Origin of the sequence: Mesorhizobium sp. M9A.F.Ca.ET.002.03.1.2 (genome assembly GCF_003952365.1) — a bacterium.
GTDB lineage: Bacteria > Pseudomonadota > Alphaproteobacteria > Rhizobiales > Rhizobiaceae > Mesorhizobium.
The window spans coordinates 3225377-3340236 of sequence record NZ_CP034443.1 but is presented as its reverse complement, the minus strand read 5'-3'; the positions used below and the strand labels follow the sequence as shown (position 1 = coordinate 3340236).

General features: G+C 63.3%; 98 protein-coding genes and 2 pseudogenes (2 of these 100 running past the window's edge). 57 read left to right on the top strand and 43 right to left on the bottom strand.

All coding sequences use genetic code 11. The features are described from left to right. Together EJ066_RS16045 and EJ066_RS16040 are read right to left on the bottom strand one after the other, a co-directional pair. Positions 1-152 carry the 5' end (the start) of an HAD-IIB family hydrolase gene (locus EJ066_RS16045; RefSeq protein ID WP_126039528.1) on the bottom strand. The gene continues 652 nt to the left of window position 1, outside the view, so only the first 152 of its 804 coding nucleotides appear in the window; its start codon is at positions 150-152; its stop codon lies beyond the left edge, outside the window. A 4-nt stretch (positions 153-156) separates the two neighbouring features. Continuing rightward, positions 157-1485 carry a sn-glycerol-1-phosphate dehydrogenase gene (locus EJ066_RS16040; RefSeq protein ID WP_126039524.1) on the bottom strand — a complete coding sequence of 443 codons (1329 nt, stop codon included), beginning with the start codon at positions 1483-1485 and terminating at the stop codon, positions 157-159. A gap of 139 nt (positions 1486-1624) precedes the next feature. On the opposite strand from EJ066_RS16040, the gene EJ066_RS16035 reads away from it, so the two are divergent. Both EJ066_RS16035 and EJ066_RS16030 read left to right on the top strand, forming a co-directional pair. After that, on the top strand, positions 1625-2608 hold the full coding sequence (locus EJ066_RS16035) for a sugar-binding transcriptional regulator (protein ID WP_126039521.1): 984 nt from the start codon (positions 1625-1627) through the stop codon (positions 2606-2608). Between the two features lie 38 nt (positions 2609-2646). Further along, the gene (locus tag EJ066_RS16030; protein ID WP_126039518.1) at positions 2647-4143 is read left to right on the top strand and encodes an FGGY-family carbohydrate kinase; all 1497 of its coding nucleotides are present in this window, start codon (positions 2647-2649) and stop codon (positions 4141-4143) included. 14 nt (positions 4144-4157) lie between these two features. Here EJ066_RS16030 and EJ066_RS16025 read toward each other — a convergent pair whose 3' ends face one another. Continuing rightward, positions 4158-4520, bottom strand: a complete 363-nt coding sequence (locus tag EJ066_RS16025) for an ArsC family reductase (protein WP_126039515.1) — start codon at positions 4518-4520, stop codon at positions 4158-4160. 171 nt (positions 4521-4691) lie between these two features. On the opposite strand from EJ066_RS16025, the gene EJ066_RS16020 reads away from it, so the two are divergent. Next, entirely contained in the window at positions 4692-5048 is a 357-nt protein-coding gene (locus EJ066_RS16020; protein WP_126039513.1) for a metalloregulator ArsR/SmtB family transcription factor, read from the top strand. Further along, positions 5045-5530, top strand: a complete 486-nt coding sequence (locus tag EJ066_RS16015) for an SRPBCC family protein (RefSeq protein ID WP_126039510.1) — start codon at positions 5045-5047, stop codon at positions 5528-5530. The genes EJ066_RS16020 and EJ066_RS16015 overlap by 4 nt, the downstream gene beginning before the upstream one ends. A 96-nt stretch (positions 5531-5626) precedes the next feature. On the opposite strand, the gene EJ066_RS16010 is transcribed toward EJ066_RS16015, so the two are convergent. The 9 genes and pseudogenes from EJ066_RS16010 to EJ066_RS15970 all read right to left on the bottom strand — a co-directional run bounded on the left by EJ066_RS16010 (position 5627) and on the right by EJ066_RS15970 (position 13399). Continuing rightward, positions 5627-5980: a nuclear transport factor 2 family protein gene (locus EJ066_RS16010; RefSeq protein WP_126039507.1), complete on the bottom strand. Its 354-nt coding sequence runs from the start codon at positions 5978-5980 to the stop codon at positions 5627-5629. Positions 5981-6090: 110 nt separating this feature from the next. Then, positions 6091-6699 carry a 2'-5' RNA ligase family protein gene (locus tag EJ066_RS16005; protein WP_126039504.1) on the bottom strand — a complete coding sequence of 203 codons (609 nt, stop codon included), beginning with the start codon at positions 6697-6699 and terminating at the stop codon, positions 6091-6093. Positions 6700-6806: 107 nt separating this feature from the next. After that, positions 6807-7784, bottom strand: coding sequence for a 2-dehydropantoate 2-reductase (locus EJ066_RS16000; RefSeq protein WP_126039501.1), 978 nt, complete (start codon positions 7782-7784; stop codon positions 6807-6809). 2 nt (positions 7785-7786) lie between these two features. Next, positions 7787-9304: an acyl--CoA ligase gene (locus EJ066_RS15995; RefSeq protein WP_126039498.1), complete on the bottom strand. Its 1518-nt coding sequence runs from the start codon at positions 9302-9304 to the stop codon at positions 7787-7789. After that, positions 9297-9994 (bottom strand): annotated as a pseudogene (locus tag EJ066_RS15990) (fumarylacetoacetate hydrolase family protein). Before EJ066_RS15990 ends, EJ066_RS15995 begins: the two are co-directional and overlap by 8 nt. A 2-nt stretch (positions 9995-9996) precedes the next feature. Next, complete coding sequence (locus EJ066_RS15985) at positions 9997-10752, bottom strand: ABC transporter permease subunit (protein WP_126039496.1); 756 nt, start codon at positions 10750-10752, stop codon at positions 9997-9999. 6 nt (positions 10753-10758) lie between these two features. Beyond that, positions 10759-11562, bottom strand: a complete 804-nt coding sequence (locus EJ066_RS15980; RefSeq protein ID WP_126039494.1) for an ABC transporter ATP-binding protein — start codon at positions 11560-11562, stop codon at positions 10759-10761. Position 11563: 1 nt separating this feature from the next. Then, positions 11564-12391, bottom strand: a complete 828-nt coding sequence (locus EJ066_RS15975; protein ID WP_126039491.1) for an ABC transporter permease — start codon at positions 12389-12391, stop codon at positions 11564-11566. A gap of 12 nt (positions 12392-12403) precedes the next feature. Further along, positions 12404-13399, bottom strand: a complete 996-nt coding sequence (locus EJ066_RS15970; protein ID WP_126039488.1) for an ABC transporter substrate-binding protein — start codon at positions 13397-13399, stop codon at positions 12404-12406. Between the two features lie 179 nt (positions 13400-13578). Here EJ066_RS15970 and EJ066_RS15965 point away from each other — a divergent pair, with 179 nt between their 5' ends. Then, on the top strand, positions 13579-14271 hold the full coding sequence (locus EJ066_RS15965) for an FCD domain-containing protein (RefSeq protein WP_126043905.1): 693 nt from the start codon (positions 13579-13581) through the stop codon (positions 14269-14271). A 117-nt stretch (positions 14272-14388) separates the two neighbouring features. Here EJ066_RS15965 and EJ066_RS15960 read toward each other — a convergent pair whose 3' ends face one another. Next, a complete protein-coding gene (locus EJ066_RS15960) occupies positions 14389-15816 on the bottom strand; it encodes an aldehyde dehydrogenase family protein (protein ID WP_126039485.1) in 1428 nt (475 codons plus the stop codon). A 38-nt stretch (positions 15817-15854) separates the two neighbouring features. Beyond that, the gene (locus tag EJ066_RS15955) at positions 15855-16088 is read right to left on the bottom strand and encodes a TOBE domain-containing protein (RefSeq protein ID WP_245454900.1); all 234 of its coding nucleotides are present in this window, start codon (positions 16086-16088) and stop codon (positions 15855-15857) included. 167 nt (positions 16089-16255) lie between these two features. Between EJ066_RS15955 and EJ066_RS15950 the strand changes: the two genes are divergently transcribed. The 6 genes from EJ066_RS15950 to EJ066_RS15925 all read left to right on the top strand — a co-directional run bounded on the left by EJ066_RS15950 (position 16256) and on the right by EJ066_RS15925 (position 22389). Continuing rightward, positions 16256-17413: a fumarylacetoacetate hydrolase family protein gene (locus EJ066_RS15950; protein ID WP_126039481.1), complete on the top strand. Its 1158-nt coding sequence runs from the start codon at positions 16256-16258 to the stop codon at positions 17411-17413. A 16-nt stretch (positions 17414-17429) separates the two neighbouring features. Then, the gene (locus EJ066_RS15945) at positions 17430-18224 is read left to right on the top strand and encodes an SDR family oxidoreductase (RefSeq protein ID WP_126039479.1); all 795 of its coding nucleotides are present in this window, start codon (positions 17430-17432) and stop codon (positions 18222-18224) included. Between the two features lie 230 nt (positions 18225-18454). Further along, positions 18455-19387 (top strand): substrate-binding domain-containing protein, encoded by a 933-nt coding sequence (locus tag EJ066_RS15940; protein ID WP_126039476.1) that lies wholly within the window; start codon positions 18455-18457, stop codon positions 19385-19387. 125 nt (positions 19388-19512) lie between these two features. Next, positions 19513-20499: an ABC transporter permease gene (locus EJ066_RS15935; protein WP_126039473.1), complete on the top strand. Its 987-nt coding sequence runs from the start codon at positions 19513-19515 to the stop codon at positions 20497-20499. Positions 20500-20502: 3 nt separating this feature from the next. Continuing rightward, positions 20503-21297, top strand: a complete 795-nt coding sequence (locus tag EJ066_RS15930) for an ATP-binding cassette domain-containing protein (protein WP_126039470.1) — start codon at positions 20503-20505, stop codon at positions 21295-21297. Between the two features lie 69 nt (positions 21298-21366). After that, positions 21367-22389 (top strand): LacI family DNA-binding transcriptional regulator, encoded by a 1023-nt coding sequence (locus tag EJ066_RS15925; protein ID WP_126039467.1) that lies wholly within the window; start codon positions 21367-21369, stop codon positions 22387-22389. 449 nt (positions 22390-22838) lie between these two features. Here EJ066_RS15925 and EJ066_RS15920 read toward each other — a convergent pair whose 3' ends face one another. Continuing rightward, the gene (locus EJ066_RS15920; protein ID WP_126039464.1) at positions 22839-23426 is read right to left on the bottom strand and encodes a TetR/AcrR family transcriptional regulator; all 588 of its coding nucleotides are present in this window, start codon (positions 23424-23426) and stop codon (positions 22839-22841) included. A 245-nt stretch (positions 23427-23671) separates the two neighbouring features. On the opposite strand from EJ066_RS15920, the gene EJ066_RS15915 reads away from it, so the two are divergent. From EJ066_RS15915 to EJ066_RS15895, 4 genes are all read left to right on the top strand, one after another. Further along, positions 23672-23929 carry a hypothetical protein gene (locus EJ066_RS15915; protein ID WP_126039462.1) on the top strand — a complete coding sequence of 86 codons (258 nt, stop codon included), beginning with the start codon at positions 23672-23674 and terminating at the stop codon, positions 23927-23929. Further along, positions 23923-27099 carry a multidrug efflux RND transporter permease subunit gene (locus EJ066_RS15910; RefSeq protein ID WP_126039459.1) on the top strand — a complete coding sequence of 1059 codons (3177 nt, stop codon included), beginning with the start codon at positions 23923-23925 and terminating at the stop codon, positions 27097-27099. The genes EJ066_RS15915 and EJ066_RS15910 overlap by 7 nt, the downstream gene beginning before the upstream one ends. 17 nt (positions 27100-27116) lie before the next feature. Continuing rightward, positions 27117-28274 carry an efflux RND transporter periplasmic adaptor subunit gene (locus EJ066_RS15905; protein ID WP_126039456.1) on the top strand — a complete coding sequence of 386 codons (1158 nt, stop codon included), beginning with the start codon at positions 27117-27119 and terminating at the stop codon, positions 28272-28274. Positions 28275-28575: 301 nt separating this feature from the next. Continuing rightward, positions 28576-29442 carry a DUF4118 domain-containing protein gene (locus EJ066_RS15895; protein WP_126039452.1) on the top strand — a complete coding sequence of 289 codons (867 nt, stop codon included), beginning with the start codon at positions 28576-28578 and terminating at the stop codon, positions 29440-29442. 81 nt (positions 29443-29523) lie between these two features. Here the strand turns inward: EJ066_RS15895 and EJ066_RS15890 are convergent, their stop codons facing one another. Next, positions 29524-30426: a LysR substrate-binding domain-containing protein gene (locus EJ066_RS15890; RefSeq protein ID WP_126039449.1), complete on the bottom strand. Its 903-nt coding sequence runs from the start codon at positions 30424-30426 to the stop codon at positions 29524-29526. Positions 30427-30529: 103 nt separating this feature from the next. On the opposite strand from EJ066_RS15890, the gene EJ066_RS15885 reads away from it, so the two are divergent. From EJ066_RS15885 to EJ066_RS15865, 5 genes are all read left to right on the top strand, one after another. After that, positions 30530-31318, top strand: a complete 789-nt coding sequence (locus EJ066_RS15885) for a 2OG-Fe(II) oxygenase (RefSeq protein WP_126039446.1) — start codon at positions 30530-30532, stop codon at positions 31316-31318. A gap of 116 nt (positions 31319-31434) precedes the next feature. Beyond that, positions 31435-32172, top strand: a complete 738-nt coding sequence (locus tag EJ066_RS15880) for a GntR family transcriptional regulator (RefSeq protein ID WP_126039442.1) — start codon at positions 31435-31437, stop codon at positions 32170-32172. 60 nt (positions 32173-32232) lie between these two features. Next, positions 32233-33339 carry a mandelate racemase/muconate lactonizing enzyme family protein gene (locus EJ066_RS15875; RefSeq protein ID WP_126039439.1) on the top strand — a complete coding sequence of 369 codons (1107 nt, stop codon included), beginning with the start codon at positions 32233-32235 and terminating at the stop codon, positions 33337-33339. A gap of 348 nt (positions 33340-33687) precedes the next feature. Beyond that, on the top strand, positions 33688-35010 hold the full coding sequence (locus EJ066_RS15870; protein WP_126039436.1) for a homoserine dehydrogenase: 1323 nt from the start codon (positions 33688-33690) through the stop codon (positions 35008-35010). A gap of 21 nt (positions 35011-35031) precedes the next feature. Further along, positions 35032-36528, top strand: a complete 1497-nt coding sequence (locus tag EJ066_RS15865) for an FGGY family carbohydrate kinase (RefSeq protein ID WP_126039433.1) — start codon at positions 35032-35034, stop codon at positions 36526-36528. Here EJ066_RS15865 and EJ066_RS15860 read toward each other — a convergent pair. Beyond that, the gene (locus tag EJ066_RS15860; RefSeq protein ID WP_126039430.1) at positions 36525-37487 is read right to left on the bottom strand and encodes a sugar-binding transcriptional regulator; all 963 of its coding nucleotides are present in this window, start codon (positions 37485-37487) and stop codon (positions 36525-36527) included. The two genes, EJ066_RS15865 and EJ066_RS15860, sit on opposite strands and share 4 nt — an antisense overlap. 449 nt (positions 37488-37936) lie before the next feature. Here EJ066_RS15860 and EJ066_RS15855 point away from each other — a divergent pair, with 449 nt between their 5' ends. The 8 genes from EJ066_RS15855 (at position 37937) to EJ066_RS15820 (ending at position 47824) form a co-directional block, all read left to right on the top strand. After that, complete coding sequence (locus EJ066_RS15855) at positions 37937-38920, top strand: ABC transporter permease (protein ID WP_210211072.1); 984 nt, start codon at positions 37937-37939, stop codon at positions 38918-38920. A gap of 152 nt (positions 38921-39072) precedes the next feature. Then, positions 39073-40011, top strand: a complete 939-nt coding sequence (locus EJ066_RS15850; protein ID WP_126039425.1) for a sugar ABC transporter substrate-binding protein — start codon at positions 39073-39075, stop codon at positions 40009-40011. 34 nt (positions 40012-40045) lie between these two features. Then, positions 40046-41554 carry a sugar ABC transporter ATP-binding protein gene (locus EJ066_RS15845; RefSeq protein ID WP_126039420.1) on the top strand — a complete coding sequence of 503 codons (1509 nt, stop codon included), beginning with the start codon at positions 40046-40048 and terminating at the stop codon, positions 41552-41554. A gap of 144 nt (positions 41555-41698) precedes the next feature. Next, positions 41699-42463 carry an SDR family oxidoreductase gene (locus EJ066_RS15840; RefSeq protein ID WP_126039417.1) on the top strand — a complete coding sequence of 255 codons (765 nt, stop codon included), beginning with the start codon at positions 41699-41701 and terminating at the stop codon, positions 42461-42463. 8 nt (positions 42464-42471) lie between these two features. After that, complete coding sequence (locus EJ066_RS15835) at positions 42472-43257, top strand: SDR family oxidoreductase (protein WP_126039414.1); 786 nt, start codon at positions 42472-42474, stop codon at positions 43255-43257. Positions 43258-43708: 451 nt separating this feature from the next. After that, positions 43709-44683: an ABC transporter substrate-binding protein gene (locus tag EJ066_RS15830; RefSeq protein ID WP_126039410.1), complete on the top strand. Its 975-nt coding sequence runs from the start codon at positions 43709-43711 to the stop codon at positions 44681-44683. A gap of 76 nt (positions 44684-44759) precedes the next feature. Then, positions 44760-45845 carry a glycine betaine/L-proline ABC transporter ATP-binding protein gene (locus tag EJ066_RS15825; RefSeq protein ID WP_126039407.1) on the top strand — a complete coding sequence of 362 codons (1086 nt, stop codon included), beginning with the start codon at positions 44760-44762 and terminating at the stop codon, positions 45843-45845. Then, positions 45842-47824: an ABC transporter permease subunit gene (locus tag EJ066_RS15820; RefSeq protein WP_126039404.1), complete on the top strand. Its 1983-nt coding sequence runs from the start codon at positions 45842-45844 to the stop codon at positions 47822-47824. The genes EJ066_RS15825 and EJ066_RS15820 overlap by 4 nt, the downstream gene beginning before the upstream one ends. Before the next feature lie 223 nt (positions 47825-48047). Here EJ066_RS15820 and EJ066_RS15815 read toward each other — a convergent pair whose 3' ends face one another. Further along, positions 48048-48281, bottom strand: a complete 234-nt coding sequence (locus EJ066_RS15815) for a hypothetical protein (protein ID WP_126039401.1) — start codon at positions 48279-48281, stop codon at positions 48048-48050. A gap of 213 nt (positions 48282-48494) precedes the next feature. Beyond that, positions 48495-49727, bottom strand: a complete 1233-nt coding sequence (locus EJ066_RS15810) for a TetR/AcrR family transcriptional regulator (RefSeq protein WP_126039398.1) — start codon at positions 49725-49727, stop codon at positions 48495-48497. Positions 49728-49863: 136 nt separating this feature from the next. Between EJ066_RS15810 and EJ066_RS15805 the strand changes: the two genes are divergently transcribed. From EJ066_RS15805 to EJ066_RS15790, 4 genes are all read left to right on the top strand, one after another. Further along, on the top strand, positions 49864-50151 hold the full coding sequence (locus tag EJ066_RS15805; RefSeq protein ID WP_245454899.1) for a hypothetical protein: 288 nt from the start codon (positions 49864-49866) through the stop codon (positions 50149-50151). Between the two features lie 192 nt (positions 50152-50343). Beyond that, positions 50344-51315, top strand: a complete 972-nt coding sequence (locus tag EJ066_RS15800; protein ID WP_126039396.1) for an alpha/beta hydrolase — start codon at positions 50344-50346, stop codon at positions 51313-51315. Between the two features lie 3 nt (positions 51316-51318). Further along, positions 51319-51999 carry an NAD(P)H-dependent oxidoreductase gene (locus EJ066_RS15795; protein WP_126039393.1) on the top strand — a complete coding sequence of 227 codons (681 nt, stop codon included), beginning with the start codon at positions 51319-51321 and terminating at the stop codon, positions 51997-51999. 393 nt (positions 52000-52392) lie between these two features. After that, entirely contained in the window at positions 52393-53421 is a 1029-nt protein-coding gene (locus EJ066_RS15790) for a serine hydrolase (protein ID WP_126039390.1), read from the top strand. Positions 53422-53541: 120 nt separating this feature from the next. Here the strand turns inward: EJ066_RS15790 and EJ066_RS15785 are convergent, their stop codons facing one another. After that, positions 53542-54051, bottom strand: a complete 510-nt coding sequence (locus EJ066_RS15785) for a superoxide dismutase family protein (protein ID WP_126039387.1) — start codon at positions 54049-54051, stop codon at positions 53542-53544. A 96-nt stretch (positions 54052-54147) separates the two neighbouring features. Next, complete coding sequence (locus tag EJ066_RS15780) at positions 54148-54924, bottom strand: sulfite exporter TauE/SafE family protein (RefSeq protein WP_126039384.1); 777 nt, start codon at positions 54922-54924, stop codon at positions 54148-54150. Between the two features lie 422 nt (positions 54925-55346). Between EJ066_RS15780 and EJ066_RS15775 the strand changes: the two genes are divergently transcribed. After that, positions 55347-56495 (top strand): alpha-hydroxy acid oxidase, encoded by a 1149-nt coding sequence (locus EJ066_RS15775; RefSeq protein WP_126039381.1) that lies wholly within the window; start codon positions 55347-55349, stop codon positions 56493-56495. Positions 56496-56577: 82 nt separating this feature from the next. Here the strand turns inward: EJ066_RS15775 and EJ066_RS15770 are convergent, their stop codons facing one another. The 5 genes from EJ066_RS15770 to dctP all read right to left on the bottom strand — a co-directional run bounded on the left by EJ066_RS15770 (position 56578) and on the right by dctP (position 62443). Further along, a complete protein-coding gene (locus EJ066_RS15770; RefSeq protein ID WP_126039378.1) occupies positions 56578-58092 on the bottom strand; it encodes a malonyl-CoA synthase in 1515 nt (504 codons plus the stop codon). Beyond that, positions 58092-59519, bottom strand: coding sequence for a malonyl-CoA decarboxylase (locus EJ066_RS15765; RefSeq protein WP_126039375.1), 1428 nt, complete (start codon positions 59517-59519; stop codon positions 58092-58094). Before EJ066_RS15765 ends, EJ066_RS15770 begins: the two co-directional genes overlap by 1 nt. Then, positions 59516-60832 carry a TRAP transporter large permease gene (locus EJ066_RS15760; RefSeq protein WP_126039371.1) on the bottom strand — a complete coding sequence of 439 codons (1317 nt, stop codon included), beginning with the start codon at positions 60830-60832 and terminating at the stop codon, positions 59516-59518. Before EJ066_RS15760 ends, EJ066_RS15765 begins: the two co-directional genes overlap by 4 nt. Then, positions 60829-61395, bottom strand: a complete 567-nt coding sequence (locus EJ066_RS15755) for a TRAP transporter small permease (protein WP_126043904.1) — start codon at positions 61393-61395, stop codon at positions 60829-60831. The genes EJ066_RS15760 and EJ066_RS15755 overlap by 4 nt, the downstream gene beginning before the upstream one ends. A 70-nt stretch (positions 61396-61465) precedes the next feature. Beyond that, complete coding sequence (dctP, locus tag EJ066_RS15750) at positions 61466-62443, bottom strand: TRAP transporter substrate-binding protein DctP (protein ID WP_245455210.1); 978 nt, start codon at positions 62441-62443, stop codon at positions 61466-61468. A gap of 143 nt (positions 62444-62586) precedes the next feature. On the opposite strand from dctP, the gene EJ066_RS15745 reads away from it, so the two are divergent. Continuing rightward, positions 62587-63267, top strand: a complete 681-nt coding sequence (locus EJ066_RS15745; protein ID WP_126039365.1) for a GntR family transcriptional regulator — start codon at positions 62587-62589, stop codon at positions 63265-63267. 108 nt (positions 63268-63375) lie between these two features. Further along, positions 63376-64503, top strand: a complete 1128-nt coding sequence (locus tag EJ066_RS15740; RefSeq protein WP_126039362.1) for a Fic family protein — start codon at positions 63376-63378, stop codon at positions 64501-64503. Between the two features lie 48 nt (positions 64504-64551). On the opposite strand, the gene EJ066_RS15735 is transcribed toward EJ066_RS15740, so the two are convergent. Then, positions 64552-65910 (bottom strand): NAD(P)/FAD-dependent oxidoreductase, encoded by a 1359-nt coding sequence (locus EJ066_RS15735; protein ID WP_126039360.1) that lies wholly within the window; start codon positions 65908-65910, stop codon positions 64552-64554. A 258-nt stretch (positions 65911-66168) separates the two neighbouring features. Between EJ066_RS15735 and EJ066_RS15730 the strand changes: the two genes are divergently transcribed. Further along, a complete protein-coding gene (locus EJ066_RS15730) occupies positions 66169-66891 on the top strand; it encodes an XRE family transcriptional regulator (protein WP_126039358.1) in 723 nt (240 codons plus the stop codon). A gap of 365 nt (positions 66892-67256) precedes the next feature. Here EJ066_RS15730 and EJ066_RS15720 read toward each other — a convergent pair whose 3' ends face one another. From EJ066_RS15720 to EJ066_RS15705, 4 genes are read right to left on the bottom strand one after another with little or no spacing between them, the layout of a single operon-like run. Continuing rightward, the gene (locus tag EJ066_RS15720; RefSeq protein ID WP_126039354.1) at positions 67257-68297 is read right to left on the bottom strand and encodes a DUF3445 domain-containing protein; all 1041 of its coding nucleotides are present in this window, start codon (positions 68295-68297) and stop codon (positions 67257-67259) included. A gap of 9 nt (positions 68298-68306) precedes the next feature. Then, on the bottom strand, positions 68307-69272 hold the full coding sequence (locus EJ066_RS15715) for a PDR/VanB family oxidoreductase (RefSeq protein ID WP_126039352.1): 966 nt from the start codon (positions 69270-69272) through the stop codon (positions 68307-68309). Next, on the bottom strand, positions 69269-69865 hold the full coding sequence (locus tag EJ066_RS15710; RefSeq protein ID WP_126039350.1) for a dimethylamine monooxygenase subunit DmmA family protein: 597 nt from the start codon (positions 69863-69865) through the stop codon (positions 69269-69271). Before EJ066_RS15710 ends, EJ066_RS15715 begins: the two co-directional genes overlap by 4 nt. Positions 69866-69879: 14 nt before the next feature. Further along, positions 69880-71013 (bottom strand): aminomethyltransferase family protein, encoded by a 1134-nt coding sequence (locus tag EJ066_RS15705; RefSeq protein ID WP_126039348.1) that lies wholly within the window; start codon positions 71011-71013, stop codon positions 69880-69882. A 167-nt stretch (positions 71014-71180) separates the two neighbouring features. On the opposite strand from EJ066_RS15705, the gene EJ066_RS15700 reads away from it, so the two are divergent. The 12 genes from EJ066_RS15700 (at position 71181) to EJ066_RS15645 (ending at position 87122) form a co-directional block, all read left to right on the top strand. Next, entirely contained in the window at positions 71181-72578 is a 1398-nt protein-coding gene (locus EJ066_RS15700; protein ID WP_126039346.1) for an ammonium transporter, read from the top strand. Between the two features lie 23 nt (positions 72579-72601). Next, positions 72602-72820 (top strand): hypothetical protein, encoded by a 219-nt coding sequence (locus EJ066_RS15695; protein WP_126039344.1) that lies wholly within the window; start codon positions 72602-72604, stop codon positions 72818-72820. Between the two features lie 235 nt (positions 72821-73055). Next, positions 73056-73952, top strand: a complete 897-nt coding sequence (locus tag EJ066_RS15690) for a glutamine amidotransferase family protein (RefSeq protein ID WP_126039341.1) — start codon at positions 73056-73058, stop codon at positions 73950-73952. Between the two features lie 4 nt (positions 73953-73956). Then, the gene (locus EJ066_RS15685; protein ID WP_126039337.1) at positions 73957-74700 is read left to right on the top strand and encodes a GXGXG domain-containing protein; all 744 of its coding nucleotides are present in this window, start codon (positions 73957-73959) and stop codon (positions 74698-74700) included. A gap of 6 nt (positions 74701-74706) precedes the next feature. Continuing rightward, positions 74707-76035, top strand: a complete 1329-nt coding sequence (locus EJ066_RS15680) for an FMN-binding glutamate synthase family protein (RefSeq protein ID WP_126039334.1) — start codon at positions 74707-74709, stop codon at positions 76033-76035. Positions 76036-76075: 40 nt separating this feature from the next. Further along, on the top strand, positions 76076-77383 hold the full coding sequence (gene glnT, locus EJ066_RS15675; RefSeq protein ID WP_126039329.1) for a type III glutamate--ammonia ligase: 1308 nt from the start codon (positions 76076-76078) through the stop codon (positions 77381-77383). A 92-nt stretch (positions 77384-77475) separates the two neighbouring features. Continuing rightward, positions 77476-78729, top strand: a complete 1254-nt coding sequence (locus EJ066_RS15670; RefSeq protein ID WP_126039324.1) for a sarcosine oxidase subunit beta family protein — start codon at positions 77476-77478, stop codon at positions 78727-78729. A gap of 17 nt (positions 78730-78746) precedes the next feature. Beyond that, on the top strand, positions 78747-79022 hold the full coding sequence (locus tag EJ066_RS15665; RefSeq protein WP_126039320.1) for a sarcosine oxidase subunit delta: 276 nt from the start codon (positions 78747-78749) through the stop codon (positions 79020-79022). Next, a complete protein-coding gene (locus EJ066_RS15660; RefSeq protein ID WP_126043903.1) occupies positions 79022-82006 on the top strand; it encodes a sarcosine oxidase subunit alpha in 2985 nt (994 codons plus the stop codon). The genes EJ066_RS15665 and EJ066_RS15660 overlap by 1 nt, the downstream gene beginning before the upstream one ends. Next, complete coding sequence (locus EJ066_RS15655; RefSeq protein WP_126039317.1) at positions 81999-82628, top strand: sarcosine oxidase subunit gamma family protein; 630 nt, start codon at positions 81999-82001, stop codon at positions 82626-82628. Before EJ066_RS15660 ends, EJ066_RS15655 begins: the two co-directional genes overlap by 8 nt. A 148-nt stretch (positions 82629-82776) precedes the next feature. Further along, positions 82777-85146: an aminomethyltransferase family protein gene (locus EJ066_RS15650; protein WP_126039314.1), complete on the top strand. Its 2370-nt coding sequence runs from the start codon at positions 82777-82779 to the stop codon at positions 85144-85146. Positions 85147-85412: 266 nt separating this feature from the next. Continuing rightward, positions 85413-87122 carry an APC family permease gene (locus tag EJ066_RS15645; protein WP_126039311.1) on the top strand — a complete coding sequence of 570 codons (1710 nt, stop codon included), beginning with the start codon at positions 85413-85415 and terminating at the stop codon, positions 87120-87122. A 165-nt stretch (positions 87123-87287) separates the two neighbouring features. Here EJ066_RS15645 and EJ066_RS15640 read toward each other — a convergent pair whose 3' ends face one another. From EJ066_RS15640 to EJ066_RS15625, 4 genes are all read right to left on the bottom strand, one after another. After that, positions 87288-88781: an aldehyde dehydrogenase family protein gene (locus EJ066_RS15640; RefSeq protein ID WP_126039308.1), complete on the bottom strand. Its 1494-nt coding sequence runs from the start codon at positions 88779-88781 to the stop codon at positions 87288-87290. An 84-nt stretch (positions 88782-88865) separates the two neighbouring features. Then, on the bottom strand, positions 88866-92012 hold the full coding sequence (locus tag EJ066_RS15635) for an efflux RND transporter permease subunit (protein WP_126039305.1): 3147 nt from the start codon (positions 92010-92012) through the stop codon (positions 88866-88868). Between the two features lie 367 nt (positions 92013-92379). After that, entirely contained in the window at positions 92380-93513 is a 1134-nt protein-coding gene (locus tag EJ066_RS15630) for an efflux RND transporter periplasmic adaptor subunit (protein ID WP_245454898.1), read from the bottom strand. Positions 93514-93593: 80 nt separating this feature from the next. Beyond that, positions 93594-94202, bottom strand: coding sequence for a TetR family transcriptional regulator (locus tag EJ066_RS15625; protein WP_126039299.1), 609 nt, complete (start codon positions 94200-94202; stop codon positions 93594-93596). 186 nt (positions 94203-94388) lie between these two features. Between EJ066_RS15625 and EJ066_RS15620 the strand changes: the two genes are divergently transcribed. Next, positions 94389-94742: a VOC family protein gene (locus tag EJ066_RS15620; protein WP_126039297.1), complete on the top strand. Its 354-nt coding sequence runs from the start codon at positions 94389-94391 to the stop codon at positions 94740-94742. A 189-nt stretch (positions 94743-94931) separates the two neighbouring features. Beyond that, positions 94932-95828, top strand: coding sequence for a PhzF family phenazine biosynthesis protein (locus EJ066_RS15615; RefSeq protein WP_126039294.1), 897 nt, complete (start codon positions 94932-94934; stop codon positions 95826-95828). Between the two features lie 138 nt (positions 95829-95966). Here the strand turns inward: EJ066_RS15615 and EJ066_RS15610 are convergent, their stop codons facing one another. Both EJ066_RS15610 and EJ066_RS15605 read right to left on the bottom strand, forming a co-directional pair. Next, on the bottom strand, positions 95967-96485 hold the full coding sequence (locus tag EJ066_RS15610) for a DUF417 family protein (protein ID WP_126039291.1): 519 nt from the start codon (positions 96483-96485) through the stop codon (positions 95967-95969). 128 nt (positions 96486-96613) lie between these two features. Continuing rightward, complete coding sequence (locus EJ066_RS15605) at positions 96614-97024, bottom strand: SgcJ/EcaC family oxidoreductase (RefSeq protein ID WP_126039288.1); 411 nt, start codon at positions 97022-97024, stop codon at positions 96614-96616. Between the two features lie 212 nt (positions 97025-97236). Between EJ066_RS15605 and EJ066_RS15600 the strand changes: the two are divergent. Next, positions 97237-97378 (top strand): annotated as a pseudogene (locus tag EJ066_RS15600) (IS5/IS1182 family transposase); the annotation flags it as partial. A 10-nt stretch (positions 97379-97388) separates the two neighbouring features. Here the strand turns inward: EJ066_RS15600 and EJ066_RS15595 are convergent. Beyond that, positions 97389-99029, bottom strand: a complete 1641-nt coding sequence (locus tag EJ066_RS15595; protein ID WP_126039285.1) for an acyl-CoA synthetase — start codon at positions 99027-99029, stop codon at positions 97389-97391. A 290-nt stretch (positions 99030-99319) separates the two neighbouring features. On the opposite strand from EJ066_RS15595, the gene EJ066_RS15590 reads away from it, so the two are divergent. Next, a complete protein-coding gene (locus EJ066_RS15590) occupies positions 99320-100285 on the top strand; it encodes a sugar-binding transcriptional regulator (protein ID WP_126039282.1) in 966 nt (321 codons plus the stop codon). Between the two features lie 83 nt (positions 100286-100368). Next, positions 100369-102423: a bifunctional aldolase/short-chain dehydrogenase gene (locus tag EJ066_RS15585; RefSeq protein ID WP_126043902.1), complete on the top strand. Its 2055-nt coding sequence runs from the start codon at positions 100369-100371 to the stop codon at positions 102421-102423. 69 nt (positions 102424-102492) lie between these two features. Here the strand turns inward: EJ066_RS15585 and EJ066_RS15580 are convergent, their stop codons facing one another. From EJ066_RS15580 to EJ066_RS15570, 3 genes are all read right to left on the bottom strand, one after another. After that, positions 102493-103548: a substrate-binding domain-containing protein gene (locus EJ066_RS15580; protein WP_126039280.1), complete on the bottom strand. Its 1056-nt coding sequence runs from the start codon at positions 103546-103548 to the stop codon at positions 102493-102495. A 61-nt stretch (positions 103549-103609) separates the two neighbouring features. Beyond that, the gene (locus tag EJ066_RS15575) at positions 103610-104629 is read right to left on the bottom strand and encodes an ABC transporter permease (RefSeq protein ID WP_245454897.1); all 1020 of its coding nucleotides are present in this window, start codon (positions 104627-104629) and stop codon (positions 103610-103612) included. 35 nt (positions 104630-104664) lie between these two features. Further along, on the bottom strand, positions 104665-106191 hold the full coding sequence (locus tag EJ066_RS15570) for a sugar ABC transporter ATP-binding protein (RefSeq protein ID WP_126039277.1): 1527 nt from the start codon (positions 106189-106191) through the stop codon (positions 104665-104667). Positions 106192-106329: 138 nt separating this feature from the next. Here EJ066_RS15570 and mtnK point away from each other — a divergent pair, with 138 nt between their 5' ends. From mtnK to EJ066_RS15555, 3 genes are all read left to right on the top strand, one after another. After that, positions 106330-107601 carry an S-methyl-5-thioribose kinase gene (gene mtnK, locus EJ066_RS15565; protein ID WP_126039274.1) on the top strand — a complete coding sequence of 424 codons (1272 nt, stop codon included), beginning with the start codon at positions 106330-106332 and terminating at the stop codon, positions 107599-107601. After that, positions 107598-108692, top strand: a complete 1095-nt coding sequence (gene mtnA / locus EJ066_RS15560; RefSeq protein WP_126039272.1) for an S-methyl-5-thioribose-1-phosphate isomerase — start codon at positions 107598-107600, stop codon at positions 108690-108692. The genes mtnK and mtnA overlap by 4 nt, the downstream gene beginning before the upstream one ends. A gap of 301 nt (positions 108693-108993) precedes the next feature. Continuing rightward, on the top strand, positions 108994-109821 hold the full coding sequence (locus tag EJ066_RS15555; protein ID WP_126039270.1) for a phosphogluconate dehydrogenase C-terminal domain-containing protein: 828 nt from the start codon (positions 108994-108996) through the stop codon (positions 109819-109821). Positions 109822-110001: 180 nt separating this feature from the next. Here EJ066_RS15555 and EJ066_RS15550 read toward each other — a convergent pair whose 3' ends face one another. Together EJ066_RS15550 and EJ066_RS15545 are read right to left on the bottom strand one after the other, a co-directional pair. Then, positions 110002-110769 carry a hypothetical protein gene (locus tag EJ066_RS15550; RefSeq protein ID WP_126039267.1) on the bottom strand — a complete coding sequence of 256 codons (768 nt, stop codon included), beginning with the start codon at positions 110767-110769 and terminating at the stop codon, positions 110002-110004. Between the two features lie 63 nt (positions 110770-110832). Then, complete coding sequence (locus EJ066_RS15545) at positions 110833-113178, bottom strand: polysaccharide biosynthesis/export family protein (protein WP_189644276.1); 2346 nt, start codon at positions 113176-113178, stop codon at positions 110833-110835. 913 nt (positions 113179-114091) lie between these two features. Between EJ066_RS15545 and EJ066_RS15540 the strand changes: the two genes are divergently transcribed. Continuing rightward, a protein-coding gene (locus tag EJ066_RS15540) for a D-ribose ABC transporter substrate-binding protein (protein ID WP_126039260.1) crosses the window boundary here: on the top strand, positions 114092-114860 show its 5' portion. It continues 173 nt past the right edge of the window; only the first 769 of its 942 coding nucleotides appear in the window; the start codon lies at positions 114092-114094; the stop codon falls past the right edge of the window.

Genomic DNA, 114860 nt, shown 5'->3' with positions numbered 1-114860 from the left:
GCAACGACGAGGCCGGCCTCGTGCAGGCGTTCGAGCGCACGGTAGGCATCGGCTGGAAGACGGCCCTCGGTCGTCAACGTGTCGTCGATATCGCAGAAGACGCCGCGAATTCGCGACGCAGCTTCGGGGCCGAATTCGACGAGGTCGCGCATCCGGTCAGGCTTCCCCGCGCGCAAAATCCTCCAGCATTCCTGCATCCGCAGCAATGTCGAGGAACGAGAAGCGATTGCGCATCTCCCGGCAATGAACGACGGCTTCGCGATAGAAATCGGCCGGCGTGCCCAATTCGGCCGCTGAGACCGGGCCGCCGGTGGATTTCAGCAGGCGCTGCATCTCGTCGACAGGCAGCATGAATTGCTCGAGCTCCTGCCTGAGCGTCGGCCAGAGCTCCTGCAGCCGCTCGTTGAATGCGGCGGCGGCATTCTCGTCGAAGGCCTTCTTCTTCAATTCGTCGAGACATTGTGCGGCGACAGCCGGCCCCATGCGGCACACCATGTCGTCAGGATCGATCTTCGTCGCCTTCACCACCGGCGGCTTGTCGTTTGCAAGCATTGCTTGCTGCAACCGCGCCATGGTGAGTGAAGCGACGCCGACCTGGGTGCCGTGGAGCGTACCGGGGTGACGCTCGCCGGCGAAGCAGTCGATGTAGTGCGATATCTGATGCTCGCCCATCGAACCGTGATTGGAGACGCCGGTGAAGGAAATGCCGAGGCCGCATAGCGTCAGCACGCGGTAGAGATAGCCATTGGCCTCGATGTCGTGCTCGGCAAGCTTTGCCGCACGCTCGTTGAGCGCCGCCTCATCCTTTTCCTGGATGAGAAACGGTACCTGATGGTAGGCGGTGCCAAGCAGACGGTGCGACATCCACCAGTCGATCTGGGCGACCGAGCGGCAAAGGCAGTCACCGAACCCAGCCGCCGACAGATAGGTCGGAGCGGCGGCGGAGACGCCAAGATCGACGAAAAAACCCGATGGCGCGTGGGAGGGGAGCGACACCTTCAGGCCGCTTTCAAGTGTGATGGACGCGGTCGTCGATGTGTAGCCGTTCATGGAACCGGCCGTCCCGAACACGCAATAGCGCCGCTCATTCCTTCCGGTGACGAACTTGCAGAGATCGTTGATCGTGCCGGAACCGACCGCGACCACGGCATCCGCATCAGCGAGTTTGACGGCCAGGCTTTCGACATTGGCCATGTCGGCATGTGGGTGATCCAAAATCAGGACATCGACTGGGCCGAGCGTCTTCAGTTCGCGCGCAACGCGTTCGCCAAGCGCATCATAGGTCGCGGCATCGGCAACGACCGTGAACCGCTCACCCAGATCGAGCTCCGAAACAAGATCGGCCGCCCGCCCTTCGAGGCTCTCCTCGATGACAATCCGGTCATACGGCACCACAGCCTTTTTCCCGGTCTCCGGGCTGGTCCAGTTCCCGTCCAAAATGTCGTCGATCAATGTCGTCCAGGATCCGGCTGCCGGATTCGTCATGGCGTCCTCTTCTGGGGCAACTCTCTTATCGAGACGCAGACGCGCTGCGCGATCAAACAATAGTCACCTATCCCTGTCTTTTGTCAAGCATGCGCCCGCAACGCTTGACTTCGTTCTGCAAACCTGCGGAAAAAGGGGCATGAATGCCGATGCCGACATCGACCTGGTCCGCCCCTCTGGGCTCTCGGCACTGCCGTCCGAATTCGACAGCGCGGTGGCGTGGGCTGCCTGGCTCTACTATGTCGACCAGCTTAACCAGAGCGATGTGGCCAAGGTCATGAACGTCTCCAGGGCGAGCGTGGTAAACTATCTGCAAGAGGCGCGCGAAAGCGGACTCGTCGCCGTGCAGGTCGACCACGACGCTTTTGCCCGCACCTTGACCTCGCGGCGTCTCATGGAAAAATACGGGCTTCGCGGCGCGGCGGTTATCCCCGACCTCGATCCCAGCGATGCCGACCGCCGCATCGGCGAAGCGGCAGGACGGTTGCTCGCGTCCATGGTCGATCCGGGCGACACGATCGGCGTTGCCTGGGGAAAGACCGTGCTCGCCGCCGCCCGCTCGATCCCACGACTGCGGCATAACAGGAACCTCACCGTCGTCCAGCTCTCGGGAAGCTCGATCGGCACCAGCGATTTCTCGCCGGAATTCTGCACCTCGCTGATGGCCAATCGGCTCGGTGCCCGCTGCATCAACCTGCTTGCCCCGGCGATCGTCTCCACCGACGAGCTGCACGACGAACTCATGCAGGAGCCGATGCTCGTCAACCAGTTCCGCATGATACATGCCGCCGGCAAGGTGATCTTCGGGATCGGCGATATCGGGCCGGAGAGCACCTATGCCCGAGCCGGGATATCGGATGCCGCCGCACTTGCCGGCATGATCGAGCAGGGAGCGCTCGGGGTCATCATCGGGCGGTTCATCGACGCTCAAGGGGCCGCTTTCGCAACGCCGCTCGATGGACGCACCGTCGGCATCACACTCGACGAACTGAAAGCGGTGCCCGTCCGCATCTGCGCGGCCGGTGGCGCCCGCAAGATCGGGGCGATCAGGGCTGGGCTCGGCGGCGGATACGCGACACATTTCGTCACCGACCTGGCCACCGCGAACATTCTCTTGGAATAGCCAGACTCGGCGAAACTCATCGTCTCGGGAGGACAATCATGGGCAGCAGCGACGGACCTCTTGTCGTCGGCCTCGACAGTTCCACGCAATCCTGCAAGGCGATTGCCTGGAGCCGGGACGGACGAGCCGTGGCGGAAGGCCGCGCGCCGCTCGATCTGATGAAGCCGAGGCCGGACTATGTCGAGCAGGAGGTCACCGACTGGTGGCAGGCCGCAACGGCGGCGCTGCGACAGCTCGTCGGCGCGGTCGATGCGAAACGCATCGCCGGTATCGCCATCTCCAACCAGCGCGAGACCGTTGCCCTCATCGACGGCGCCGGCGAGCCGATCGGACCCGCGAGCCTGTGGCTCGACGAGCGCGCCGCCGGGCTGGTCGACCGTTTCGCGGCTGAGATCGGCCGTGAGCGGCTGCACGCTATCACCGGCAAGCCGATCGACGTGACACCGGTCGTCTACCGCCTGAAATGGCTGCGCGAGAACGAGCCGAAGCGGTTGGACCATGCTGACAAAATCCTCGACGTGCATGGCTATCTGACGCTGAGACTGACAGGAATGCCGAGTGCGAGCTGGACGAGCGCCGATCCGTTCGGCCTCTTCGATATCTCGCGCAAGGCATGGTCGCAGCCGATCCTCGATCACCTTGGCATCAAGCCGTCGCAACTTCCCAATGCGGTGCGGTCCGGCACGCGGGTCGGGACCGTTCATGCCGCGGCCGCCGCGGCAACGGGCCTCGCCGAGGGGACGCCGGTGATTGCCGCCGGCGGCGATGGGCAATGCGCCGGGCTCGGCGTCAATGCCATGCGCGACGGCGTCGTCTATCTCAACCTCGGAACTGCGATCATCGCGGGAATCTGGTCGCGGGAACCGGTGGTCGGCGCCTTCTGGCGTACCATGACGTCGCCGACAGGCGATGGCTATTTCCTCGAGGCTGTGCAGCGGGCGGGCGTCTATTTCGTCAACTGGTTCGTCGACACGTTTGTCGGCGGACGCTCCGATCCGGCGATCTTCGACCGCCTGGAGCGGGAAGCGGCGGCCGTCCCGATCGGCTCGGACGGACTTCTCGCCGGCACCACCCTGGTTGGCTGCATGGACCCGCATTGGGATCCGAGCGCTCGCGCGAGCTTCATCGGCATGCATCCCTCGCACACGCTCGGCCACTTTTATCGTGCGGGGCTCGAGGCGATGACGCTGCAAACAGCCCGGGCCCTCGAAGAGATGCGCAGCCATGGCCTTTCGCCGGCGCAAATGGTGGCGATCGGCGGCGGCGCCAACAGCAGGCTTTGGACAAAGATGATCGCGGACGCAACCGGGATCTCGATCCATAAGGGTCACAATGCTGAAGCCTCCTCCCTCGGCGCAGCCATCAGCGCCGCGGTCGGAGTCGGGTGGTTCGAGAGTTTTGCTCAGGCCGCGGACGCCATGACGAGCATCACCGAGACAATCGAACCGGACCCACGCGACCGCGAAGCATGGGACGCGCTGTCGGCCAGGCAGGCCAAGGTCTTCCCCGCGACCCAGTTCGCCTGGCGGAATTGAGACCAGCGCGGGCGCTACACCTGCTTCAACCCACCCACCGCCTGCTGATAGACATCAGGCTTGAAGCCGACGAGGATGCGGTCGCCAAGATCGAGGACCGGCCGCTTGATCATCGTCGGTTTGGCCAGCATCAGCGCCTTGGCCTTCTTCCCGTCGAGGCTCGTCTTGTCCCTGTCCGACAGTTCGCGAAACGTCGTGCTCGCCTTGTTGAGCAGGATTTCCCAGCCGACCTTGCCGGACCAGCCGTCGAGCCGCTCCGCTTCCAGGCCTTCGACCCTGTAGTCGTGAAACCGATAGGCGACATCATGGCTCTCCAGCCAGGTACGCGCCTTCTTGATCGTATCGCAATTGGTGATGCCGTACATCGTGATGGTCAAAATCGGGGTCCCTCGGACTGATAGAAAACTCGAATCTGACGGCACCCTAAAACCGCGCCTCTCCCTTTGCCAGCTGCTTGCCTGCATCTCCAAATTTTCGGGCTTGCCAATACTAAGGTATTTTCCTAAGTATGTACGATACAGCTTTTAGCCAATGCGCGGAATCGATCTATGACTAGTCTGCAGTCCGCAAGTCCGAGCTTACCACCGATCGACGGCATCTTCCGGGCGCTTTCCGATCCGACGCGCCGCCGTGTCGTCGAGCGACTGAACAGAAGCCCTGCCTCGGTCAGCGAGCTTGCCCAACCATTCGACATGGCCCTGCCCTCCTTCGTCGAGCATCTCAAGGTGCTGGAAGGTTGCGGGCTGGTGCTCTCCGAAAAGGCCGGTCGCGTCAGAACCTACCGGCTCGCGCCCGAACCGCTGAAGCTCGCGGAAAACTGGCTGGCCGAACAACGCGCGCTGTGGGAGCGCCGCCTCGACCAGTTCGACGCCTACGTCATGACACTCAAGGAGAAAGACATATGAGCCCGGCGCCGCTGTTCAAACCCGATCCGAAACTCGACCTCGTTCTCGAACGCGTTGTCGATGCGCCGCGAGAACTGCTCTGGACCGCCTACACCAAACCCGAGCACGTCCGCCAATGGTTCACGCCCAAGCCGTGGATCATCACCGATTGCGAGATCGATCTCAGGCCCGGCGGCCTGTTCAGGACCCGCATGCAATCGCCTGATGGCAGGCAAGTCAACGACCGGCGTTGCTGCTACCTCGACATCGTGCCGAACGAGCGGCTGGTGTGGACCGATGCACTGCTGCCTGGCTATCGCCCGTCGGGGGATCCGTTCATCACCGCGGTCATATCCTTCCACCCGGAAGGCAAGGCGACGCGCTACACCGCGACCGCTATTCACCGCGACGAAGCCACGCGCAATAACCACGAGGAGATGGGCTTCTACGACGGCTGGGGCACGGTGCTCGACCAGCTTGCGGAGTATGTGAGGACGATTTGATATGCTGGCATGGCTGCCAGGGCCTCGTCCTGGCAGCCATGCCTGTTTTCAAACCATGTGGCGAAGTGAGCAGGCTCCGGAAGGGCTGGCCGGGCTTCAATAATAGAAGCGCTCTTCGCTGATCTTGTCGTTCTTGACCGTATAGACGCCAACCTCGTCCATGGAGGCGCGCTGGCCGGTCGCCTTAGGCGTCACGTCAAACGTGAAGCGCAATGCGAACTGGTCGCCATTGACATAGGGACCCTCGACAGAGCCGCCATGAACGTCGTGGTTCTCTTGCCACCACTGACCCTTCTGCTTGACGGCCTCCTTGCCGCGGCAAATGGCCATCGGCCCTTCCATCGCTTCGTAGCTGACGATGTCGTCGGCATTGTATTTCGCGGCAGCGCTTTCGCTGTCGCCCCGCTTGAGGAGCTCCGTGAAATCCTTGGCGATTTCGGTAGTGGTCATGACTTCCTCCTTTTCCAGACGCATTCCAAGTAGGGTACCGCCTGGCGGCCTGCCATCGGTGATCCGCCAGCCAGCTGACAATCCATGTCAGGATCATCGCGGCTGGAGAATTACGACGCGGTGATCAAAGGCCAACGATCCAGATCCCGGTAGATCGTCAGACCGCGCAAGCTGTGAATAAGAATGAACTCCCTTGCCACAAAACTGATTGCATCGATGGGCTGCCTGGGAACGAATTTCCCATCATAGGCAAGGGTCATATGCGGAACAAAATGGTCTGCCGACTTGAGGCCGTTTGACTTCATCGCAATGCCAATCAGTCGACTGAGTTCGCAGACCGGCCCACTGTCGGCCAAAAGCACAAACGGACGAGACGGCGGGCTCCCCCTCGCCGCTGGGCGACCTGGGAAACTTGCGGCATGATGAAACGCGACTTCAAACGCCGGCATCTCAACCCGTCGACCGGACCGCCTTGCCGCGAATTCGGTGTTCGATCGAAGCCTCTTATAGTCGCCTACATGCTGCAGGCTGACGTGAAAACGCTCCTTTAATAACAGCGAACCAGTTATCCCATTGATATCGCAGAGTTGCCTCTGCAGTGTCCAAAATTCGGATCGGTATTTCACTTCCAACAGCAACGCAAAGAACACGCGATCCGGCAACTTTGGCTGCTTCGGCGGCGGTGGGATGCCGAAATCAAACTCTTGCTGCCGATACATCCGTACTCGTTCGGCCGAGGAACGCTCCTGTTAAAGTCTCTGACAAGAACAAATCAGGAACAAACTTGAGAGTCAAGCGTGGAATGGGTCGACGCTCTTCAGAGTGGTCAATAGCAGCCGCGCTCGATGGCGAGGCGACGCACCAGCGCCAGCACGCTGTCGATGGTGGGCGTCGGCTGGCCGGTCAGCCGGCCGAGTTCCTGCACCGCCGTCACCAGCGCGTCGATCTCCATGGGACGGCCGCGCTCCAGATCCTGCAGCATCGAGGTCTTGTGCTCGCCGACGTCGGCGGCCCCCTTGATGCGCCGGTCGACCGCTATCGGGAAACGGACGCCAAGGCTTTCGCCGATCGCCTGCGCCTCCAGCATCATGGCGCGGGCAAGCGTACGGGTTGCCTCGTCGGCAGCGATTGCCGCAAGCGTGCTGCCGGTCAGCGCGGAAATCGGGTTGAAGGAGAGATTGCCCCACAGCTTGATCCAGATTTCGCTGCGAATGTCGTCGCGAACAGGCGCCTGCAGCCCCGCCGCAACCATCTCCTCGGCAAGCCGCGTGACGCGTTCGCTCTTCTCCCCCGAAGGCTCGCCAAGCGAGAAGCGTTTTCCCTCGATATGGCGGACCAGGCCGGGCGCATCCACCTCGGCCGCGGGATAGACGACCGAGCCGATGACGCGATCCGGCCCAAGCCGGTCCCAGATCACGCCACCGGGATCCACTGCTTGCAACCGCGTGCCTTCGAGCGAGCCGCCGATCTTGTGGAAATACCACCACGGCACGCCATTCTGCATGGTGACGACGGCCGTCCCCTCGCCCAGCAGCGGCGCGATCTGGTCGAGCGCCGGTGCGAGCGAATGGGCCTTGAGCGCCAGCACGACATAGTCCTGGACGCCTAGCTCCTCAGCCCGCGCGGCAGCCCTGACAGAGGCGACGGATTCATGACCGTCCTCGATCAGGCGGAGGCCGTTCGCCCTGATCGCGTCGAGATGCCCGCCGCGCGCCACGATCGAAAGATCGACCCGGCCGGCCACGGCAAGTTTGGCCGCGAAATAGCCACCGATCGCGCCGGCGCCAAAGACTGTGATCCGCATCGTCAACTGAGACCGAGTTTGGTCGCGAGACCGATGCGCTGCAGCTTGCCCGTCGCGCCCTTCGGGATTTCGTCAAGGATCAGGACAATGCGTGGCACCTTGAAGTCGGCAAGCCGCATCGCGGCAAAGCTGCGGATGTCGCCTTCGGTGGCGGCCATGCCCTCGCGCAGCACGATCGCGGCAGCGACCTCCTCGCCGAGCTTGTCGTGCGGCGTGGCGAAGGTGACGACCTGCGCCACCGCCGGATGATCCATCAGCACGTCGTCGACCTCGAGCGGCGAGATCTTCTCGCCGCCGCGGTTGATGATCTCCTTGAGCCGGCCGGTGACGCGCAGGTAGCCATCGTCGTCGAGTACGCCCTGGTCGCCGGTATGAAACCAGCCATGCGCGAAGGCCGTGGCATTGGCGTCCGGATTCTTCTCATAGCCCGCGGTCACATTGGGTCCGCGAATGACGATCTCGCCGGTCTCACCCGGCTTCAGCAATTGCCCGTCGAGCGCCATCACCGCCACCTCCGGCCCGGCAGCCGCGCCGACGCTGCCCGGCTTGCGCAGGCCCGGCGGCAGCCGGTTCGAGGCCATCTGGTGCGCGGCTTCCGTCATGCCGTAGGATTCGATCACCGGGCAGCCGAAGGTCGCCTCGAGCTCGGCCATCACCTGCGGCGGCAGCGACGCCGAGGACGAACGGATGAAGCGCAAGGGCGCCGCCGCCAGCGCATCGGCATTGCGCGCCGCCCGCGGCAGTATCGCCTGATGCATGGTCGGCACCGCCGTGTACCAGCTCGGCCGCGCCTCGCTCAGCCAATGGAAGAAGCGCAGCGCGTTGAAACCCGGCGTGCAGAAGACGCTGCCGCCGGCGGCGAGCGAGGACAGCACCGCCGCGATCAGCCCATGGATGTGGAACAGCGGCATGATGTTGAGGCAGCGATCGCCGGCCGTCAGGTCGAGCGTCGCGCCGATATGGGCGGCCGAAGCGGCAAGATTGGCATGGCTGAGCGGCACCAGCTTGGGCCGCGACGTGGTGCCGGACGTGTGCAGCAACAATGCAATGTCGCCATCCTCTGCCAAGCCGGACAAAACAGACGGGCCAACCGGTTTGGCTTCGATGCCGAAGCCGCCGGCCGGCGCGCCTCCCTGCGCGACGAGCCTCAGCACTGCTATGCCGAGGCGCTCGGCGACGGCCACTGCGGGGCCAGTTTCGCCTTCGGCAACGAGGATCGCCTTTGCGCCGATATCGCTGAGATAAAAATCGAGCTCGTCGGCCCGGTAGGCCGGGTTAAGCGGCGCGGTCGACGCCGCCGCGGCCACCGCGACGAAGGCCGTCGCCATCTCCGGCCCGTTCGGCAGCACGATGGCCACCCGGTCGCCACGGCCGAGGCCGAGCGCATTGAGCCGCGCAGCCGTTTCGGAGATCAGGCGGCGCAGTCCGCCATGGGTGAGCGTGATCCGGTCAGGTGCCGAAATCGCCGGCGCGTCGTCCGCTCCAGCAGCAAGCTGTTCAACGATCGACGCTTCAGACAACGCGAACCTCTATGTCGCCGACGCCATCGATATGACCGCGAAGAACATCACCGCGCGTGACCGCTCCGACGCCGGCCGGCGTGCCGGAGAGAATGATATCCCCGGCATCAGTGTGAAAAGCCCTGACAGATAACTGATCATTTCCGAAACTTTCCAAATCATCTGGTTGAGGTCGCCGGTCTGTTTTCGCTCGCCATTGACGTCCAGCCAAATCGCTCCCTGGCCGGGATGGCCGATCGAGCTTGCCGGAACCAATGGCGTGCATGGCGCCGATGCCTCGAAAGCCTTGCCGACTTCCCATGGACGGCCCATGTCCTTCGCCTTACCTTGCAGGTCGCGCCGCGTCATGTCGAGACCTACGCCATAACCGAACACGCAGTCCAGAGCCTTTTCGACCGGGATATCCGTACCGCCGCTTTTCAGCGCCACGACCATCTCGATCTCGTGGTGGACATCGTTGGAGGCCGGGGGATACGGAAATTCTCCTGTCGTATCGAGGTTGTCGGGGTTCTTCTGGAAGAAGAACGGCGGCTCCTTGTTGGGGTCGTGTCCCATCTCGACCGCATGCGCGGCATAGTTGCGCCCGACGCAATAGACCCGATGCACCGGGAATAACTTGTCGGTTCCCGCCACCGGGATGCTTGGGATCGCGGCCGGTTCGATGACGTAGCTTGAGGTCGTGCCGTGCATGTTCACTGTCTTGCTCCTGCATAATATTCGACTTTGGCTTCGGCCCGTTCGATCAATTCGGCAATCAGCAGGGCGAAGGCAAAAAGGATGATGGTAAGGGCCCAGAATTCGGCCATGCGGAAATTTCGCGAGAAGGTCTCGAACAGCGCACCGTAACCGACGATGGCGACGAGCAACTGGCCGATGACGACGCCCTTGACGCCGCGGATGAGGCCGAGGCGGATGCCGGCAAGGATTTCCGGAAGCGCCGCCCAAAGGATGATCTTGGTATAAAGCGCGGCGCGCGATGCGCCATAGGAACGCGCCATCTCGATCAGCGACGGCGAGATATGGCGGACCCCGGCGCGGGTGTCGAGAACGATGATCCAGATGGCAAACAGGAAGACCGCCGCAACGATCGTCTTCTCGCCGAAGCCGAACAGGATCATCAGCACCGGGACGATCGCCGAGAGCGGCGCGCTTGAAAAGATGTTGACCCACATGCCGAGCAGGTCGTCGGCGATCTTGACGCGTCCCATCAAGATGCCCAGTGGCACGCCGATGACGATCGACAGGGCCATGCCCGTGGCGAAGGCGCGAAGGGTCGTGACCGTGGCGCTCTGCCAGGACGGGGTCTGCACCAGATCGACCGCTGCAGCCAGCACCTCGCTAAACGGCGGCAGCATGAAGACAAGGTCTAGCCGGCCGACGATTTCCCATACGACGCACCAGACGAGCAGGGACGCCATCATTGGTACACGGTAACCGAACAAGGTCATTACAGATCATTCCACATACTGCTTCAGCCCCTGCCATATCTCCTCGACGGTATCGAGATAATGCCTGTCGCGGTGAATGCGCTCCGGATCGCCGGAGCGGTCGATTGCCGGTTCGATGATCTGCGAAACCCGACCAGGTCTCGGTGACAGCAACACGATGCGGTCGGAGATGTAGACCGCCTCCTCGATCGAGTGCGTCACGAAGATAAAGGTCTTGTTCTGGTTGGTGCGCAGCCGGATCAGGTCTTCCTGGAACTTGCGCCGGTTCTGCTCGTCGACCGCCGAAAACGGCTCATCGAGGAGCAGGACGTCGGCATCGACCGACAGTGCCCGCGCCAGGCCGACGCGCTGACGCATGCCGCCCGACAGTTCGTGGGGATATTTGTCCTCGAAGCCGGCGAGGCCCACCTCGGCGATATAGCCGCGAGCGATCTCTTCGCGTTCGGCCCTGTTCGTGCCGCGCAATTCCAGCCCGAAGGCCACGTTGCGTGTCACGGTCGCCCAAGGCATCAGCGCGAAGTCCTGGAACACGAAAGCGCGTTCGGGGCCTGGTGCGCTGACGCGCTTGCCGTTGATCGCGACGGTTCCGCCATCGGCCCGTATCAGCCCCGCTATGATCTTCAACAGCGTCGTCTTTCCGCAACCGCTGGGTCCGAGAAGGCTGGTCAGCTTGCCCCTGGGAAAGTCGAGATCGATGCCGCGCAACGCCTCGACATTGCCGTAGGCCTTGGAAATGCCTCTCACTTCCACGATTGAATCGATCGGTGCGGGAACCGGCGACGGCCCGTTTCGCAATGCGGTCGCGCCCATCTTATGCACCTCTACTCTCGGGCCTGAAAACACGGACTTCCACCCACTGCAGAAAGACGAGCGTCAGGGTGGAAAGCGCAATGATCGAGGCAATTGTTGCATACATCTCGGCATAGTCTGCGCGCGAGCGGTGGAACGTGATGAGGTCGCCGATGCCGGTGGGGGTGATCAGCAGTTCGGCGAGCACCACGCCGACGAAACCGGCCGCGACGCCGAGGCGCAAACCGGCAAAGATCACCGGGCTGGCGTCGGGAAGAATGATCTTGGCGACGGTCTGCCAACGTGTACCCAGGAACGATCGGCACATGACGAGCAGCGACTCGTTGACGTTGCGCACGGCCTTGTAGGTGTTGAGCACGATCACCGGCAGCGCAAGGATCATGACGGCGAGCGTCTTGGCGGTCATGCCGATCCCGTAGACGAAGGTGACCATCGGAATGAAGGCGGCGACGGGCGCTGCCTGAAGCACGATGAACACCGGGATCATCAGCCATTCGCCGGTGCGCCACAGGCCACAGATCGTGCCGAGGCCGACACCCAGGAACGCCGACAGGACGACGCCGAGCACCAGCGGCTGCAGCGTCGACAGGTAGGCGGTTGCCAGGCTCCCGTCGGCGAGCAATCCGAAAAACGCGACGATCGTGTCGAAAAAGGTCGGGAAGGCGAAGCTGACGGGAATGCGCCCGGCCACCTCCCAAATTCCGGCGAACAGCGCGATCGACACAAGCCTGAGGATGATCGGCTGGTCCCACGATGCGTCCGTAGCGCTGCGACCGGAAGGCGAAGCGAGGCCTGCAGCCTCGCCGTCGGTTCTAATGCTTACGGCCATTCGGCAGGCCGCCTATTTCTTGCCGAGCTTGGCGACAGCGCGATCGAGCGCCGAGACATCCCAGAAGTCCTCGACCTTGAGGCTCGCTGGGTCGCCTTCGATCTGGCCGGCAAGGCTGAAGAAGGCAAAGTCGTCGGCGGCCGCATCCGCTCCGCCGCCATTCAAAGCAAGGCCGCCGGCTTCCGCGGTTTCCTTGTAGTATTCGGTGATCTCGGTATCCGCTTCCGCACCGAGGTCCGGCAGCAATTTGTACTTGTTGCGGAATTCGACCGCCACAGCCGGGTTCTCGGTTATTTCCCGCGCGGTCTTCATCAGTTCCTCGACCAGGATGTCGACGTCGGCGGCGTTGTTCTTCAGATAGTCCGCCGTCGCGAAAAGCGCTTCGTCCGAGGCGCCGAGATCCTCGACCGGCAAGACGACGAACTTGCCGGGGGCTTCGGCCTCAAGCGCGCGCCTGTTGGCGGCATCAACGATCGACGCCTTCAGCGTCCCCTGGAGCAGCGCATTGCGGCGAACCTCGGAACCCGGGACATAGCTGATGTTGCCGAGCTTGATGCCGTGGTTCTTCGCCATCAGGAGCATGACCGCCTCGGTACCGGAGCCGCGCGCTTGAACGGCGACTTCCTGCCCGTCGAGATCCTTCCATTCCTTGTAGAATTCGCCGTTGACGACAGGAAAGAAGCGCAGCGTCGATATCTGCGCAAAGATGCGGATCGGCACGCCCACCTTCTGGATCAGCGTATAGGGCGCCCCGATGCCGACATCGGCCTGGCCGCCGACAATCGCCTGCGCAGCCAGATCCTCGTCATTGAGAACGATGAGTTCGACATTCACGCCGCGCTCCTTGGCGCGCTCTATGGCGGCGAGCGTCTGGATGGATTCGATCCCGGGAAGGTCGCCGAATGCGATGCGCATGTCGCCCGCACTTGCGGCCGAAAAGGGCGCCGCACTTGCCAGAACCGCAGCGAAAGCGGCGGCAAGGATGGTACGTCTGGATACGCTGGCCATTTGTCATTCCTCCCGTTTCTTGTAACCATTACCTTAATTGGTTAAGCCTCTGGATCGGATTGGTCAAGGAGAAAACTGCGCCACGCCGACCGTATGTACCAGAAGACTTGCCAGTTGACGGTTTCTGCCAATCGTTTTAACACCAGCAAAAGGAATCAATACGCGAATTGGTTAAATTGATGGACGATCCCGGCAATGGCGGCCACGCCGCCCTGGTTCAGCTTCAGGCCTACCTTGCCCAGATGGACCATTCTGGGGAAACCCGGCTGCCTGCGGAGCGGGAATTGTCCGAGAGCCTCGGCGTATCGCGCGGCGATCTGCGCAAGGCGCTGGCGGTGCTCGAGAAGGACGGCCGCATCTGGCGTCACGTCGGCAGGGGCACCTTCGTCGGCAGCGGGCCGGTCGAGGAGACGATCGGCATTTCCGAAATCGCCGGGCGCACGAATCCGGCCGACGTGATGCGCGCGCGCCTCATCATCGAGCCCGAGATCGCGCGCGAGGCGGCGCTGCACGCCACGCTTTCCGATATCGCAGCGATGCGGCAATCGCTGGTGCAGACGCGGGAAGCCGGCACATGGCGGCAATACGAGAATATCGACAATCTGCTCCACCGGCAGATTGCGCAGGCGAGTCGCAACAATGTGCTGCTCGGCCTGTTCGATGTCCTGAACGCGGTGCGCCGGACCGTGGTCTGGGGACGCCTTCGCTCAGAGGGCGCCCGCCCTCCTGCAGACCATCACAGCTTCGCCGACCATGAACGGATCGTCGAAGCGATAGCCGAGCGCGACCTGGGAGGCGCGGCCGCGGCGATGCGCCTGCATCTCCAACAGGTCGAGCGGCGCTTGATCCCTGTCCGCGAAGCCGCCGAATAGTTTCGGATTGGCCACACTACAGCGCCGCGGTCGTTTCGGATCGCGGCTCTGTAGCAGCACTTCGATTTTGGCGTATGATGCCCGGCGAAAACCGATTCCGGTTCTCGCCGTAGTGCTCTAGGCGCCGTAGCCGATGATGCCCTTGACCTCCAGGAAATCATGGATCGCCCAGTCGGCATACTCGCGGCCGTTGCCCGATTGCTTGTAGCCGCCGAACGGCGCGAACGTGTCCCACTCCGGATAGTTGATCGACACCTGCCCGGCGCGCAGACGCCCTGCCACGGTGCGAGCGTGCTCGATATCCTTCGACTGCACATAGGCGGCGAGACCATAGACGGTATCGTTGGCGATCTTCACGGCATCGTCGTCATCGTTATAGGAGATGACCGAAAGCACCGGCCCGAAGATCTCCTCCTTTTCGATGGTCATGCCGGGCGTGACATGACCGAAGACGGTCGGCCTGACATAATAGCCGCGATTGAGGTGTTCCGGCCGGCCAGGCCCACCGGTGACCAGCGTCGCGCCCTCGGCGATGCCCGTCTCGATCAGCCGCTGGATCTTGTCGAACTGGATGTTGCTGACCACCGGCCCGAGCTTGGTCTCTTCCGAGCGCGGGTCGCCGACCTTGTGCGCCTCGGCCGCCTTCTTGGCGATCGTCAGCGCCTCGTCGTGACGGGCGGCCGGCACCAGCATCCGCGTCGGCGCGTCGCAGGACTGGCCGCTGTTGCCGAAACAGGCGTTGACGCCTTGGCGCACGGCTTCCTCGAAGTCGGCGTCGGGCAGCACGATGTTGGCCGACTTGCCGCCGAGTTCCTGCGCCACGCGCTTGACCGTCTCGGCCGCCGTCTTGGCGACGATGATGCCGGCCCGGGTCGAACCGGTGAACGAGACCATGTCGACATCGGGATGGCCGGCCATGATCTGTCCGACATCCGGGCCGGTGCCGTTGACCATGTTGTAGACCCCCTTCGGCGTGCCGGCCGCTTCCATCACTTCCGAAAAGACGATGCCGCTGATCGGCGCGATCTCGGAGGGCTTCAGCACGACCGTGCAGCCGGCGGCGATCGCCGGCGCCACCTTGCAGACGATCTGGTTGAGCGGCCAGTTCCACGGCGTGATCAGCGCGCAGACGCCGATCGGTTCCTTGACCACCATGGTGGTGCCGCGCTTCTCGCTGAATTCGTAATCCTCCAGCGCCTTGATGGTGGCTTCCATATGCGCCCTGCCCGCCCAGGCCTGCGCCTCGCGCGCCCAGGTGATCGGCGCGCCCATCTCCTGGCTGACAGCCTGCGCGATGTCCTCGTAGCGCTCGTTATAGACCTCGAGGATGCGCTTCAGCAGCTTCAGGCGCTCGGCCTTGCTGGTTTGCGAAAAGGCCGGAAAGGCCGCCTTGGCCGCCGCCACGGCGCGATCGACGTCGGCCTTCGAACCGACGGAGATCTTCGTGTAGGCCTCTTCGGTGGATGGGTCGATCACGTCCAGCGCTGCCGGCACCACGGGCGCTACCCATTTTCCGTCGATGAAGAAGTTGAGATGATTGCTCATGGGTAGTGTTCCGGTTTCTGGAAAAGATGAGGATCAGATTAGCTGGGTAGCATAGGGCAGTTAGCGCCACGGCGTAGGCTGATATGCGCCACGTCGCCGACGCTGAATTGAAAACCTTCAGCCCGGCGCGGCGCATCGATCACCACCGGTATCCCCTGCCCCAATTCGGCGTGCAGGCGCAAGGTGCGGCCATGAAAGACGATGCTGCTCACCCGCACCGGCGCGGTGCCGGCCGCTCCTTCGGTCGTCGCCAAAAGATGGGCGTCCGACATGCGAAATGCAGCGGAGGGGCTCGACCGCGAGGAACGGGCGAGGAACGGGATAGACCTTTGGCGGGAATTTGTTGAAAGTGCCGCCGCCGCCGGCCAGGCTTTTGACGAGCCATGGGTCCGGCAGCGACGACCGTCGCAGCAGAACAGACAGCAGAGGACCGCAAGCCATGACGAACACCACTCTCCTGCCCGACGAGGGCCTCTTCATCGGCCGCGCCAGGACAACCGATGCGCTCTATCCGCAAGTGGTCACGGTGCGCGACGGAACGGTGTTCGACATCACGTCGAGCATGGCACCAACGGTGCGCGACGTCTGCGAGATGCCGGACCCGGCAGGCTACGTCCACGCCGCCGGGGGCCAACCGATTGGATCGCTTGACGCGATCGCCACCAACAGTTTCCAGGCCGCACGCGATCCGCAAAAACCATACCTGCTTTCTCCAGTCGACCTGCAGGCGGTCAAGGCGTCGGGCGTCACCTTCGTCGTCAGCCTGCTCGAACGGGTCATCGAGGAGCAGGCGCGTGGCTCGGCGGAGAAGGCGGACGCCATTCGCGCCGACATTGCCGGGCTGATCGGCCACGATCTGTCCAAGCTCAGGCCCGGCTCGCCGGAGGCGATGGAGATCAAGGCGAAGCTCATCCAGCGCGGCGCCTGGTCGCAATATCTGGAAGTGGGCATCGGCCCCGACGCCGAGATCTTCACCAAATGCCAACCGCTGGCATCGGTTGGCTTCGGCGCCGATGTCGGCCTGCATCCGGTTTCAACCTGGAACAATCCGGAGCCGGAGATCGCCATGATCGCCGCCAGCAGCGGCAGGATCGTCGGCGCGACGCTCGGCAACGACGTCAATCTTCGCGATGTCGAAGGGCGCTCGGCGCTGTTGCTCGGCAAGGCCAAGGACAACAATGCCTCGGCGGCGCTCGGCCCGTTGATCCGGCTGTTCGACGACAGCTTTTCCATCGATGACGTGAAGCAGGCCATCGTGCGCCTGAAGGTCGAGGGCGAGGACGGTTTCTCGCTGGAGGGCGCCAGTTCGATGGCCGAGATCAGCCGCTCGCCGGAAGAGCTGGTCGCCGCCGCCATGGGGCCGCACCACCAGTACCCAGACGGGCTGGCGCTCTACCTCGGCACCATGTTCGTGCCATCGAAGGATCGCGGGGAAAAGGGCAAGGGCTTCACGCACAAGGTCGGCGACATCGTCACCATCTCGTCGGAGAAATTCGGCGCTCTGGTCAACCGGGTGCGGCTGTCGCCCGACTGTCCCCACTGGACCTACGGCGCCAGCCATCTGATGCGCGATCTCGCCAAGGCCGATCTTATCTAGCATCCGGGAGGATCCATTGATCGTCACGCTTGAGGGCAAGACCCTCGTCGTTTCCGGTGGAACGCAAGGTCTCGGTGAGACCATCGCCCGGTTGGCCTTTGCCAGCGGTGTCGAGGGGATCGCCATCGTCGGCCGCAACGCGGAGCGCGGCGCCCGCGTGGCCGGCGCGCTTTCGCAGCCCGGCCGGCCGGCCGTCTTCATCCAGGCTGACCTTGCCGAGCCCGCCGCGCCTGCTGCCATCATGGCGCAGGCGATCGAAAGGCTCGGCCGTGTCGATTGCCTGGTTAACGCCGCCGCCCTCACCGACCGCGCCTCGCTGGAGACAGGCACGCTCGATGACTGGGACAGGCTGTTCTCAGTCAATGCGCGGGCACCCTTCTTCCTCATGCAGGCAGCCGTGGCCGACATGAAGGCGCGGCAAGCACCGGGTGCCATCGTCAACATCCTGTCGGTCAACGCGCATTGCGGCGCACCGGACCTTGCCATCTATTCCGCCACCAAGGGCGCGCTTGCGACCCTGACCAGGAACATCGCCAACGCACATCTTGCCGACCGCATCCGCGTCAACGGCATCAATATGGGCTGGGTTGCGACACCTACCGAACAGCAGATGCAGGCGCGCATACTGGGCAAGGGCGAAGACTGGGAAAAGGCCGCCGCGGCCGTCCTGCCGCTTGGTCGTCTGCTGACCATGGGCGAGGTCGCGCAGCTGTCGCTGTTTGTGCTCAGCGACGCTTCAGGGCTGATGACCGGGACGCTGATCGATATGGAACAGGCTGTGCTCGGCGCACCGCCGCGCGGAATCGACTGACAATTGTCCGGTCGGTTTGACTGGAAAATATCACCCAAACTGATGCGATCTGATGGGATTGCTGATGGCGCCTCGGGTTGCGCCAACTACCACTGGCAAATGGAGGCTTGCCATCGATCGAAAAAGCGGATGCTCTGGTCCGTCCAGATCGGCGCTGGCAAGAAATACTATCGGGGTTTGCCGTGATCGTCGTCGGAGGTGGAGGAGTTTTTCAAATGGGAGGAAATCAAATGCTGACAAGGCTACGACTATTTGCGTTCGGCCTGATCGTGGCGCTGGCCATTCCGGCGGCGGCACAGGCCAAGACCTTCTACTGGATTTCGCATGGCGGCCCGGCCGATCCAGTCTGGACCTACTTCCTCGCCGGCGCCAAGCAATGGGCGACGGACACCGGCAACACCGTCAACACCTCGTTCCACAATGGCGACGTGGCGTCCCAGCAGGAGGCTGTCCGCGCGGCCATCGCCGCAAAGGCCGACGGCATCACCACCACCAGCCCCGACCCGGGCAGCCTTATTGAGATCGTCAAGGAGGCACGGGCGGCAAACATCCCGATCATCAACTTCAACACGCCCGACCCGAAGGCGGATTTCAACGCCTATGTCGGCGGCGACAACGTCACCTTCGGCAAGAACTGGGCGCAATATCTGGTCGACAAGGGGCTGGTGAAGAAAGGCGATTTCGTCTGGATGCCGGTCGAAATCCCGGGCGCCACCTATGGTGTCCAGGAAGAAGAAGGCATCAAGAGCGTCTTCGAGCCGCTCGGCATCACCTATGAAATCACCGAAGCGACGCTCGACCAGGCCGAAGCGATCAACCGCATGGTCGACTACCTCACCGCCAACAGGGCCAAGGTCAAGGCGATCATCGGCCTCGGCGATCTGGTGACCGGCTCGATCAAGCGGGTGTTCGATCAGGCCGGCATCGCAGCGGGCGAAATCCCGGTCGTCGGCTGGGGCAACTCGCTCGACACCACCCAGGAAGTGCTGACCGGCTACGTCAATGCCGGGCAGTGGCAGGATCCGCAGGCGACCAGCTATATAGCGCTTTCGCTCGCCAATATGGCCGCCAGCGGCATTCCGCCCGGCTTCGACGTGATCACCGGCGCGCTCTACGAAAAGGACACCGCGCAGGTCTACGACGACATCCTGTCCGGCAAATAAAACCGCGATCGGGATGATTGCGGCGGCACTGCCGCAGCGATCATCCCCATCATTCCCGCCGAGCCTCGAAACCCGCTTGATGCGGGCGCCGGTTCTGGCCAGTTCCATCCTATCGCGGGGTCAACGTGGAAAATCCCTCCATCATCCAACGCTCGATCGCGAGGCCGGAATTCGGGCCCTTCGTGCTGCTTGTCGCCGAGCTCGCCGTGTTCTGGGGATTAAACCACGACTTCCTGTCGCCGCAGAACATCAGCAACATATTGGCCTTCACGGTCGAGCTCGGCCTGATTGCGCTGGCGATGACGCTGTTGATGACATCGGGCGAATTCGACCTCTCGGTCGGATCGCTGTTCGGTTTCTCGCCGGTCTTGATGTGGACCCTGTTCAACAGCGGCCTCACCTCGCTGGAAGCCGGCTTCGTCCTGGCCTTGCTGGTTGCCGCCTTCATCGGGCTGGTCAATGGCTGGTTCGTGACGCAGCTCAAGATCCCGTCCTTCCTGGTGACGCTCGGCATGCTGCTGGTGGTGCGCGGCACCGCTCTGTTCGTCACCAACGGATTTCCGCAGCGGACCTGGAGCGCCGAAGGCAGCTGGCTCGCCGAGGCGCTGGTCGGCGATTTCTTCATCGGGCCGTTCCGCATCTACATGTCGCTGTTCTGGTTCATCGCAGCCGCAATCGCGCTCGGCTACGTTCTGACGCAAAGCCGAACCGGCAACTGGATCCAGGCGGCCGGCGGCAACCCCAGCGCGGCAAGGGCGCGAGGCGTCAACGTCAGCGGCGTCAAGATCGGCCTGTTCATCCTGTCGTCGATCATGGCTTCGCTGGCCGGCATCATCAGTTCGCTGCGCACCTCGGCGGCCAACCCCAACAGCGGCACCGGCTACGAGCTCGAAGTCATCGCCATGGTGGTGATCGGCGGCACGGCGCTGACCGGCGGTCGCGGCACCATCATCGGTACCGTGCTCGGCATCCTGATCCTGCGCGTGATGCGCAACGGCATCGTGCTGATCGGCGTGCCCGGCCTTGCCTACAACATCTTCATCGGCGCGATCATCCTTGGCATGATGGCGCTTCACTCCTGGCTGGAACGCCGGCATCAGGCGGGGACTTGAATCATGGCCGAACCGCTTGTCCGCATGAAAAACATCCGCAAGTCCTACGGGCGCGTGCAAGCGCTCGTGGACACCAATTTCCATGTCAATGAAAGGGAGATCGTCGGTCTGCTCGGCGACAATGGCGCCGGCAAATCGACGCTGATCAAGGTGCTGTCGGGTGCGGTTCCGCTGACCAGCGGCGACATCTTCATCCGCGGTAAGAAGGTGGACTTCCGCAGCACCAGCGACGCCATAGCCCACGGCATCGAGACGATCTACCAGGACTCGGCACTGGTCACGCAATTGTCGATCGCGCGTAACCTGTTCCTCGGGCGCGAGCCGATCAAGCCGCCGCGTTTCCTCAACCGGATGGACCAGGAGGCGATGAACGTCGTCGCCCGCGATCTGCTCAAGCAGGTCGGCATCTCGAAGAACATTCCGCCGACCACGCCGATCGGCTCGCTCTCGGGCGGCGAGCGGCAGGCCGTGGCGATCGCGCGCGCCATGCATTTCGACAGCGACCTCATCATCCTCGACGAGCCGACCAACAATCTCGGCGTCGCCGAGACGCAGGGCGTGCTGAGCTTCGTGCGCAGCGCCCGCGATTCTGGCCATTCCTGCATCTTCATCGCCCACAACATCCACCACGTCTTCCAGGTGGTCGACCGCATCGTCGTCATGCGCCGCGGCAAGGTGGTGGCCGACGACATCGACCCGAAGAACACCAGCGTCGCCGAGGTCGAACGGATCATCACCGGCATGTCCGACGAGGAGATCCACGCGGCCGTCGTCCAGGGCAAGCAATCGCAGGGCTGAGCAGGCCCGGCGCAAGCCGGTTGGCCGCATGTCTGGCGCAGGATCACATCAGCTCCTATGACTGTGACAATGAAAGCCACCGTTGCGGACATCGCCAGAAGCTGCGGGCTGTCGACCGCGACGGTCGACCGGGTGCTGAACAACCGGCCGGGCGCAAGTGCTGCCAACCGGCAGCGGGTGATGGAGGCGGCCAAGCAGCTCGGCTATTTGCCGGTCGTGGATCAGGTCACGCTGCCGTCGCGGCCGGCGCATCTCGAGTTCTTCCTGCCGATCGGCTCCAACGCCTTCATGATGGACCTGGCAAATCATATCGAGGATTATGCGGCGCGCCTGCCGCTCGTCGCCTCCTGCCGGATCCACAAGCTCTCCGGCATCGCACCGGGCGCGTTGCAGGCGGCCGTCGAAAACCTCTCGCTCAAGGCAAACGGCGTCGGCGTCATCGCGGTCGATCACCCAAGAACGCGCAACATCCTGCGCGAGATCGTCGAGGCCGGAATCCGCCTGGTCACGCTGGTGTCGGACGTTCCGGGCGCGCCACGATCGGCCTATGTCGGCATCGACAACCGCGTGGCCGGCCGCACAGCGGCCCTTTTGATGGGGCGTTTCCTGGGCGGGCGCCCGGGCCATCTGGCAATGGTGGTGGGCTCACGCACCTACCGCGGGCACGAGGAACGCGAAATGGGCTTTCGCTCCGTGCTCAGCGAAGAGTTCCCCAACCTGACCGTCACCAGTGCCGTCGAGATCAACGACGAGCCTGATATCAGCTATACGGCAACGATGAATGCGCTGCACAACGAGCCGGAGCTGCTCGGCATCTATTGCGTCGGCGCCGGACGCTCCGGCGTGGCGAAAGCGTTGCTGGAAGCCAAGCCGCAAAGGAAGCCGGTGTTCATCTGCCACGACCTGACAAGGGCGACGCGCGGCTATCTCGTCGACGACCTGCTCGATGTCGTCATCGACCAGAATGCGCGGCTGATCGCCGAGCAGTCGGTCATTCGCCTGCTCGGCTCGATCGCATCGTCGGCGCCCTATTTGACTCGGAAATTCATCGAACCGCGCCTGATCTTCAAGGAAAATGTCCCGGTGCATTGAATCTGCACCCAAGGCAGAGATCTTCCTGCAAGGCGAGACCATAACTTTCACGGGCGACGCGGCAAATCTGCACATCAGCTATGCATCTTTCGCAGTTGCCGAATCATTGGGCAACCCGTAATTACGGGGGTGTCGGCCATCTACTCCTCCCAGATGCGATGCCGACGCTGAATGCGGTGCACCTCCTCCCGCGCCGCGTTCGAAAATCAAGCCCGCTGCCACCTCCTCCCGGCAGCGGGCTTTTTTTCCAGCCGCCGGCCAAAGGGCAACGACCGCCCGCAGTCTCCTTCAGGGCAAACCTTCGCGATTGGCCGAAGTCTCCCCGACTTCGTCATGGTAGCCTGCGGCCAATCGCAAATGTAGAAAATTAGCGGCCTGATACCGGCTGGCAGTACGCTGCTCAGTCTCTTTCAAGCTCGGTCAAAGAATCAATCCTCCGTGCAGAGGACCTATCTGCTAGCGCCCCTGAAGGACACGATCAGGCCTTCCGCCATGCGAACGAACTGCGCGCTTGGCCCTTCCGCGCCAACGCTCTGCATGCTGACGCGCGCACCCTCCAGCAGGAGGGACAACGTGTCGGCAAGAAGTTCAGCCTGCCCGACGCCGGCGTCACGGCACAGAGCCACAAGACGGTCGCGCTGAGCCTCCTTAAGTTCCTTGATGACGCGACGGGCCGGATGATCGGTCTCGCTCAATTCGATGGCGGCATTGGCCATGTCGCAGCCGCGACTGTCAGCCCTGAGCATATCGGCAGCCTTGCGAACCCAGGCGTGCAGTTGCGCGAGCTTGTCGCTGGGGTACTCAGCCTCAAATGCATCCCACATTGCGCCGGCCTTGCATGCGGTCGCCCGCAGGCACTCGATAACCAGATCGTCCTTGGACTCGAAATGGCGGTAGAGTGTCATCTTGTTGGTGCCGGCGGCCTCGGTGATCGCGTCGACGCCGACGCCCTTGATGCCATGTTTGTGAAACATGTCCTGCGCCGTCTCCAGGATTCGATCCCGGGGCCGGACGCGTTCCGAAGTGCCGTCTGCCATCGCAGTCTCCTTGTCTCCCTAAAAATTCGGTCCACCTCTTGACTAGGGTGTTACCGGTCTGTAACTTCCAGAATGTTACTTACTGGTAACACCTATATCGCCTCCCGTCAACGATTGGCATCGCCGTCAGGCCTGCCGGAGCGGAATGGGCGAGAAAATTGCAGGTCATGCGGCTTCGGCCGGTGAGAACGACAAAAAACGGTTCGCGATCATTCGATGCGAATCGCAAGCCAGGAGCCGCTCCGATGTCGCAGCGCAAGGATTTGACGATCGATGAAGTTGTGAGGGATCCGATGATCCGGATGCTGATGAAGGCCGACCGCGTCGACCCGGGTTCCTTCGAGACGATGCTGCGTAGCCTGGCGGATGCGCAAGCTCGCGGCCGCAAGGCGCAGCCTCGATTCCTGGAAGACCCGGGTCAAATGCGCAGCCGGCGGCTGTCCAGGGTGGCCAAGGCGTTCGGGGCGGCGAGAGCATTGGGCGAGGGGTATGTGTCATGGTGAATTTCTTCATCCACCGACCGATCTTCGCATCGTCGATCGCCATCATCATGGTGCTTGCCGGGGCGATCTGCTATTTCCTGCTGCCTGTCTCGCAATTTCCCGACATCACGCCGCCTCAGGTCGTGGTCAGCGCCCATTACCCGGGCGCCAGCGCGCAGGTCGTCGCCGACACCGTCACGACGCCACTCGAACAGCAGATCAACGGCGTTGAAGGCATGACCTATATGTCGTCGTCGAGTTCCAATGACGGCTCGTCGACGATCACCATCACTTTCGAGGTCGGCTACTCCCTGAGCACGGCCGCCGTCGACGTCCAGAACCGCGTGTCGCAGGCGGCGTCCTCGCTGCCGGCCATCGTCAACCAGGGCGGTGTGACGATCAAGAAGCAGAATCCGAATTTCGTCCTGATCGTCAACCTCACCTCGCCCGACGGCTCCGTCGATCCGGTCGCGCTCAGCAACCTCGCCTACCTGCAGGTCGTGGACCCGCTGAAGCGCCTGCCCGGCGTCGGCGACGTGCAGATATTCGGCGAGCGGCGCTATTCGATGCGCGTATGGCTCGATCCCGACAAGCTCGCCAATCTCGGCATCACCGCCGTCGACGTCCAGAACGCCATCGCCGAGCAGAATGTCCAGGTCGCGGCCGGCAAGATCGGACAGTCGCCGGCGCCGGCCGGCACCGCTTTCGAGATGCAGGTCAATGCGGTCGGCCGACTGAGCGACCCCAAGGAATTCGGCGATATCGTCGTGCGCGCCGACGCCGCGAACGGTTCGCTGGTGCGGTTGCGCGACGTTGCGCGCATCGAACTCGGCGCCCTGCAATATTCGTCGTCGGCCTTCTTCGGCGAAGACCCGACCGTGGTGCTGGCGGTCTACCAGATGCCGGGTTCCAACGCGCTCGATCTGCAGCAGCGCGTCAAGGACAAGATGCAGGAACTGTCGGCCCGCTTCCCGAAGGGCGTCAGCTATGCCATGCATTACGATACGACCCGTTTCGTTTCGGCATCGATGCACGACGTGCTGGTCACGCTCGGCGAGGCGCTGGTCCTGGTCGTCGCGGTGGTGTTCATCTTCCTGCAGAGCTGGCGCACCACGATCATCCCGACGATCGCGATCCCGGTGTCGCTGGTGGCCACGCTCGTCGTCATGTACATGTTCGGCTTCTCGCTGAACATGCTCAGCCTGCTCGGCATGGTGCTGGCGATCGGCCTCGTCGTCGACGATGCGATCGTCGTCGTCGAAAATGTCGAGCGCCAGCTGGAGGCCGGCCTCAAACCGCTGCCCGCCACCCGCGCGGCGATGGCCGAGGTCACCGGCCCGATCATCGCCACGACCGCCGTGCTGATGGCCGTTTTCGTGCCGGTCGCCTTCATACCCGGCGTTTCCGGCAGGCTCTACAACCAGTTTGCCCTGACGGTCGCGATCTCCTTCGGCATCTCCGCCTTCGTCTCGCTGACGCTCACCCCGGCGCTCAGCGCCGCCTTCCTGCGCCATCGCCCGGCAACGCAGTTCGTGTTGTTCCGCTGGTTCAACACGGGCTTCGAACGGCTGTCGCATGCCTATGCCAATGGTGTGCGCATCCTCATCCGCCTGCGCTGGATCATGCTCGGGCTGTTCGCGGCCGGACTTGTCGCGACCTATTTCGTCTGGCAGCGCCTGCCCTCGACCTTCCTTCCGGTCGAGGATCAGGGCTACTTCTTCGTGGTCATCCAGTTGCCGGATGGAGCGTCGCTGGAACGCACCGACGCGGTGGCCCGAAAGGCACGCGACATCCTGCAGAACACGCCCGGCGTCGATATCGTCGGCTCGATCAGCGGATTGAACTTCCTCACCAGTGCCGCCCAGTCGAACTCGGCGGTGGAATTCGCCATCCTGAAGCCATGGGACGAACGCGGCCCCGACCAGAGCGCCTCGAAGCTCGTCGCCGACGTGCGCTCGAAGCTTATGGAACTTCCCGAAGCCTTCGCGCTGAGCTTCGATCCGCCTTCGATCCCGGGCATCGGCACGACCGGCGGCTTCGAATTCCAGGTTGAGGATCTGACCGGGCGCGGCAGTGTCGCGCTCAACGACGCGACGCAGGCCGTGCTTGCCGAAGCGCGCAAGCAGCCCGAGCTCAACCCGCAGCAATTGTTCTCGTCATTCTCGACCTCGACGCCGCAGTTCAACTACGATCTCGACCGCAACAAGGCGAAGCTGCTCGGCCTCAGCCTGCCCGACGTGTTCAACACGCTGCAGATCTATCTCGGCTCGCTCTATGTGAACGACTTCAACCTGTTTGGCCGCACCTTCCGGGTGACGATGCAGGCCGACAAGGATGCGCGCGCGGGTGCTGCCGACATTTCGCGGCTCTATGTGCGCAATGCCTCCGGCGGCATGGTGCCGTTGAGCACGCTCGGCAAGCTGGTGCCTATCGTCGGTCCCGAAACCGTCCCGCATTACAACAACAATGCGTCGGCCCTGATCAATGGCGGTGCCGCACCCGGCTTCTCCTCGGGCCAGGCGGTCGCGGCGATGGAACGTGCCGCGGCCACCGCACTGCCGAAGGATTTCGGCTACGAATGGACCGGGATAACCTATCAGGAGCTCAAGGCTGGATCGATCGCCTCGATCGTGTTCGGCCTCGCCATGGTCTTCGTCTTCCTGATCCTTGCCGCCCAATATGAGAGCTGGGCCATGCCCTTCATGGTTCTGCTCGCGGTGCCGCTTGCCCTGTTCGGTGCCTTTGTCGCCTTGTTGACGCGCGGCATGCAGATCGACGTCTATTCGCAGATCGGCTTCGTCATGCTGATCGGGCTGGCGGCGAAGAACGCCATTCTGATCGTGGAGTTTGCCCGGCGCCGGCGCGAGGAAGGCCTCAGCATCGTCGAGGCCGCAATGGAGGCGGCGCGCCTGCGGCTGCGGCCCATCCTGATGACCGCCTTCGCGTTCATCCTCGGCGTGGTGCCGCTGATGTTGTCCACAGGTGCTGGTGCAGCGAGCCGCCAGTCGATCGGCACCACCGTCTTTGGCGGCATGGTCGCGGCGACGATCCTGTCGCTGGTGTTCGTGCCGATCTTCTATGCCGTCATCGAACAACTGCGCGAGCGCGGCAGCAAGAGCGAGCCCGTTGCCGAACCAACTGAACCCGTTGCCGAACCCGCTTTCGAGCGATTGGCCGAAGCGGCCGAATAGGACTGGAGAAATTGATCATGCGTAAATGGAAAATCGCGTTGGGAGCGGCTGTTGCCGTCGGGGCGATCTCGATGGCCAGCGTTCACTTGCTCGACATGGGCAATTTCGGCCTCAATGCCGGCACGGCAGGGGCGGCGACGCCCGAACCCGCGGCGTTTGTCATGCCGGTGCCGGTGGTGAGCGTCGTCAAGAAGACGATCCCGATCTATCTCGATTATGCCGCCCGCACCGAGCCGATCCGCAGCATCACGCTGCAGGCGCGCGTACCGGGTTACCTGCAGGAGCAGGTCGCGCCCGACGGCAGCGATGTCCAAAAAGGCGACCTTCTCTATAAGATCGCTCCGGAGGACTTCCACGCTGCCCTCGACCAGGCGAAGGCTCAGGTCCAGCGCGACGAAGCAACGCTCGACTATGCGCGTTCCAGCCTTGGCCGCGGCACCGAGCTCGCCAAGAGCGGATACATCGCCAAGGATGCGTTCGACCAGCGCACCAGCACCTTGCGCGAGGCCCAGGCCTCACTCGCCGTGAACCAGGCGGCTGTACGGACCGCCGAGCTCAATCTGAGCTATTCGGAAATCAAGGCGCCGTTCGCCGGGCGCGTCGGCCGCAACCAAGCCTCGGTCGGAACGCTGGTCAGCGTCGCCGGCACGGTGCTCAATACGCTGGTGCAGCTCGACCCGATCTACGTCACCTTCAATCCGAGCGAAACGGATCTGGCGCAGATCGAGGAAGCCCGCGCGACGGGGCCTATCGATGTCGACGTCCTGCTTCCCGGCGAGACGGAACCGCGCCAGAGAGGTCAGCTCACCTTCATCGACAACACGGTCGATCATTCAACCGGGACCATCACGGCACGGGCGACGATCGGCAACGCGAAGTTCACGCTGCTGCCGGGCCAATATGTTCGCGTGAGGCTGCACATCAAGCAGCAGCCCGATGCGCTGATGGTGCCGCAGACGGCGTTGGGATCGAGCCAACTCGGCAAGTACGTCTACGTCGTCGGAAAAGGCAACACCGTCGACCAGCGCATCGTTTCGCTCGGGCCGACCAATGGCGATCTGGTGGCCATCTCGAGCGGCGTATCGGAAGGCGACAAGGTGATCACCGGCAATCTGCAGAAGATCGGCCCGGGAATGCCGGTCTCGCCGCTGCCACAAGAGAAACCGGCAAGCTGATAACCCCCATCAGACCCGGTCCTGCGGCGCCCTCGGCTCCCACGCCAAGGGCGCCGTTTTGCTGAGCAGCGCGACGAGCCCGGCAATGTCGGCACGCTCCGCCCTAACTGGCAGCATGAAGGCGCAATAGGGCTGGCCAAGACGTCGGAGGGCGCTACAGGGTTATAAGATTCCTATTTCTTACGGCTCACGCACGAATGGAATTTTTATGCGTGCTGCCCCACATTTGCGTCATGCGGCGGCGGCTTGCGCCAGCGAGTAGTCGCGTAGGATGGCACGCAACAGGCTGGGAGTTGCACCAATGGCCGATGTTAAATCGAAGTTGCAATGGGACACCACACTGTTGCCGGATGCCGGTCCGCTTTTGGGCCTGGCACCATTGGAGGCTCCAGCTGTAGTACGCTACCTTGCTGCGTTTGCATTGACCGCCTTCGCGGCGGTCGTGGCTGTCGGTGTCGACAGCCAAGTGGCGATCCCGAACATCTCCCTCATATTTGTGGTGCCGGTGACCATAGCGGCCGTTGGCTTGGGCTTGGGGCCGTCCCTCTTTTCGGCGATACTTGGCGCTCTCGCCTACAATTTCTTTCTCACCGAGCCTCGCCATACGCTGATCGTCGACGACCCGGCAAACGTCTGGGCTATCGGACTGCTTTTTGTCATCGGGCTTATCGTGAGCGCCGTTGCCTTTACCTCCCAGCGCAGGGCAACTGATGCGGCGCTCCTGAGAAGGCAGGTGACGATGCTGCAGGGCTACAGCCGCGACGTCGTGGCGGCCGGCGGTACGAAAGCGATCGTCTCGATCACTGCCCAAGCTCTTGCAGCACTCTTCCGAGTTCCTGTCGTCATCATTCTCGTTATGGAGGGCAAGATGGTCTCCGTCGAGAGAGTTGGGGACATAGAGCCCCAGGAGGCCGAGATCGAGGCGGCGCGATCGTCGTTGGCCACCGGTCTTGTCTCGCCCGCCGGCGTCTACCCGGCGTTGGCCTCGCGCTTTGACTTTTGGCCTGTGACGACGGCAGTGGGCCTGGGTGCCGCCATTGGAGTCGCATTCGACCCCGACGAACGTCCGTCGGCGCCGGCCACGTTGGTCGACATCGTTGGGCGTTTTTTAGCCCTGGCCCTTGAACGAACGTCTCGTTCCCGGGTTGACCGCCTTGTTCGGCCGTAAGTTAAACCCATGCGACCGATACATAGCAAAAGTCCGCAATGCTCCCGGCCATTGGTGCAGCCATCTGTCCGATTTTTGAACCTAGGGCGCCGTCCTGCCGAGGAGTTCGACCAGACCGGCGACGTCGGCGCGCTCGGCTTTCGCCGGCAGCATGAACGCGCAATAGGGTTGCCCGAGCCGGACCGAGACCGCCGACAGCGCGATCAGCCGGCCCGCCTCGAGATCGGCGCGGGCCATGATCCTCTGGCCAAGGGCTATCCCGAGGCCCAGCCGGGCCGAGGCGATCGCCAGGCTGGACAGCCCGACGCGCCGCCCATGCGAGGGGTCGGGCGAGCGGCTGCCGCCTGACGCCGAAAACCAGTCCGCCCATGTCGGATGCGAGGCATAGTTCGGACCCCAATTGGTGTGGATGAACAGGCTCTCGTGCACCTCCGCCAGGCTGGACGCCCCGTTGCCGTATCTCTGCCAGAAGTCCGGCGCGCAGACCGGCAGGACGTCGTCATGGACGAGATGGACGAGCCGCTGGCCGGGATAGTGATAGTCGCCATAGCTGATGCGAAGATCGATGTTCTGGCGCACCAGGTCGACGGGGTCATCCTCGACCCGGACGTCGATCGCCATTTGCGGGAAGGCATCGAGAAGCACGGCCAGCCTGGGCGCCAGCCACAATTCGGCCAGCGAAACCGGCACGCTGACGACGAGACGCGTTCTCAATCCGCCTTCCAGCATGCGCCGACCGATCGCGGCGATGTCGCCCAGGGCACGCGCCGTCTGCGGATAGATTGCGTGGCCGGCATCGGTCAGCGCGATGCGGTTGCCGCTGCGCACGAACAGCTGCTTGCCGAACCAGGTTTCGAGATTGCGGACCTGCTGGCTGACCGCCGCTGACGAAACGCCGAGTTCGGTCGCGGCGAGCGTAAAATTGCCAGTCCGCGCGGCGACCTCGAAGGCCTTGATCGCGTTCAGCGGAGGGAGCCGTTCCATGCGCGTCTTCCATAAGTTTTTCCTGCGGAAGACTAATAATTTTCGGCGTTGAGAGAAAGATTTTTTTGCCGTCTTCTATGCTCGAACCTGAGAGCATAAGACGATGAAAGACATTCTCGATCTGGACCGATACCCGCTCGACCGTGAAGGCAGTGCCGAATGGAAGCGCCTCGTGGAGACCTCGATTGCGGCGCTGGAAGCCGATGGCATGTTCAATCTCGAAGGTTTCTTGCGGCCCGGCGTGGCTGAACGGGCGGTGCAGGAAATCCAGCCCGTCATGGCGACACGCTCGCACATGCACAAGCGGATGCACAACAGCTACTTCAAGCCCGACATCCCGGAACTCGCTCCGGACCACCCTGCCCTGCGCAAGGTCGAGACCATCAGCCGTACGGTCTGCGCCGACCAGATTCCTGGCAGCATCGTGCTCGCCATCTATGAGTACGAACCGCTGCTGCGCTTCCTGGCGGCAGCGATGGGAAAGACGCGGCTGCACGTCATGCAGGACCCGCTGGCGCGCACCAATGTGATGGCCTATCGCGCCGGCGAGGCGCTGAACTGGCATTTCGATCGCTCGGAATTCACCACGACCCTTTTGTTGCAGGCAGCGCAGCACGGCGGCGACCTCGAATACCGCACCGATCTCCGCTCGGACGACAATCCCAATTACGAGGGCGTCGCCAGGCTGCTCGAAGGGCGCGATCCCGAGGCAAGGATATTGCGCATGAAGCCGGGCACGCTCAACATCTTCCGCGGCAAGAACACCGCGCATCGCGTCACCACTGTCGAAGGCGAGCGCGAACGCATGATCGCGGTGTTTTCCTACTACGAGAAATCAGGCGTGACGTTCAGCGACGAGGAGCGGGTCGGCTTTTACGGCCGGGCAGCCTGAATCGTCCGCGCCTGTCGAAGTGCCATCTGAGAAAAGTGCGGCCGAATCCAGAAATAGCCCTTGTTAGATTGTCGACAATCTGTTTGTCTTGATCCGGTTCCTTCTGGAGTGGCCGAATGGGCAAGCTGGATTTCAGTCCGATCGCGGATACGACAAGGCGCGCCGAGATCGTGGCGCTGCTCAGGCGAGCGATCCTGACCGGCCAGCTGGAACCCGGCCAGAAGCTCAACGAGCTACGGATTTCCGAGCAGATGCGGGTGAGCCGCGCACCGCTGCGCGAGGCGATGCGCGAGCTGGTGCAGGAAGGCATCCTGACCAGCATCCCCTACGCCGGGACCTTCGTCATCGACGTGACCGCCAAGGACATCGATGACGCCTATTCGCTCAACAAGGTGCTGGACGAGTTTGCCATCGAGCGGACATGGCCGCTTCGCGACCAGCACTTCTTCGACGAGCTTGACCGGCGCCACGAGGCCGTGAAGCAGGCGACGCGGAACCTCGACACCACAAGGCAGATCGAAACGGCGCTGCAATTGCACGGCCTGATCCACGAGTGGGCCGACAATTCGGTGCTGCTCGAAACCTGGCAGCGGCTGACCAGCCGGCTGCAGATGTATTTCGCGCTGCACCAGCGGGCGCGCGATGAGCCGGTACCGTCCGAAGACGCCCACGAGACCTATGTGCGGCTGCTGAAAGGCGCCGACATGCGCGCCGCCCAGCGCCACGCCCGCGAGCATATCGATCTCGATTTCGAGGAGCTCCTTGGCTATGCGCGCAGCCTCGAACAGCGCGCTTCCAAAGGGGCCAAGGCCGATCGTGCCGGCCTGACGCGAAACCGGCCGGAAGGCGGCTGAACCGACAGAAGTCGCCAATTGGCGGCTTCGTCGGGACATCACAGACAACGGACAAAGAACGTGCAGATCAAAACCATCAAGGCCTACCATGTCGTGCAGCCCTTCGTGGACGGGCCCTACCGCATGTCCAAGGGGCGTGTCGCCGACGCCTTCGACGCGGTGATCGTCGCCATCACCTCCGACAGCGGGCTGACCGGCTGGGGCGAGATGGCGCCGCTCGGCAATTTCTATTCCCCCGCCTTCGCCGCTGGCGTTCGTGCCGGTGTCGTGGAAATCGCGCCGCACCTCATCGGCCACGAGCCGCGCGGGCTGGCCAGTATCGGCCGGCTGATGGACACGGTTTTCAAGGGCCATCCCTACATCAAGTCGGCGCTGGACATGGCATGCTGGGATCTCGCGGCGCGCGCCGCCGATGTGCCGCTGGTGACGCTGCTCGGCGGACGCGAGAGCGAGACGGCGGAGCTCTATAAGGTCGTGACCCATGGCACGGTCGACGCCATGGCGGCACTTGCCAAGCGCATCGTCAAGGACGGGTTCCATCGGGTGCAGGTCAAGGTCGGCGGCAATGTCCATGACGACATCGAGCGCGTCACCGCGGTCGCCGCTTCGGTGCCGAAGGGCACCGTCATCTTCTGCGACGCCAATGCCGGCTGGACGCCCTATCAGGCGCGCCAGTTCACTGACGCGACGCGCGCCATCGACTACACGTTCGAGCAGCCCTGCACCACGATCGACGAATGCCTGTCGGTGCGCCGCTCGCTCGACAAGCCGATGGTGCTCGACGAGTCCGTCGCCTCGCTGGACGATATGCTCGACATCCACCGCAAGGGCGCGGCCGACGGGCTGACGCTGAAGATCTCGCGGCTCGGCGGCGTGACCAAGACGCGCCAGGTCCGCGACCTTGCCGTCGATCTTGGCTTCATGATCACCGTCGAGGACACTGGCGGCGCCGAGATCGACACATCGGCCATGGCGCATCTGTCGCTGTCGACGCCGCAGGAGCGGCGGCTGCACGCCATCGCCTTCCATGAATGGGTGACGGTGCGTACCGCATCGAACATGCCGCCGGTCTCGGGCAGCCGCATGGGCATTCCGGACGGACCGGGCCTCGGCATCGACGTCGTTCCCGTCCTGCTCGGCGCTCCCTTCTTCGAGGTCGGCGGCTGAGATGCCGTCTTGCGCTGGCCAGCATGACGGCTGGCGGCCGCGCGGCCTCGTCGTTAGCGACAGGCGCACGGGCACCTGAGCGGCCATGAAACAGTGATCGCCATACTTGCCCGCCCGTGAGAAGCGATGCCTCGGTCGTCGCCCTCTGCATCCCAAACATCACCGCCTTCCCTCCGCTCCCTGGCAGGCTGCGCGGCCAAGCCGCATGCCAGGGCCGCACAAAATCGAGAACACAATTTTGGGAAGGCGGCTGCCGAATGTCGGGTTGAAATATTTTTCATTTGGAAATAGGAATGTTCAAAGTGATGGCTTCGACGCTGCGGCGCGTCAGGAACTGGAGGAAGCGACATGGCCCATCCGCAATTTGCAGCGGAACTTTTGCAACGCGCTGAAAAGCAGGGGCCGATCACCATCGGGCTTGCCGGCGCCGGGCAGATGGGCACCGACATCGTCGTCCAGGTCGCGCTGATGCCGGGCATGCGGATCGGCGCCATTTCCGAGGTCAGGCCGCAGGCGGCGATCGACGCGGCGCTGCTCGCCGGCCACGACCGCTCGGACATCGTGCAGGCCGGCAATGCGGCGGCCATCGACCGCGCCATCGAGGCCGGCAAGATCGCGGTGACCGAAGACCTGCATGCGCTGGCGGCGGCCGGCCGCATCGACGTCATCATCGACGCGACAGGCAATCCCAACATCGGCACGCTGTTCGCGCTCGAAGTGATGAAGAACGGCAAGCATATCGTCATGCTCAACGTCGAGGCCGATATCACGATCGGCCGCTTCCTCAAGGAGGAAGCGCGCAAGGCCGGCGTCGTCTATACGGGTGCCGCCGGCGACGAGCCCGCCTGCACGCTGGAGATCATCGGTTTTGCCAGGAGCCTCGGCTTCAACATCATCGCCGCCGGCAAGGGCAAGAACAATCCGCTGAAGATCGACGCCATGCCCGCCGACTACGAGAAGGAGGCGGCCGAGCGCAACATGAATGCGCGCATGCTGGTCGAATTCGTCGACGGTTCGAAGACGGCGATCGAGATGGTGGCGATCGCCAACGCCACCGGCCTGGTGCCCGACGTGCCGGGCATGCACGGCCCGACCGCGACGCTGGAGGAACTCGCCAGCGTGCTCTGCCCGCGCGAGGATGGCGGCGTGCTGCATCGCAAGGGCGTGGTCGACTATTCCATCGGCAAGGGCGTGGCGCCCGGCGTGTTCTGCATCATCGAGACCCGCCATCCGCGCGTTCTGGAGCGCATGGTCGACCTCAAGGTCGGCAAAGGCCCCTATTTCACGATCTTCCGCCCCTATCATTTGACCAGCCTCGAAGTGCCGCTGTCGGCGGCGCGCGCCGTGGTCTACAAGCGCGCCGACATGGAGCCGCTCGACCATCCAGTGGCGGAAGCCGTGGCGGTTGCCAAGAGCGACCTTGGCCTGGGCCAGTCGCTCGGCATGATCGGCGAGAACGACTATCGCGGCTTTGCCATGACCTGGGAGGACGCGCGCGCCCGCGGCGCCCTGCCGCTCGGCCTCGCCGAACGCGCCAAGGTGGTCAAGCCGATCAAATCAGGCGATTTCCTCACCTATGAAAATTGTGTACCCGACGATTCGATGGTGATAACCCAGATCCGCCGTCGTCTCGACCAGTCGGATGGACGGTTCGTTACGAACGCTGCCTGATCTCCACCGGATCCCCGCCTGATGGACGATGTCGTAATCGGGATCGACGCCTCGACGACAGCCGTGAAGGCAATTGCCTTCACGCGTGACGGCGAGGAGCTGTTCCAGGCGCGCGAGCCCTATCCGCTCGCCAATCCCAGACCCGGCCATTTCGAGCAGGATGCCGAACATTGGTGGACGGCACTGCTTGGCGCGCTGAGCCAAGTCACTGAGGCGGTTGGCGCTTCGCGCGTGGCGGCGATTTCCATTGCCCACCAGCGCGAGACCTTCACGCTGATCGATCATGCCGGCAGGCCGCTTATTCCGGCGATCCTGTGGCTGGACGAGCGCGCCCGTCCGCAAGTCATCAGGCTGTCGGCCGAACTCGGCCGCGCGGCGATCCGCGACTGGAGCGGCAAGCCGCCGGACCCGACGCCGGCGCTCTATGCTGCTCGCTGGCTTGCCGAACACCAGCCGCAAGCGCTCGCCGACGCCGCCGCACTCGTCGACGTGCATGGCTTCCTCGTCCACCGGCTGACCGGACGTCTGGTCACCAGCACGGCCAGTGCGGATCCGCTCGGGCTGCTCGACGTCAAGAATGGCACTTGGCACCCTGAGCTCGTTGCGGCCGCGGGGCTGCGACCGGAGCAGTTGCCGGAATTGGTCGCGCCGGGCGCGATCTGCGGCGGACTTGTCGAAAGCGCGGCCCGGCTGACCGGCCTGAAGGCCGGCACGCCTGTCGTCGCCGGCGCCGGCGACGGCCAGGCGATGGGCCTTGGCATGGGCGTCCATGGCGAAGGCAAGAGCTATCTTTCGCTTGGCTCGGGCGTCGTCAGCGGCTGCTACTCTGGCAAGGTCAAAACGTCGGACGCGTTTCGAACACTGGTCTCGCCGACCGGCTCGGGGTTCATGCTGGAGACCGTGCTGCGCTCGGGCATGCAGCTGGTCGACTGGATCGTTCGCACCACCGGCTCGCCGTCGGCCGCAGCGCTGGAGAAAGCGGCGGTGGATGTTGCCGCCGGCAGCGAAGGACTGCTCGTCATGCCCTATTGGGCCGGCGTCATGAGCCCCTATTGGGATGGTGCTGCGCGCGGCGCCATTGTCGGCCTGTCCCTCGACCACCGACCGGAGCATCTCTTCCGCGCGGTGCTGGAAGGCATCGCCTTCGAGCAAGCCATCGCCAGCGAGGCAATGGAAGCTCAGACCGGCGGCAAGCCGGCGGCGATGATCGCCGCCGGCGGCGGCACCAATTCGGCGCTGCTGATGCGGATCATGGCAAGCGTGCTCGAGCGGCCGCTCTCCGTCTCGCCGGTCAACGAAGCCGCGGCACTCGGCGCCGCCATGCTGGCGGCTTCGGCGATAGGATGGTTTGCCTCGCCCGAGACGGCGGCCGAAGCGATGACCGCGCTGCCCACCAGGCATGTCGACCCGGTCGACGGGCTGGTCTGCGGTTACCGCGCGCGCAGGGCGATCTACCGCGACCTCTATCAGGCGACGCGCGACATCCATGTCCGCCTTGAGGCGCTAAGCAAGGTTTAGCGGTTGAGCAGGCCCTTGGCCGCATCCTCGTCGGTGATCAGAACCGATATCCTGGTGTTGGCGAGCGCCGCCCGCATGATAGCAACTTTTTCCTGCCCTCCCGAAACCAGGATGATGGCCGGGATGTCCGACAGGTCCTGCAGAGGATAGGCGCAGACCCGGCGGTTGACCTCATGGTCGACCAGCCGGCCCTCGGCGTCGATGAAATGACATAAGATATCGCCAACAGCGCCGGCCGTCTGCAATTCCTCGAGTTCGCTGGGCTTGATGAAGCCGTAATTGGCGATCGGACTGTCGTTTGAAAACGAGCCGACGCTGAGCACGGCGATGTTTGCCCGGCGCGCGCGGAAGACGACGTCCTGAACGCTGCGCTGGCTCATGAAAGCGTCGCGTTGCTCCGGCCTGTCGGCATAGACCGGCACCGGCAGCAGAAAGCATTCCGCACCGATCTTTTCGGCAAACTCCCAGGCGCTTTCGGTCGGATTGAGCGGCTGGGCGTGGGTAAGACCGCCCAACATGGAGACCACCGTCGTCCTGGCGATCAGCCGCCGCGGCAATTCGTTGATGGCGAATTTCAGCGTCCGCCCCCAGCCCAGCGCGATGACGTCGCCGGCATTCACATTGTCGGCCAGATAAGCGCCCGCTGCATGGCCGATCATCAGCGGCGCGTTGCTGCGGTCGGCGGCCGACGGCACCACGACGGCCTGGCTGAGGCCGAAGCGCTGCTTCAGGGCCTCTTCCAGCACCATGCATTCGACGACGCTGTCGCGAATGCGGAACTGGACGACACCCTCCTCGCGCGCGGCGGAAAGGATGCGATGCACCTTGATGCGGCCAATGCCGAGGATTTCGGAAATCCTCTCCTGCGTCAGCCCCTCGACATAATAGTGCCACGCGGCACGGGCCTTCAGCTCGGCATCCGGGAAGCGCGAGGCCCTGTCATTCTCCGTCATCGCCATCTTTTTGCCCTCCGCGGTCGTTCGGATCCTTCAAGGCCATTCAGATGGCGCATCCGGCCGAGCGATCCGAAATCGTTCTGCGCGCCCCGGGATTCAGGCCCAGGATATATCGTCCACAACGCGAGATGAAAGCCAAAATGGTCAACATTTACTTCGTCTTGGCCGTTTTGCCCTGCTCAAGCAGCGAAAATGAATTCGCAGGACGGGAACCGGACCTGAAACGCGGCATTTCGTGCCTTCCGTAAGGCAAACGCCTGGCGGCGCAAACCGGCGTGGAATGACGCGGCGGGCCTTGACAATTTTCCGACGAACAGTTTAGCTGAACAAAATTGCATATCAAAGATAAATTGTTCACGGGGAGGCTGCCTGGTGAACAAGAGTGAGCCGGCGACGCATCGCCGGACTGCTGGTGGAGGAGCAAAGTGGCTGTGAGCAACGATGCAAGGGAGCTGAAGGCCGGCCCGGGCGCGCAGGCGGCGACGGGCGCGAAGCTTTCGGCCCTGTTCGCCGGGACCATGGGACCGCTGATCGGGCTGGTGCTTTTGTGCCTTGTCCTGTCGCTGACCACCGACACGTTCCTGACCTTCCGCAACATTCTCAATGTGCTCGACCAGGTCACCGTGCTCGGCATCATGGCGATCGGCATGACGCTCGTCATCCTGATCGGCGGCATCGACCTGTCCGTCGGCTCCGTGCTGGCGCTCGCCGCCATGGTGATGGGCTTCGTCGCTCATCCGGACCATCTCAATCTCGGCATGTCCGCCGGCATCGTCACGGCGCTTGTCGTTGCCGGGCTTTGCGGGCTGGTTTCAGGCCTGCTCGTGACCGTCACCAAATTGCCGCCCTTCATCGCCACGCTGGCCATGATGTCGGTGGCGCGCGGCCTCGCCAATATGATCACCGACGGCTCGCAGATCATCGGCTTTCCCGACTGGTTCACCAGCCTGTCGATCATTCGCCATTTCGGCGTCCTGTCGGTCACCGTCGGCTTGATGATCGTGCTGGCCATCATCTTCGCTATCTTCCTGAACTACCGCGCGACCGGCCGCAGCCTCTACGCGATCGGCGGCAGCGCCGAGGTCGCCCGGCTGTCCGGCATACCGGTCAAGTCGCTGACCAACTGGGTCTACGCGATCTGTGGCGTGCTGGCCGGGCTCGCCGGCATCGTGCTTGCGGCACGGCTCGATTCCGTCCAGCCGAGCTCCGGCTTCGGCTACGAGTTGGACACGATCGCGGCGGTGGTGATCGGCGGCGCCAGCCTGTCGGGCGGCGTCGGCTCGATTGGCGGCACCGCCGTCGGCGTGCTCATCATCGGCGTGCTGCGCAACGGGCTGAACCTGCTCGGCGTGTCGCCCTTCATCCAGCAGGTGGTGATCGGCGTCGTGATCGCGCTGGCGGTGGCCACCGATACATGGCGGCGCAGAGCACAATGAAGGGTTGGGCGCAATGAAGGGTGGGGCGCAACGAGATTCGCTTGGGGTATCCGGGCGAAAACGGATCGGTTGATCCGAAACTGGGAGTTGTTCGGCCAAGGGGGCGCCGTGATGCGCCGGCAGGACAGATTGAACATCAACGGAGGAAACACATGCTGACCAAACGCTCATTGCTGCTCGCTGCCGCAGCAATCATTCCGCTGCTCGGGCTGTCCGACATGGCCTCGGCCAAGGACGCCAAGAAGCTTGGCCTTGCCGTCGCCAATCTGCAGGCCGACTTCTTCAACCAGATCAAGCAGTCGGTCGAAGCCTATGGCAAGGAAAAGGGCATCGAGATCATCACCGTCGACGCCAAGGGCGATTCGGCGACCCAGGTCAGCCAGGTGCAGGACCTGATCACGCAGAACATCGATGCGCTGATCTACATCCCGGCCGGTGCCACCGCCGCTACCGTGCCGACCAAGACGGCCAAGGCTGCCGGCATCCCGGTCATCAATGTCGACCGCAACGCCGACGGCGCCCCCGGCGACACTTTCATCGCCACCAACAGCGTGGCATCGGCCAAGGCGGTGTGCGACTACATCGCCAAGCAGGCCGGCGGCAAGGGCGAGCTGATCATCATCCATGGCCAGAAAGGCACGACGCCCGAGGTCGACCGCTCGAAGGGCTGTGGCGAAGCGCTGAGCGCCTATCCCGACATCAAGGTGGTCGGCGAGCTGTGGAGCGAAGGCTGGCATCAGGACGAAGGCTTCAAGCTGACGCAGGACCTGCTGCAGTCGCATCCCGACGTGTCGATCGTCATCGGCCAGGCCGACGCGTTGGCGCTCGGTGCCGCGCAGGCGGTCAAGGTCGCCAATCCCGGCCACAAGGTCTGGGTTGCCGGCTTCGACGGCGACGTGGCGGCGCTCAAGGCACTGAAGGGCGGTGTCTTCGACGTGACCGCGACGCAGCAGACACAAGGCATGGGCCGGCTTGCCGTCGATGCGGCGATCAAGCTGGTGGCCGGCGAAACCATCCCCGCGGAACAGCTGCAGGACGCGACGCTGACCACCAAGGACAATGTCGAGCAGTTCATCGCCAAGCATCCCTGAAACCTGGCATCCCTAGGTACTGAAGAGCGGAACGATGTTTTCTGATCCTCGCCATAGCGAGAGCCCCCACCAGGGGCTCTCCGTCAGCGGCCTCTGCAAGAGCTATGGGCCGGTCCAGGTCCTGGCCGATGCGAGTTTCGAGGTGCGGCCGGGTGAGGTCGTGGCGCTGCTTGGAGAAAACGGCGCCGGCAAGTCCACCGTTTCGAACATCATCGCCGGGTCGACCAAACCCGATGCCGGCACCATCACATGGCGGGGGAAACTCTATTCCCCCGCCTCTCCCGCCGCGGCCATCGACGCCGGCGTCGGCATGATCCATCAGGAGCTGAAGCTGCTGCCGGATCTGTCGGTGGCCGAGAACGTCTATGTCGGGCGCCTGCCGATGCGCGGCGGCCGCATCGACCGCGCGGCCATGAATGCGCGGGCATCGGCGCAGTTGAAGCGGCTCGGCCTCGATGTCTCGCCGGAGCGCAAGGTGCGCACGCTGCGCATCGCCGCCCAGCAGCAGGTCGAGATCGCCAAGGCGCTGACGCTCAATGCCGAGCTTCTGATCTTCGACGAACCGACAGCCGCGCTTGGCGGCGAGGAAACGGAACTGTTGTTCAAGCAGATCCGCAAGCTCAAGGCGGAGGGCATGTCCTTCATCTATATCAGCCACCGGCTGGACGAGATCGCAGAGATCGCCGACCGCGTGGTGGTAATGCGCGACGGGCGCATCGTCGCCCGGCACGAGCGCGCCGACGTGTCCGTGCGCACGGTGGTCGAGCAGATGGTCGGCCGCAGCGTCGAGCGGATGTTCCCGTCGCTGTCGGAGCCGGGCAGCGAGACGTTGCTCGAGGTCGAGAACCTGTCCTCGCCGGAACGCAGTTTCCAGAATGTCAGCTTTTCGGTGCGGGCCGGCGAAATCCTCGGCATCGCCGGGCTGATTGGCGCCGGGCGCACGGAGCTGGTGCGGGCGATCGCCGGCGCCGATCCGATTTCGTCCGGCTCGGTGCGTGTCGGAGGCCAGCCGGTGCACCTCAACAACCCGGCTGCGGCGATCAAGGCCGGTGTCGTGCTGGTGCCGGAAGACCGCAAGGCGCAGGGCGTGGTGCTCGACCAGACCATCGGCGAGAATCTGGCGATCGGCAATTTCGACCATGTCGCGCCGAACGGCTGGGTGTTTCCGAAGGCGGTGCAGAAATTCGCCGAGGCCGGCATCTCCAGGCTCGGCGTCAAGGGCCGGCCGAACCAGGCGATCAGCAAGCTTTCCGGCGGCAACCAGCAAAAGGTGATCATCGCCAAATGGATTTCGCGGCCGCCCAAGGTGTTCATCCTGGACGAGCCGACACGCGGCATCGATGTCGGCGCCCGCGCCGCGATCTACGACGTCATCGCCGACCTCGCCCGCTCCGGCATGGCGGTGGTGGTGGTGAGTTCCGACCTCGAGGAAGTGCTCGGCCTGTCGCATCGCGTGCTGGTGCTGAGCCGCGGCCGCCAGCGCGGAATTCTCGACCGCAGCGAAGCGAGCAACATCGCCGTCATGGAACTTGCCACAAGCTAGGGCAGCTTAGCGGAGCAAAACCGGGGAATCGGAATAAAGCGCAGCAGGTGATATCCTCCCAGGCACCGGACCGCGCGGGGCGCCAGCCAGGACTGGCGCCCCTTCATTCCCGGTAGCACCGGCTGCTCAACAGGAAACATTTCGATGAAACTATTCGATCTTCACGGGGACGTTGCCCTCGTCACCGGCGCCGGCAGCGGCATCGGGCAAGCAATCGCCATCGGCCTGGCCGAGGCCGGCGCCGACATCGCCTGTTTCGGCCATGCCTCCAAGGGTGGACTGGACGAGACCGCGCACAGGATCTCGGCGCTCGGCCGCAAGGCACTGGTACTGACCGGCACGGTGACTTCGGAAGCCGATCTGGCAGTGGCGATCAAGCGCACGGAAACCGAACTCGGCCCGCTGACCGTCGCCGTCAACAATGCCGGTGTTGCCGGAGCCGAGCCGGCCGAGACGCTGTCGATGGACAAATGGCAGAAGCTCTACGACGTCAATGTCAGCGGCGTGTTCCTGTCCTGCCAGGCCGAAGCGCGCACAATGCTGACGCGGCGCAAGGGCTCGATCATCAACATCGCCTCGATGTCGGGCTCGATCGTCAATCGCGGCCTGACTCAGGCGCATTACAATTCGTCGAAGGCCGCCGTCATCCACATGTCGAAGAGCCTTGCCATGGAATGGGCCGACCGCGGCCTGCGCGTCAATGTCGTCAGTCCCGGCTACACGCTGACGCCGATGAACAAGCGGCCGGAGGTCGCCGACCAGGTCAAAATCTTCGAGCGCGATACGCCAATGGGGCGCATGGCGGCGCCGGAGGAAATGGTCGGCCCGACCGTATTCCTGGCCAGCCGCGCCTCGAGTTTCGTCACCGGCATCGACCTGATCGTCGATGGCGGCTTCGTCTGCTGGTAGGAGAAGAAATGCAGAAGCGATTCCAGGGTAAGACGGCGGTCATCACAGGCGCCAGCGGCGGCATCGGTGCGGCGATGGCCAGGCGCTTCGCGGCGGAAGGTGCGGCCGTCGTCGTCAGCGCCATCGATCCGCGCGTCGACGAGGTCGCCGCCGGCCTGAAGGCGGAAGGCGCCAAGGTCGCATCGCTGCGCATGGACGTGACGAAAAAGGACGAGGTCGCCGCCCTCTACGATCTGGCCGAACAGCAGTTCGGCCGCGTCGACATCTCCGTGCAGAATGCCGGCGTCATCACCATCGCCAGGATCGAGGCGATGACCGAGGCCGAATGGGACAAGGTGATGGCGGTGAACACCAAGGGCGTGTTCCTGTGCTGCCAGGAGGCGATCGCACGCATCCGCAAGCATGGCGACGGCGGCAGGCTGATCAACACCGCATCCGGCCAGGCGCGGCAGGGCTTCATCTACACGCCGCACTATGCCGCTTCGAAATTCGGCGTCGTCGGCATCACCCAGAGCCTCGCCAAGGAAGTGGCGAAAGAGAAGATCACCGTCAACGCGATCTGCCCCGGCATCATCGACACCGACATGTGGGCCTACAACGACGCGGCATGGGGCAGACTGATGGGCGATTACAAGCCCGGCGAGCTGATGGCCGAATGGGTAGAGAATATCCCGATGGGCCGCGCGGGCAGCGGCGAGGACGTGTCCGGCCTGGTCAGTTTTCTGGCCAGCAACGACGCCGCCTACATCACCGGCCAGACCATCAACGTCGATGGCGGCCTGATCATGTCGTGAGCAACGACGCAGCAACCTGCCGGGATAATCGGCAGGCGGCGAAGCTGCGATCGATTTGCACAATCCGCACGGCAATATCCGTTGCGCGACATGAATGTTGGTATATATAATTTCATCCCATGAAAATAGCTTCGGCGAGCCGCTGGCTTGCCCAAGCGACAGCCGAGATCATGGGACCTTTGATGGCTCGCACGTTTCAGAGCGCCGCAGCACCGGCGATCGATCAGCGGATCACCGCTCCGGCAGCGACCCATCGGCAGCCATGACGCGAACCCGTCCCGCACGACATCTTCATCGAAGTGGGCACCATTCGCTCTGCGTCGGCTTCAACGCCGGCAGCAATATGATGCCAATGGCCTTGCGCAACGACCGGCTTTTCCAACACAATCAAAAAAAGACGTAACAAGGGAACGAAAGATAACTTCCACCAAAGCTTGACAGGAGAACAGGCATGTCACTTCGGAGTATGATTTCGAACTTATCAATGGGAGCCCTGGCGCTTGCCGCGGCAAGTGCACTCACGCCTTCGGCCCATGCGGCGGCGCCAGAATCCAACGACCCGATCAAGATCGCGCTGTTCGACTGGACCAGCGTCAACCTGAACGCCAAGATCCTCGGCGGCATTCTTGAAAAGCTTGGATACACGGTCGAGTACCCGACCGCCGACTATCTCTCCAGCCTGACCACCGGCCTTACCAATGGCGACCTCGATGTCGCGCTGGAGTTCTGGGACACGACGGCCGGCGAAGCCATGAAGGCCTCGGATGCGACCGGGCAGACCGAACGCCTCGGCGCGCTCGGGCCCAAGGCCAAGGAAGAATGGTGGTATCCCGAATACATGAAAGAGAAATGCCCGGGCCTGCCAAACTGGGAAGCGCTGAAGGACCCGAAATGCGCCGAGGCCTTCTCGACCGCCGAAACGGCGCCGAACGGCCGCTATCTCGGCGGTCCCGTGACGTGGGAAGGTTTTGACGACGAGCGTGCCGCGTCGCTGAAACTGCCCTTCACCGTCATCCATGCCGGCACCGACGCGGCGATGTTCGCCGAACTGGATTCGGCCTACCAGCGCAAGGCGCCGATCATGCTGTGGGTCTATTCACCGCATTGGGCGCCGGCCAAATACAAGGGCGAATGGGTCGAATTCCCCGACTATACGGCGGAGTGCTACAATGACCCGAAATGGGGCGTGAACCCCGATGAGAAGTATGACTGCGGCAAGCCGCATGGCGAGATCTGGAAATACTCCTGGGCCGGCATGAAGGACAAATGGCCGGTCGCCTACAAGGTCGCAAAAAACTACACGGTCGACACCGACGAGCTCAACAAGATGAGCGGCGAGATCGATCTCGAAGGCAAGACGCCGGAAGACGTCGCGGCTGCCTGGATCGCCGCCCACGAAGCCGACTGGAAAGCCTGGGCCGAGTGATCGTTCCAACTGGAAAACTGCGAGATCCGGCTCCTTGTGGCCGGGTCTCTATCCCATATTCCAGAAGGACGATTGCATGGCCAATACGACTGAACAGGGGCGGCAAGCGGCAGGCACGCCAAAGGATGCCCGCCCGATAAAACTTGCCTGCCGCAACGTCTGGAAGCTGTTCGGGGCGAACGCGGTCAATTTCATCCGCCAGCGCGACGGCAAGGCCAGCATGGCGGATGTCGCGGCCGCCGGGCTGGTCGGTGCGGTGCGCGCCGTCGACCTTGAAATCCGCCAGGGCGAGATCTTCATCATCATGGGTCTGTCCGGCTCCGGCAAATCGACGCTGGTGCGCTGCATGTCGCGGCTGGTCGAGCCGACCCACGGCAAGGTCGAATTCGAGGGCAAGGATCTCCTCAAGATTTCCGATGCCGCGCTGATCGAGCTCAGGCGCCATCGCATGGGCATGGTGTTCCAGAATTTTGCACTTTTGCCGCATCTGAACGTGCTGGAGAACATCGCCTTTCCACTGGGCATCCAGGGACAGGACCGGCCGACGCGCGAAAAGCGGGCACGCGAGGTCATCGAGCTTGTCGGCCTGCGCGGCCGCGAGCATTTCTATCCGCGCGAGCTTTCAGGCGGCCAGCAGCAGCGCGTCGGCATCGCCCGCAGCCTCGCCACCAAGCCGGAGATCTGGTTTCTCGACGAGCCGTTTTCGGCGCTCGATCCGCTGATCCGCCGCGAGATGCAGGACGAGCTGATGCGGCTGCAGACCATGCTGCACAAGACCATCGTCTTCATCACCCATGATTTCGACGAGGCCATCCGGCTGGCCGACCGCATCGCCATCATGAAGGACGGCGAGGTCATCCAGATCGGCACGCCGGAAGAGCTGGTGGTCAACCCGGCAACCGACTATGTCGCCGAATTCACCCGCGACGTCGACCGCGCCAAGGTGATCTCGGCGCGAAGCCTGATGCGCGCCTGCGACGGCGCCGAGCATGGCGGCGTGGTCGCGCCGGATGCCAAGATATCAAGTTTTTCGGCTGATATCGTGTCGTCCGGCAAGCCGTTCGCCGTGGTCAACGGCACCGGCAAGCCGATCGGCGAGGTTACGCCGCAAGCGGTGATCGATCTTCTGGCAGGCATCGAGCGCCATGGGGCCGGCGCATGACGGTGACGGCAAGCACGAGCGAGGCGAGATCGCGGCCGGTCCAGATCTGGCTGGTGGTCTGGGTCTGCGCCCTTGCCGTCGTGCTTGCCGTGTTCCTGCTGCAGGACAGAATGCCTTGGGCGGTTAATTATCCGGGCAGCGCAATCGTTCCCGTCACCGACTGGGTCAGCGCGCTGATGAACTGGGTGAAGCGGAACCTATCCTGGCTGACGCGGTCGATCACCACGGTGCTCGGCGTGCCGCTCGACTTCGCGCTCAGCCTTTTGGCCAAGAATTTCAAGATCGGCCATGGTGCGGATATGATCGTCTTGCCGCGCCTGTCCTGGGTCGGCGTCTGCATTGCCGCATTCCTGGCCGGACGCGCCGCCGGCGGCTGGAAGCTTGGCGCGCTGGTCGGCGGCTGTTTCCTCTATATCGCGCTGTTCGGCCAATGGACCAGCGCCATGCTGACGCTCGGGCTGATCTCCATCGCCGTACCGTTCTGCATCGTCACCGGCCTGTTCGTCGGCATCTGGGCGTGGCGCAAGCCATGGGCGGAGAGGCTGTTGATCTCCCCTGCCCTCGACCTGATGCAGACCATCCCGACCTTCGCCTATCTGATCCCGATGTTGCTCCTGTTCGGCAACAGCCCGGTTTCGGCGATGATCGCGACGGCCATTTTCGCGACGCCGCCAATGGTGCGCGCGACAATGCTGGGGCTGTCGCGGGTGCCGTCCGAGATCGACGATTTCAGCGAGATGGCCGGCTGCACGGCGCGCCAGAAACTGTGGCGGGTGCTTTTGCCGTCGGCGCGCCCCACATTGATGGTCGGCGTCAACCAGGTGATCATGCTGGCGCTCAACATGGTCATCATCGCCTCGATGATCGGCGCCGGCGGCCTCGGCTACGACGTGCTTTTGGCGCTGCGCGCTCTGAAGGTCGGCGAGGCGATGGAAGCCGGCCTCGCCATCGTCGCGCTGGCGATCGCGCTAGACCGGCTGAGCCAGGCGATTGCGCGCAATCACGCCAAGGGCCATGCCTATCAGGAGGTGAGCCCAAGCTTCTGGCGGCGCTACCCCAATCTGACGCTGGCCATCGCTATTGTTACCGCCACCACGCTGCTCGGCTTATTCGTGCCTGCGTTCGCGGCATTGCCGAAGGCGATGACCCTCACCACCGCGCCCATGTGGAAGGCAGCGGTGAGCTGGATCACGATCAATTTCTTCGACACGATCGAGGCGTTCCGCGTGGCGCTGATCCTCAACGTACTGAACCCGGTGCGCGCCTTCTGCGAGGGTTTTCCGTGGCTGGGCGCAGTGTTCCTGCTCGGCCTTGCCGGCTACCAGCTCGGCGGCCTGCGCCTGGCCGCCCTGGTCGCGGCGCTGACCGCCTTCTGCGCGGTGACCGGGCTTTGGGAAAAGACCATGGCGACGGTCTACCTGTGCGGCATCTCGGCCTTTATCGCGTGTCTGATCGGCATCCCGATCGGGCTGATGGCATCGCGCAGCGACCGTGTCGAGAAGATCGTCACCCCGGTCATCGACACGCTGCAGGTGCTGCCGTCGTTCTGCTTCATCATTCCGGTGGTGATGCTGTTCCGCGTCGGCGACGTGACGGCGATGATCGCGACCGTCGCCTTCGCCGTGGTGCCGGCTATCCGCTACACCAATCACGGCCTCAGGCAGGTGCCGCCGGCGCTGATCGAAGCGGCAAAAGTGTCGGGCTGCACCAAGCGCCAGACGTTCCTGCGCGTACAGCTGCCGCTGGCGTTGCCCGAGATCATGCTGGGGGTCAACCAGACGATCCTGATGGCGCTGGCGATGATCATCATCTGCGCCATGGTCGGCACGCGCGATCTCGGCCAGGAGGTGTTCATCGCGCTGTCCAAGGCCGATTCCGGCCGCGGCATCGTCGCAGGCCTCGCCATCGCCTTCATCGGCATCATCGCCGACCGACTGTTCAACGCCTGGACAGCGAAGGCACGGGCAAAGCTGGGGTAACCGGAAATAGAGGCCGCGCGCCCGCGCGAAACGGCAGCTTGCACAGAAGCTGTCCTTGCCAAGCTGATCGCAAAAATGTCGGCTCTGGGGCCGGGGGCGGACGATCCGGTATCGGCTGGGCAATGTGAGAAGCTGCCGTTCTGCAGCCGACCTCAAGTAAGCCGTTCCGGGCTCTCCATGCCAACTCCAGAAGCGGTCATTCACGAGCCCACCGTGATGGCGGCTAGAAGCCAAGCACGCTCGCCCGTCGTTGTTGATCCTCCAGCGACACCACATAGTGAACGAAAGCCGGGCACTCTTCTATCGATCGACCAATCAAGCGGATCAGCGTTTCGAGGCCGCGCTTCTGTCGATCATTGAACGCGGCTTGGGCCTCGCTGAGATCGGTCGCCGAGTTTCGATTCACAAAGTCAAAGAACTTCCCGAGAAGGCCAGCTATCGCGTCGGACACCTGCACCCATGAGCGGTCCTTCGAGTCAACAAACGAGAAATTGCCTACCGGTGTTTCAGACTAGTCGCCGCGCGCGTGTTGGTTCACGGAAATCGTGAGCGCAGCGAGTGGTCGTCTTCGGGAATTGTGGCGTCCGCGATGGCTACTCCAACCCCAGCAGGCCCCCGATAGCAAAGGACAAGCTATCGATCGGTAAAGATCGTGACAGATTATCCGCGCCTAATCTTTACTGATCGGTAATTCGGCCGATGCGGTCCACATGGTCAAGGCGCTCTCAACCAACGCCTCAAGCTCACGTTGGCTTGCGCCAGCCCCTCCCTGCATGAGGATGCCGTGCATCAGGGATTGGACAAAGCGCACGAGACCTTCGACATTGACGGTCGGCAACAGGTCGCCGTCGCGTTTGGCCCGCTCAAACCGGGCCGCGAGCAAGTCGCGCCCGATGGCCTGGCGCCTGAGGACTTCGTTGCGAATGGGCTGCGCCTCATCACCGCCTTGCATTGCGTTAAGAACCATGAGGCAGCCGCGCGGTTGCCCCTCTGCCTGTTGATCGCGTAGCGCTCCCCTGAGCAGCGCTTCGAAAACGCCTCGCGCCGTCGGAGCTTGGAGCGCTTCAGTTAGGTAGTCTTTACGAAGTGACTGATAGAGGTCGAGGGCCTTGAAAAACAATGCTTCTTTGTTGCCGAATGCGGCGTAGAGACTGGGTCGAGTGATTCCCATCGCCTCAGTGAGATCATTCAACGATGCGCCCGCGAAACCCTTGGTCCAAAAGACCTTCATGGCAGCATCGAGCGCTGTGTCAGCGCTGAACCTTCGCGGGTCGCGGCCTAACTCGCCTGCCGGTGCCGCCCCCCTCGATGAGGTGCTCGCGGCGGCTGCAACGTCGCTGATCGCCCGCCAGGCCGCCACCGCCTGTTCGGCACCCTCTCGCAGTTCGGCGTGCGGCGCCCCGCCGGCGGCTTTCATAGCGAGGCCGCCGAGAACCGACGTCACATAGCTCGCCAGCCTTGAGGCATCAGCGTCCAGGGGGAGTTCGCCAGTCCGTTTCGCCTCTTCGAACCGGTCTCGAAGCTTCAGTTCTGCCGATTGGCGGCGATGAAGCAGCGCAGCGGGGACGTCGGCATTCTTGCTGCCCATCGCCAAGCCCGCATGGACGAGGACGCGGCTGGACTCCTGCGCGGGCGAGGTCGTCAGCAAGCGTTTGACGACTTCTTCGGCTGTCGGGGCTGCGAGTGCCCATTCCCAGTGCTCGTCCTCGCGAGCGCTACAGCGCCTGAGAACGGCGTCGAAGAGCCCGCGCTTGCTTCCAAAGGCGGCGTAGATGCTGGGAGAGTTCAAGCCCATCGCGGCAGTCAGCTCCGCCATGGTTGATCCGTCGTAGCCGCGGCGGCCGAACACGTCCGCTGCGCGATCGAGCACTTCACTTTCTTCGAACGCGCGAGGACGAGCCATTGACAGTCTTCTATTTTGTAACGCACATAACATAACTGGCTTGGTCATCCGCCAGTCGCGACATGAGACGCCAGCCGTTTTGTAGCAGGCGTTAGGCCTGCCTGGCTAGATCAGTCAGTAAGTTAGGAGGTAAAACATGAGTACGTTCCGCTTCGAGCAACACGGTGCCGTGGGCAGGCTGATCTTGCTCGGTGATGCAGACAGCGAGCCAGGGTCCGACTTTCCCTCGTCGCTGAGGGCTGCCGTTCGCCAAGCATATGCAAGCGACATCCGTGTCCTTCACTTGGCGTCCGCGTCCGGCAACTTTGCCGTGGCAGACGATCTGGGTGCCATCGGGGACAAGGGCTCGAAATTCCTCGAAGCGTTTGCAGCACACATCCTGGCTTCGGTCCGCCTGATCGAGGAACTGCCCATCCGGTGCTGACATCAATTCTCGGAGTCAGGCAGCGGCTTGTCTGCCGACCTGACTCGGAGACGGATGACAGAGAGTCTCAAGTAAAGCCGAACACCATCTCGACCGCACGCGAACTATTATCGAAATGTGTACTTCACAGATCGATCTCAGTGGTCGCCGCACCGCGTGCGTCAATTTCACAATTCAAATGGAGTATCAAAGATGAGTTTCATGGATCGGAATAAACCGCTGAAGCAGACCTTTGTAGAAACCAATGGCGTCAAGCTGAACGTTGTCGAGGAAGGCGAGGGCCCGGCTGTGCTGTTCGTCCACGGCTTTCCTGACGGATGGCGGGGCTGGCGCCGGCAGATGGCGGCAGTCGCGGCCGCGGGTTACCGCGCGATATCGTTCGATACGCGTGGCTATGGCGATAGCTCCAAGCCTGAAGACGCCGCGCTTTACACGGTTCTCTACCATGTCGGAGACCTTGTCGGCATCCTCACGGAACTCGGGATCGAGCGCGCTAGCCTGGTCGGCCACGACTTCGGTGCGACGGTGAGCTGGAACGCGGCGGTGATGCGTCCGGATCTGTTTGACGCGGTCTTCGGCCTCAGTGTCCCTCCGGTGCTACCGGGTGCGGGGCCCAGCATGCTCGAAATGCTCAAGGCCGCCGGCAAGGAGGGAGCCTTTTATATGTTCCGCCACATGAAGCCGGAGGCCGACCAGGAGTGGGCGGATGCGGCCACGACTTTCCCGGGCGCTCTCTATTGGATGTCGGGGTTGCCCCATGCTTCCGAAGCATGGGGGCCGATGGACCCAAGCAAAGATATGCACCGGCCATCCCCGATCGGCATCCCGCCCTTCGCTGACCGCGAGGACGCCGAGACGATGATCGCAGGCTTCCAGCGTGATGGATTCCACGGCCCACTGAATATCTATCGCGGCATGCAGCCCTATTTCGACCAAGCAAAAGCATTTGCCGGGGCGAAGATCCGACAGCCAGCCTTCTTTGCGTATGGCACAGCAGACAGCATGGTTAAGATGCGAGCTTTGAACGAGGAAGATCTCAAGCCGGCCGTGCCAAACCTCCAGGGGTTCCTACCACTTGAGGGCGTCGGGCACTGGCCACAGCTCGAGGCGTCTGAGGCAGTGAATGAGGCGCTGGTCGCCTTTCTCAAGAAGAGGAAGGCTTGAGCCGTGACGACGATTTTTCGTTTGGATGCAAGCATTCGTGCCGTCGGCTCTCAAAGCCGCGCTCTAGCTTCAACGCTCGAGGACTCTATCCGAACGCAACTGGCAGAGCTGGATGTCGTGAGGCGGGACGTTGGCCTTTCACCCCTGCCTGCAACAGCTTGGGCCCGTGCCGTGCAGGCTGGTCCAAAGGCCCTCAGCGAACGCACGACGGAGGAGGTGGAGGCGGCAGCGCTGGCAACCAAATTGGCCGATGGGATGCTGGCAGCAGATGCCTTCATTTTTTCGGTTCCGCTCTACAATTACGCTGTTTCGCAACACGCAAAGGCGTGGATTGACCTTCTGGTCACCGAACCGCGTTTCACCGTTAAGGTGGCGTCGCCGATCTCGAAGCGTCCCGCCTATCTGATCTCAGCGCGTGGAGGCGCGTACGGCCCTGGCATGCTGAAGGAAGGCTGGGACCACGCGACGCCCTGGCTTAGGCGCATCTTCGAAGACGGCTGGGGATTGGACCTCCAACTCATCGATGTCGAGCTGACCCTCGCTGATGTTAATCCCGCTATGGCCTCGTTGCGGGACCTCGCGGCGTCTAATCTTAAGCAGGCGCACGCCGCCGCCAAGCAAGCGGGAGAACAGCTGGCGACGCGACTTACAAAATCGCTGGCGTCTGAGCCGGGGCAAGCGTGACAATGAAGGACAGGCGCATGCCACGGTGCGGAGCATCAGCGCGGGCACCGACGTTGCCACACCGGTGATCGCGGAACAACGCCTACAACGGGTGCGCGAGTCCACGGTAGTGGCGCACCCGCGACTTCCAGCGCCGTCGCCGGCAATGTCCGCTTTAGGGCGATGGCACAGCTAACTTTAATGGCCGACTTGAGGCGCACAGCAGTCGTTCATCAGGTGTGCCGAGAACGACTGGAACGGGTCAGAAACTCCGGTTCGTGGAGCTGCTGATGCTCGAATAGCCGCTGCCTTGCCCCGGACGTACGGCGGCCTGCCGACTATCTTGTGCGAGGCGGACGTCTTTGCCAGCCGCGTCACCTTTGTCTTGCCAGAAATGCGTCCCAGGCTGGTTTCATGCTGAAGCGCCCCACCGTGATTCTGGCCTTTCTCCTCATCTGTTCCGTCGCTGCTCACGGTGCGGACGGCCTGGGGGAGCGGCTTGAAAAGCTCTTTGATGAGGCCGAGCGCCTGACGCCGCTGCACACAATTGTCATCGCGCATGAAGGCTCGGTGGTGGCGGAGCGTGGTTATCGCGGCCACTCTCCAGCACGCCCTGCCAACATAAAATCCGCCTCCAAGTCGATCATATCCGCGCTCGTCGGCATTGCCATCGACAAGGGCGTGCTCCAAGGCACCAACCAGAGGATCGCTCCGCTTCTTCAAGCCGACCTGCCCGCCGACGCGGATCCGCGGCTCCAGGAGATTACGATCGGCCATCTGCTTTCCATGCAGGCAGGGCTGGGGCGGACCTCCGGCCCAAACTACGGGCGCTGGGTGGCAAGCGACAACTGGGTGCGGGCAGCGCTCGCCATGCCCTTCGACGACGAACCGGGTGGTGCCATGCTCTATTCCACCGGCTCGACCCATCTCCTGTCGGCGATCCTGACGCGCCGGACCGGCCGCTCAACGCTGGAACTGGCGCGCGAATGGCTGGGGCCACAGGAGGGCTTTTCCATCGCCGCCTGGGACCGCGACCGACAGGGCATCTACATCGGCGGCAACCAGATGGCCATGAGCCCGCGCTCGCTGCTCGCCTTTGGCGAGCTCTACCGCAGCGGCGGGATGAGCCGCGGCGGACAGCAGATCGTGCCGGCCGATTGGATCAAGCTCTCCTGGCAGCCACGCACCGCCTCCCGTTTCACCGGTGACGGCTATGGCTATGGCTGGTTCATGCGCCAGATCGCGGGCGAAGCGGTCTTCTATGGCTGGGGATATGGCGGGCAGATGGTCTATGTTGTGCCGGGGCGTGCGTTGACCGTGGTCATGACATCCGATGAAAATGGCCCCGCCGGCCGCAGCGGCCACCGCGACGACCTCCATGCGCTGCTCGGGCGGATCATTGAGGCAATGGAGAGCATGGGCGAGGAAGCGCTGGCTGACTAGAGCGGGATGTGTTCAAATTGAACTGGGCATCCCGCTCTATCTATTTGTTTTAGCCGCATTTTGCGACGCCAAGAGATTCCACTTGGCTGCAAAATGCTCTAGGCGTTTGCGCTCCGCTTCTCATTCGATCACGGCGCAGGCCTGGCGTTTTCCGGCATCGCCGGCGGGTTGGCTTTTGTAATCGTCCTGTCCGCCGTGGATCATCAACGCCTTGCCTCGGATCGCCGTTTCTCCGCCATCCAGCTTGACCATGCTGTTGAAAGCCTGGGCACGCAAAACGCCGTCGGTGCCGACCCGCTGATTTGGTATATCGCCCGCGTGCGGACCCTTTGCGGCGAGATATCCATGTTCGGCATTTGTCGGATTGAAGTGCCCACCTGCCGAGTCATGGCCGGTCTGATGATCGCACTTTCCAGTTTCATGAACATGGAACGCGACCCATTCGCCCGCCGGCAGTCCCGTTACCTCCAACGCTATCAGCACACCCTGCGCCGTCTCGGTGAGCGTGGCCGTTCCGTTCTTCTCGCCAGCCATGTTGACGAATTCGGCCTTCGCGGTCGCGGTGTCCTGGGCCGCTGCAGGCACCGCGACCGCCAGCGCCAAACCTGTTGTTGCAAGCAATCTTTTCATTGACTTGGCCTCCGGTTGTCCACGGAAGCCAAACAACACAGGGCTCTCTTCGTTCCATTTGGGAAACGAGTTTATCTCCGCCGCGGCGACGTTGGTTTACACCAACTCCAGGAGTTCCGCGGTTTGCCAGCCTGCCAGCAGTATGATGAGAACGCCAACCAGCCTGAGAAGGGTCTTTTCCGCGATCGACTTCACTACAAATCCGGCAATCGGCGCCGCGACCACGCCGCCAAGGATCAGGCCGGCAACGGGGAACAGGTTTTCCGTCAGCTCTCCTGCCTCCTCCCAATGGCCGGTCAGCAACGCAAACAGGAAGGTCAGGGACACCGAGAGCGTGATGAGGAACTCGCTGGCATTTACCGTGCCGATGACGTAGCGCGGCGTCCCGCCAAAACCGAGAAGGCCTGTCGTCACCACGGGTCCCCATCCGCCACCCCCTGCGGCGTCGAGAAATCCACCACCAAGTCCAAGAGGAGCTACCGCGCCTGCAGGGACCGGCTCACTCGGGATCCGCCGGAACGAGCGGAACAGGAGCCAAGCTCCGACGAGCGCAAGGTATGTGGTCACATACGGCCTCATGACTGCACCTTCAAACGACGTCAGCACAAAAGCGCCGAGAACGCCGCCGAGCACGCCAAACGGCATTAGCCGCCAGAAAAGTTTCCAGTCGATATTGCGGTGATAGATGTGAGCCGAACCGGAGGCCGCGGTAGTAAACAGCTCAGCCGCGTGAACTGAAGCCGAAGCGTGTGCGGGAGACACGCCAAACGCCAGCAGCGTTGTCGAGCAAACTACGCCGTAGGCCATGCCGAGAGCCCCGTCCACGGCTTGGGCCACAAACCCGACGATCGCAAAGAGAATGAAGTCCTGCATTTGGCTCTCCAACAAAGTGCGGGCCAACAAAGTGCGGGCCAACAAATTGCAAGTCGTAATTGGCGAAAGGGCGACCCGCTGCCTGCAACGTATGCAATTCTGTCTTCATGCTTCCACAATTCACCAAACGCCCGGCATCAACAATGGTGACGACGAACGGGAAACTGTCCGCTCGACCGACGCCCTTTCCCCACAGCTTCAAGGTCATATGGTATCGTCAATTGCCGACCTTGCCACCACGTCTCCAGAGCTGGCCGACCTTCGCCCCGCGACCGGGTCGACCGTCGCGGTGTCTATCGTTTAACCGGCGTCTGTAGCGGGAAGCCCAGCGTCTGCTGGCGAGAAGCATTGCACAGCAGCGTACTATCGGGCAGGTGAGCCCGGGGCCAACGAAGTTGAGCCCGAGCCAACAGAGTGATGACATGCGTCTGAGCAACTGCCACAACTTCCATGACTTCCGCGGCATGGCCAAACAGCGCCTTCCCCGACCGATCTTCAACTACATTGACGGTGCGGCCGATGACGAAGTCACCTATCGGCGCAACAGGGCTGCCTTCGACGACTGCGACCTGGTGCCGAACGTCCTGCGCGGCGTGACCGACGTGGACATGTCGGTCACCGTCATGGGCCAGAAGCTGGCGATGCCGGTCTACTGCTCGCCAACGGCACTGCAGCGCCTGTTCCACCATCAGGGCGAGCGTGCGGTGGCGGCAGCGGCGGCGAAATATGGCACGATGTTCGGCGTCTCCTCGCTCGGCACCGTCAGCCTCGAAGAGGCGCGCCAGATCAGCAATGGGCCGCAGGTCTACCAGTTCTACTTCCACAAGGATCGTGGATTGAACCGTGAGATGATGGCCCGGGCCAAGCAGGCGGGCGTGGAAGTGATGATGCTGACAGTGGACAGCATCACTGGTGGCAACCGCGAGCGCGACAAGCGGACAGGCTTCGCCATTCCCTTCAAGCTCAACCTCGCCGGCATCGCCCAGTTCGCGATCAAGCCATCCTGGGCGATCAACTACTACACGCATGAGCAGTTCCGGCTGCCGCAGCTCGATGGCCATGTCGACATGGGCGGCGGCGTGATGTCGATCAGCCGCTACTTCACGGAAATGTTGGACCCCTCGATGTCGTGGGATGACGTTGCCGAGATGGTGCAGCACTGGGGCGGACAATTCTGCCTGAAAGGCATCATGTCGGTCGAGGATGCCAGGCGTGCGGTCGAGATTGGCTGCACCGGAATTGTCCTCTCCAATCACGGCGGTCGCCAACTCGACGGCTCGCGTACCGCCTTCGACCAGCTCGCCGAGATCGTCGATGCGGTGGGGGACAGAATCGATGTGATGATGGATGGCGGCGTGCAGCGCGGCACCCATGTGCTCAAGGCGCTTTCGCTGGGCGCGAGGGCCGTCGGATTGGGTCGCTACTACCTCTTCCCCTTGGCGGCCGCCGGGCAGGCCGGCGTCGAACGCGCGCTTGAATTGATGCACATCGAGATCGAGCGTGGCATGAAGCTGATGGGCTGCACCTCGGTCAGCGAGCTCACACGACGGAACCTGCGCTTCCGTCGGTGACAGGCAGCTTCACCGCGCGTCCCGGCTCGTCGCAGCCGGGTGAATGGGCTTGCCCAGCCGGCCGGGCTGTCGGAGACAGGGTTCAGCCGCCGTAGAGGCCCTTATAGCGCTCGCGCAGCACGTTCTTTTGCACCTTGCCCATCGTGTTGCGCGGCAGGTCCTCGACGAACAGCACTTTCTTCGGCTGCTTGTAGCGCGCCAGCCGCGGCTTCAGCCCATCCAGCACCACCGCTTCGTCGATCGCGGCGTCCGGCCGTTTGACGATCACGGCGGTGACGCCCTCGCCGAAATCGGGATGCGGCACGCCAATCACGGCGCTCTCGACCACGCCGTACAACTGGTCGATCTCGGACTCGACCTCCTTGGGATAGATGTTGTAGCCGCCGGAGATCACGAGGTCCTTGCCCCGGCCGACGATGTGGACATAGCCGCGACCGTCGACCAGACCGAGATCGCCGGTGATGAAAAAACCATCGGAGCGGAACTCGGCGGCGGTCTTTTCCGGCATGCGCCAGTAGCCCTTGAACACGTTGGGACCACGAACCTCGATCATGCCCGTCTCGCCCTGGGCTACGATCGCGCTGGTGTCGGGGTCGACAATTCTCAGGTCGACGCCCGGAAGCGGGAAGCCGACCGTGCCGGCCACGCGCTCGCCATCATACGGGTTCGACGTGTTCATGTTCGTCTCGGTCATGCCGTAGCGTTCGAGGATGGCGTGGCCGGTCTTCTCGCTGAAAAGCCGGTGCGTCTCCGCGAGCAGCGGCGCCGAACCGGATACGAAGAGCCGCATCCCGGCGGTCGCCTCCCGCGTCAGGCCGGGATGCTGGACCAGCCGCACATAGAAGGTCGGCACGCCCATCATCGCAGTCGCGGCCGCCATCAGGCGCAACGCTTCATCGGCGTCGAACTTCGGCAGAAAAAACATCGATGCGCCGGCGAGCAGGATAACATTCGAGGCGACGAACAGGCCGTGGGTGTGGAAGATCGGCAGCGCGTGGATCAGCCGGTCCCGCGCTGTGAAGCGCCAGTGGTCCCGCAGCGTCATCGCGTTCGACAGCAGATTGTCGTGCGTCAGCATGGCGCCCTTCGACCGGCCCGTCGTGCCCGACGTGTAGAGGATGGCGGCGAGGTCGCCCGGACCGCGCGCCACGTCGGCGAACCCGGCCGAGAAGCCATCGATGCCGTCGAGCAGCGAGCCGCCGCCGCGATTGTCGAGCGTTTCGAGCCTCGCCCCGTGGGCTGCCGCCACCGGCCCCACGTCGGCCCCCGAGGCCGGCGGCGTCACGACAAGAGCCGGTTCGGCGTCGCCGATGAAATAGTCGAGCTCGGCGAGCGTGTAGGCGGTGTTGAGCGGCAGGTAGACTGCGCCGGCGCGCAGGCAGGCGAGATAGAGCATCAGCGCTTCGGGGCTTTTCTCGACCTGCACGGCGACCCGGTCGCCGGGTTTTACGCCCAGCGCCAGGAGCCGGCCGGCAAGGCGGCTAGAGAAGTCGAGCATGTCCCCATAGGTCCACACGCTTCCGCCCGCCGTGATGATAAAGGCCGCATCGCGCGCAGCGGCCGCGCTGCGCACGGCGTCGAACATGTGGTTGTTCATCACGTCAGTTCCCTGGTCCCCTTGCCGGCCGCGGTCTTCGCCCCGGCCGGCCGCTCCCGAGCAGGCGCGCGCAGCACTGCCAGCGCCCGCTGCGGCCTGTCCGCGCGCAGCAAGCGGCGGAGGCCCTGGGCCGCCACGACTTCGCCCCTGCCCGCGAAAGCCTCGTGATTGGTTTCGATATCGTCGAGCTTGTACAGGTAGTTCACCATCAGCCCGTGTGCCTGGCGCATGCCGGAAGCCGATTTGTCGGCGAGAAAGTTGATGCGCTCGAGGCGTGCGCCATTGCCGAGATGGAAGCGCGCCACCGGGTCGACCGGCTTGCCCTGGGCGTTGCGGGCACGCAGGAAGTACCAGGCGGCGGCGGCGACAAGAACGGGCTGCACCGCCGTGGTCTTGGCGGGAACCGAAAGCCAGTCCTGATCGTCCAGCGCCGCGAGCACCGCCCGATCGGTGCCATCGATCGCATCCGAGGCTTCCGCGCGTCGCTCGCGCGCCAGCCATTGCGCAAAGCCCGGCGCTGGCGACAACGTGACGAACGTGTCGAGCTTCGGCAGCTCCCGGCGCAGGTCCTCGACCACCTGCTTGATCAGGAAGTTGCCGAAGGAGACGCCGCGCAGCCCCTGCTGACAGTTGGAAATGGAGTAAAACACGGCCGTGGTGGCCTCGGCGGCGGCGATCGCCGCCCGGTCCTCGCGCAGAACGTCGGCGATCGCGGCTGGGGCGGACCGGGTGAGCGCCACTTCGACGAAGATCAGCGGCTCATCGACCAGTTGCGGATGAAAGAAAGCGAAGCAGCGACGATCTTCGGGGGCCAGACGCCTTCGCAACTCGTCCCAGCCGTCGATCTGATGCACCGCCTCGTAGCGGATGATCTTCTCCAGGATATCGGCTGGCGTCGACCAACTGATCGGACGCAGCACCAGAAAGCCGCGGTTGAACCATGACCCGAACAGATGCGCGAAATCGGCATCGACGGCGTCGAGATCCGGCTGGGCGGACTTCATCGCCAGGAGATTTTCGCGCATGCGCACCAGCGTCGCGATGCCGTTTGGAGCAAGATTGAGCCGGCGGATCAACTCCTGCCGCCTGGGCTCGCCGGCGGAATGCAATTCCAGCAGCGCCTGCGGCGTCCTCAGCTCGCGGTAGTCGTCTATGGCCTTTTCGAGCCGCGCGGCGTCGGGCCCGAACCTCTCCAGCAGCATCACCATGAAGTCCCGGCGCTGCTCCTCGTCGAACAGCGACCAGCGGTCGAGGATGGTCTTGGCCAGAGCCATGCCGGAGGCCTCGCCGTGGCTCGAAAGCAGCGTCTCGCAAATCGCCTCGACGCTGCCGGCGCCGGCCTCTTCCCTGCCGCTCAGCGACAGGAAGCGGCGGCCGCGTTCGGCAATGGTCTGCAGCATGTCGCCGAGACGTGAAACGCCGTTCATATCGCTGCCCCCATCATCTGGTTCGGAAGCCATGTGGCGAGGCCGGGAAAGATGCACAAGATCAGGATCGCCAGAAACATCACCAGCACATAGGGCAATGCGCCCCACAGGATCTGGCGCGTCGGAATGTCAGGCGCGATGGCGTTGATGACGAAGAGATTGAGGCCGATCGGCGGCGTGATCAGGCCGACCTCCATGTTGATGGTGAGGACGATCGCGAACCAGTACGGATCGAAGCCGGCCTGCGTGACGATCGGGAACAGCATCGGCGCCGTCATCACGATCACCGCCACAGGCGGCAGGAACATTCCGGCGACAAGCAGGAAAACATTGATCACGCCCATCAGCACCCAACGATTGACCTCCAGATCGGCGATCGCGGCGGCAATCGACTGGGTGATGAACAGCGACGAAAGCGCGAAGGCGAACAGTTCGGCCGCCGCCATGATCATCATGATCATCACGCTCTCGCGCATCGCCGAGCCGAAGATGCCGGCGACCGGGCGGAAGCGGAACAGCCGATAGCTGACGATCACCACGATCAGGGTGAGCAACGCGCCGGCGCCGGCGGCTTCCGACGGCGTCGCGAGGCCGCCGTAGAGCACATAGAGCGTTCCCGCGATAATGAGCAGGAACGGCAATACGCGCGGCATGCCCGCCAGTTTCTCGCGCAGCGTGAACCGCACCGCGCGCGCGTCGAAGTCATAGCCCTGGCGCTTGCAGTCGATCACCGCCCAGATCATGAACATGATCGTGAGCATCAGCCCGGGAATGACGCCGGCCATGAACAGTCGTCCGATCGAGGTCTCGGTGGCGATGCCGTAGACGATCAGGGTTACGGATGGCGGAATGAGGATGCCGAGCGTGCCGCCGGCTGCGATCGAGCCGCTGGCGACGGAGGTCGGATAGCCGCGGCGGAGCATCTCGGGAATGCCCATCTTGCCGATGGCAGCGCAGGTCGCCGGCGACGAACCCGTCATGCCGGAGAAGATGGCGCAGGCACCGATGTTGGACAGGACCAATCCGCCGGGGATGCGGTTCAGCCAGCGATCGAGCGCGGTATAGAGATCCGCGCCGGCCGGCGATGACGCGACCGCCGCCCCCATCAGCACGAACATCGGGATCGAGACATAGGCGAGATTGGCGATGCCCGAGAACATCGTCTCGGACAGGACATAGATGATACCTGTGCCGCTCTGCAGGAACAGGGCAGCAACGGCGGCCAGGCCAAGTGCGAAGGCGATCGGCATGCCCGTCCCCAGCAGCACGAACAAGGCGACGATGATCGTCAGGCCGGCAAAAGTCGGGCTCATGGCTGGGGCTCCGCAGACGGTGAAACGGCGGCGGCGGCTTCGAGCGCCTCCGCGGGCACATGAGCTGGCGCCGGCGCGGCACCGCCCGACAGCAGAACGAGGATCTGCGCCACATATTGCAGGCACAACATGCCGAAGCCCAGCGGAAGAGCCGACAGCGGTATCCAAAGCGGCGGCGCCCAGACGCTGGAATGGCGCCAGCCGCCGACCCAGGACTCGTGAAGCTGGAGCCAGCTCGCATACAGCATGATGGCGCAAAACAGCAGCCCAAGCAGGCTGGCCACGATGCGCATCGCGTGGCGGGTGCGCTCAGTGACCACCATCTCGACCACGTCGACCCCGACATGCCCGCCCGTGAGCAACACGTAAGGTGCGCCGAGGAACATCGCGCCGGTCGCGGCAAACACCACGAAGTCCGTCTGCCAGATCGTCGCGGCCCGGAACACATAGCGGATGAGGATCATCTGGCAGACGACGAGCATCGCGGCGATCAGCAGCAGCGTCGCCACAACCGCGAATGCCCGTGACAGACCACCGACCGACCTGATGTAGAGACGTAACATGCCGATCCTCCCAGCAATGCACGAGGCCTGCCATCCGCCGGAGAGGCGGTAGCCGGCGGGGATCGCGCTGTTACTGAACGGCAAGGGCCTTCTCGATCAGCTTGTCTCCGCCAGGCACCTTCTCGGCGAATTCCTTGTATGAAGACTGCTTGGCCAGTTCGAGCCAGGCGTCGTAGTCGGCCTTCGACATTTCGACGACTTCGACGCCCGCCTTCTTGTAGGTGTCGATCATGATCTGATCGCCCTTGCGAACTTCCTCGTTGAAGAAGGCTTCCGCCTTGTCGCCCGCCGCGCGGATCGCATTCTGCTGATCGGCGTTGAGACCGTCGAATACCTTCTTCGAGATCAGCACCGGTTCGTACATGAACCACAGCGCGTTCTCGCCGGGCGCCGTGAGGCATTTCGCGTGCTCATAGAGCCGAAAGGACACGAAGCTGGCCGAAGAGGTGTTGGCCGCGTCAAGCACGCCCGTCTGCATGCCGGTGTAGATTTCGGACGAGGGCATGGACGAGATCGACGCGCCAGCGGCGGCGAGCATCTGCTCGAAGGCCGGGCCGGCGGCGCGGATGACTTGGCCCTTGACCGTGTCCGGCGCGGTGATGCAGCCCTTCTTGGACGCGAAAGCGCCGGACAGCCAGGCATCGGAAATCACAAGCGCGCCGGCATCCTCGATGATCTTCTTGATGTCGGTCATGAACTCGGAATCGTTGAGCCGCTTGGCGCGGTCGAAACTACCGACCAGGCCCGGCATCAGCGTCGCCGAGAACTCCGGATGGCGGCCGGACGCGTAGTCGAGCGGGAATGAGGTCATTTCCAGCAGGCCGCGCGTGACGGCGTTCCACTGGTCGTTGGCCTTGTAGAGCGAGGCGCCCGGATACACCTGGACCTCGAGGCCGACATTGGCGGCGGACACCTCGCGGGCAATGATCTGCACCATCTCGTCGCGGATATCGCCCTTGCCGCCTGGAAACTGATGCGAGGCCTTCAGGATCGTCTGGGCGCCGGCGACGCTGCCAATGAGGCAAGCGGCCGCGACGAGGCCCGAAATTTTCAGCACCTTCTTGATTTTCTGCACTGCAACCTCCCTTAAATTCCGGACCTCCCGTCCGATTGAGATGATTGTTTGTCTCTCTTGCGTGCAATGTCAACAGTCTTGTATACATAAACTGCGAACTGGACCCGTTTACCCGCATGACCAGCAACACGTTCCACAAACTGCGCGATCAGATCGAAAACGGAATCATCACCGGCGAATTCGCGCCCGGTGAACGCCTCGACGAGGTGCAACTCGCCACGCGCTTTGGAGTCTCGCGGACGCCGATCCGGGAAGCGCTGATGCAGTTGAGCGCCATCGGCCTGGTCGAGGCCAGGCCACGGCGCGGCGCCGTCGTCGTCGACCCTGGGCCGAACCGCATCTACGAAATGTTCGAGGTGATGGCGGAACTGGAAGGCATGGCGGGAGCGATGGCCGCCCGGCGCCATACCGAGGAGGATCGCGCGGCGCTGCTGGCGAGCCATGAGCGGTGCGAACTCTCGGCGGCGAGCGAGGACACCGATTCCTACTACTACGACAACGAAGTCTTCCACCACGCCATCTACGCGGCCAGCCACAGCACCTTCCTCGCCGAACAGTGCGCCGCGCTGCATCGGCGGCTGCGCCCCTACCGGCGCCTGCAGTTGCGCGTCCGCAACCGCGTCAAGGTGTCGATCGGCGAACATGCGGGCATCGTCCAGGCGATCCTCGACGGCGACGAAGTCACGGCGCGTCAGCGCCTACGCGACCATATCGCGGTTCAAGGCGACCGGTTCAGCGACCTCATTTCCAATCTCAGTCGACGGGATGGCACCAGGACAGCCCCGTCGCGCCAGTGACGCCGTAGCGGCTTATCGAGTGCGCTTGCGGAGAATAGGGGCCGTTTAATCCGCATTTGTGCGGAGATTATGCTTGGCAATCTCCGCATGGCCGGCTAGAATCGGCGCATGGTCTACATCTGGCAATCGCCTGACTGGCCGGCCTTCCGCTGGCGCGACGATGAACTGACGGCCCAGCTCGCGGCCGTGCGCCACGAGCAAGGCCGCCTGCTTGGCCGCGTCGAGGCGCTGGGCTTCAAGGTGCGCGAAACCACCCTGCTCCAGACGCTCACTCAGGACGTCGTGAAAACCTCCGCTATCGAGGGCGAGCGGCTGGACGAACTACAAGTGCGGTCCTCCCTCGCCCGCCGTCTCGGCATCGATATCGACGGCTTCGTGATGCCCGACAGGTCCGTCGAGGGCATCGTGCATATCACGCTGGACGCCACCATGAACTGTCGCGAGCCGCTGACGGCCGAGCGGCTGTTCTCGTGGCACGCGGCTCTCTTTCCGACTGGTCGCAGCGAATGGGGGCAAAAACTTCGCGTCGACGCATGGCGCGACGATTCAGGCGGACGGATGCAGGTGGTTTCCGGCTCGTTCGGGCGTGAGAAAGTCCATTACGTCGCACCGCCCGCCAATCGGCTGGAAGCCGAAATGTCGGCCTTCCTCGACTGGTTCAACGCGTCGGCCGCGCTCGATCCAATCATCAAGGCGGCCGTCGCGCACCTGTGGTTCGTTGCCATCCATCCCTTCGATGACGGAAACGGCCGCATTACGCGGGCTATCGCCGACATGACGCTCGCCCGCGCCGACGCTGGCCCGCAACGGCTCTACTCGATGTCAGCCGCGATCGAACGCACACGCGGCGACTATTACGACGCGCTCAAGGCCACCACGACCGGCGAAGACCTCGACCTGACGGACTGGATCAAGTGGTTTGTCGATCGCCTCGCCCGGGCCATTGCCAGCGCCATGGCGACCTTGGAAAACGTGATATTCAAGGCCGACTTCTGGCAGGCGCATAGCGCGCTCGATCTCAACGCGCGGCAGAGCAAGGTTCTCAATCGGCTGCTGGATGGCGGCTTTGAGGGCAAGCTGACCTCGACCAAATGGGCGAAGCTCGCGAAAACCTCTCAGGACACCGCCGCCCGTGACATTGCCGATCTGATCGCCAAGGGGCTCTTGCGCAAGGGCGAAGCGGGCGGCCGCAGCACATCCTACGAACTGGTGACGCAATTGCCCCTCATAAAATGAGGCGTAACCAGGTCGTGAGTGACAAGCGCTTCCCTTCGGGATCACACCCTACTCCGCCGCGACCCCCTTCACCTCGAGATAGCTCTCCATCGAATCGTCCATCGCCTGGAGCCAGGGCGTATGGTGCAGCGGCGCCATTGTGCCGGTCATCAGCGAACGGTAGGCGTGGTCGCGGAAGCCCATGATGTCTTCCACCTTGTGGTGCTCCCACTCCATGAAGGTCTGATTGACCGCCTCGACGTCGAAGCCTGGATAGTCGGTCTGCTCCATGAGCTCCTTGGTGTAGTCGCCCTGGAACCAGATCATCTGCTCGGCGTCTTCCAGCGTTTCCTCACGCGCCCGCCATTTCGCGCCATGCTCCGCCATCACTTCTGCCGAAGGCAGCTTTATGCGGCCCATGATGACGTCGCGCGCGAACCAGGCCTGCGCGTCGAACATGTTGAAGGTGTAGAACTGGTCCTGCATGCCGATATAGAACAGCTGCGGGTTCTTCTCCCAGACGACGCCCTCATAGAGCCCGTCCGGCCACATGCGGTTGGCGGTCTTGAGCTTCAGATCGTCGGTGAGGAACGGAAACGAATGCAGGTAGCCGGTGCACAGGATGATGGCGTCGACATCCCTGGTGCTGCCGTCCTTGAAATGCGCGGTCTTGCCGACGACCTTCTGCAGCAGCGGCACTTCCTTCCAGTTGTCGGGCCATTTGAAGCCCATCGGCTTCGAGCGGTAGCTGGAGGTGATCGATTTGGCGCCGTATTTGTAGCATTGCGAGCCGATATCCTCGGCCGAATAGGAGCGGCCGATGATCAGGATGTCCTTGTCCTTGAATTCCATGGCGTCGCGGAAATCGTGGCTGTGCAGGATGCGGCCGTTGAAGGTCGAAAAACCCTCGAAATAGGGGACGTTGGGCACGGAAAAATGCCCCGAGGCGACGACGACGTTGTCGAACTCTTCCGAATAGGTGACGTCGTTGGCGCGGTCGTGCGCGGTTACGGTGAACTTCTTCGTCTCGTCCGAAAACGTCACCATGCGCACCGGGCTGTTGAAGCGCACCCATTTGCGCACGCCGGATTTTTCGACACGGCCCTTGATATAATCCCACAGCACCGCGCGCGGCGGATAGGAGCCGATCGGCCGCCCGAAATGCTCCTCGAACGTGTAGTCGGCGAATTCGAGGCACTCCTTCGGCCCGTTCGACCAGAGGTAGCGGTACATCGAGCCATGCACCGGATCGCCATGCTCGTCGAGGCCGGTGCGCCAGGTGTAGTTCCACAGCCCGCCCCAGTCGGACTGCTTTTCGAAGCAGACGATCTCCGGAATGTCCGCACCCTTGTCGGCAGCCGACTTGAAGGCTCGAAGCTGGGCCAGGCCGGACGGTCCGGCTCCGATGACGGCAACACGACTTTTCATTCCGGGCCTCCCGATCTCATTTCTCTAACGAAACAAATTTCACTGACAGGACAGTAATTCGCCGTTCAAGGCTGTCAACAGCCTTGTCGCGAAACCGCGTTTCATCAAGGCCGATTTTCCAGCGAGATCCACCGTAGCAGCCCGCGGAGAATACGAGAAATCAATCGTGGACGGCTTGCTGTGGCAGTTGCGCTCCTGTATCGGCACCGAATATGTTCACCGTGAGTGAAATAAATCCACAGAGTCCGGAGTAGCGACATGGCGAAAACAGCTTCCGACCTCAAGAATGGCGCCGGTGCCGCTCTGGCCAAGGCCAAACCGTCGCCGAAGGCGGCCGAAGGACGGACGATCCGGACGCCGCTGACGCAGAACCCGCACGCCATCCGCGATACCCGTGAAAAAGTGCTGGAGGTCGCCATCGGCCGCGAGGTGCGGGCGTTCCGCAAGAAGCTCGGCATCACCGTGGCAGACCTGGCCGTCGCCACCGATATTTCGCTCGGCATGCTGTCGAAGATCGAGAACGGCATCACCTCGCCGTCGCTGACGACGCTGCAGGCCTTGTCGCGAGCGCTCGGCGTTCCGGTCACCGCCTTCTTCCGCCGTTTCGAGGAGGAGCGCAGCGCCGTTTTCGTCAAGGCCGGCGAAGGGCTCGATGTCGAGCGCCGCGGCACGCGTGCCGGCCACCAGTACAATCTGCTCGGCCATATCGGCTCCAACACCAGCGGCGTCGTCGTCGAACCCTATCTGATCACGCTGACCGAGGATTCCGATGTGTTTCCGACCTTCCAGCACGAAGGCATGGAGTTCCTCTACATGCTCGAAGGCGAAGTGGTTTACCGGCACGGCAGCAACCTCTACCCGATGAAGCCAGGCGACAGCCTGTTCTTCGACGCCGATGCGCCGCACGGGCCGGAAGTGCTGACGGTCCTGCCGATGCGCTATCTCTCGATCATCTGCTACCCGCAGAACAGCGCGGGTTGAGGCCCTTCGTGTGCCAAAACCGCGGACGCTTTTGGGCGGCATGCGTCAGTGCCTGCGACGCCTAATTGATGAGGCAAGGTACCCAAGCGCAAGCGTCATGGCGGCGACCGCGATCCCGGTGCAGATCACGCCTGCCGGTGTTATCCTGGCACTGCCTTGCAAGGTAATGTGCTTCCCTACACGCAGATCGAAAACTGATTTGATTTCCTCAGGATGCGAGGGGTCTTCGGGCGAAGGTCCTTCTTGAACAACTGGCATTTTGAGACTCCGGTTCAAATCTGCCGCCGCCCCACATCGACCAGCGCGGTACCAGCCACAATAACATGGCAGTGCCCGGTTTCATCCTTTCGGCGCTCTCATGAAATTCAATCCGGCCCAAAACCCGGCGACGTCGGGCTGCCGTCGTCCAACTTCGACAGCCACTCGACCAGCGTCGGGCGATAGCGCGTCAGGCCCTTGTAGTTGGCGAGCTCATCGGGAAGGTCGCGGATGACGCGATGCAGACGCCGCGCCCATTTCGGCTGCGTCACCAGTTCGTCCATCTTGATCAGATAGCAGCGGATCGGGAAGACGATGCCGTTCGAGCGCGGCAGCCGCCAGAAGCTTTGCAATTCGACGCGCAGATGGACCTTTTCGCCGACATTCTCGGGCGTCACCGTCGTCCGGTCCGGACCCCATTTGTGATAGTTTTCCGGGCTGGTGTCGAGGCGCGGATTGATGGTCATCGTCCAGTTCAGGCGCCGCGCCGGCTTGCCTTGCTGGATGTTGGTGAGGAACTTCAGCGCCCTGACAAAAATCCCCTTCTCATGCGCCAGCGGCACCGGCGCATGCCACTCGAAGAAGTTCATGCCGATGTCGAAATCGAGCGACCAGTCGGCCTGGGTGGTGACCATGCCGGCATCCATCCACAGATTGCCGTCGCGCTGATCGAGGATGCAGAAATCGCCCTGGCTCTGGCGCGTGATGTATTCCATCGGCCCGTAAGGCAGCGTCGACACGTCGCCGAAGGTGAAGGTGTCGTCGATGCCGAGCGGCCGGTTGATCCAGCGCCAGCGGTCACCGTCGCGCGTCAGCGTGAAATGCTCGGGATAGCCCAGCGCCTGCTGTTCCATCAGAAGCTCGAGCAGGTCCCAACCGGCGAGCGTCATATGCGGCAGCGACTGGCAGCGCAGCGGGTCCTCGGCAAGCACCAGCGCACGGTCCTGCATCTCGGCGACATAGTGCTCGTCGACGTCGATCAGGTTTTCGAGCACGCTGCCCTTCGGCCCGGCGACATGCGGCTCGATGTTGACCGCGTACATGTAGCTGTCTTCGTGGAACGGGAACGGAAACCGCCTGACGTGCTCCGGGCTGTTCCTGAAGGTGAAGTCGTTACGGAACGTTTCGTTACGAAAGGTGATGCCCAAGCTCGCCTCCTATCTCTCCAGCACCAGCGACCTGCCCTCGAAGCGCGAGACGCAGGGCATGATCTTCCCGCAGGATCGATGCTCTTCCTCGCTCAGCCAGTGATCGTTGTGGATGAATTTGCCGTCATGCGAAATCACGTTGGTTTCACACTGGCCGCAGACGCCGCCGCGGCAGAGATAGGGCGGATCGACGCCGGCCGCTTCGATCGCCTCGAGCAGGCTCTGCTGCTCGCCGACGCGGATCGTCCGGCCGCTGAGCGCCAGCGTCACGTCGAACGGGGCGCCGGGCTGGGGAGCGGCGAAGTGCTCGAAATGCACGGTTTCTGCCGGCCAGCCAAGGCTTGCTGCGCGATCGCGCACCCAGCCGATCATGCCCGACGGACCGCAGACATAGAGATGCGTGCCGAGCGGCTGCGACGACAGCAGCCGGTCGAGTTCGATGCGCTCGTCGCGGTCGTCGTGGTAGAGCCTGACCCGGCGGTCGTAGCGCTCTGCGAGCACATCGGCATAGGTGCCGAGCGAGGCGGTGCGGCAGGTGTAATGCAGCTCGAAATTGCCGCCTTCCGCCGCCAGCTGCGCGGTCTGCGCCATGAACGGCGTGATGCCGATGCCGCCGGCCAGCATCAGGTGCTTCCTGGCGCGCAGGTCGAGCGAGAACAAATTGACCGGGTAGCTGATCACCATCTCCATGCCGGGCCTGACATGCCTGTGCATGAACAGCGAGCCGCCGCGGCCTGCATCGTCGCGGCGCACCGAGATCGTGTATTCGCGCGTGTCGAGCGGCGAGCCCATCAGCGAATAGGGATTTAGCCTGGTGCGCTCGCCGTCGCGCATTTCGACGACGACATGGGCGCCGCCGGAAAACGTCGGCAGCAACGCGCCGTCACGCCGACGGAAATGGAAGCGCGTGACCAATTCGTTGACCGGGACGACATCGCTCACCACGACGTCGAGCTTGGTGGTGCCGGTGCTCATCGAAAAATCTCCTCCGTGGGAGGAATTTCGCTGCGGTCTTCCGCATTGATGCAGACGCCCTGGAATGCCGCGAGGCGCCTGGAATAGTGATCGCGTACCAGAAGAAGCAGGCCACAATGCGAACAGGTGGCCGGCTGCGTCGTCACGTTTTCGGTGATGCCCTTGCAGTGGACGCATTGGACGCGGCGCGCCAGCGAGCCGCGATGCTCGGTCTGGATCGAGGCATGGTCGATGCCGGCTTCGAGCGCCGCCTGCATGGCCTGGCCGATCAGCCCCTCGGTGCCGGCGAGATAGAGCCGCAGGCCCATATGCGCGTTGGCCAGGGTCTGCTTCAGCCGCGGCAAGGCGCTGGCAAAGGAAGGACCTTGGTAGAACTGCGCCGGCTTCAGCGCCTCGAGTGCGGCGACATGCTTGCCGTCAGCACCGGGGATGAAGATGATGTGGGCATCGCCGAAAAAGCCGGCGGGCGCCCTGGCGGCCAGGTCTGATATCGCCAGCGCTCCTTCCGCATCCGCCACGAAAAGATGGTGCTTGCCGGGCTGCGGGAAGAGGGTTCCGTAGACCGGCCGGCTGATGATGCTCTTCGCTGCCATTCTCTCAGTATGCCTCAGCCTTTCGCCGTGCGCTTGGTCTTCTTCGGATCGTCGAACGGAAGCGGCTCGGCGGTCGCGCTGATGGTGCCGCTCTGGTTGCGGATTTCGAGCCTGGTGCCCTGGACGGCACAGTCGACGTCGAGCCGGGCGATGCCCATCGATTTCTTGACCAGCGGCGAATACATGGCGCAGGTCACCACGCCGACCTTTTTGCCGTCGCGATAGACCGGCGCGCCCTCGTCGGCCGGCTCCTTGCCTTCGAGCAGCACGCCGAAGATCTTGAAGCGCTCCTTGCCCTTGAGGCGGTAGTGTTCCTCGGCGCCGCGAAAGCCTGTCTTGCCGGGGCTGACGGTGAAGTCGAGGCCGAGTTCCCACAGCGTGTCGCCGGGGCCTTCATTCTCGAACGGATATTTCTGCGAATTGTCGTAGGGGTAGAACAAGAGGTAGCTCTCGACGCGCAGCATATCGAGCGTGGTGAACCGGCACGGGATGATGCCGGCGCCCTTGCCCTCGTCGAGGATGGTGTCCCAGATCGTGCCGGCATCCTGGCCACGGCAGAAGATCTCGTAGCCGCGTTCGCCGGTGTAGCCGGTGCGCGAGATCATCACCGGAAAGCCGAACAGCCGGGTCTGCATGTGATGGAAATAGGCAAGGTCGCGAATGCCCGGCACATGCTTCGCCAGATAGTCGACGGCTATCGGACCCTGCAGCGAAAGGTCGTGCAGATTGTCGTCGAAGCGCAGCGAGACATCGCGGCCCATGGCGGCGCGCTGCAATTCCTCATGGCCGGTGCCCGAACCGTGCACCACCATCCAGGCGTTCGGGCCGGTGCGGTAGAGAATGCAGTCGTCGGTGAACTTGCCGGCCTCGTTCAGCATGCAGGCATAGGCCGACTTGCCGGGATATATTTTCTCGACATCGCGCGTCGTTGCGAGGTCGATCAGGTGCGAGGCATGCGGCCCGGTGATGTGGACCTTCTTCAGGCCCGACACGTCCATCAGCCCGGCCTTGGTGCGGATGGCGATGTATTCCTCGTCGGCGTCCTTGTCGTAGGTCCAGGCGGTTCCCATACCGCTCCAGTCCTCGAGCTTCGAACCGAGCGCACGATGGCGATCCGCCAAGGTCGAAAATCTCCAGGATGACGTCATGGACTTGCTTCTCCTCAACACGATTGCCGACGTTTCGCCGCTTCAGGGCGTCAGAGCCACGCGGCGGTCCACGCCATATTGACTCAAAACTCCAAAAGCGCGCAATACTAAGATGCAAAAAGTTTTACTGAGAGGCAAGGAACGCAACTGAACGGAGGGGACATGCAATGGAAGGGAATCTCAACGCTCTAACGACCATTTTCACCGAATTCTACTACTGGGTGACCATCGTCATGATGTTCCTCATCCATGTCGGGTTCTGCACCTACGAGGTCGGCGTGTCGCGCCGGCGCAATCACCTGAAGACGCTGATGAAGAACGCGATGGCGATCCCGCTCGTCACGGTTACGTTCTACTTTTTCGGTTGGTGGATCTATTTCGGCTTCCCCAACGGGCCGGGCATCGCGGGCGGACTTGTCACGGCACCTTTCGCTGAAGCATGGAATCCGCTGATGGGCACTCATCTGTCCGGCGTCAGTCCAGGCGAGACGGGAGTAACGCCTGCCGACGCCGCGCTGTGGCATCGCCTCAACGGCGTGTTCTGGGGCGCCTTCCTGCTGTTTTCCATTACGACGGCGTCGATCATCTCGGGTTCGATCATAGAGCGCGCGCGCTCGGGTGCGTTCTGGATCGTCGCGGTGCTGGTCGGCTCGGTCCTGTGGATCCTCGACGCGGCCTGGGGCTGGCATCCGCAAGGCTGGATGGTGAAGCTTTGGGGCTATCATGACGCCTACGCATCGGGCGTCGTGCATGCGATCGCCGGCGGAGCGGCGCTCGCCTTCCTCATCGTGCTGGGACCACGCATCGGCAAGTTCAAGCCCGACGGCACGCCGCGGGACATCCCGCCGCACAATGTGTGGCTGGTCACGATCGGCCTGTTCCTGATCTACACCGGCTTCTGGGGCTTCTATGCCGCATGCAACATCCCGCTGATCAGCCCGGCTACGATTGCCGGCCAGATCACCGGCGAAATCTGGACGGCGACCAACATCTATCTCGCGCCGACGACGCTCTCGGCGATCACCTTCAACTTCCTGATGTCACTGTCGGGCGGCATGATGGCCGGCTACCTCGTCTCGAAAGGTGACCCGTTCTGGACGTTCTCGATGGGGCTTTGCGGCGTCATCTCGGCCTCGGCCGGCAACGACCTCTATCACCCGATCCAGGCGCTGCTGATCGGCGCGATCGTCCCGACCATCTGCTACAGACTGCACTATTTCGTCGAACGCCGCTTCAAGATCGATGATGCGGTGGGCGCCGTTGCCGTGCACGGCTATGGCGGCTTCCTCGGGGTCGTGGTGGCGGGCTTCATGCTGTGGGGACAGCCGTCCTCGCCCTATGAGGGCTTCGCGCACATCAACCCGCTCGGCAATTTCGCGGGCGCGGTGCTGATGTTCGTGCTCGGTTTCGTTCCCACCTTCGTCGTCTGCAAGATCCTCAACGGCATGAACCTCCTGCGCGTACCGGCGAAGGTGGAACTCGAGGGCGTCGACTTTGCCCTCAATCATGCTTTCGAGGCGTCGGTCCGCGACGTGGGAGCAGCCGAAAAGGCCATGATGAAATAGTCAACGGACAAGGAGAATTCGCAATGTCTACCAATGGAATGGAAAGCTGGGCCGTCGATCTCAAGGACGTCGGCGCGATCTACCCGTTTCAGGGCTCCGAGGTCCTGATGGTCATCCTCGGCCTTGTCTTCTGGATCGGCTGGCACATCCTCCAGACGCGCCACGAGAACGCTGAAATCGAGGCCGATATGGCTGCGGATCGCAGCGGAGAGGAAACGAGAGCGGCAATCGACCGCTACTAAAGCGCGTCGCGTCTGAAGGAATTCATGCGATGCGCTTTAGGCTCTTGTTTTCATGCATGTCGTTATCCCAAAACCGCTGCGCACTTTTGGGCGACATGCATTAGACCGGAACACGTCGCCTGGCGCCTCGATTACGCCAGGCGACTTGTTTAGTATGAAAAAAACTTTCATGTGAGTTGAATTTGATCCATGAAGCTGGTAGCACCCAAATCATACCTCACCTCGGGAGCCTGACATGTGCGGAATCGTCGGACTGTTTTTGAAGGACAAGTCGCTTGAGCCCCAGCTCGGCTCGATGCTGTCGCAAATGCTGATCTCGCTCAGCGATCGCGGTCCAGACAGCGCCGGCATCGCCATCTATGGCGCCCCATCCGGCCACGAGGCCAAGATCACCATCCAGTCGGCAAAGCCGGAGCGCGATTTCGTCGGCCTCGACGCCGAACTCGCCAAGGCGATCGGAGCGCCGGTGAGCATCGCGGTGAAATCGACGCACGCTGTGGTCAGGACCACCCACGACAAGATCGATGAAGCGCGCGAGACCATCCGGGCGCTGCGCCCCGACATCCGCATCATGGGCGCCGGCGACGTCGTCGAAATCTACAAGGAAGTCGGCCTGCCCGAAGCGGTCGTCGATCGCTTCGATGTGCGCTCAATGACCGGCACGCACGGCATCGGCCATACCCGCATGGCGACGGAATCGGCGGTGACGACGATGGGCGCACATCCCTTCTCGACCGGCGCCGACCAGTGCCTGGTGCACAATGGCTCGCTGTCCAATCACAACAATGTCCGCCGCGAGCTGATCCGCGAAGGCATGACATTCGAGACCGAGAACGACACCGAGGTCGCGGCCGCCTATCTCTCCTCGCAGATGGCGCACGGCAAGAATCTCGGCGAAGCGCTGGAAGGCACGCTGAGCGACCTCGACGGCTTCTTCACCTTCGTCGTCGGCACCAAGAACGGTTTCGGCGTGGTGCGCGATCCGATCGCCTGCAAGCCCGCCGTCATGGCCGAAACCGACCAGTATGTCGCCTTCGGCTCGGAATATCGCGCGCTCACCAAACTGCCCGGCATAGACAGTGCGAGGGTTTGGGAACCCGAGCCCGCAACCGTCTATTTCTGGGAGCATTGAGCTGATGCCGGCAATCAACGTTTCCAAGGCCCTCGACCAGGGCCATGTCCAGGACCAAGCGTCACGGGCCTTCGACCTGGCCGAGGCGCCGCTGCGCGAGCTCAACCAGGCGCTTCACAATCTGACCCCCGGTTCGAACCAGACCGCCTGGGAAGTGCTCAATCCGAAAGGCAGCCATTCGGTCGCCGTCGGCGTCGACCAGCCGATCACCATCGATGTCCGCGGCAGCGTCGGCTATTATTGCGGCGGCATGAACGACGGCAGCACTATTACCGTGCATGGCTCGGCGGGACCGGGTGTCGGCGAGAACATGATGTCGGGCTCGATAATTGTCAAAGGCGATGCCAGCCAATATGCCGGCGCCACCGGCAGGGGCGGGCTGCTGGTCATCGAAGGCAATGCGTCGTCGCGCTGCGGCATTTCGATGAAGGGCATCGACATCGTCGTCCATGGCAATATCGGCCACATGTCGGCCTTCATGGCGCAGTCCGGCAATCTGGTGGTGCTGGGCGATGCCGGTGACGCGCTCGGCGATTCGATCTACGAGGCGCGGCTGTTCGTGCGCGGCAAGGTCGGCAGCCTTGGCGCCGACTGCATCGCCAAGGAGATGCGGCCCGAGCATCTGGAATTGCTGCAGGGCCTGCTCGACCGCGCCGGGGTGACCGGCGTCAAAGCGGCGGAGTTCAAGCGTTACGGCTCGGCGCGCACGCTCTACAATTTCAACATCGACAACGCCGACGCGTATTGAGGCTCAATGACCTATCGCAACCCGCCGACGACGCCGCGCAAACCCGCGACCTTCGACGACTACACGCTTTCCGAGATCCGCCGCGCCGCGGCGACCGGCATCTATGACATCCGCGGCGGCGGCGCCAAGCGCAAGCTGCCGCATTTCGACGACCTTTTGGTCCTCGGCGCCTCGATCTCGCGCTATCCGCTCGAAGGCTACCGCGAGCGCTGCGACACCGGCGTCGTGCTGGGTTCGCGCCACGCCAAGAAGCCGATCGAGCTGAAAATCCCGATCACCATCGCCGGCATGAGTTTTGGCTCGCTGTCCGGTCCGGCCAAGGAAGCGCTCGGCCGTGGCGCGACGCTGTCGGGCACCTCGACGACCACCGGCGACGGCGGCATGACCGAGGAAGAGCGCGGCCATTCCAAGACGCTGGTCTACCAGTATCTGCCGTCGCGCTACGGCATGAACCCGCGCGATTTGCGGCGGGCGGACGCGATCGAGGTGGTGGTTGGCCAGGGCGCCAAGCCCGGCGGCGGCGGCATGCTGCTTGGCCAGAAGATCTCCGACCGGGTCGCCGAGATGCGCACGCTGCCGAAGGGTATCGACCAACGCTCGGCCTCGCGCCACCCCGACTGGACCGGCCCCGACGATCTCGAGATCAAGATCCTGGAGCTGCGCGAAATCACCGACTGGGAAAAGCCGATCTACGTCAAGGTCGGCGGCGCGCGGCCCTACTACGACACGGCCCTTGCGGTGAAGTCGGGCGCCGATGTCGTCGTGATCGACGGCATGCAGGGCGGCACGGCGGCGACCCAGGAAGTGTTCATCGAGAATGTCGGCCAGCCGACGCTTGCCTGCATCAGGCCGGCGGTGCAGGCGCTGCAGGATCTCGGCATGCACCGCAAGGTGCAGCTGATCATCTCCGGCGGCATCCGCAACGGCGCCGATGTCGCCAAGGCGCTGGCGCTCGGCGTCGACGCCGTGTCGATCGGCACGGCGGCGCTGGTTGCGCTCGGCGACAACGATCCGCGCTGGGAGGCGGACTATAACGAGCTTGGCACGACCGCCGGCGCCTATGACGACTGGCACGAGGGGCGCGACCCGGCCGGCATCACCACGCAGGATCCCGAATTGATGAAGCGGCTCGACCCTATCGCCGCCGGACGGCGATTGGCGAATTACCTGAAAGTGATGACGCTCGAAGCGCAGACGATCGCGCGCGCCTGCGGCAAGAACAGCCTGCACAATCTCGAACCCGAGGATCTCGTCGCGCTCACGATCGAAGCCGCCGCCATGGCCGGCGTGCCGCTGGCCGGCACCAACTGGATACCGGGGAAGAACGGCTTCTAAGACACCAGACCACCCAAAATGCCATAAGCGAGGAACTATAATGGGGAACGATCTCGCCGCCTTCGCCAAAGACAACGGCGTCAAATATTTCATGATTTCCTACACTGACCTGTTCGGTGGGCAGCGTGCCAAGCTGGTGCCGGCGCAAGCCATCGCCGACATGCAGAAGGACGGTGCGGGCTTCGCCGGCTTTGCCACCTGGCTCGACCTGACGCCGGCGCATCCCGACATGCTGGCGGTGCCGGATCCGGATTCGGTCATCCAGTTGCCGTGGAAACCCGACGTCGCCTGGGTTGCCGCCAACTGCGTCATGGACGACAAGGAGGTCGGCCAGGCGCCGCGAAACACGCTGAAGCGGCTGATCACCGAGGCGACCGGCGACGGCATGCATATCAAGACCGGCGTCGAGGCCGAGTTCTTCCTGATCTCGCCGGACGGCAAGGCGATTTCCGACGAATACGACACCGCGTCGAAGCCCTGCTACGACCAGCAGGCGGTGATGCGCCGCTACGACGTCATCGCCGAGATCTGCGACCACATGCTGGCGCTCGGCTGGGGCCCCTATCAGAACGACCATGAGGACGCCAACGGCCAGTTCGAGATGAACTGGGCGTTCGACGATGCGCTGGCGACCGCCGACAAGCATTCCTTCTTCAAGTTCATGGTCAAGTCGGTGGCGGAAAAACATGGCCTGCGCGCGACCTTCATGCCGAAGCCGTTCCCCGGCCTGACCGGCAATGGCTGCCACGCCCACATTTCGGTGTGGGACAAAGACGGCAAGACCAATGTCTTCGCCGACAACGCCATGGAGCTCGGCCTGTCGGCAAAGGGCAGGAATTTTCTCGGCGGCATCATGAAGCATGCTTCCGCGCTTGCGGCGATCACCAACCCGACGGTCAATTCCTACAAGCGCATCAATGCGCCGCGCACCATTTCGGGCGCGACCTGGGCGCCGAACTCGGTGACCTGGACCGGCAACAACCGCACCCATATGGTGCGCGTGCCCGGCCCCGGCCGTTTCGAGCTGCGCCTGCCCGACGGTGCGGCAAACCCCTATCTGCTGCAAGCCGTCATCATCGCAGCCGGCCTCGACGGCATCCGCTCGCAGGCCGAACCCGGCAAGCGCTACGATATCGACATGTACCAGTTCGGACACACGGTCGAGGGCGCGCCGAAGCTGCCGCTCAACCTGCTCGATGCATTGCGCGAGTTCGACAACGACAAATCGCTCAAGGCGGCGCTGGGAGAGGAATTCTCGTCGGCTTATCTAAAGCTCAAGCACCAGGAATGGAATTCCTATGCTTCCCACTTCACCCAGTGGGAGCGCGACCACACGCTGGACATCTAGAGCATCGGACCGAAAAGTGTGAAGCGGTTTTCGGATGAATCCGATGCGTCAAGAAAGGTTCTGCGTGGCGCAAGCGATCTCGGAATGAGTTGATGAAATACTCGATCTTCTCCCTCGCCCGCGCCGCGCTTTCCGGCCACAAGACCTGGCAGCGCACGTGGCGCGACGCCAGCCCGAAGGATCGCTACGACGTGGTGATCGTCGGCGGCGGCGGTCACGGCCTGGCCACCGCATGGTTCCTGGCCAGCGAGTACGGCATCCGGAACGTCGCCGTGCTCGAAAAGGGCTGGATCGGCTCCGGCAATGCCGGCCGCAACACCACCATCATCCGCTCCAATTACGGGCTGCCCGGCAACACCGGCTTCTACGAGCTGTCGATGAAGCTGTGGGAGCGGATGGAGCAGGATCTCAACTACAACACGATGGTCAGCCAGCGCGGCGTCATCAACCTCTACCATTCCGATGCCCAGCGCGACGCCTATGCGCGGCGCGGCAACACGATGCGCATCAACGGCATCGACGCCGAACTTCTCGACCTGGCGGCGGTCCGGAAGATGATGCCGTTCCTGAACTTCGACAATGCACGCTTTCCCGTGCAAGGCGGGCTCTTGCAGCGGCGCGGCGGCACCGCGCGGCACGACGCCGTGGTCTGGGGCTATGCTCATGCGGCAAGCGCGCTCGGCGTCGACATCATCCAGAATTGCGAAGTGTCAGGCTTTGTGCGTGACGCCAACGGCAAGGTGACCGGCGTCGAGACTTCGCGCGGCACAATCGGCGCCGGCAAGGTCGGCATGGCCGTCGCCGGCAGTTCGTCGCGCGTCGCTGCGATGGCGGGACTGCGCCTGCCGATCGAAAGCCATGTGCTGCAGGCCTTCGTCTCCGAGGCGATCAAGCCGCTCATTCCCGGTGTCATGACCTTCGGCGCCGGCCATTTCTATGTCAGCCAGTCCGACAAGGGCGGACTGGTCTTCGGCGGCGACATAGACGGCTACAACTCCTATGCGCAGCGCGGCAACCTGCCTGTCATGGAAGATGTCTGCGAAGGCGGCATGGCGCTGATGCCGATGATCGGCCGCGTGCGCCTTTTGCGCCAGTGGGGCGGCATCATGGACATGTCGATGGACGGTTCGCCGATCATCGACAAGACGCCGGTGGACGGCCTCTATCTCAATGCCGGCTGGTGCTATGGCGGCTTCAAGGCGACGCCGGGCTCCGGCTTTGTCTTTGCCCATCTTCTGGCCCGCGACGAACCGCACAAGGAGGCGGCACGATTCCGCCTCGACCGGTTCCGGCGCGGCGCGATGATCGATGAAAAGGGCGTCGGCGCCCAACCGAACCTGCATTGAAAGCGGTCTAGAAGAGCATGCGTATTGTCTGTCCCTTCTGCGGCGAACGCGAACTCGGCGAGTTCACCTATCTGGGCGACGCCAAGCCGGTGCGCCCGGCGGCCGGCGCATCGCAAGACGAGGTCTTCGACTACGTCTACCTGCGCGACAATGTTGCCGGCGGGACGAGCGAGTACTGGTACCATGGCGGCGGCTGCCGGGCCTGGCTGAAGATCACCCGCAACACGCTGACGCATGAGATTTCCTCGGTCGATCCAGCGGCGGGCGTTGGCGCCGCCAAGGCTGGCGCGTGATGGTCGGCAGCCCGCAGACACACCGGCTGGCAAACGGCGGCCTCATCGACCGTTCTGCGCCGCTGAACTTTAGCTTTGACGGCAAGATCTTTGCCGGCTTCCAGGGCGATACGCTCGCCTCCGCACTGATCGCCAACGGCGTCAAGCTGGTCGGCCGCTCGTTCAAATACCATCGGCCGCGCGGCATCCTGACCGCTGGTTCGGAAGAGCCCAACGCGCTGGTCGAACTGCGCACAGGCGCGCGGCGAGAGCCGAACACCAAGGCAACGACGGCAGAACTTTATGACGGGCTCGAAGCGGCCAGCCAGAACCGCTGGCCGTCGCTGCGCCACGATCTGATGGCGGTGAACCAGCTGTTTGCGCCGATCTTCGTCGCAGGCTTCTACTACAAGACCTTCATGTGGCCGGCGAAATTCTGGGAGGCGATCTACGAGCCGGCGATCCGCCGCGCCGCCGGCCTCGGACGCGCCGCGGGCGTCGCCGATCCCGACCATTACGACAAGGCCTGGGCGCATTGCGACGTGCTGATCGCCGGCTCCGGCCCGGCCGGGCTTGCGGCCGCCCTTGCCGCCGCGCGCGGCGGCGCCCGCGTCATCCTGTGCGAGGAGGATTTTGTCCCCGGCGGCCGGCTGCTCTCGGACGGCGGCACGATCGACGGCGTGCCGGCAGCGGAGTGGATTACGCGCACGCTGGGCGAGCTCGCAGCACTCCCCGATGTCCGCATCATGACCCGCACGACGCTGTTCGGCGTCTATGACGGCGGCACCTATGGCGCGATCGAACGGGTCAACGACCACCTGCCCTCGCCGCCGCAGCACCAGGTGCGCCAGCGGCTGTGGCGGATCGTGGCCAGACGCTCGATCGTTGCCGCCGGCGCCATCGAACGGCCCATCGTCTTTGCCGGCAACGACACGCCCGGGGTGATGATGGCTTCGGCGATGCGGAGCTATGTCGAACGCTACGCGGCGACGCCGGCACGGCGCATCGCGCTGTTCACCAACAATGCGGACGGCTGGCGCACGGTGGAGACCGCGCTGCGTGCCGGATTGCAGATCGCGGCTGTCGTCGATGCGCGTCCGGATGTATCCGCCGCGCATCGCGCGCTGGCGACCAAAGCCGGCTTTCCCGTGCTGAACGGGTCGGTCGCCGGGGTCGAGGGCGGCAAGGACGGCGTCCGGAAAATCGCGGTGTCGCTGACAGGCGGCGCGCGCGCCGAAGTCGAAGCCGACGGGCTTGCCGTTTCCGGTGGCTGGAACCCGGCGGTCGGGCTGACCTCCTATCATCGCGGCCGGCCGAAGTGGCAGGACGATATTTCGGCCTTCGTGCCGGACAGCGCCCCTCCGGGCATGGCGGCCGCGGGTGCCGCCAATGGCGCCTTCGGGCTTGGCGCCTGCCTGAGCCAAGGGTTTGCCGCGGGTGCCGCGGCGGCGCAGAGCGCCGGGCGCGGTGGCAATGCCGGCACGCCGCCGGTCGCCGACGACGAAGCGTTTTCGCTGACCCCGCTCTGGCACGTCGCCGGCAAGGGAAAAGCCTTCGTCGACTATCAGCACGACGTCACCGCTTCGGACATCGAGCTGGCGCAGCGCGAAGGCTTCGAATCGGTCGAGCACCTGAAGCGCTACACGACGCTCGGCATGGCCACAGACCAGGGCAAGACCTCGAACGTCGCCGGTCTCGCCATCATGGCGGCGGTATCAGGCAAATCCATCCCCGAGACCGGTACGACGATCTACCGTCCGCCCTATGTGCCGGTCGCCATCGGCGCCTTCGCCGGCCATCATCGTGACGAGAACTTCCATGCGACAAGGCTGACGCCGTCGCATCACTGGGCAGCCGAGCAGGGCGCCATCTTCGTCGACACCGGCCTGTGGAAGCGCGCGCAATGGTATCCGCGCGCCGGCGAGAAGGACTGGCTGGTTTCGGTCACCCGCGAGGTCAAGGCGGTGCGCTCCGGCGTCGGCTTCTGCGACGTCTCGACGCTCGGCAAGATCGACGTGCACGGCCCGGATGCCGGCACCTTCCTCGACCGCGTCTACATCAACACCTTCTCCAGTCTTGCCGTGGGAAAAGCGCGCTACGGGCTGATGCTGCGCGAGGACGGCATCGTCTATGACGACGGCACCACCTCGCGCCTGGCCGAGGACCATTATTTCCTGACCACCACGACCGCCAAGGCCGGCCCGGTGATGCAGCACCTCGAATTCTGCCGGCAGGTGCTGTTTCCGGAATTCGACGTGCAGCTGACCTCCGTCTCCGACCAGTGGGCGCAATTCTCGGTCGCCGGGCCGAAGGCGCGGGACCTGCTCAGGGAAATCGTCGATCCGGCCGAGGACCTGTCGAACGAGGGGTTTCCGTTCATGGGGGCGCGGGAAGTGGCACTTCGCGGCGGCATCAAGGCACGGCTGTTCCGCATCTCGTTCTCGGGCGAGATGGCGTTCGAGATATCGGTCCCGGCCCGCTACGGCGACGCGCTGGTGCGCAACCTGATGCTGGCCGGCAAACCATTCGGCGTGACGCCCTACGGCACCGAGGCGCTCGGCGTCATGCGCATCGAAAAGGGCCATGTCGCCGGGCCGGAACTGAGCGGCACCACAACAGCCGCCGATCTCGGCCTGGCCAAGATGATGTCGACCAAGAAGGATTTTGTGGGCCGAGTCATGGCCGGACGCGAGGCGCTGGCGGCAGCGGATCGGCAGGTCGTTGTCGGTATCAAGCCGACCGACAAGGCGCGCCGCCTGCGCTCCGGCGCGCATATTATTCCCGGGGGTGAGACACCCGGCCCCGACAACGACCAGGGCTATGTCACCTCGGTCTGCTTCTCGCCGACGCTCGACCAGTGGATCGGGCTCGCGCTTGTCGAGCGCGGCCGCGAGCGCATCGGCGAGATCGTCCACGCGCATGATCCGCTGCGCGGCGAGGACTATGACGTCGAACTGTGCAATCCCGTCTTCTACGATCCGGATGGAGGGCGCCAGCGTGGCTGATTTTTCCTGGGTTTCCCGCAGTCCGCTGGAGCATGTCCTTGTCGGGGGCGCCTATGGCGTGCGTGACGTCGCGCCGGGTATTTCGCTCACGGAAATCCGCAATTTCGACCTGATTCAGATTATGGCGCGGCGCGGCAGATGGGCCGAACTGGCGACCGCCGCCAAGGCCCGGTTCGGCGTGGCGGCCCCGGAGACGCCGAAGGCGGTCCAGGCTGAGGACGCCACGCTGATCTGGTCGGGACCGGACCAATTCCTCGTCCTGTCGAAGGGCGGCAAGCATGCGATGGAGCCGCTCGGCCGGACGTTCGCGGCTTCGGCCTCGCTGTCGGACCAGTCGCATGCGCGCGCCCTGATCGCCATTTCCGGCACGAAAGCGCGCACCATGCTCGCCAAACTGTCTTCGCTCGACCTGCATCCGGCGGCATTCCCCGCCGGCACCGCCGCCGCGACTTCGATCGACCACACCAGCGTCACGCTCTGGCGCGGCAACGACCTGCCGGACGGGCAGGCCGTGTTCAACCTTCTGGCGTTCGCGACCTTCGCCGAAAGCCTGTGGCACACGATGCTGGACGCTGGCGCCGAGTATGGGGTCGAGATCGGCCATTCGGAGGAATTGGCGTAGCATTGCGCGCGCCTTCCCTTCTCCCCCTGGGGGAGAAGGGAAGGCGCGTCCCCACCTTCGCCTTGCCAAACCCGACCCGGCTGCCTATTCTTGCTGCTAAAATAATTTCACGTACAGGCAAACTTGTTTCTTCGGACCCAAGGTCGAGATGAGCCAGTCGCCCTACCCCGCCATAGCTGCCGGACCGCCCCGGCCGAGCCTGATCCTGCGGCCCGGCCAGATCGCACTGCCGGCCGGCATGGAGCGTTATACCGTGCAGGGCAATGGCGCGGTGCTCATCGACGTCGAAGCCGGCGACACCATCACGGTGCGCAATGTCGAAGGCGGCCAGGCCTGCGAACTTTTGGCATGGGACAAGAGCGGCGCGACCGATCCCGGTATTCTCGGCGAGAAATCGAACAGCAACGCCGCCGGCATCAAGGCGCTGCTGGCCGAGGGTGACGACAGCCTCGCCGCGCTGCGCCACGGGCTCGCGCGCCGCCAGGTGCAGCTCGATCAGCCAAAGGCGGTGCGCGTGTTCGGCGGCTCCACCCCGGCCGGCACCGAACAGGGTTTCAGCGCCGTCCGCGACGGCTCGATGATCATCGCCGCCCCCGGCGGGCCGATGCTCGTCGACGGCCACGACACGGCGACGCCGCTCAGCGTCATCGTCCGCCGCGCCACCATCCGCCCGGCGGCGAAATCGCAATTGGGCGATCCGCTGGCCGATCCGGTGCTCGACCTGCGCGTCCGGTCGGCGACGGCGGAATCCTATTTCGTCAAGGCGGGCGACTATCTGCAGATCATCGATGTCGACGGGCGCCAGTGCACCGATTTCCAGTGTTTTTCGGCGCGTAAGCTGGACAAGGGACGCGACCATCCGCTCGACGTGACGACGACCCGCACGCTGATGGGCTCGAGCTATCCGATGCCCGGCCTGCATTCGAAATACTACGACCAGGACATGGAGCCGCTGGTCGAGGTGGTGCAGGATACGTGCGGCCGGCACGATGCCTTCGCGCTCGCCTGCGCCGCCAAATATTACGACGACATCGGCTACCCCGGCCACCCCAACTGCTCGGAGAATTTCAACCGCGCGCTGTCGGACAAGGGCGTGAACCCCCGCGCCGGATGGATGGCGATCAACTTCTTCTTCAACACGGCGATCGACGCGCATGGCGTCATGGTTTCCGACGAGCCATGGTCGCGGCCGGGCGACTATGTGCTGCTGCGGGCGCTCGCCGACATCGTCTGCGTCTCGTCCGCCTGCCCCGACGACACCACGCCGGCCAATGGCTGGAACCTGACCGACATCCATGTGCGGACCTATTCCGGCCAGCACAAATTCTCGCGAGCGATCGCCAGACGCATGACGCCCGATTCGGAACCGAAAATGACCCGCGAGACCGCCTTTCATTCGAGCTTTGCCAAGCACACACGCGATTTCGTCGAGTACAGGGGTTATTGGCTGGCCAACTCCTTCGCCAAGGAAGGCGCCATCGCCGAATACTGGGCCTGCCGGCGGGATGCCGTGATCATGGACCTGTCGCCGCTGCGCAAGTTCGAGGTCACCGGCCCGGATTCGGAGGCGCTGCTGCAATACACGCTGACCCGCGACGTCAAGAAGCTCGGCGTCGGCCAGGTCGTTTATTCCGCCATGTGCTACGAACATGGCGGCATGATCGACGACGGCACGCTGCTCAGGCTCGGCAAGGACAATTTCCGCTGGGTCGGCGGCGACGACCTGTCCGGCGAATGGCTGCGCGAAACGGCGACAAAACTCGGCCTCAACGTGCTGGTGCGCTCATCGACCGACCAGATGCACAATGTCGCCGTGCAAGGGCCGAAGAGCCGCGACATCCTCAAGGAGATCATCTGGACCTCGCCGCTGCAGCCGTCGATCGAGGAGCTCGAATGGTTCCGCTTCGCCGTGGCCCGCATCGGCGGCGGGAACGGCATTCCCGTCGTCGTCTCGCGCACCGGCTATACCGGCGAACTCGGCTACGAGATCTGGTGCCATCCGCGCGACGCCGAAAAGGTGTTCGACGCCATCTGGGAGGCCGGCCAGCCGCACGGCCTGAAGCCGATGGGGCTGCAGGCGCTCGACATGGTGCGCATCGAGGCCGGGCTGATCTTTGCTGCTTACGAGTTTTCCGACCAGACCGATCCGTTCGAGGCGGGCATCGGCTTCACCGTGCCGCTGAAGACCAAGACCGACGATTTCATCGGCCGCGAGGCGCTGATCCGGCGCAAGGAAAACCCGCAGAAGAAACTGGTCGGCCTCGACATCGACGCCAATGTCGCCGTCGGGCACGGCGATTGCGTCCATGTCGGCCGCGCCCAGATCGGCGTCGTTACCTCGGGCATGCGCTCGCCGGTGCTGAACAAGACCATCGCATTGGCCAGGCTCGACGTCACCCATGCCGCCATCGGCACCGAGGTCGAGATCGGCAAGCTCGACGGCCATGCCAAGCGGCTGCCGGCGCGCGTCGTGCCCTTCGCCCATTACGACCCGCAAAAGACCAGACCGCGCTCCTGATAGCCACTTTCAAGAGGCATCGACCGACCTCGGCGACGGGTGTCGGCCGACTGCCGGCGGCTGTTTGACGCGTATGTTACAGACGTGATGTGCGCAGCTTCACAAAAAGCTTGACGTGGAAGCGGGCTGGGTCAATCTTCACTGCTAAGAAAAAAAAACAACTGAGCGGAAACACCCGGGATCGTTCAACGGATGCGTCGGCGACGACGCCACGTGGAATCGCGGCTGTCGCCGATGGGAACATCAAGAATGGGGAATGCATGCATATGAGCACGATAACCACTGTCCTGGAGCAGCCTGCCGAAGGGCAGTTGCAGCGGAACATCAACTGGCGCGGCGCCTTCTGGGTGGCGAGCGGCGTTCCCGCCCTTGTCCTGTTTTCGATCGGCGGCATTGCCGGCACGACCGGAACGCTGGCCTTCCTGATCTGGACCGCGTCCATGGTCATGGGCTTCCTGCAATCCTTCACCTATGCGGAGATCGCCGGCCTGTTCCCGAACAAATCCGGCGGCGCCTCGGTCTACGGCGCCACCGCATGGCTGCGTTACTCCAAGTTCATCGCGCCGCTCTCGGTCTGGTGCAACTGGTTCGCCTGGTCGCCGGTGCTGTCGCTCGGCTGTTCGATCGCCGCCGCCTATATCCTCAACGCACTGGCGCCGGTGCCGCTGTTTAGCGACGCCTCGCCGGAAGTCGCCGCGTATATCGCGGCCCATGCCGGAACCAGTGCCGCCGACGCGATTGCCGCGGTGACGGCGGCCGCCACGCCGGCGATCCGCAACTGGACGCTCTACGGTCACACGCTGGGCCCGGTCTCCTTCACCTTCAACGCCACCTTCTTCATCGGCGCGGTGCTGATGCTGATCATCTTCTCCATCCAGCATCGCGGCATCCTGGGCACGGCCAATGTGCAAAAATATATCGGCCTGTTCGTCATCATCCCGATGCTGATCGTCGGCGTCGTGCCGATCGTCACCGGCCAGATCAACTGGGCGAATTTCTCGCCGCTGGTGCCGCTGGCGGCCGCCTATGCGCCCGAGCCCGGCGCCTGGAACATCGCCGGCTGGACGCTGGTGCTTGGCGGCATGTTCATCGCCGCCTGGTCGACCTACGGCTTCGAGACCGCCGTCTGCTACACCTCCGAGTTCAAGAATCCCGGCACCGACACGTTCAAGGCGATCTTCTATTCCGGCCTGCTGTGCATGCTGCTGTTCATCCTCGTGCCGTTCACCTTCCAGGGCGTGCTCGGCTTGAACGGCATGCTGGCCACCCCGATCGTCGACGGCTCCGGTGTTGCCGATGCCTTGGCCGGCATGGTCGGCGGCGGACAGCTGATCCATAGCCTGCTGGTGATGCTGATGATCCTGGCACTGGTGCTGTGCATCATGACGGCGATGGCGGGTTCTTCGCGCACGCTCTATCAGGGCTCCGTCGATGGCTGGCTGCCGCGCTATCTCAGTCACGTCAACGAGCACGGCGCGCCGACGCGGGCCATGTGGACCGACCTGATCTTCAACCTGATCGTGCTGGCCATCGCCTCGGCCGACGCGACGAGCTTCTTCTTCATCCTCGCCGTGTCGAACTGCGGCTACATCATCTTCAACTTCCTCAACCTCAATGCCGGCTGGATCCACCGCATCGATAACGGCCATATCGCGCGGCCGTGGAAAGCACCGAGCTGGCTGCTCGGCCTCGGCGCCATCTTTGCCTATGTCAACGCGATCTTCATGGGCGCCGGCGCCAAGGTCTGGAACCCGATGGCGCTATGGGCCGGGCTGATCACCGCTGCCCTGATCATCCCGGTGTTCTGCTTCCGGCATTACATCCAGGACGGCGGCAGGTTTCCCGACCATATGCTGGCCGATCTCGGCATGAAGTCGACCGATCTTACGGCCCGCAAGGCGGGAATCCTGCCCTACCTGACACTGATCGCCGGCGTCGTGGTGATGCTGCTGGCCAACTGGCTGTTCGTCATCTGATATCAGCCTCAAGGGATCGAGCGCGCGATGCGCGCTTGCTTCCTGCATATTTTGTTCTTGCTTTGTGCCGGCAATTATGCTAGAAATTCAAATATGGTGCTGATTTGCGCCGACGACCCGCCGCCGAGGCGGGTTTTTTATTTCATGCCAGATCCGGCGTGAGACTCAATCGATCTTGATGAACACGCCCTTGGTGTTGAGGTATTCGTCGAGGTGCTCGGCACCGCCCTCGCGTCCGTAGCCGCTCATCTTGTAGCCGCCGAACGGCACGGCCGGATCGATGGCGTGATAGGTGTTCACCCAGACCGAGCCGGCACGGATTCTTCGCGAGAGCCGGTGCGCCGTGGCGATGTCGCGGGTGAAGACCCCCGCCGCGAGACCATAGGGCGTGTTATTGGCCCGCTCGACCGCCTCGTCGAGCGTATCGAAGGGCAGCGCCGAAATAATCGGCCCGAAGATCTCCTCGCGCGCGATCTTCATGTCGTCCGAAACGCCGGCAAAGACGGTCGGCGCGACGAAATGGCCGGCCGCCAACGCACCCTCCGTCAGGCGTTCGCCGCCGGTGACGAGGGTCGCACCCTGCGCCGTGCCGGCCTCGAGATACGAGGCGACCCGTTGCATTTGCTTCTCCGAGACGAGCGGGCCGATCTCGGTCGCCGGGTCGATGCCGTCGCCGACCCTGAGACCCTTGGCATAGGCTGCCAGCCGCGCGACGAAGTCGTCGTGAATGGAGCGTTCGACGAACAGGCGCGAGCCGGCGATGCAGATCTGGCCGGAATTGGCGAACACCGACATCGCCGCCACCGGCACCGCTCTGTCGAGATCGGCGTCGGCGCAGACGATGACCGGCGACTTGCCGCCAAGCTCCAGCGAGACGCGCTTGAGATTGCCGGCCGAGGCGCGGACGATCGACTGACCGGTCGCCGTCGAGCCGGTGAAGACGATCTTGTCAACGCCCATATGCTCGGCAAGTGCCGCACCTGCCTCGGCGCCGGTGCCGGTCACGACGTTGACGACGCCTTTGGGAACGCCGGCCTCGTTCATGATGTCGGCGATCAGCAACGGCGTCAGCGGCGCCTCTTCCGAAGGTTTCAGCACCACCGTGCAGCCGGTCGCCAGCGCCGGCCCGATCTTCCAGACCGACGCGGCCGTCGGTGCGTTCCACGGGATGATGGCGCCGACGACGCCGACCGGCTCCCTGCGGGTGAAGGAGACGATTTCGCCCGGCAGCGAGTTCTCGATCGTCTCGCCATGCAGGGACGTCGCCATGCCGGCGTAATAGCGCAGCATGCCGATGACGCGGTTGCGGTTGGCCAGGGTGCGCACGATCGGCATGCCCATGTCTGATGTGTCCGAGCGGCTGATCTCTTCCCAGTGTTTTTCGAAGAGGTCGGCGATCCTGAGGAGCAGCACCTGCCGCTCATAGGGCTTGAACCGGCTCCACGGCCCGTCGAAGGCCTTGCGCGCCGCGGCGACCGCCAGCTCGATATCCTGGCGGTCGCCGCGCGGCACCGTGGCGATGACGGTGCCAGTTGCCGGATTGCGGGTCTCCAAGGTCCGGCCCGAGCCGGCGTCGACCCAGGCGCCATCGACGAATATCTGGCGATGGCGCCCGTCGATCGGCTGACGCAGCGCCACCGATGTCTGAGCTATGGTCATGACGTCCTCCTCCAGCGCCTCTGCCGGTGGGTGGATTTAATCCCTGGACGTCACATCTGCCAACAGCTCTATTCGGCGGCAATTCTATTCGGCAGCCAGGGGCAGTCGCGGTCTGTCGTCGTTTTCTGCCAGCTTCGGCTCGGCCGCCTGCTCCGCGTCTCCGGCCTTTTTGCGCTCCCTGCCGAAGAACAAGGCATAGCCTGCCGGGAGGACGAGGATGGTAAGCACCGTGGCGACGAGAATGCCGCCCATCATGGCATAGGCGAGCGGACCCCAGAAGACGCCGCGCGAAATCGGGATCAGCGCCAGGACCGCGGTCAGCGCCGTCAGCATGATCGGCCGGAAGCGGCGGACCGCGGAGCCGATGATGGCCTCCGAGCGCTCCATGCCGGCCGCGATATCCTGGTCGATCTGGTCGACCAGGATGATCGAGTTGCGCATGATGATGCCAAGCAGCGCGATGACGCCGAGGATGGCGACGAAGCCGAATGGTGCGCCGCTGATCAAAAGCGCCGCCGCCGCACCGATGATGCCGAGCGGACCGGTCGCCAGCACCAGCATCGCCTTGCCGAAATGCTGCAGCTGGATCATCAGCAGCACGACGATGACGGCCAGCATGATTGGAGCTTTCGCCGCAATGGAGGCCTGGCTTTCGGCCGAATCCTCGGCGCCGCCCTGGATCTCGATGTTGTAGCCGGGCGCCAGACCGTCGCGCAGGCCCTGCATCTCGCTGTACATCTTCATGACGACGTCGTTCGACTGCACGCCATCCGGCAGCGTGGCGCGCACGCTGATGGTCGGCAGGCGGTCGCGCCGCCATTCGACGCCTTGCTCCAGCACAGGTACGACCTTGGCGACCTGCGACAGCGGCACGAAGCCACCGAAATCCGTCGAGATATAGACGGAGTCGACCGCCGACAGCAGGTGACGGCTCGCCTCCGGTTCCCGGGCGATGATCGAAACGGTCTCCTCGCCGTCGCGGAAATCGTCCAGCGGCTCTCCCGACATGGTCGCCTGCAGCATCTGGCGGATGCGCTGCGACGTGACGCCGAGCGCACGGGCGCGATCCTGGTCGATCACCAGCTTCATCTCCGGCACCGGCTCCAGCCAGTCGTCGTGGACGGCGCCGAGCAGCGGATTTGCCTGGAACTTCGCCTTCACCTCGTCGGCGATGCGGCGCACCTCCTGGCGATCCGGGCCCATGACGCGTAACTGCACCGGCCAGCCCGTGGGCGGACCGAGGAACAGGCGGTCGACCTTGGCGCGGATCGACGGGAAATCCTCGGCCAGAATGGTGCGCAGCTTGACGATCAGCCGCTCGCGGGCCGGTTCGTCGTTGGCCATCACCAGAAGCTGGGCGAAGTTCGGATTGCTCAGCTGCTGGTCGAGCGGCAGGAAGAAGCGCGGCGCGCCCTCGCCGATATAGGTGGCGATGAAGCGCTTGTCGTGATCGTCCATCATCCTGGATTCGAGCGCCTTGGCCTGCGTCTCGACTTCCTTGATGCTGGTGCCTTCCGGCAGCCAGAGGTCGACAAGGATTTCCGGGCGCGACGACTGCGGGAAGAAGTTCTGCGGGATGAATTGGAACGCCCACAGGCTGGTTGCGAAGGTCACCAGCGTCATCACCAGCACGATGATGCGATGGCGTACGGACCAGCCGACGGTGGCGCGAAGCCGGCGGTAGAAGCGCGTGTCGAAGACATCGTGATGGCTGCCGGCATGTTTTCGCTGCTTGAGGATCATGTGACCGAGCCATGGGGTGAAATAGACCGCCACGAACCAGGACACGACCAGCGCGATGCCAACGACGTAGAACAGCGTGCGCACGTATTCACCGGCCGTCGAGGCCGCGAAGCCGACCGGGATGAAGCCGGCGGTGGTGATCAGCGTGCCGGTCAGCATCGGGAAGGCCGTCGAGGTATAAGCGAAGCTCGCCGCCTCGATCTTGACCAATCCCTCCTCGAGCTTGCGCTCCATCATTTCGACGACGATCATCGCGTCGTCGACGAGCAGGCCGAGCGCTATAATCAGCGCGCCGAGCGAAATGCGCTGCAGATCGATGCCGATCTCGTACATGATGGCGAAGGTGGCGGCCAGAACGAGCGGAATGGTGATCGCGATCACCAGGCCCGAACGCCAGCCGATCGTCAGGAACGAGACGACAAGCACGATCAGCAGCGCCTCGCCAAGCGCCTTCATGAACTCGCCCACCGCTTCCCTGACGACTTCCGGCTGGTCGGAAATCTGATCGACCGAAACACCGTAGGGCAGCGCCTCCTCGAAGCGGTGATAGGTCGCCTCGACGTCCTTTCCGACATCGGTAACGTTGAAGCCCTTGGCCATGACGACACCGACCTGGACGCTGTCGTGGCCATTGAAACGGTATTTGCGCTGATAGGGGTCCTCGAGGCCGGAGGTCACGGCGGCGATGTCGCCCAGGCGCGTCACCTGGTTGCCGGCGCGCAGCCGAAGCTCGCGGATGTCGGCCGCTTCCGTCACGTCGCCTTCGACCGAGATGCGCACCGAACGCTGGCCGGTATCGACCGAGCCCGCCGGATCGACATTGTTCTGGCCCCTGATCGCGTTCTGCAGGTCGGTGAGGGTCAGGCCGCGCTGGGCAAGCGCCTTGGATGAAACGTCGATATAGATCTTTTCCGGCTGGTCGCCGATGATCACGGCCTTCTCGACGCCGGGCGTCGTCAGCAGCATGTCGCGCGCCTGGATGGCGAATTTCTTCAGCTCGGGATAGCTGTAGCCGTCGCCGCTGATCGAATGCAAGGTGATGAAAGTGTCGCCGAACTCATCGTTGAAATAGGGTCCAAGCAACCCCTGAGGCAGCTCATTCGAGATATCGCCGACCTTCTTGCGCACCTGGTAGAAGGCGTCGGCGACCTGCTCGGGGTTGGTGTCGCCTTTCACCTGCAAGGTGATGATGGCGCTGCCGGCGCGCGTGTAGGAACGGACGAAATCGAGATGCGGCGTTTCCTGCAGCTTGCGCTCGATCTTGTTGACGACCTGGTCCTCCATCTCCTGGATCGAAGCCCCCGGCCAGACCGCCTGGACGACCATGACGCGGAAGGTGAAATCCGGGTCTTCCTTCTGGCCCATCTGCATCAGGCCGAGCGCACCGCCAAGGATGATCAGGCCGAACAGGAACCGCGCAATGCTCGGATGCCCGATCGCCCAGCGCGAAAGATTGAAGGGCCGCTTTTCATTGGTTTCGGTGGTCATAGCGTCAGTCCATTTGTCTGATCGTCAGCGCACGCACGTGGCATGCCCACGGAACTTCCGATGTTAAAGCCATCGCGTCTGATGAGATCCATGCGACGCGCTTTAGTCTTTGTATTTGTCGTTGTCCCAAAACCGCTGCCACTTCGGTTCAAGACCGAGTGCATGCTTTGGGCGACTGCATTAGGCTTCCGGGCGGCAAGGCTTTCCGAGCGGAAAGACACTCATCGCGGTGGGACGCGGGGATCGATGGCGGGGGTTGCATCGACCTGACGTCTCGACAATCGGGCACCTGCCGCCCGGAAACCATGACCCACTCAACCCGCGGCTTGCGCCGATGCGATGAAAAGCAGGGTTCATTCGCTGGCCGTCAGCGCAGGCGCTTGGCGGCGTCGCCATCATCGTCCGCCGATGCGGACTGTTGCACCGCATCGCCGGTCAGCTTGACCTTCAGGTTCTCGGTCATGAATTGCGTGCCGGCGGCAACGACGACGTCGCCGGATCTCAGTCCCTCGGCAACATGCACGCCGTCGGCGGTGAACTCAGCGACCTTGATTGGACGCGCATGGACGGTCTCGCCGTTGCGGTCCACGGTCCAGACGATCTGCTGGCCATCCTTTTGCGCCAGCGCGCTCAACGGGATCGATACGCTTTGCGGACTGTTGTTGGCCGCCGAAGCTTCAATGGTCGCGGTCATGCCGAGAAGCACGCGCGGATCGTTGGGCAGGCTGACGCGAACGGCAAAGGTGCGCGACTGCTGATCGGCGCTGCCGGCGACTTCGCGAACCTTGCCGTCGAGCGTCAGCGCATCGTCGGACCAGAAGCCCGCCTTGACGTCCTTGCCCGGCTTGAACTGGGCTATATCCATTTCCGGAACGGCGATCAGCACTTCCTTTTCGCCATCGACGGCTACGGTCACAACCGGCGTGCCGGAGCCGACCACCTGACCGACGTCGGCGGCGACTGATGTGACGATGCCGTTCCTGTCCGCCTTGAGGTCGGTGTAGAGGACCTGGTTTTTCGCCTGGTCAAGCGATGAGCGGGCGGAATTCCGGGTGGCGACGGCCTGATCGTAACTGAGCGTCGCCTGTTCGAGCTGCGATTTCGACGCGAAGTGCTTGGCAAACAACTGTTCGGCGCGACGGCGGGCAAGGTCTGTTGTCTCGACCTGCCGCTCGGCGGCCTCGAGTGCCGCCTCGGCGCTGTTGACCGAAAGGTCGTAGTCGGCGGGATCGATGCGGGCAAGAACATCGCCCGGTTTTACGCGTTGGCCGATATCGACAAGGCGCTCGGTGATCTTGCCGTTGATGCGGAATCCAAGATTCATCTCGGTGCGGGCGCGCACTGATCCGGAATAGGAAAGCTGACGGGTGTCGTTCGCCTTGGCGATCTCGACCACCTTGACCGGCCGGATGATGTCCTTGACTTCCACTTTTTCTTGCGAACAGCCGGCGAGCCCGAGCGCCGCGACGACGACCAGAGCCGGACCAACGACCGTGCTCATGATGGATTTGGACAAAGACACTTGTGTACTCCCGAACTGGAGATGAATTGTCGAAATCGACGCCCGACGGGCGGCGACGGTCACTTCTTCAAGGCCCTGATCGCAAATTCGATAAGCTCGTCCGGCATCGCCCGATTCTCCTTGGCAAGACACTGGGCGACCATCTGCGGGTGACAGAGGGTAATGATGGCGGCGCCGAAACACCGCGAAGCGACTTCCGGGTCCTGGTCGGTAAACTCGCCGGCTGCGATCCCCTCGCTGATCACCTCCGCCACCAGGCTGCGGATTCTTTCGATATGCTTCTCGATGACGTGCCAATCGCGTTCGATGGCAACGACGACCATTTCGTGCACCTTCTCCTGGTCGAGCATGGTGTCGCGGGTCCACTGATGATGCGTCTGCACGTAGCGGCGAAGCTTTTCGCTGGCGGTTCCGGGACCATGGCAGGCGTCGTAGGTCAGTTGGTAGCAGGTGGCGAGCATGCGGCCGCAAACGGCTTGGTGGATCTCGACCTTCGACGCAAAGAAGCGGTAGATGTTGGCCGTCGACATGCCGAGTTCGCGCGCTATGTCAGCGACATTGGTCTTGCCGTAGCCGTAGTGGCGGAACAGGCGCTCGGCGCAATCGAGGATGCGCGCTATATTCTCCTGCCGGGCCGAGTCGGCCACCCTGTCGAGGGTATCATACATGTTGTTTCACTGGCTCATTACGAGTGACGAATTTTGAATTTCGTCACTCGTAATTCGAAATCAGCCTCCTGTCAACATGTGATATGTCCTCTTGGGGCGACTGGTGACATCTGTTGACACAACTTGGCCTGACCGGCGCACACAGCCGCTCCGCTGCGGACAGTACCAGGGAGAGGAGACCATGGGATGACCGTACTGCGCATTGTCACGAATATCGCAACCGACAGCATCCCGGATGTTCGGAAGTTCTATTCCGACCTGTTCGGGCTCGATGCCGTCATGGACCACGGGTGGCTCGTCACGCTGGCGTCCGGCGAAACAACCATCCCGCAGATCAGCATCGCCAGCGAGGGCGGCTCAGGCACGCCCGTGCCCGATCTGTCGATCGAAGTCGACGATGTCGACGAGGTGTATCTTCGCGCAAACGAGATCGGTTGCAGAGTGGTCTACGATTTGACCGACGAACCGTGGGGCGTAAGACGTTTCTTCATCGCCGACCCGACCGGCAAGCTGCTCAACGTGCTCTCGCATCTTCGATAAAGCCCGTCGCCTGAAAGGATTCATGTGACGCGCTTCAAATCTCTGTCTTTATGGATGTCGTTGTCCCAAAACCGCTGCGCACCTTTGGGCGAGCATTAGAAATCGTCTGCAATGCGGGACATTGGCGACCTTTCCAAACTTTCAGGCGAACGACTGAAACAGGCCTAATTGCGGTCATCGGAGGAAAACATGAGCAGAACAATCCCATTCCATTTCGTAGATGTCTTCGCGGTAGAGCCGCTGACGGGTAATTCACTTGCGGTGGTCGACGGCGGTGCCGAGTTGGCGCTCGAGCTCATGCAGAATATTGCACGTGAGTTCAACCAGTCCGAGACCACCTTTGTCCTGCCGCCGACCCGGGCCGACGCCGACTGGAAGTTGCGCTCTTTCACGCCCAAAGGCGTGGAGGTTTTCGGCTCAGGCGGCCACAACTCGTTAGGGGCTTGGTGGTGGCTCGCTGCAGCGGGGCGGCTCGATCTGGGCGATGGCCCAACATGGTTTCACCAACAGATCGGCGACTTGGTATATCCGTTGGCCATCTGGCAAAGCCAGGGGCGACCCGAAAAGATCACTATGCAGCAAGAAGCCCCAGTCGCCGGCCGGCAGCTCTTAAACGTTGACGCTCTTGCCAAGGCACTCGGTCTTGATACCGAAGAAATGGCGGCGGACGTCGTGCCTTGCCAGGTGGTCTCGACCGGAGCTGCCCATCTCCTGGTGCCGATCCGCGATCGCGAAGCAGTCGACCGGATTTCGCCTGATGCCAAACAGCTTCTCGACCTGCTCGAGGAGGCCGGCGGGGAAGGCTGCTACGTCTTCTCGCTCGATCCACGACAGCCCGGCACCACAGCGTATGCACGCTTTTTCAACCCGACTGTTGGCATTTCCGAGGATCCGGCAACCGGCACGGCGGCTGGTCCGCTCGCCGCGCATCTCGTTGCGCACGGTCTTGCACAGCCCGGCGTAATCCAGGTCGAGCAAGGCACGGCTCTCGGACGTACGAGCATCATTGAGGTCGAGGTGGATGCCAGTTCAGTGAGCATTTCCGGGCGCGGCATTGTGGTGGCGAGCGGGGCGTTTTCGATCTAGTCGAAGGTGGCAAATCCGGTGGCGCCTAGGCAGCGAACCTGCGCCCGCCCACAAGGTCGTCGCAACAGGTGGAGCCCCGCCATTTGGGCCGGCTATGCGGATGACGTGGTCTGCCACTCGCCTTCGATCGGGATTCGCTTAGGGAGCCTCTGTGTTCAATCTGTTCAGGCTTTCGCCCAGTACGACAAGGGCGATGCCTAGCAGCGCGATGTCCTTGATCAGGAACTGACCGAGGGGACCGAGCGCGGGAAAGCCCAGCGCAGGCTCCCAGATCGGCAGGACAACCATTATCGAACAAGTGACCGGGAAAATCAGGGCGGCCAAGGCCCCGCCGGCCACACCGGCGCGCGCCGACCAGGGGCAGGCAATCAGGAGAAGCGCGGTCGCGATCTCGACGACGCCAAGCACATAAGAGGCACCGGCTTCACCAAATGCCGGATACATCCAGGCGAGCCAAGGCGTGCCGCCGATCAGCGGCCTCAACGCCTCGATCTCAACAGAGGTGAACTTCATTCCGCCGATCATGAGAAGCGGCAGTATGGCCCCGGTCAGGGCGACGATCCGTCCGGCTTTCCTGACCGTGGCGACTTTTCGCGCCCATGGCCGAGGCAGGGCCTCGTCTTGACCTTCAGGCTCTGATGTTCCGAGAACCGGCATGAGTTCCTCCTCCAACCGCCAATTGCACCAACCGATCTTGTCCTTGGTGGCATGATCTTATCCCTTGTCCCTAGCGGCTGGCCAATCGCCGCCGCTGTCACGGTCGCTCGATCACTCCGATGCGCTGCTCAGTCCGGCTTGTAAGGGTACGAATGATGCTCGTGAGCGATAATCCAAAGGTCACCTTCCTTCCGTAGCCCGACGGTAAGCCGGAGGCGGGTTGCCGGGTCCTTTTCAAGCTCTTCGCTGGTGCCGCACCTCAGCAATGCGGTTGCAAAAGCAACCCGGTCGCCCGCCGTGACATCCAGCTGCTCGATCGCGAAAACGCCGCCCTGCTTGAAGTGCTCGAAGAACGGACCCCAGCTATCCCGGTAGGCCTCAATTCCAGTGAGTTCGTTCGGAGGTGGAACATCGAACATCAGAAGGTCCGTCGCATGATCCGCAACGATTTTCTCCAGGTCTTGCTGCTGCACGGCGTTCGCCCAACGCTCGATTAGCGCCTGGATGTGTGCCTCGGCGTCGCGCTGCGTGTTCTCCATTGGGATTCTCCTCACGCTAGATATTCTTCCGTCGAGTTGGTTCTGTATCGAGGACGATCGGGAGGTGCTCGATCCGACACTGAGTGATCTTTTTTGCTCCGTTCAGCCGATCCGGCTGCTGCGGGGGCATGTTCTTGAGTGTCGGCTTGGGGTGAAGCGTTCAACTTCCCGTAGGTCGCGAGATCGAATGGGCGCACGACGAATCCGGCCCCTGGCCCGAGCGGCTGATTGCGGACACCGGCTACGGCTTCGCAGAGATGCTGAACTGGCCGGTGCATGAGCGCGGAATCGAGCCGTATATTCCGGTGTTCGACAAGTCCAAACGCAAGGGACGGCACCTTTTCGCGCGAGGATTCCGCCTGGGCTAGGCTTCCTTCGCCGTCTCCCTCAGCCTGAACTTCTGGATCTTGCCGGTCGAGGTCTTCGGGATCTCGGCGAAGATCACCGCTTTCGGCACCTTGAAGCGGGCGAGCAGTGCGCGGCAGTGGTCGATGATCTCGGCCTCGGTCGCCGTCTTGCCCGGCTTCAGTTCGACATAGGCGACCGGCACTTCGCCCCATTTGTCGTCGGGCCTGGCGACGACGCCGCAGGAGGCGACGGCCGGAAGCTTGTAGAGCGCTTCCTCGACCTCGATCGAGGAGATGTTCTCGCCACCGGAAATGATGATGTCCTTGGAGCGGTCCTTGAGCTGGATGTAGCCATCGGCATGCATGACGCCGAGGTCGCCCGAATGGAACCAGCCGCCGGCGAAGGCCTCGTCGCTCGCCTTGCGGTTCTTCAGATAGCCTTTCATAACGATGTTGCCGCGGAACATGACCTCGCCGAGTGTCTCGCCGTCGGCCGGTGTCTTCTCCATCGTCTCGGGGTCCATCACCGTCAGATCCTCGAGCGCGGCATAGCGCACGCCCTGCCTGGCTTTCCTCGCCGCCTTGAGACCCTTTTCGAGCCCGTCCCACTCGCCATGCCATTCGTTGACCACCGCCGGGCCATAGGTTTCCGTCAGGCCATAGAGATGGGTGACGCCAAAGCCCGCATCGGCCATGCCCGACAGCACGGCTTCCGGCGGCGGCGCCGCGGCCGTGTTGAAGGTGACGGTCTGCGGAAATTGCCGCTTGTCCTCATCCCTGGCGTTGATCAGCACCGACATCACCACCGGTGCGCCGCACAGATGGGTGACGCCGTGATCGGCAATGGCGTCGTAGATCGGCTTTGGCCGCACCCAGCGCAGGCAGACATGGGTGCCTGCCTGTACCGCCAGCGTCCACGGAAAGCACCAGCCGTTGCAGTGGAACATCGGCAGCGTCCACAGATAGACCGCGTGCTTGCCCATGCCGGCATGGATGGTGTTGGCGTAGGCCATCAGTGCGGCACCGCGGTGGTGATAGACGACGCCCTTGGGGTTGCCGGTGGTGCCGGACGTATAGTTGAGCGAGATAGCGTCCCATTCGTCGTCGGGCATCGACCAGGCGAAATCGTCGTCGCCGCCCCCGACAAAGTCCTCGTAGTCTGATGTGCCGATCCGCTCGCCTTTCGGATAGGGAGCGTCGGGGGCGTATTCTGGATCGTCATAGTCGATGACCAGCGGCTTCACCTTGGCCAGCGCCAAGGCCTCGCTGACGACATTTGCGAATTCGCGATCGACGACAAGCACCTTGGTCTCGGCATGGTCGAGCTGGAAGGCGATGACCGCGGCATCGAGGCGGGTATTGAGCGAATGCAGCACCGCCTTGGTCATCGGCACGCCGAAATGCGCTTCCAGCATCGGCGGCGTGTTGGACAGCATGACGGTGACGGTGTCGCCCTTGCCGATGCCGCGTTTTTGCAGCGCCGAGGCAAGCTTCAGCGACCGCCGCCAGAAATCGCGATACGTCGTGCGCTGGCGGCCATGGATGATGGCGACATGGTCGGGAAAGGTCTTTGCCGCCCGCTCCAGATAGCTGAGCGGCGTCAGCGGCTGGTGGTTGGCTGGATTCCTGTTGAGATCCTGTTCGTAGGGATTGCCCATCCCGTCCTCCCCTGGCGCATGGCCCCGAAAATCGGAATCGATTTTCGCTGGGGATCATGCGCAAGATCTAAGTGTTACAGCGTCCTTTGCGCGTCCAAAAGGACGCGGCGCTGTAATGTCTGATCGACAACTTCTACCCATTGGCTTTCGGCCCGTCACTACCAACGATGCCACGATAGAGCACATTTGGCACAGTGATGATCTAGATTCAGCGAGCAAAAGGGCATCGTTTGCCCTTGCCTGGTTTGACTTTTGTCGAGAGCCGTGAATAATGTCAGCGAGGAGATGGCATGGCGATCCGACCGGCAGAACAGCTTATTCACAAGGCCGCCTGGCTCTACTATGCCCACGGCCTGCGCCAGGACCAGGTTGCCAGCCAGCTCAAGATTTCCCGAGCCTCGGTCGCCATGTATCTGCGCAAGGCGCGCGAGACCGGCATCGTCAACATCTCGACCTCGACGCAGCTTTTCACCGACGACGTCATGGCACGCAAGCTCGAAGACGCGTTGAAGCTCGACACCGTCTGGATCGCGCCGGAAAACGGCCATGTCGCCGATCCCTCGATCGACATTGCTGTGCTGGCGGCCAGCGTTTTTCTCGAGCTGGTCAAGAAGGGCGACCGCATCGGTGTCGCCTGGGGGCGGACCGTCTACACGATCGCCGACATCATGTCCTATGCCGATCTGCAGGATGTCACCGTGGTGCAGCTCTGCGGCAATCTCGGAGCCCCCTATTCATACCGGCCCGACCAATGCACCATGGAGATCGCGCGCCGGCTCAACGCCAAGGGGCTCAATTTCTATGCGCCGCTGGTGCTGACGACGGAGGAGCTGGCGCGCGGCCTGCGCGCCGAGCCGGTGATCCGCAAGCAGTTGTCGGGCATCAGTGAATGCGACCTGGCGCTGTATTCGGTCGGCACCGTCGATGCCGACAGCCATGTCGTCAAATGCGGCGCGCTGACGACGAGCGAAATGGATGTGCTGCGCCGTGCCGGCGCTGCCGGCGTCATCGCCGGGCAGATCATTGACGCGCAAGGCAAGGCGCTCGACTGCAGCTACAACCGGCGGATCATTTCGGCGGAGCTGTCATCGCTGCGCAAGATCGAAAAGCGCCTTGTGGTGGTGCAGGAGGACAGCAAGTTCGAACCGCTGGTGGCGGCGATCGCGGGTGGGCTGTGCACACATCTCGTGGTCGGCGCACGGATGGCGCGGCGGCTGCTCGACCTTGCCGGACCGGCGGCGGAAAAGGTCGCTTAGAGAAGACAATTACCGCTGCGCCTTGTCATCAAGGCGTCGCGGCTTTCCTGTTTCACAATAAAAGCAAATCGGACGAAATGAACATGAAGAACCTGTGGAATGACGGCGACGCGGAGAAGCTGGTTGCCGACTATGCAAAGAAGAGTGTTGCCCGCGACCTGGCGCTGCGCGTCTATACGACCAGGCTTCTGGGTGGCGAACCGCGGCTTGTCCTGCATGGCGGCGGCAACACATCCTGCAAGACGAAAGCTGTCGACCTCGTCGGCGACGAATGGGACGTGCTCTGCGTCAAGGGCAGTGGCTGGGACATGGGCGTCATCGAGCCGCAGGGCCTGCCGGCGGTCAAGCTCGGCGCCCTGCTCAAGGCGCGATCGCTCGAGAAACTCTCCGATGAGGACATGGTCGCCCTGCAGCGGGTGAACCTCATCGACCCGTCTTCACCCAATCCTTCGGTCGAGACGCTGCTGCACGCCTTCCTGCCGCATAAATTCGTCGACCACACGCACTCGACCGCCGTTCTGGCCATCGTCGACCAGGACGACAGCGAGGCGCTGAGCGAGAAGGTCTTCGGCAGCAAGATGGGGTTCGTGCCCTACATCATGCCGGGCTTCGACCTGGCGAAGGCGGCGGCCGATGTCTTCGATGCCGACCCGACGGTCGAGGGCCTGATCCTCGACAAGCACGGCGTCTTCACCTTTGGCGACGATGCCAAACAGGCCTACGACCGAATGATCCATTATGTGAACGTCGCCGAGGATTTCATCGCCAGCCACGGCAAGCCGCGCACCGAGAAAGCAGCCTTGCCGGCCAGGCTGGCGAAGCCTGCGCAGATTGCGCCGATGCTGCGCGGAGCGGTGGCCGTTGCGCGTGGCGAAGGGCGCTTCGACCGCATGATCAGCGATTTCCGCACGTCGGACACGATCGTCGATTTCATCAATTCGGCCAGGATTGCCGACTATGCCGGGCGCGGCGTGTCGACGCCCGACCTGTCGATCCGCATCAAGACCGGACCGATGGCGCTTCCGGCACCCGACGTAGAGAAGATCGGTGACTACAAGTCCGTCATCCGCAGCCACGTCGAGCAATTCGCCAGGGACTATCGCGCCTATTTCGAAAGCAATGACGCACTCGATGATGTGAAGCGCACGATGCTCGACCAGATGCCGCGGCTGACGCTGGTGCCGGGCCTCGGCATGTTCGGCCATGGTCGCACACTGAAGGATGCGAAGATCGCCTCCGATGTCGGCGAAATGTGGATCGAGGCGGTGCGCGGCGCCGAAGCGGTCGGCGATTTCCGCCCGCTCTCCAAAGCCGACCTGTTCCCGCTCGAATACTGGTCGCTGGAACAGGCCAAGCTCGCCTCCAACAAGCCGAAGCCGCTGACCGGTCAGGTGGTGCTGGTCACCGGCGGCGCCGGCGCGATCGGTACCGCCACGGCAAAGCTGTTCGCCGACAATGGCGCCCATGCCGTCGTCGTCGATCTCGACGCGTCAAGGGCTGCCGAGGCGGCAAAAAAGGCCGGCAACGGTTCGATCGGCATCGGTGCCGACATCACCGATCCGGGTGAGATGCGCGCTGCGTTCGACAGAGCGGTCGCCGTCTATGGCGGCCTCGACATCCTCGTCTCGAATGCCGGTGCGGCCTGGGAAGGCCGGATCGGCGAGCTCGACGACGCCACCTTGCGCAAGAGCTTCGAGCTCAATTTCTTCGCCCACCAGTCGGCGGCGCAGAACGCTGTGCGCATCATGCTCGAACAGGGCACTGGTGGCGTGCTTCTGTTCAACACCTCCAAGCAGGCGATCAATCCGGGGCCGAAGTTCGGCGCCTATGGCATCCCGAAAGCGGCGACGCTGTTCCTGTCCAGGCAATATGCCCTCGACTACGGCGCCCATGGCATCCGTTCGAACGCCGTCAATGCCGACCGCATCCGTTCAGGGCTGCTGACAGACGCCATGATCGCCAGCCGTTCGGGCGCGCGCGGCGTATCGGAGAAGGAATACATGTCCGGCAACCTGCTCGGGCAGGAAGTGACGGCAGAGGACGTGGCACAGGCCTTCCTGCATCAGGCGCTGGCCGAGCGGACCACCGCCGATGTGACGACGGTGGACGGCGGCAACATCGCCGCGGCGCTGCGGTAGACTTAAGAACAGTCCAGACACAAAAGAGCGGCCCGAAAGCCGCTCTTTTCTTGTGCCTGCGATGAAGCGCTATTTGGCGTTCGGGTTCGGCATCCAGGCCGGCATCGCGACATCGGCATGGGCGAACTGCGGCAGCTTGGCCGAAAGGTCCTCCATGTTCTTGATGTCCTTGTCGAGCAAATCCTTCTGGGTGATCAGCGTCGGCGGCACGATGACGTTTTGGCCGGGGTCCTCGCCGGCCAAAAGCTGCGCCAGCGCGCGCACCGAAACCTGGCCGACGACGGCCGGATTGGTCGCCGCGGTTGCCGCCCAGGCGCTGTCGGGCTCACGCATCGCTGATATGTCGGAGGTCGAGATGTCGGCCGAATAGATCTTGATGTCCTGGGACAGACCGGCCTCGTCGACGGCGATCTTCACGCCCTTGGCGAATTCGTCATAGGGCGCGAACATCACCTTGATGTCGGGGTTGGCCGACAGCACCGAGCGAGCCTGGTTGGCGACGGAATTGGCGATCGGATTGTCGAGCGTGCCGAACATGGCTGCTTCGTTGATGCCGGCATATTTCTTCTTGAAGTCGACCCAGGTCTCGTTGCGGCGGTCGAGCGGCGCGATGCCGGCGACATAGACGTAGCCGGCCTTCCAGCTCTCGCCATTGTCCTTGATCGCCTGTTCGAGCGCGAGGCGTGCAAGGTCGCGGTCGGACTGCTCGATCTGCGGTATTTTGGGGTTTTCGACATTGACGTCGAAGGCGACGACCTTGATGCCGGCGTCGACCGCGCGCTGGGCGGCTTCCTTCATCGATTCCGTCAGTCCGTGCTGGATGATGATGCCTTGGACGCCGAGCGCGATGGCCTGGTCGACCATGTCCGCTTGGAGGGCTGCGTCCTGACGGCTGTCGAGGACGCGCAGATCGACGCCGAGCGCCTTGGCCTGTACCTCGACGCCGGACAGATAAGCCTGGAAGAAGTCGCCGGTCGAGAGATAGCGGACCAGCGCGATCTTGACGGCGCCGGGCTTGTCGAACGGCGCCGGCTTGTCCTGCGCCATCGCCGGCACCTGCATCAGCAGCGCGGCGCCGGCAAGCCCGAGCGCCGCCTTCCCCAATAGTCTTCTTGTGATCGTCATGTTGTTTCCTCCACTTGTTGAACTCAAATTTCAGCCGGTCGAAATCCTATCTGTCGAAATCCTATCGCTGGCCCCTGCCGGAAAGGGCGAAGGTGAAGACCAGGGCAACCACGAGAACCACGCCCTTGATGAAATCCTGCGTGTAGTAGGGCGCGTTCATCATCGTCAGGCCCTGCAGCAGCACGCCGACAAACACCGCACCGACAGCTGTGCCGAAGGCGTTCGGCTTGGCGGCCCCGAGGACCGCGTAGCCGATGAGCGCCGCAGCCACTGCGTCGAGCAGGAGATTATTACCTGAGGCGATGTCGCCGCGTCCAAGCCGGGCCGCGAGCAAAATGCCCCCAATCGAGGCAAAAACCCCTGAAATAACGTAGGCCCAGATTTTATATGCCTTGACAGGTGCGCCGGCGAGCTCGGCAGCCCGCTCGTTGCTGCCGACCGCATACATCATGCGTCCGAAACGCGTGTATTCGAGAAAGAACCAGATCAGCACCGCAAGCACGAGCAGGACGACGACCGACACAGGAATGAGGTTGGGGATGAAGAAATCGAAGCGGTGACGGCCGAGTGCCAGGAAGCCGGCGCCGAACGTGCCGTTGGCGACCGAGCCGTTGGGCATCGTCATGCCGGTGGCGATCGAGCGGCCTTCGGTCGGAATGCGCTGCAAGCCGACGAGCAGGAACATCATGCCGAGTGTCGCCAGGAGGTCCGGCACGCGCATGTAGACGATCAGCCAGCCATTGATGAGGCCGACAACGGCGCCGATCAGGAGACAGGCGACGACCGCGACGACGGCGTTCTGCTCCAGCACCACCATGACATAGGCGGCCGCCATCATCGCACTGGTGGCGACCGAGCCGATCGAGAGGTCGAAGCCGCCAACGACCAAGGTGGCGGTGACGCCGAGCGCCAGCACGCCGGTGATGGCGACCGACTGGAAGATGAACACCGCACTCTGCGGCGAGACGAAGCCATCGGCGGCGATGGCGAAATAGCCGATCAACCCGAACAGCAGGACGATGAAGCCATAGCGGATGGCATGGTCACGCGCGGCTGCCATCCTTACCCAACCCGAACTCATGCCCTCTCCATTCCACGTCCCATTATTGCCCGCCCTCACGCCGCGCTGTGCAGCGGCCCGCCCGCCACTTCGGCCAGCAGGCGCTCGAGATCGATGTCGGCGTTGCGATGTTCACCGACGATTGTCTGCTCCGACATGACCAGGATGCGGTCGGCGGTCTCCACCGCTTCGTCCAGTTCGGTGACGAACAGCAGCGTCGCACGGCCGTTCGCGCTCGCCCGCAGCTTGGCTGCGATATCGCGCCTGGCGGAAATGTCGACACCCTGAAAAGGCTCGTCCAGAATGAACAGTTTCGCCGCCTGCGACATCCAGCGGGCAACCATCACCTTCTGCTGATTGCCGCCGGAAAGGGCCGACATTTCGTCCTTCTCCGAGCGGCATATGATGCCCAACTCCTGGATTTGCCGGCGGGCGGTGGCGCGCTCGATGCGGCGCTTGAGAATACCGAGACGCGACATCCGCTTGTGGAACGGCAGGCTGATGTTTTCCTGGATGTTGAAGTCGCCGACGATCCCGCTATCAGCCCGATCCTTGGCGACGAGAAACACGCCGGCGGCGATCGCCTCGCCTGTTGATTCCGGTGCATAGGGTTTTCCGTTCAGCACCATGGTCCCGGACAGCGGCTTGCGCACGCCAAACAGCGTCTCGGCGAGCGCGGTCTTGCCGACGCCGACGAGGCCGGTGATGGCAACGACCTCGCCATCGCCGAGCGTCATCGAGATCGGCCGGGCGCCTTGTGCGATGCGCAGCCCGTTGATTGTCATGACAGGCTTGGCCGAATTCCTCGCGACGATCCGGTCGAGGTGGATCTTGCGGCCGAGCATGGCGTTGACCGCGCCCTCATAGTCGAGCGGCTTGCGGTCGAAAGCGCCTGAGATGACACCGTCGCGCATCGAGACGATACGGTCGGCAAGCCGCCTGATATCCGACATGCGATGCGAGATGTAGAGAATTGCGACGCCCTGCTCGCGAAGCCTGTCGAGCAGCGCGAAAAGCCGGTCGGCCTCGGCGCTGGACAAAGAGGAGGTCGGCTCGTCGAGGATCAGCACTTTCGGCTGGCGCGCCATGGCGCGGGCTATCGCCACCATCTGGCGGTCGGCCAACGAGAGATCGCTGATTCTAGCTTTCAGGTCGATGACCAGCCCCATGCGATCGGCAACCGCCTTCGCCTCGCGGCGCACCCGGCCTGGATTGAACAGCGTCGGCGCGCCGCTGCCGCTCAGCCTGTCGAGCGTCAGATTGGTGGCGACGTCGAGATCGGCGACGACACCGTCATTGATGTTCTGATGGACGGTGACGACACCGGCGCGGATCGCCTCCGCCGGCGTGTTTGGCGCGAAGTCCTGGGGTGCGAAGTCTTGGCCGGCAAGCTGCATCGTGCCGCCACCGCGCTCGTAGACGCCGCTGATGATCTTGACGAGGGTGGATTTTCCGGCGCCGTTGGCGCCCATCAGCACGGTCACTTCGCCGGCATGCAAATCGAGCGAGACGCCGCCCAGCACCTCGATAGGGCCGAAGGATTTCCTCAGGCCGTCCACGCGGAACACGGCATCATTGCCCATTCGTTCCTCCCTGACCGTGACGCTATGAGCTACGTCAGCAATTGTCAATACGATTGACAATTGCCAGAGGGCTTCCTAGCTTGGCCCAACCGCCACGGCTCCATTATGATTGGCAGCGTATAAGACGGGAGGGTGAGGATGACTGGGAAATTGCCGTTCGAAGCGCTGTCGGTCGAGACCTTGTCGGCACGTCTCGGCGCCAACGAGCCGCTGTGTTCGCGCATAGGCAAGGACACAAGCTGCTGGAAGGTCCGCGAGGTCGGCGACGGCAATCTGAACCTGGTCTTCATCGTCGAGGGCGCAACGGGTGCTGCCATCGTCAAGCAGGCCCTGCCCTATGTCCGCCTGGTCGGCGACAGCTGGCCGCTGCCGCTGAAGCGCTCCTTCTTCGAGTATCACGCGCTGACACGGCAGGAGGCACGAGCGCCCGGTTCGGTGCCTGATATCTATCACTTCGACGAAGGCCAGGCGCTGATCATCATGGAGTACCTGTCGCCGCATATCATCCTGCGGCGCGCGCTGATCGAAGGCCGCCAGCTACCCAACATCGCCAAGGACATCGGCCTGTTCATGGCTCGCACCCTGTTCCGCGGCTCCGATCTGCATATGGCGACCAAGGACCGCAAGGCCGATCTGGCGCTGTTCGCCGACAATGTCGAGCTTTGCAACATCACCGAGAACCTGGTTTTCTCGGATCCGTATTTCGATGCCAAGATGAACCGGCATACGAGCCCGCAGCTCGATCGCTACGTCGCGGAGTTGCGCGCCGACCGTGACCTCAAGGTCGAGGCGCAGCGGCTGAAGCACATCTTCGCGGCCAATGCGGAGACGCTGCTGCATGGCGACCTGCATTCCGGCTCGATCATGGTCACCGACGACGAAACGCGGATGATCGATCCCGAATTCGCTTTCTACGGCCCGATCGCCTTTGACGTCGGCATGCTGCTCGCCAATTTCTGGATGGCCTTCTTCTCGCAGCGCGGACATGAGCAGAACGGAAAGCGCGACGCCATGCGCGCCTATCTGCTCGACGTCACGGTCGAGACATGGTCGGTGTTCCGCACCGAGTTCTCGCATCTGTGGCGAACCGAGCGCACCGGCATTCTCTACCAGAAGAGCCTGTTCGAGGATCAGGGCGACAGGCTTGGCGCCGAACAGGCGCTCGACCACATGCTGCATCAGGTCTGGACCGACATGCTGGGCTTTGCCGGCGTCGAGGTGCACCGGCGCATTCTGGGCCTCGCGCACAACGCCGATTTCGAGACCATTGCCGACGAGGATCTGCGCGCCACATGTGAAGCCAAGGCGCTGAAATTCGGCCGTCACATCGCCGTCAACCGGCGCCAGATTCACAGCATCGACGAGGTCAACACGCTGGCCGCGCTGATCGAACGGGAGAGCAGCATTTGAACGTCGGCGACCGCCACTATCGCACCATCTGGCTGAGCGACGACGGGCGTTCGGTGGAGATCATCGACCAGCGCTGGCTGCCGCATGATTTCCGCGTGGAAAAGGTCGGCACCGTTGCCGGCATCGCGACGGCGATCCGCGACATGTGGGTGCGCGGCGCGCCGCTGATCGGCGTCACCGCCGCCTATGGCGTCGCCATGCAGATGGCAGACGACCCGTCGGATGCGGCACTCGACGGCGTCTGGGAGGTCTTGCACGAAACGCGCCCGACCGCGATCAATCTGCGCTGGGCGCTCGATGAAATGCGAAACGTCTTGCGGCCGCTTCCGCTGGGGCAACGCACTGACGCCGCCTATCGGCGCGCCGGCGAAATCGCCGACGAGGATGTCGGCCTCAACCGCGCCATCGGCGTCAACGGGCTTGAAATCATCAAGGAGATCGCGGCCCGCAAGCAGCCGGGCGAGCCGGTCAACATCCTCACCCACTGCAATGCCGGCTGGCTGGCCACCGTCGACTACGGCACCGCCACCGCGCCGATCTACCTGGCTGCCGAAGCGGGCATTCCCGTCCACGTCTATGTCGACGAAACCCGCCCGCGCAACCAGGGCGCCCAGTTGACCGCATGGGAGATGGCCGGCCACGGCGTGCCGCATACGCTGATCGTCGACAATGCCGGCGGCCATCTGATGCAGCGCGGCCAGATCGACATGGTCATCGTCGGCACCGACCGTACTACCGCCGACGGCGATGTCTGCAACAAGATCGGCACCTATCTGAAGGCGCTGGCCGCGGCCGACAATGACGTGCCGTTCTATGTCGCGCTGCCCTCGCCGACCATCGACTGGACGGTGGGTGACGGTCTGGCAGAAATCCCGATCGAACAGCGCTCCAGCGACGAGGTCTCGCTGGTCTGGGGCAAGAGTGCGAATGGCGAGATCGCGCAGGTCCGCATCTCGCCGGAGACGACGCCCGCCGCAAACCCAGCCTTCGACGTGACGCCGGCGCGGCTGGTCACCGGATTGATCACCGAACGCGGCGTCGCCAAGGCGTCGCGCGACAGCCTGAAGGCGATGTTTCCCGGACGCGGCTGACCCGGCTTCCACGGATACTGCTGAAGCGGTTGGCAGCGGACCGGTTCCCGGAAAGGCCCGCCCTCGCGGGCGATACGGAAGAGCTGCGTCTGCAGGACTCGGGCATTCTGACGTGGATCCATCCTTATGATCTGACAAGGCCGCTACCAGCCGGTGCAGCCAGCCGTGCGAGACTGCGCCAATGGATTGGCCTTCTTGAACTGGTCATCCAATTCGGATTGCCAAGCCATGGTAGTGTGATTATACCAGTTACTAAGGTGACGATCGGCAGGGCCATCGTTCGAGAAGGAGTGACGACGAGATGACAACGATTGCGCTGTTTGGTGCCGGCGGGAAAATGGGTTACCGGCTGTCGACCAATTTTCGCGGCTCCCCCTACGCGATACGCCATGTCGAGGTCAGCGACGCCGGCCGCGAGCGGCTGAAGACGGGGCTGGGCATCGACGCGGTCAGCGCCGATCAAGCCCTGGATGGCGCCGAAGTGGTGATCCTGGCGGTTCCCGACACGCATATCGGCAAGGTGGCGGCCAGCATCGAGGGCAAGCTTGCTTCCGGCACCATGGTGGTCGTGCTCGATGCCGCAGCGCCTTTCGCCGGCCATTTGCCGAAGCGGCCGGACCTGACCTATTTCGTCACCCATCCCTGCCATCCGCCGATCTTCAACGACGAGACCGACATAGCGGCCAAAAAGGACTATTTCGGCGGCGTCAAGGCCAAGCAGCATATGGTCAGCGCGCTGATGCAAGGGCCGGAGGAAGATTTCGCCAAGGGCGAAGCGATCGCCAAGATCATCTGGGCTCCGGTCATGCGGTCGCATCGCGTCACGGTCGAGCAGATGGCGCTGCTCGAGCCCGGCCTTTCGGAGACTGTCTGCGCCTCGCTGCTCGTCGTCATGAAGGAAGCGGTCGACGAAGTCGTCGCGCGCGGGGTTGATCAGCAGGCCGCTCTCGATTTCCTGCTTGGCCACATGAACGTGCTCGGCGCCGTCATCTTCGGTGAAACCAAGGGTGTGTTCTCCGACGCCTGCAACAAGGCCATCGAGTTCGGCAAGCCGGTGCTGATGCGCGACGACTGGAAGCGGGTCTTCGAGCCTGAGGAGATCGCTGCCAGCATCCAGCGCATTACCTGAGGCGGGAGTAACGGAAAATCATGGAAGCATTTTGAGCCGCCCGCCCCGGGCGGCTTTCTATTTGATTGATTTGCACCCTCAACAATGCGGTTGTGGCCCGGCATCGAGGGGGGCAATCTCATGCAACGATGGCCCATCCTGACTGTATTCTCGCGCTACCCTTTGCGTGACAGGCGCGTCCTATGTCACTGCGGTGACCCTGCCCGCCGCATCGAGGCGACAATCGACTCGCGCCTGCCGAACCTCGATGCCGCCTTGTCTTGCGTAGTGTATGCGCACCTCGATCCGCGCCATGAGTGCGCCCCGACGTTGCTGGCGTAACGGACCTGCGCTTACCGCGTGAACACGTACGGCACCAAGGAGCGTCGCAGCCGACGCGATCGCCGTGCGGCAGGTGCGAACCACAACGGGTGGGGTGCCGGGTTTCGCTTTCAGTGGCGCCAGAAATCCCAACGGATAGCCTTTGGTGATCGGCGCCAACTCGACGCGACCAGTTTTCGAAGGCCTGAGCGCGCGTGGCAGGACGGCGGATAGTCTCGCGGCCTTGGCCTTAGCCATGGCTGGCGTGATGCCGGCAGTGCCGCTCGCGACTTGCCCAGAGCCCACGGTCGGGCCGCCTGGCGTACCTCCTGGAGCGGTGCCCAATCCGGACGAATGGTCGCCCACACCGACACTTGTAGACAGGCCCCCGCTTGCGCCGCCGAGGTCGCCGCTAACGCCAAGTCCGGCGCCGAGTGATCCGCCGCCCGCGCTGACCGATCCGCCAAGGCTTGCTCCTCCTACTCCGTCGACGCTCGCACCACCCGTCACAGAGGCGCCTTTCGAGCCGACGCTCACACCAGCACTGACCCCGATACCGCCAACTTTACCGCCAAGCCCCGCTTCAAGAGCCGAAGCAGGACCAATAGCGATCGCGATTGTCAATGCGGCTGCGACGTATTTATTCATTACCATACTCCTCCTGCGGCATGTATTTCGGCCCATGGAAATGCCCTCCGCGGTCAGCCCTCGCTAGCGAGAGCCGAGCTTCGGCGGTCGCGTCGGGAGCAATGCGTCGGGAAGCGCGATGGTCGCCACTAGAACAGATCGCGATGGCCTTTTGACCTTCACTTTGTGGTTTTCCCGCAAGGGTTGACGGGCTGGTTGTGCCCCCAAGCGCGCAGACACATCTGCACGTGGAACTGCTGTGGCACGTGCTTTCGGAGCGCGCTTCATACGCTCGGTGCGACGCTCGCCCTTGGCCTTGACGATGTCGATTGCCTTGCGCGCGGCGCTGAGGTCGCGGGCCAGACCGATGGCCTTGTTGCGCTCTTGCTCCAACGCCGCGCTCAGCTCTGTCGAGACGCGGCTCGCTTCCTGCTTTGCCGCGTCGCGTTCTCGGCGAGCACTGGCGAGATCACGTGCAGCTGAATCTGCCCGTTCGCGTTCTCGTTCGAGTTCATCGCCAGCTCGCTTTAAAGCCGCCTCGGCCACCTGTCGGTCCTTGATGGCGTTGGTCTGCGCGACCGCAGTCAGATTTGCGCGTGTCTTAAGAGCGTCGATAGTTTGGCGCGCCGCGGTAAGTTCGCGCTCGAAGCGCTCGGCCTTGTGCCGCTCCTCATCAAGCGCTCGCTGCGCCTCAGCCAGAGAGGCCCCCATAGAGTGCCGCGCTTCGAGGATGGCGGCCTTCTCGCGATTCGCCTTTGCCGCGTCGCGTTCTCGGCGAACACTGTCTGCCCGTTGGCGCTCTAGTTCGAGGGCATCGCCAACTCGCTTTAAAGCCGCCTCGGCCACCTGTCGGTCCTTGATGGCGTTGGTCTGCGCGACCGCAGCCAGATTTGCGCGTGTCTTAAGAGCGTCGATAGTTTGGCGCGCCGCGGTAAGTTCGCGCTCGAAGCGCTCAGCCATGTGCCGTTCCTCATCAAGCGCTCGCTGCGCCTCAGCCAGAGAGGCCCCCATAGAGTGCCGCGCTTCGAGGATGACGGCCTTCTCGCGATCCGCCTTTGCCGCGTCGCGTTCTCGGCGAACACTGTCTGCCCGTTGGCGCTCCAGTTCGAGGGCATCGCCAACTCGCTTTAAAGCCGCCTCGGCCACCTGTCGGTCCTTGATGGCGTTGGTCTGCGCGACCGCAGCCAGATTTGCGCGTGTCTTAAGAGCGTCGATAGTTTGGCGCGCCGCGGTAAGTTCGCGCTCGAAGCGCTCAGCCTTGTGCCGTTCCTCATCAAGCGCCCGCTGCGCCTCAGCCAGAGAGGCCTCCATAGAGTGACGCGCTTCAAGCATGGCGGCCTTCTCGCGATCCGCGAGAATGGCTTTGGCCTTTAAACCTTCGGCTTCGCGTTGCGCCGCTTCCAGATCGAGCGCGAGCTCTTCGGCTCTTCGCCGCTGCTGTTTCAGGGCTTGTCCTTGTCCAGCCATGGTGTCGGCTACCGCACGTGCCTGCGCGCTGGCGTCGCGCGCGCCGCGCTGCATCGTGTCCAGTTCCGCTCGCGCCGCCGCCAATTCGCGGCGCAAAACCGCCTCATGGTCGCCGCGAGCCGGCTGCACGCTCTTGTTGAGCGCGTCGACTTCCCTGAGCGCCGCAAAGAGCTTCTGTTCCAATAAGCCGCGGTCGGTCCGCACCGCAAAGAGCTTCTGTTCCAGTGCGCCACGGTCGGTCCGCACCGCATCGAGTTCCTGCATCAAGGTGGCAGCCCGTTGACGCTCCGTCGCAAGGTTCTGATTGTATCGGACTGTACCGTTGCGAGCAGTCTGGCGAGCCGCAAGTGCTTCCCGGCGAGCTGCCGCAATTTCCAAACGAGCGGCCGACAGCTCGTTCAGCAACGCATTCATCTTCAACCGTTCCCCATCCAGAGCTTGCTGTTGCTCCGCTGCAGGCTCCCAAGTTATGTCGGATCCGCGCACGCTCGGTTGCGCCTCGACTTGGCCTTTCTCGACACCGGTGCGTTCCGAAGCCACAGCCGAGGGGCTCCCATCGGCCGCGTCCGCCGGCGCCTCGGGCGCTTTTTGTTTGCCCGGGTGTTCCACCGAACCTGTTATGTCCGAGGACGGATCTTGAATGCGTTTGACGGTTGTATCCGCCCGTTCTTGACGGCCGCTCCTGGCTTGCAAGCGATCGGAAATCAGCTCTGCCAGCTCCTTCTCGCGCAGACCTGCCGCGACAATGTTCCCGATCATTGGAAGGTCAAGCGTGCCGTTTGAGTCGATGGTGAAAGTATTGTTGAGCTGCAACGCCTCCAAAACGCCGTCGCGCAGAGCAGTCCACCGCCAAACGCGCAGTTCGATCGTGTCTCGCGGGGCAAGTTTTTCGACAGTCTTCGAGCGCGCGTTTGCTGGAGATTCCAGCAGCAGGATGAGGCAGAACGAAATGAGGCATAGCATGGCGCTGCACCTCCTACCGCACAGGCCACGAAATGAAGACAAATGCCGTCGGTTAGCAAAGTTTGGCGCGGGGCCGCAGGATGTCGGCTTGGCACTCTGCACATGATTCATGACTGAACCTCACCGGCAACGCGATCCTCGCCGCGAACGGATTCATAAAGAAACCCGAGCGCACGCCTGGTCGCGCAAAAATGCCACAACCAAAGCGGAATACTAGCAAAGCCTGCGCGTAGCGCTGAGCACCGAATAAAGCTTAGGAGTACCTCCTCTTTACTTATTTATTACGCTCTCACCCGCGTATTATACCTCTTACGGTGGTGGTTATCCGGCTTGGCCAGCTGCCTGCGCATTGGACGGGCATATAGGCGGCCCTATATCGCATCTGCCAGCGAAGAGGCAGTTTTCGTGCTCCTCGGATGGATGCGAGCAGATGTGAAAATTGTCATCGCCGGACAGAAACCAGTATCGGCCTTGGTGGGTGACTCTCTGATGGTCGCCTGGCCTCGAAATGATAACCGAGCCATCCGGTCTCGGTGTCACCGTCGTGCTGGGAAATCCTACCACATTCCCCACACCAGCGCGTCAACATTCATGATCAGCCACGTGAGGGTAAAGGCAGGTATCCAGCGACGCCGAGATCACTGTTCATCAGATACATATCATCTGAATTTGTGGTTGACTCATTATACCAGTTAGCTTAGCTGTTGGAATGGCTTTGGCCAGCCGGGGCCGGGCTGAAAATTGTGTAGGTGGCAGGTGGAGGGGCAGCCTGAGGATGGGTCGAACAGGATGATCCGCGCAGGTGAGCCGGCAAATGACCGATCCGCGATACCGGACGCGATCCGCCTGACGAACTGGGATGCATTTCAGCCTGGGCCGCGGAGGCACGGGCTTTTTTCAAAGGGAGGACTTCATGAAACTCACTCGCAGAATGACACTTGCGGCTTTTGCCGGCATGCTGGCGCTTGGCACCGCCGTACCCGCCTATGCGGCGGATCTCATCGCCATCATCACGCCCTCGCACGACAATCCGTTCTTCAAGGCGGAAGCCGTCGGCGCGGAAGCCAAGGCCAAGGAACTCGGCTATGAAACGCTGGTGCTGGTTCATGACGACGACGCCAACAAGCAGTCCGAGCTGATCGACACGGCGATCGGCCGCGGCGCCAAGGCGATCATCCTCGACAATGCCGGCGCCGACGCCACCGTCGCCGCCGTGCAGAAGGCCAAGGACGCAGGCGTTCCGTCCTTCCTGATCGATCGCGAGATCAACGCCACCGGCGTCGCCGTCGCGCAGATCGTTTCCAACAACTACCAGGGCGCCCAGCTCGGCGCGCAGGAGTTCGTCAAGCTGATGGGCGAGAAGGGCAATTTCGTCGAGCTGGTCGGCAAGGAATCCGACACCAATGCGGGCATCCGCTCGAAGGGCTACCACGATGTCATCGACGACTATCCGGACCTGAAGATGGTGGCGCAGCAGTCGGCCAACTGGAGCCAGACCGAGGCCTATGCCAAGATGGAATCGATTCTTCAGGCCAATCCCGACATCAAGGGCGTGATCTCCGGCAACGACACGATGGCGATGGGCGCCTATGCCGCGCTCGCCGCCGCCGGCCGCAAGGACGTCATCGTCGTCGGTTTCGACGGATCGAACGACGTGCGCGACTCGATCGCCTCGGGCGGCA

What these genes read in the sequence shown, in the direction of transcription:
- EJ066_RS16040 (WP_126039524.1), bottom strand. Translation starts at nt 1,485, where the DNA reads ATGACGAATCCGGCAGCCGGATCCTGGACGACATTGATCGACGACATT.
- EJ066_RS16035 (WP_126039521.1), top strand. Translation starts at nt 1,625, where the DNA reads ATGAATGCCGATGCCGACATCGACCTGGTCCGCCCCTCTGGGCTCTCG.
- EJ066_RS16030 (WP_126039518.1), top strand. Translation starts at nt 2,647, where the DNA reads ATGGGCAGCAGCGACGGACCTCTTGTCGTCGGCCTCGACAGTTCCACG.
- EJ066_RS16020 (WP_126039513.1), top strand. Translation starts at nt 4,692, where the DNA reads ATGACTAGTCTGCAGTCCGCAAGTCCGAGCTTACCACCGATCGACGGC.
- EJ066_RS16015 (WP_126039510.1), top strand. Translation starts at nt 5,045, where the DNA reads ATGAGCCCGGCGCCGCTGTTCAAACCCGATCCGAAACTCGACCTCGTT.
- EJ066_RS16010 (WP_126039507.1), bottom strand. Translation starts at nt 5,980, where the DNA reads ATGACCACTACCGAAATCGCCAAGGATTTCACGGAGCTCCTCAAGCGG.
- EJ066_RS16005 (WP_126039504.1), bottom strand. Translation starts at nt 6,699, where the DNA reads ATGTATCGGCAGCAAGAGTTTGATTTCGGCATCCCACCGCCGCCGAAG.
- EJ066_RS16000 (WP_126039501.1), bottom strand. Translation starts at nt 7,784, where the DNA reads ATGCGGATCACAGTCTTTGGCGCCGGCGCGATCGGTGGCTATTTCGCG.
- EJ066_RS15985 (WP_126039496.1), bottom strand. Translation starts at nt 10,752, where the DNA reads ATGACCTTGTTCGGTTACCGTGTACCAATGATGGCGTCCCTGCTCGTC.
- EJ066_RS15980 (WP_126039494.1), bottom strand. Translation starts at nt 11,562, where the DNA reads ATGGGCGCGACCGCATTGCGAAACGGGCCGTCGCCGGTTCCCGCACCG.
- EJ066_RS15975 (WP_126039491.1), bottom strand. Translation starts at nt 12,391, where the DNA reads ATGGCCGTAAGCATTAGAACCGACGGCGAGGCTGCAGGCCTCGCTTCG.
- EJ066_RS15970 (WP_126039488.1), bottom strand. Translation starts at nt 13,399, where the DNA reads ATGGCCAGCGTATCCAGACGTACCATCCTTGCCGCCGCTTTCGCTGCG.
- EJ066_RS15965 (WP_126043905.1), top strand. Translation starts at nt 13,579, where the DNA reads ATGGACGATCCCGGCAATGGCGGCCACGCCGCCCTGGTTCAGCTTCAG.
- EJ066_RS15960 (WP_126039485.1), bottom strand. Translation starts at nt 15,816, where the DNA reads ATGAGCAATCATCTCAACTTCTTCATCGACGGAAAATGGGTAGCGCCC.
- EJ066_RS15955 (WP_245454900.1), bottom strand. Translation starts at nt 16,088, where the DNA reads ATGTCGGACGCCCATCTTTTGGCGACGACCGAAGGAGCGGCCGGCACC.
- EJ066_RS15950 (WP_126039481.1), top strand. Translation starts at nt 16,256, where the DNA reads ATGACGAACACCACTCTCCTGCCCGACGAGGGCCTCTTCATCGGCCGC.
- EJ066_RS15940 (WP_126039476.1), top strand. Translation starts at nt 18,455, where the DNA reads ATGCTGACAAGGCTACGACTATTTGCGTTCGGCCTGATCGTGGCGCTG.
- EJ066_RS15930 (WP_126039470.1), top strand. Translation starts at nt 20,503, where the DNA reads ATGGCCGAACCGCTTGTCCGCATGAAAAACATCCGCAAGTCCTACGGG.
- EJ066_RS15925 (WP_126039467.1), top strand. Translation starts at nt 21,367, where the DNA reads ATGAAAGCCACCGTTGCGGACATCGCCAGAAGCTGCGGGCTGTCGACC.
- EJ066_RS15920 (WP_126039464.1), bottom strand. Translation starts at nt 23,426, where the DNA reads ATGGCAGACGGCACTTCGGAACGCGTCCGGCCCCGGGATCGAATCCTG.
- EJ066_RS15915 (WP_126039462.1), top strand. Translation starts at nt 23,672, where the DNA reads ATGTCGCAGCGCAAGGATTTGACGATCGATGAAGTTGTGAGGGATCCG.
- EJ066_RS15910 (WP_126039459.1), top strand. Translation starts at nt 23,923, where the DNA reads ATGGTGAATTTCTTCATCCACCGACCGATCTTCGCATCGTCGATCGCC.
- EJ066_RS15905 (WP_126039456.1), top strand. Translation starts at nt 27,117, where the DNA reads ATGCGTAAATGGAAAATCGCGTTGGGAGCGGCTGTTGCCGTCGGGGCG.
- EJ066_RS15895 (WP_126039452.1), top strand. Translation starts at nt 28,576, where the DNA reads ATGGCCGATGTTAAATCGAAGTTGCAATGGGACACCACACTGTTGCCG.
- EJ066_RS15890 (WP_126039449.1), bottom strand. Translation starts at nt 30,426, where the DNA reads ATGGAACGGCTCCCTCCGCTGAACGCGATCAAGGCCTTCGAGGTCGCC.
- EJ066_RS15885 (WP_126039446.1), top strand. Translation starts at nt 30,530, where the DNA reads ATGAAAGACATTCTCGATCTGGACCGATACCCGCTCGACCGTGAAGGC.
- EJ066_RS15880 (WP_126039442.1), top strand. Translation starts at nt 31,435, where the DNA reads ATGGGCAAGCTGGATTTCAGTCCGATCGCGGATACGACAAGGCGCGCC.
- EJ066_RS15870 (WP_126039436.1), top strand. Translation starts at nt 33,688, where the DNA reads ATGGCCCATCCGCAATTTGCAGCGGAACTTTTGCAACGCGCTGAAAAG.
- EJ066_RS15865 (WP_126039433.1), top strand. Translation starts at nt 35,032, where the DNA reads ATGGACGATGTCGTAATCGGGATCGACGCCTCGACGACAGCCGTGAAG.
- EJ066_RS15860 (WP_126039430.1), bottom strand. Translation starts at nt 37,487, where the DNA reads ATGGCGATGACGGAGAATGACAGGGCCTCGCGCTTCCCGGATGCCGAG.
- EJ066_RS15850 (WP_126039425.1), top strand. Translation starts at nt 39,073, where the DNA reads ATGCTGACCAAACGCTCATTGCTGCTCGCTGCCGCAGCAATCATTCCG.
- EJ066_RS15845 (WP_126039420.1), top strand. Translation starts at nt 40,046, where the DNA reads ATGTTTTCTGATCCTCGCCATAGCGAGAGCCCCCACCAGGGGCTCTCC.
- EJ066_RS15840 (WP_126039417.1), top strand. Translation starts at nt 41,699, where the DNA reads ATGAAACTATTCGATCTTCACGGGGACGTTGCCCTCGTCACCGGCGCC.
- EJ066_RS15835 (WP_126039414.1), top strand. Translation starts at nt 42,472, where the DNA reads ATGCAGAAGCGATTCCAGGGTAAGACGGCGGTCATCACAGGCGCCAGC.
- EJ066_RS15830 (WP_126039410.1), top strand. Translation starts at nt 43,709, where the DNA reads ATGTCACTTCGGAGTATGATTTCGAACTTATCAATGGGAGCCCTGGCG.
- EJ066_RS15825 (WP_126039407.1), top strand. Translation starts at nt 44,760, where the DNA reads ATGGCCAATACGACTGAACAGGGGCGGCAAGCGGCAGGCACGCCAAAG.
- EJ066_RS15820 (WP_126039404.1), top strand. Translation starts at nt 45,842, where the DNA reads ATGACGGTGACGGCAAGCACGAGCGAGGCGAGATCGCGGCCGGTCCAG.
- EJ066_RS15810 (WP_126039398.1), bottom strand. Translation starts at nt 49,727, where the DNA reads ATGGCTCGTCCTCGCGCGTTCGAAGAAAGTGAAGTGCTCGATCGCGCA.
- EJ066_RS15805 (WP_245454899.1), top strand. Translation starts at nt 49,864, where the DNA reads ATGAGTACGTTCCGCTTCGAGCAACACGGTGCCGTGGGCAGGCTGATC.
- EJ066_RS15800 (WP_126039396.1), top strand. Translation starts at nt 50,344, where the DNA reads ATGAGTTTCATGGATCGGAATAAACCGCTGAAGCAGACCTTTGTAGAA.
- EJ066_RS15790 (WP_126039390.1), top strand. Translation starts at nt 52,393, where the DNA reads ATGCTGAAGCGCCCCACCGTGATTCTGGCCTTTCTCCTCATCTGTTCC.
- EJ066_RS15785 (WP_126039387.1), bottom strand. Translation starts at nt 54,051, where the DNA reads ATGAAAAGATTGCTTGCAACAACAGGTTTGGCGCTGGCGGTCGCGGTG.
- EJ066_RS15780 (WP_126039384.1), bottom strand. Translation starts at nt 54,924, where the DNA reads ATGCAGGACTTCATTCTCTTTGCGATCGTCGGGTTTGTGGCCCAAGCC.
- EJ066_RS15775 (WP_126039381.1), top strand. Translation starts at nt 55,347, where the DNA reads ATGCGTCTGAGCAACTGCCACAACTTCCATGACTTCCGCGGCATGGCC.
- EJ066_RS15770 (WP_126039378.1), bottom strand. Translation starts at nt 58,092, where the DNA reads ATGAACAACCACATGTTCGACGCCGTGCGCAGCGCGGCCGCTGCGCGC.
- EJ066_RS15765 (WP_126039375.1), bottom strand. Translation starts at nt 59,519, where the DNA reads ATGAACGGCGTTTCACGTCTCGGCGACATGCTGCAGACCATTGCCGAA.
- EJ066_RS15760 (WP_126039371.1), bottom strand. Translation starts at nt 60,832, where the DNA reads ATGAGCCCGACTTTTGCCGGCCTGACGATCATCGTCGCCTTGTTCGTG.
- EJ066_RS15755 (WP_126043904.1), bottom strand. Translation starts at nt 61,395, where the DNA reads ATGTTACGTCTCTACATCAGGTCGGTCGGTGGTCTGTCACGGGCATTC.
- EJ066_RS15745 (WP_126039365.1), top strand. Translation starts at nt 62,587, where the DNA reads ATGACCAGCAACACGTTCCACAAACTGCGCGATCAGATCGAAAACGGA.
- EJ066_RS15740 (WP_126039362.1), top strand. Translation starts at nt 63,376, where the DNA reads ATGGTCTACATCTGGCAATCGCCTGACTGGCCGGCCTTCCGCTGGCGC.
- EJ066_RS15735 (WP_126039360.1), bottom strand. Translation starts at nt 65,910, where the DNA reads ATGAAAAGTCGTGTTGCCGTCATCGGAGCCGGACCGTCCGGCCTGGCC.
- EJ066_RS15730 (WP_126039358.1), top strand. Translation starts at nt 66,169, where the DNA reads ATGGCGAAAACAGCTTCCGACCTCAAGAATGGCGCCGGTGCCGCTCTG.
- EJ066_RS15715 (WP_126039352.1), bottom strand. Translation starts at nt 69,272, where the DNA reads ATGAGCACCGGCACCACCAAGCTCGACGTCGTGGTGAGCGATGTCGTC.
- EJ066_RS15710 (WP_126039350.1), bottom strand. Translation starts at nt 69,865, where the DNA reads ATGGCAGCGAAGAGCATCATCAGCCGGCCGGTCTACGGAACCCTCTTC.
- EJ066_RS15705 (WP_126039348.1), bottom strand. Translation starts at nt 71,013, where the DNA reads ATGACGTCATCCTGGAGATTTTCGACCTTGGCGGATCGCCATCGTGCG.
- EJ066_RS15700 (WP_126039346.1), top strand. Translation starts at nt 71,181, where the DNA reads ATGGAAGGGAATCTCAACGCTCTAACGACCATTTTCACCGAATTCTAC.
- EJ066_RS15695 (WP_126039344.1), top strand. Translation starts at nt 72,602, where the DNA reads ATGTCTACCAATGGAATGGAAAGCTGGGCCGTCGATCTCAAGGACGTC.
- EJ066_RS15690 (WP_126039341.1), top strand. Translation starts at nt 73,056, where the DNA reads ATGTGCGGAATCGTCGGACTGTTTTTGAAGGACAAGTCGCTTGAGCCC.
- EJ066_RS15685 (WP_126039337.1), top strand. Translation starts at nt 73,957, where the DNA reads ATGCCGGCAATCAACGTTTCCAAGGCCCTCGACCAGGGCCATGTCCAG.
- EJ066_RS15680 (WP_126039334.1), top strand. Translation starts at nt 74,707, where the DNA reads ATGACCTATCGCAACCCGCCGACGACGCCGCGCAAACCCGCGACCTTC.
- glnT (WP_126039329.1), top strand. Translation starts at nt 76,076, where the DNA reads ATGGGGAACGATCTCGCCGCCTTCGCCAAAGACAACGGCGTCAAATAT.
- EJ066_RS15670 (WP_126039324.1), top strand. Translation starts at nt 77,476, where the DNA reads ATGAAATACTCGATCTTCTCCCTCGCCCGCGCCGCGCTTTCCGGCCAC.
- EJ066_RS15665 (WP_126039320.1), top strand. Translation starts at nt 78,747, where the DNA reads ATGCGTATTGTCTGTCCCTTCTGCGGCGAACGCGAACTCGGCGAGTTC.
- EJ066_RS15660 (WP_126043903.1), top strand. Translation starts at nt 79,022, where the DNA reads ATGGTCGGCAGCCCGCAGACACACCGGCTGGCAAACGGCGGCCTCATC.
- EJ066_RS15650 (WP_126039314.1), top strand. Translation starts at nt 82,777, where the DNA reads ATGAGCCAGTCGCCCTACCCCGCCATAGCTGCCGGACCGCCCCGGCCG.
- EJ066_RS15645 (WP_126039311.1), top strand. Translation starts at nt 85,413, where the DNA reads ATGAGCACGATAACCACTGTCCTGGAGCAGCCTGCCGAAGGGCAGTTG.
- EJ066_RS15640 (WP_126039308.1), bottom strand. Translation starts at nt 88,781, where the DNA reads ATGACCATAGCTCAGACATCGGTGGCGCTGCGTCAGCCGATCGACGGG.
- EJ066_RS15635 (WP_126039305.1), bottom strand. Translation starts at nt 92,012, where the DNA reads ATGACCACCGAAACCAATGAAAAGCGGCCCTTCAATCTTTCGCGCTGG.
- EJ066_RS15630 (WP_245454898.1), bottom strand. Translation starts at nt 93,513, where the DNA reads ATGAGCACGGTCGTTGGTCCGGCTCTGGTCGTCGTCGCGGCGCTCGGG.
- EJ066_RS15625 (WP_126039299.1), bottom strand. Translation starts at nt 94,202, where the DNA reads ATGTATGATACCCTCGACAGGGTGGCCGACTCGGCCCGGCAGGAGAAT.
- EJ066_RS15620 (WP_126039297.1), top strand. Translation starts at nt 94,389, where the DNA reads ATGACCGTACTGCGCATTGTCACGAATATCGCAACCGACAGCATCCCG.
- EJ066_RS15615 (WP_126039294.1), top strand. Translation starts at nt 94,932, where the DNA reads ATGAGCAGAACAATCCCATTCCATTTCGTAGATGTCTTCGCGGTAGAG.
- EJ066_RS15610 (WP_126039291.1), bottom strand. Translation starts at nt 96,485, where the DNA reads ATGCCGGTTCTCGGAACATCAGAGCCTGAAGGTCAAGACGAGGCCCTG.
- EJ066_RS15605 (WP_126039288.1), bottom strand. Translation starts at nt 97,024, where the DNA reads ATGGAGAACACGCAGCGCGACGCCGAGGCACACATCCAGGCGCTAATC.
- EJ066_RS15595 (WP_126039285.1), bottom strand. Translation starts at nt 99,029, where the DNA reads ATGGGCAATCCCTACGAACAGGATCTCAACAGGAATCCAGCCAACCAC.
- EJ066_RS15590 (WP_126039282.1), top strand. Translation starts at nt 99,320, where the DNA reads ATGGCGATCCGACCGGCAGAACAGCTTATTCACAAGGCCGCCTGGCTC.
- EJ066_RS15585 (WP_126043902.1), top strand. Translation starts at nt 100,369, where the DNA reads ATGAAGAACCTGTGGAATGACGGCGACGCGGAGAAGCTGGTTGCCGAC.
- EJ066_RS15580 (WP_126039280.1), bottom strand. Translation starts at nt 103,548, where the DNA reads ATGACGATCACAAGAAGACTATTGGGGAAGGCGGCGCTCGGGCTTGCC.
- EJ066_RS15575 (WP_245454897.1), bottom strand. Translation starts at nt 104,629, where the DNA reads ATGAGTTCGGGTTGGGTAAGGATGGCAGCCGCGCGTGACCATGCCATC.
- EJ066_RS15570 (WP_126039277.1), bottom strand. Translation starts at nt 106,191, where the DNA reads ATGGGCAATGATGCCGTGTTCCGCGTGGACGGCCTGAGGAAATCCTTC.
- mtnK (WP_126039274.1), top strand. Translation starts at nt 106,330, where the DNA reads ATGACTGGGAAATTGCCGTTCGAAGCGCTGTCGGTCGAGACCTTGTCG.
- EJ066_RS15555 (WP_126039270.1), top strand. Translation starts at nt 108,994, where the DNA reads ATGACAACGATTGCGCTGTTTGGTGCCGGCGGGAAAATGGGTTACCGG.
- EJ066_RS15550 (WP_126039267.1), bottom strand. Translation starts at nt 110,769, where the DNA reads ATGAATAAATACGTCGCAGCCGCATTGACAATCGCGATCGCTATTGGT.
- EJ066_RS15545 (WP_189644276.1), bottom strand. Translation starts at nt 113,178, where the DNA reads ATGCTATGCCTCATTTCGTTCTGCCTCATCCTGCTGCTGGAATCTCCA.